We start from the raw sequence: 115,343 nt of genomic DNA, 5'->3' as shown, positions 1-115,343 counted from the left end.
TAGATGATTTTTTATCTTCTTTTTGAGACGAGTTTTCCTCCTCTTTTTTAGAAAATTCAGGCAAAAGCCATTTCCCCTGTTTTGTTCTTATCAAAAAGATCGTCGAAGAATCCATCAGTATTTCTTTAATTTCAACCCGTTTTTTTAAAAGTGACAGCATATATGGTGTTAGCGTTATTGATTTTATATCAAGAAATGTTGTACCGGCAGGAGTTTTTATCACAATATCATAAGCAACAATTTTACTCCATTTGACACTTAAATATTTGATAGAAACATTAGGTCCAATAGCTTTTTCAACTTTTTGTTTAATAAAAGAATCAATGTGATAAAAAAGGCGATAAATTCTGAATGAATACTTGATTAATTTAACTTCAAAATTAACAAAATAAAATCAAACAGAGGGGGAAGGGATTATCCTTCCCCCTCTGTTTGATTTTATCCGTGAGATGCCGGAAAGAATGTATAGCTTATCCAGACCAGTACAACTAATAGGACTAAACCAAGCCCTACGCTCCAAACAATAAGTTTTTTCTCAATTGGAAGCAAGGGCTCAAACTCCATTTTTTCAAGTTCTTCCTTGAGTTTTGGTTCTTCTGCCATGATTTTCCCTCCTTTATCCTGTTATTACCGGAGGCTTGACTCCGTGGAAGAATATATAAGAAATTAACAGTCCAATCCAGAGTATGAATCCAAACAGACAGATTAAATAAACCAGAGCAAGTTTTCCAATACCCTCTTCCCAGAGTTTTCTGAAGTCAGATATTACTCCTATTGTAAAGAATGTCATCAAGAAGAATAGTACTCTCAAAGCATTAGTTCCAGATGTTGCAGTTGAAGTCTGAGCAACAATCTTCTTTGAATCTTTAATGCTTGCTTCAAGATCTTTCTTCTGAGTTTTCTTCTCTTCAATCTTCGCTGCTATAGCTGCCTGCTGGGCAGGATCAGTTACAGTAGCAAGCTGTTTTTCAATAGATACGATTTCTTTGTCTATTTTCTTTATATTAGCTTCTACAGGTGCAATTTTCGGTGCATGCTGCATTGAAATAAGAAGAATAACTATAAATGTTACTGCATAGGCAATTACAAACTTTGGAAATCTTCTCCATATTTCTCCACCGCTAACTTTTTCACCTGGTTTGCACTCAATCTTTGCACACCATATATAGGCAAGAATAAATGCCCAGATACTGATAAAGATGTCTATAAAGAGTTTAGTTGTTGATGCTGCCATTAGTAGCCAGCCTGGTTCATATTTAATTCCAGCTGCTGTTTCAGCCTTTGCTATTACAAGTGCATCAACAACAGCACCTGATGCAAAAGCTGCGCCATCTGTTTTTACTGCAAGCCCCATCCAGGCACCGGCAACCATTGGCTCTTTCCATAAAAATGCCTGAGCAAAGAAAGGAAGGAGTATAAGCTCAACAACTGCAAATATAACAACAAGAGAGCTCACCATAATAGGCACTACAGGTCTTGCCTTAATTGCTCCACCTGTTGCGATTGCTGCTGAGACACCGCATATTGAGATTCCACTTGCAAGTGGTGCTGCCCATTCTTTACTGAATTTAAACCACTTTCTCGCAATCCAGTAAACAAGAGCCCAGTAGATAAGATATGCTTCAATAATAGCACAGAGTCCTCTGAATAAAACTGCAGAGGCAAGTCCAAATGCCTGTGCTGATTTTAATCCAAGCAAAGCACCCATTAATCCTATTGCTGTTTTAATGTAAAACTCAGGTTTTAATGCTTCTCCCATAAATTTAGCAAAGCCTCTGAAGAAGTTTCCAACTATTAAACCAAGTAAAAGAGCAAAAATAAATCCACCCTCACCTGTAAGCTTAAGTGACCATGGAATATTGAATTTTTTTGCATCTGTTGCAGCAAAGTATGCATAATGTCCTATAAACCAGCATAAATAGCTTAACCAGAAAATGAAGAAGAACCCCAGATTGAATTTAACAATATTAGCTCGCATAAATACTGCAGCAATTGAAAAGATGATAGCTAGGGCAATATAGGTAAGCACCAACGATGCAAAGCCTGAAAGTCCTTTCTTTTCATAAGTATCTCCAACTTTATACTTTGTTGGATCAGCGACAGTGATGGCTTCCTCTTTTCCATCAGGTTTTTTTATAGTGATCTTATTACCATCGATTTTTGTAATCTCACCTTTTACAGACTGGTAAACCTTTCCTGTTGGAGCCATTGCCTTACTTGGGTCTGTCCATACTTTTGTACTTACAACCCAACCAAGAGGATCAATGCCGGCGTAGGATAAAAGAGAAATCAAAAAGATAATAATAGCCAACCAGAACGACAGCCAATCTTCACTAATACCCTTTTTTACTTCTTCCATAACCTAACCTCCTTTCTGGAAATTTAATAAAATTTAAATTTTTAAAATAAATTTTTAAATTTTATTCATCACCTCCTTTGTTAAGAATTGATTTTCAAAATGAGAAATTAACCGTCTAACAATTATCTTAAGCAAAACATATACCAAAGAAAAACTTATAAAATTCAATAAAATTTTTACATTTATGTTACTAATTAGTAACATAAATTATTGCAATGTGTTACTTTTTGGTAATATTACAAATAATGTATTAAAGAATTATGATTTTTTAATTTATACATAAATTTAGTATTACTTGGTACAAATTGGCAATTGTCTAATGATATCATGTATAATTTTTTATGCAAATTATAAAAAATAAAGAAGAACTTCAAAAATTCTTTAAAAAACTTCGAAAAAGAATGCCGTCATATCAGGGAATTGATGAAAAAGTAAGAAAAATTCTTAATGATATCTCTAAAAAAGGAGATAAAGCTGTAATAAAGTATACCAAACTCTTTGATAAACACGAGTTGCCATTAAAAATCCAGCCTCAAGAAATTGAGGCAAATGCAAAAAAAGTTTCTAAAGATATTATCAGTGCTCTGAATTTTGCAAAAGAGAGAATAAAAAAATTCCATGAACATCAGCTTGAGCAATCATGGCAGTATGAAGAAAAGGACATTGTTCTTGGACAGATTATAAGACCTATTGAACGAATTGGTGCTTATGTTCCAGGTGGCAAAGCATCATACCCATCAACAGTCCTTATGAATGTAATTCCAGCTCAGGTGGCAGGAGTCAAAGAAATCTCAGTATGTGTTCCAACGCCTCAAGGAGAAATAAATTCTGTAGTATGTGCAGCACTTCATCTCCTTAATATAAAAGAAGTTTACAGAATTGGAGGAGCTCAGGCAATTGGAGCCATGGCTTATGGTACAGAGACAGTTAAAAAGGTTGATAAAATCATAGGACCAGGCAATATATATGTTGCCACTGCCAAAAAAATAGTATTTGGCGAAGTCGACATTGATATGATAGCAGGACCAAGTGAAATATTGATAATTGCAGATAGAACTGCCCATGCTAATTTCATAGCAGCTGATATGCTCAGTCAGGCAGAACACGATGAAATGGCATGTAGCATTCTCATAACCACTCAGGAAGAGTTAGTTGAAGAAGTTAAAAAAGAAATAAAAAAACAGCTTCAATTACTTCCAAAATCTGAGATTGCTAACAGAGCTTTAAAAAATTATGGTGCTATCATTATAGTTAAATCATTAAAAGAAGCAGCAGAAATTGCAAATATTATAGCTCCAGAACACCTTGAAGTGATGGCTGAAAATCCAGAAAAACTTATTCCATTTCTGAAAAATGCTGGTGCAATATTTCTCGGACATTACTCAACTGAACCAATTGGAGACTATATAGCAGGTCCAAATCATACGCTGCCAACATCTGGAACAGCAAAATTTTTCTCACCACTAGGAGTTTATGACTTTCTTAAAAGAAGCTCTCTGATAAAAGTAAAGCAAAAAGGATTTAATACACTCGCTCCTTATGTTGAAAAGCTCGCTACAATTGAAGGGTTGCAGGCTCATGCAAATACAGTAAAGGTAAGGAAATCTTCTATTTAAAGATTCAAATAATTCAAAATCCTGCTTATTATTAAGTATCCTCCACATGGAATTTCGGTTTTATTTTCAGCAAAATCGCAACCATCCTCTCTGAAGTCGCATTTGGCACATAAAAAAGATAATTTTTCATTTAATACCAAATTATCATAACAACGGAGAATTTCGATTAATTCATTTAATTCTGAAGGAGTTAAAAACTTTTTTAAATAAGAATATCCACCACAATGGATCGCTTCTTTGCCTGATTTATAATAACTACAAAATTGTTTGCATATTAAAGACGTATAAACTGCCTCTTTCATCTCCAGGTAACCTCTTCAATCCATTTTAAATAGCTTTCAGAACCTTTAGTAATTTTCATTCCAATAATTTCTGGTACTGTATATGAATGAATTGAGTTTACTCTATTTGCAAGCTCTTCAAAGAGTTCATTCCTTGTTTTTACAATCATTAATACCTCGGTTTCGTCTTCAATATTGCCCTGCCATGAATATATAGAACGAACATTTTTCACAATATTAACGCATCCTGCAAGTTTCTCTTCAACTAAAGTTTTCGCTATTTTTGCTGCTTCATCCTCGCTGGGTGTCGTTATAAAAACTACGATATAATCCATTTTTTAATTATAAAAAAATTATAAAATTTTTGGTATAATGTAAAAAAATATTAGGAGGTGTAAGATGCCTTACTATGTTATTTTAAGTACACTCACAGATGAAGGCAGAGAAACATTAAAAGAAAAACCAGAAAGAGTTCTTGAGGTTAACAGAGAAATTGAAAAAATGGGTGTAAAAATAATCCAACAATATGCGGTTCTTGGTCCTTATGACTTTGTAAACATTGTAGAAGCTTCTGATAATATAACAGTTATGAAGATGTCCGTAGAGCTTGGTTCTAGAGGAACAATTCAGTTAATGACAATGCCTGCTATTGAGATAGAAACATTTATCAAAAATCTAAAAGGCTGATTTTTTAAAATATTAGAATTTTATAGATCTTCATATGGGCTATAGAGAATTGTAATTTTCGCATTAGCGGGAATTCTTATTTTGTTATTTGATAGAGTTTCTAATCTATCAATACTAAAATATGTTCCCTTCTTTATTTTAAGCCAAGGATCATGCTCTATATAATCACGCTTCAGTCGTTCAATATGGACAAGTTTTCCATCCCAGCATCCCCAAAGTTTACTTTTACCCTTTTCATTTAACAGATGGCTAGTATTTTTTATAACAATTTCATCTGCTTCAAAAGTATCTTTAATGTTTATTCCATCTTTTGTTAAAATTATATAGCTAAATTTTAGATAATTTACCTGTAATCCTTTAGCACTAAGGAAAGATAAATATGAGGGAGCACTCCATTTTCTTTCTTCATAGCACCAGTTTTTTGCCTGTAAAGCTGGGCATGGCAGATTATTCAGACATGGGCTGTATGAATAAAAGTTAAGTTCTTTTATCAATTTATCTCTGAGCATTTGAAGTCTGGAAGCTGATTTTTTGGTTCCTGGCTCTATAAGAACTAGTGTAAATTTTTCATTGTTAAAACTAAAATATTTTATAAAATTTATAAAATCCTCGTCTATAATCCCTTTATCATCTAATATTTCTCCAATGGAATTTGAAAAAATCATAATATCAGGGTTTAGCTCTTTCAGCTTAATATATGTTTTTAAATCTGATGCATCTGTTTTTAAAAATCTATATTCAATAGATAAATCTTGAGGCTTCAATGCCTGAATAATTTTTTCCCCAAGCTCTATTGCTTTTTCTTCAAGCTCAACTCCAATGTATTGAATATTGTCTGAAGAAATTATCCTGTTCTGCCATAGTTTAAAAAATGACACAACTGAGGGAGAAGGTCCACAACCTATATCTATTATTTTCAAATGTTTTTTGTGAAACATTGAAGGATGCCAAAAAAACTCTTTCATAATGCTGTATATTTTAGCCAAACTCACAGGAACAAAATAAATAAGATATCCCTTCAAAAAATCCTGGTTTGTCATGTAATCAGAAGGCCTTTTAAAATCTAGAAATGTAAAAAAATCAGAAGCTTGTAAAATCAGATTCTTTAACTGCTGTTTGGAAGGAATTTTATTATTAAAAGCAAGTTTAAAAAAAACCTTGTCAAACTCTTGCACTTTTTAATATTTATTGTAAGGGGAGAGTTCATTCTTTCCCCTTACAATAAAATTTTTCAAAATTACTTTACTGCTTCTTTCAAAGATTTGCCAGCTGTGAATTTGGGTACTTTTGTGGCGGGAATTTTGATCTCCTGACCGGTTCTTGGATTTCTTCCCTTTCTTGATTTCCTCTTGGATACATAAAAACTACCAAATCCAACCAGTGTAACTTTGTCACCTTTCTTGAGAGCTTCTTTGATAGCCTCAAGTGTGGCATCCAGTGCCTTTGCTGACTCAGCTTTTGTGAGCTCAGCCTTGCTTGCAATCTTGCTTACTAATTCTGCCTTTGTCATGACTTATTGCCTCCTTTTTTCGATAAATTAAGGATTTGATATAAACAATACCAAATTTTTTCTAGAATGTCAACTATTTTTTGTATTATTTTTTACAATCTTTTTATAATCAAATTATGAAATTCAGAGTTCTGCATATTTCCGATCTTCATTTAGGCTCACAAATAAAGGGAATAGATAGAAATAAATACTGTAGAGACGCATTATTAAAAGCCTTCAACATAATTAAAGAAAAAAATCTTGATGCAATGTTAGTTGCCGGTGATTTTTTTGAAAACGATAAAATCTATAGAGAAGACATAGAATTTTTAAACGAGCTTTTTGAATCAGTTTCTCCTAAACCAGTGGTTATTGCACCAGGAAACCATGATTTATTAGGACTTAACTGTGCATATAATGATAACTTTCTTGACATACTTAAACTAAAAAAATGGCCAGAAAATGTAAAAATTTTTAAAAAGCCTGAATTCGCATTTTTTCAGATAGATGAAAATGTGAATCTTTATGGAAAACCATGCCTGAATAGAGAAACAAAAGCTTTTAATGAAACTGTTAATCTTAATCCATCAAAAATTAATATTGCAATTCTACACGCATCAAGAGTTGATTTTAAAACTGAAAATAAGGAAATCTGGCATCCCTTTGATACAGAAGATGTTTTAAAATCTAACTTTGATTATATTGCACTGGGGCATTATCATAGTTATTCAGAGATATCAGATGATACTATTGTAAAATCTGCTTATTCAGGAAGTATGGTACCGACTTCTATATCTGAATACGGCCAACGAGGTGGGTTAATTGTTGAAATTTCAAAAGAAAGCAACAAAACAACAACCATAACAGAATTCGTAGAGTTAAGCAAGTTTTCAATTGAAAAAATCGAAATCACACCCGATCAACCTGTAGAATGGATTAAAAATATAATATCTGCTAAAACTAAAAATCGCAATCCAGACGATACTCTTTTTATTGTAAAAATCAAAGGAATGGGATATCTGAATTTAATGCACTTAAAAGATATCCTCTCTGAATATAACATTTTATTTGATACTTCTGAATTTACAAAAATTGACATCGAAAAATTGAAAGAAACTTCTCTAGAAACAACTATTGGTGCATTTATTCATGAAATGCTTAGACTTATTGATAATGCAGATGAAAAGGAAATGGAAATCCTTGAAGATGCTCTGCTTTATGGACTTGATGCTTTTGCTCAGAAGCAGATAATTCCAAAATTTTATGATGAAGATTAAAAAAATAATCATAGAAAACATAGGACCTTATAAAAATAAGGAATTTATCTTTGAACATTCCTGTAGTTTAATAGTGGATAAAAATGAAGCAGGCAAATCCATTCTTGCAAACTCTATACTTGAAGCATTATATCCTTCAAAACAACCTATTGTACAACCAGGCAATGGGAAAATTACCCTGGAAATCGAGGCTGCCCAGGATATTTATCAAATCATAAGAGACTACAGAGACTGTCATATATTAAAAAATGGAAAAGTTCTTAAATACGAGACTAAAAAGAAAGGACGAATTATAAAAAAATCACCCGGAGAAATAATTTTCAATCTTCCAAGAGAGATATTTATAAACAGTGCTTTTTTAATGCAGAAGGCTGGAATAAATATGAATGACCTCTATTCAATCACATCCTATTTAGAGGAAGCAATTGATACAGGTTTTCAGGATAGTTCAGCCTCTTTAGCACTAACAAAAATCAAAGAAAGTCTGTATGAAAGTATTCACAGTGGTGTTTTATTTCCTTTTAATACAAAAGGTAAACTTGACACAGCCATAAAAATATGGACTAATAAACTGGCTGAATGTGAAAATAAAAAATTATATCTCAATAGTTTGGTTGAAAACCAGAAAGAAATTCTTGAAAATTACGTTGCAAGCCTTTCTGAATATGAAAATATTAATTACAGACTTGCAGAGCTTGATAGTGCCTATGCTCTGTGGAAAATACAAAAAGATGATACGTGCCGTTTAGAAATTGAAAGACTTGAAAAGAGGAATGAAGAGTTAAAAAATTTTGAAAACTTGGTTTCATTTTATAAAGAATTTGAAGATTTAAAATTAGAGGAACAACAGTTTATTTATGATTATGATACTACAATTCAAGGCCTGCAAAAAGATTTAGACAATAAAAAACAAAAATCAAAAATTATAACTAGTTCATTTAAAAAATATTTCTGGTCCAATATTTCATTTGCTCTTTTTAGCATCCTAGCAGGAATTTTCATAAAAAAAATTTTTTTAGCAGGTATTGTCCTCTGCATTGTCCTTTTTATTTATCAGCTTAAACTTAGTCGTGAAAATAAAGAGTTAAATCAGGAAATAAAAGAATTACAGTTAAAAAAGGACAATCTCGACACTCAAATACATTATTTAATCTCCAGATTCAGGTCTGTATATAATCAAAATGAATTTTTTAATGTATTGAAACAAATTAGTCTTCACAAAAATGAAATTAAAGAACTTATAAAAAATTCTGAACAAATTGAAGTTTTGAAAAAGCAAATTCTCTCAGAAAATGAAAGAAATTTTTATGAATCTAAAAAAAGAAATTTTTATGAATCTAAAATTAGTCTTATGAATAAAAAATTAAATAACGAAGATATAGAAGCATATGAACAAAAAAAAGAAAGACTGCTCAGACAGAAAGATGAAATAAAGGACAGAATTCATAAATTACAAGCTGAATACGATAAAATTATGCAACATAAAAAAGAAGTTGATAAAATAGTTGACCAAATACAAGCTATTGAAAAATACTTACAAACTCTGGATAAATTCAAAAAAGCTTTACAGAAAGCTCTTGAAGTTCTTGAAAATATAACCTGGAAACAACACGAGTTCTGGGCTGAAAAATTAAATAAAAAAGCTTCACAACTTTTAATCAAAATAACAGGTAAAGCCATCGGTTTATCTTTTAATAAAGATCTCTCATTTAATGTCAAATTGCCAGAAATAGAATACCAATTATCTGAAAAAGAGATTGAACAAAAACTCAGTGGAGGAATGGTAGAACAAATATACCTGACTATCAGATTAATTCTTGCTAATATTTTAAGCAAAGAAAAAAAGATTCCTTTTATACTGGATGAACCATTTGCTCATTCAGATGATGAAAGATTTATTAAAGGCATGAATTATTTAATACAAGAGATATCTAATTCAAATCAGGTAATTATACTTAGTTGTCATCAGCATAGATTAAAACTTATTGAAGAATTAAAAAATTCTTTTTGTCTTATCTCAATAAAGAATTAAATATACAAACTTTATATAAACTTATACCTCTTCAATTCTTAATATCATTTACACTACCAAATTCAATTGCCAGTGATTTGATGTCTAAAACTTTACTAAAGGCTTAATTTTATGTTAATTTTTAGAATTAAGCCTTATAACGAAAGGTGGTGAAGATAATGGGCATTTCTCCAGAAAGAAAAAAAGAAATTATTGAAAGTTTTAAGACACATCCATCTGACACAGGTTCACCAGAAGTCCAGGTAGCCATTATTACTGAAAGAATTAACTATTTAACTGAGCATTTTAAAACACACAAAAAGGACCACCATTCAAGACGAGGACTAATTAAATTAGTTGCTCAAAGACGAAAACTTTTAAATTATCTTAAAACAATTGATAAAGAAAGATATGGAAAGCTCATTGAAAGGCTTAGTATTAGAAAATAATTGCGAAAGAGGTAGAATGTGGAAGTAGAACTTAATATTAAGGGCCAAAATCTTAGTTTACAGACAGGAATTATTGCAAGACAAACAGATGGGTCAGTTTTAGTTAAATATGGAGACACATACGTATTATGTACTGTAGTAGCAGAGAAAACTCCTAAAGAGGGATTAGATTTTATTCCATTAACAATTGACTATCAGGAAAAAGCATACTCTGCAGGAAAAATACCAGGAGGTTTTTTTAAAAGAGAAGGGAAACCAACAGATAAAGAAGTTTTAGTGTCCCGTTTAATTGACAGACCCATAAGACCTCTTTTTCCTGAAGGATTCAATTATGAGACACAGGGTATCGCATCTGTTCTTTCTTATGGAGACGAAAATATAGCGGATATTTTAAGCATCATAGGAATTTCCTCAGCTTTAACCATATCAGATATTCCATTTAATGGGCCTGTCGGAGCAATACGGGTTGGAAAAATTGAAGACGAATTTATTTTGAATCCTGATAATGAAGAATCCGAAAAAAGCACTCTTAATCTTGTAGTTGCAGGTACAGAAGAAGCTGTTACAATGGTTGAAGGTAGTGCATCGGAATGTTCTGAAGAAATTCTTGTAGAAGCCTTAAAATTCGCTCACGCTCATATAAAAAATATTATTGCTTTGCAAAAAGAACTTCAAAAGTTAGCAGGCAAATCTAAAAGAGAAATTATAAATGTTGAAGATAATAAATTTATTAAAGAAGCAATTTTAGATATAATTTCAGAAAAAGTTGAACATGCTCTTTTTATAAAAAGAAAACTTGAAAGACAACAAGCTCTTGATCAATTGCTTAATGAATGCCTGCAGAGCTTAAATACTGAGGAATTTAGTCAAAAAGTCTATGGAACTTCTAATAAAGATCTTTCTTTAGAAATTAAAAAGCAGTTTGATAAAATCATCAAACAAATCATGCGTGAAAAAATTATAAAAAATGGTATAAGGTTGGATGGCCGAAAACCTGATGAAATAAGACCTATTACATGCATGGTCGGACTCTTACCAAGAGTCCATGGTTCTGCTCTATTCACAAGAGGCGAAACACAGGCGCTAGTTGCGACAACTCTTGGGACTTCTGAAGATGAACAGAAAATAGATTCTCTTGAAGGTGAAACATTTAAAACATTTATGCTTCATTATAACTTTTTACCCTTTAGTGTTGGAGAAGTTAGATCGCTGCGAGGGCCTGGAAGAAGAGAAATTGGACATGGTTATCTTGCTGAAAGAGCTTTAAGCTCTGTAATACCTTCAAAAGAGGAATTTCCATACACTATAAGAGTTGTCTCTGATATTCTTGAATCAAATGGTTCATCCTCAATGGCTACTGTATGTGGAGCAACGCTGTCTCTTATGGATGCTGGAGTTCCTATAAAAGCACCTGTTGCAGGTGTAGCAATGGGATTAATTAAAGAGAATGAAAAGATTCTAGTTCTTACTGATATTCTTGGGATGGAAGATCATTATGGTGATATGGATTTTAAGGTTGCAGGAACTGAAAACGGTATTACCGCTTTTCAAATGGATATAAAAATTTCAGGAATTAATTATGAAATTTTTAAACATGCTCTAGAACAGGCTAAACAGGCAAGATTGTTCATACTTAAAAAGATGTCTGAGACTATTTCAGAGCCCAAAAAAGAACTTTCTTCTCATGCTCCAAGAATATACACAATAAAAGTTAAGCCAGAAAAAATCAGAGATATAATCGGTACTGGAGGCAAAGTAATAAAAAGTATTATAGAAGAAACAGGCGTTAAAATTGATATCGAAGACAAAGAAGGCATTGTTAAAATAGCCTCACCTGATGAAGCTTCTGCTGAGAAAGCTATTGAAATCATTAAAGGTATCACTCAGGAAGCTGAGCCTGGTAAAATCTATATGGGAAGAGTAACAAGAATAGTTGACTTTGGGGCTTTTGTGGAAATTCTACCAGGAGTTGAAGGACTTTTACATATATCTCAAATTGCTGATAAAAGAATTCAAAAAGTATCAGAAATATTGAAAATTGGAGACCAAATTCCTGTTAAGGTTATTGAGATAGACGAGCTTGGTAGAACTAGGCTTAGCAGAAAAGAAGCTTTAAGAGAAATCGAAGGCAGAACTGTTACAAAAAAATAATTTTTAATGTCAAAAAAAGTTTATCTTTCCTTTAATACACCTGTAATAATGAAAAAAATTAATTATTACAGGTCGTTTGTTCTTGGAATTTGGATAAAATATGGCACCAGATATGAAAGCGCTTCACGGAGTGGGTTGTCACATTTTATAGAGCATCTCTTATTTCAGGGAACTTCAAATAGAACTGCTCAGAGTATATCACTTGAAATTGATAATATGGGAGGAGATATAAACGCTTTCACCTCAAGGGAGTTTACTTCCCTTTATATTAAAGTACTTGATACCTGCATTCCTGAGGCAATAGAACTTATCGGCGATCTTTATTCAAATTCTCTATTTCCTGAACAGGAAATAGAAAAAGAACGGTCTGTGATCTGCGATGAAATAAGAACAGTATATGATACCCCTGAAGAATTAGTACATGACATTTTTATGGAAAATGCATTCCCTTGCGGATTAGGACAACCAATTCTTGGTAGAGAAACAACAGTTTCAAAAATAACCAGAAGAGAAATTGTAAACTGTTATAGAAATTTTTATGGAACAAACAATTGCATTATAACCTGTGCGGGTAATTTTGACGAAAAGCAGATCATTGAAAGTCTTGAAAGAAATATCACTCCAAAAACTTCAAAGCAAACCTCAATAAATAAAAAGGCTAAGTTTTGTCCTTCTGTAAAAATATATGAAAAGGATTTAAATGAAACTCATCTTTGTATGGGTATTGAAACTTTTCCTTTTAAAAATCCTAAAAGATATGCTTTAACATTGCTTAACTTAATTATTGGTGGAAGTGTGAGTTCAAGATTATTTCAAGAAATAAGAGAAAAAAGAGGATGGGTTTATAATATTTACTCTTTTGTTTCGTTTTATTATGATACTGGTTTGTTTGGTATTTATACCGCATGTGCACTTGATAAAATAAATCAAATAATACAGCTGATCAATATAATACTTCAAAATATTCCGGAAAATTTAAAACAAGAAGAAGTCAATCGAGCTAAAGCTCAGATAATATCACAGCTTCTTTTTTCAACAGAATCACCGAGTTCTATAATGCAAAACTTAGCCTATGAGGAACTATATCTCGGACAACCTTATTGTATTGAGGAACAGATAAAACAGTTTCAGTCAGTTTCATATGAAGAAGTTAAAGATATTGCCTCCATGCTAAAAGAAAAAGAATTTTCAATAACTGTTCTCGGGCCTGTTTCTGAAAAGGAAGTTTATACTATAAAATAAAAATTTTTAAAGGGCGGTTTTTTTATCCGCCCTTTAAATTATGCTTTTTATGCTGCCTCTTCCTGTTTAATAGATTGTTCTCTCATTGCAGCTCTGGCAAAAACCATTGCTGTTGCTCTATATACCATGTGAGCCATTTTTGAATGAGGTGCATAGGCAAAAAGAGCAAAGACAAATACAAGATGAGCAATATAAGATGCGTAACCGAGTGTCTCTACTTCTGCTAATCTTAAAAGCTCTGCAAGAAATCCTGTTATACCCACTACCGCAATTATTGTAATCAATAACCAGTCAAAATAACTTCCCATGCCCTGTTTTACAGCATTTTTAGCTCTGTTTGCAATCACAAGAAATATACCTATAATTAAGGCTATTCCACTTATATTTCCAATAATTTTTACAATGTTTGTCTGCGGATAAGGAGATTCCCATTGAAGAACCCATTCATAAAAAAATGCGATACTGGTAGTTATTGCAAGTCCAATAAAAGAATAGAAAACAAGCATATGAGCTGAGTATCGTCCCTTATTTACACTACAGAGCTGAAACTTCTTGTGTAACAGTATATCTTTAACTGTCTCATAAATGCAGCCGTATATATCCTTTCGTTTAATCTCCATGCCAGATGTCAGGTCAAGCCAGTATCGTTTAACTCCATAGTAAAAGCAAATTATGGCAAAAGCAGCAATCAGCATAAATGGACCATCTATCCAAGGAACAGCTGGTAAGAAAGCAACATATGACATCTCACCATTTTCATCTCTTGGAATTTCAACTCCACTAAAATATCCAAGAATAGCCATTTCTCCAAAGAACAGTAATAGAGGTATTAGAAAAATAAGAAGCAGATATTTGGGTTCAGAGACCCATTTAGCAAGAAAACTTGGAGGTGAATAGTTTTTTATCATTAGTTTTCTTACAGCACCTAAAACCTCACCAGGCTTTGCACCTCTTGGACAATAAGCTGTACAGTCACCACAATGATGACAGAGCCATATATCAGGATTTTTAAAGAGTTTTTCCTTAATGCCCCACTGAGCATAAAGCATCTCTTTTCTCGGAAAAGGTGCTTTATCAGGCGTAAGATTACATACAACAGTGCATGTTGAACATTGATAACATTTTTTTAATGATTCTCCACCTGATTTTATCACTTCTTTTGCAAAAGTCAAATCTGGTTTTACAATTTCGTCTGCCATATATTCTCCCTCCTTAGAAGCCCTTAAATGGATTTGGACCTATTTCTCTTATTTTATCCATAAACTCATTTATAATAGTTGGAATTCTCCAGTACTCATCAATTGCTACCTCATACATCTGTACTCTATCGGATTCAAGCTGAAGTCTGTCAAGTGTCTCTTGAACCTTGCTCAGTCTGTATTTTGCAAGCTCGCTACCTTTTGCAAAGTGACACTGATAGTTTTCACCAAACTTACATCCCAGAAGAATCATTCCATCTACACCTCTTGAAAGAGCATCTGCAATCCAGACAAGGTTCATTGAACCAAGACATCTTAGCTGAATAAATCTGACTGCAGGGTCAAGAGTAAGCCTGTGCAAAGCCGCTGTTTCTGTAGCAGGAAATGCATCATTTTCACAGCATGCAACTATAATACGAGGTCTATCATCTTCACTTGGCACAGAAACGCTTTTCATCATTGTTCCAATCATATCAACACTATAGTCTTTGAATGAAACAATTCTTTCTGGACATGCACCCATACAGGTTCCGCATCTCCGACATCTGTTTGGTTTGTAGTAAGGAATACCCTTTTCATCCTCATCAATTGCTCCAAATGGACATTCTTCTGTACAGCGTTTACATGCTGTACACTTTGTAAGATTCGGTTCAGGAAATGAAGTATCCCATGCTCTTGGATGAACAGCCATTCCCTTTGCAACATGTTCTATGCACTGCATTGCTTTTAAGGCAGCTCCTCTAGCATCTTCCTCTGCTTCTGCCATATTCATCGGTTGACGAACAGGGCCAACAGCATATATACCGGTTCTACGTGTTTCATACTGGAAACAGATAAAATTGGAATCAACAAAACCAAAACCACCATCTAAAACAGGAAGCTCTGGTCCCTGACGATAACTTAAATTTAGAATAAACTCAGGTTTTTTGGTTGATTCAATATATTTTATTCTGGCTTCATCTCCTTTTGATGCAGCCTCCTGAAGTCCTGTCAGATAATCCTGTGGGTCCTTTGTTGTCGGAACCATTCCTGTCGCAAGAACTACCATTTCAGCTTCTATTTCAGCTTTAGAACCTAATAGAGAGTCTTCTACAGTAACCACAAGTTTATCATATTCCTCTCTTATTCCTGTAACTTCTCCTTTTGCAAGCATGATTCCCGGCGTATTTTGAGCTTCCATATAGTAATATTCTAGCTTTCCAGGTGTTCTCATATCCTTGTATATAACCATTGCTGTTGCATCTGGATTTCCGTCAGTTACATATCTTGCCTGCTTGAGAGTAGTTGCACAACACATTCCCGAACAGTAAGGCAAATGTTCAGGATCTCTCTGCCCTGCACACTGAACAAAAAGAACTGTTTTGACAACTCTTTCATCAGAAGGTCTTTTGATTATACCGTTATTTTTCTTAACAATTTCTTCAAAATCAAAGTTGGTAACAACATCTTTAAATTTTCCATATCCATATTTTTTACCGAGTTTCTTGGCATCGTAAGGTTTCCATCCTGTAGCCTGAATTATAGCACCAATTTTAATAGTCTCCTGAGAACCGTTGGTTGAAATTGTTACATCAAAGTCACCTGGCTGTCCATCTATCTTTTCAATCTTTGAAGATGTATAAACTTTGATTTTTGCATTTGATGTAACCTCATTAATAAGTGGCTCAAGATTCACCTCTCCAAGAACCCCATGTGTAAAATCATCTGTTGGAACTCTTCTGTAAAGCTTGCTTGCAAATCCTCCAAGTTCTGCTTCTTTTTCCACTAAAACTACATCATATCCAGCTTTTGCAGCCTCCAAAGCTGCAGTCAATCCAGATATTCCACCACCAACCACAAGAATGGACTTAGATATTTCAATAATATACGGCTCTGGAATTTCTCCTTTTTGGGCTTTTATAACACCTAATCTAACATAGTCTTCTGCAGCAAGTTGCTTTTCCTCTGGAGCCTCAATTGTCCATACAGCAAGCTCTCTTAGTGGAACTCTTTCAATAAAACATCCGGGGAAATTAAACTCATAGGTTTTGACTCTTGGAGAGCATCCCGCAATTACAATAGAGTTAACTCCCTGCTCGGCAATATCTTTTTTAATAAGCTCAATACCTTCATTGTTGCACAGAACATCGCTTATTGCTACAACTGGAACTCTTAATGCGTTTTTCCCTATATTTTTTATTTTTTCAACATCAATTGACTCACCAATACCACAGCCTTTGCAGATATATAGACCTATTTTCTTTTCCATGTCTTACCTCCTTACTCCAGTCTGAATAGCCTTGAGGGCTGCAGATGTAGAATCTTTACCACAACCTGCTACATCCATGGGAGCTTTAGCACAGCCTGCAGAATATATTCCCTCAGCATCAACAACAAATCCATCTACAGCATACTTAACTCCCGGAACTTTAAAGTCAAAGCTCTCTGGTTGCATTCCTGTTGCAAGAACCACCATATCTACTTTTTGTCGTATTTTCTCGCCATTTAAAATATCCTCAGCAATTACAATAACATCATCAGAGTCCGAATCCTGCTCAATCCCTGCAACCTTACCCTTTATGAAATTTACTCCGCTTAGTTCCTTTACCTGATTGTAAAATTTTTCATATTTACCCGGAGTTCTTATATCAATATAAAAAATATTCACTTCTGCATCAGGATTCTGTTCTTTGAGATAAAGTGTATGTTTCAATGAAGCAAGGCAACATATATACGAACAGAATGGAAGATGATTTTCATCCCTTGAACCTGCACACTGAACAAAAGCCACATTTTCAACAGATTTTCCATCAGAGGGTCTTAAAATCTGTCCATTTGTGGGCCCATTCTTCGCAGCTATCCTTTCAAACATCATATTAGTTATGACATTTTTAACTTTACCAAAATTAAGATTGTCTATTTTTGATGCATCGTAAGGTTTCCATCCTGTAGCCACTACTATTGAAGTAACCTTAACCTCAACAGTTTCAGGTTGCATATTAAAATCAATAGCATTATATTTACAGGCGTTTAAACATGGTGCAGGGCAGTCTTTTGGACATGACTTTCTATCAATAACATATTTAAGCGGAAATGCCTGCTCAAATGGTAGATAAATTGCTTTTGATTTATTCAATCCGAAGTTGAAATCACAGTTTCTTTCAACCGGGCAGGCTTCAGAACAGGCGTTACATGCTGTGCAGTTCTCATTTACATAACGAGGATTGATTTTTATTTTTACTGTATAATCTCCAGGCACACCAGAGATTGAATCAACCTCAGACATAGTATAAAAAGTAAAAAGAGGATTTACTTTTATACGACGAAAATTGATTTCAAGACCACACATTGGCGGACAAATCTTTGGAAAATATTTATTTAACTGCGCAACTCTGCCACCCAGATAAGGATTTTTTTCAACTACAATCACTTCTGCTCCTGTCTCAGCAGCTTCTATTCCGGCAGTTAAACCACTAAATCCTCCGCCAATTACCAAGATTCGATTTGGATTTTCACCACTCATGCTCAGCCTCCTTCATGTATTGGATTCTTAAACACAAAAATTCGTAATACAGATTATACTGCATTACGAATTTTATTATCATCTGTTTGCAATCTTTTAAATTAAGGGAGGGGTATATACCCCTCCCTAATCAAGTATTAGTCTGGAAATATCTGAACGTATGGAACCTTCTTAAGCGTGAATGTATCTGATGCTGGATCATAAACTGAGTTAACAAAAGCACGCCAGTTGTTATCATCAACAAAATCATAATCTCCTCTGTAGTAATATCCAGGATAACGGGATTCTTCTCTAAAGAGGATATGTCTTGCATGAGCTTCAAGTGAGAGTGTTCTATGAACATTCTCCCAGCAACGAAGAAGTTCATGTAAGTTTGATGCAGCAAGTCTTAAAGCATCTTCTTTAAGGAATTGAAGTTTATTTAATCCTTCTGCAATCATAGTCTTAGATGTCATATACCAAGTTCCACATCCACCAAAGTATTCATCAGCAATCTTCTGAAGTCTTGCCTGATACATGTCAGGTCTGATGTAGTATGGATTGACCTTAGGATCAACTGAGTAGGTCTTATACTTTTCATAAAGCTCAAACGGCAGATAAAGTTCTGCTGCAAGAGCATTTGGATCCTCAGCTATTGCTGGTGAATATCCAGCGTTATCAAGAATGAACGCAATTGCCGCTTTTGCTGCAATTCTTCCTTCTGCATGAGAACCAGATGAAAATTTATGACCAGATGCACCTACAATATCCCCTGCCATAAATAAACCTTTTACAGTGCTCATTCTATTGTAACCCCAGAACCACTCAGCCGGTGTTCCAGGTATATCACCAGGTCCACTTACCCAGAATCCTGCACAACCTGAATGTGAGCCGAGCAAATAAGGCTCTGTTGGCATAATCTCAGATGGAACCTTATCTGGTTCTACATTATAAGCTGCCCAGAGGCCTGCCTGACCAATACACATATCAAGGAAGTCTTCCCATGCTTCTGCTTCAAGGTGTTTAAGTCTCTTGGCATCCATCTGTTTTGCAAGTTCTTGCATTGCAATATGAGTATTCATCATGATTGGACCCTTACCTTCTTTCATACTTTGCATCATAAGATGATTTCTGATAGAAGTTCCAAGTGCCTCTGCCCATTTACCATATTTCTGGACAGCGTCTTTAAACTCCTTAGTATCTTTTGAACAGTAGTCTTCTCCAAGTGAATTTGTTGCCTTTGCTTTAAAGAAAAGGAACCAAGCACCAACTGGGCCATATCCATCCTTAAATCTTGCAGGAACGAATCTGTTTTCCATCATGGTCATTTCAGCACCAACCATTATGCCGAGATAGTATCCAGAACCGGAATTCCATACTGGATACCATGCTCTACCCTGACCTTCACGGGATGACCTTGGTCTGAATACATTAACTGCACCACCACAGGCTGCAAGAATTGCTTTAGCTTTAAAGAGATAAATTTTATTTTCTCTTACGCTAAAACCAATTGCACCTGCAACTCTATTTGGTTCTTTTGCATCTTTAAGAAGTTTAACTATGAATACTCTTTCATAAAGATTCTGAGCCTGACCCGTTGCCTTTCTGTTGAACTCTAAGGCCGCTTTGGCGGCTTCAGCCACTATTACTTTATAGGATTCTCCATTAATCATTATCTGCCATTTTCCAGAACGACATGGAACTCCACCTTCTTTAAGTGAAGGCTTGCCTGCATCTCTTGCCTGAAATCCATCAAGTGAAAATCCATCATCACCTTTTTTCCATATTGGAAGTCCCCACTCTTCAAATAAATGGACAGAATCATCAACATGTCTTCCAAGGTCGTATACAAGGTCTTCACGGATAATTCCCATCAGGTCTGCACGGACATATTTAACATAGTCAACAACTTTGTTTTCACCAATATAAGTGTTAATAGCACTCAAACCCATTGCCACAGCACCGGAACGATCCATTGCGGCTTTATCAACAAGTGTCACTTTAATGCCTTTTGGTGTTGCCCATCTTGCAGCTTCATATGCAGCACCACAAGCAGACATTCCACCACCGATAATTAGAAAATCAGTTTCGACCTCAACAACATCAGGTCTCTGACAGTATGAAAATGTACAAGTCTCTTTTTCCATGTTATACCTCCTTTACTCTATTTTTATTCTTTTCTAACTTCATAATTAAAGAAGCCAGGGTTTTTAACTTTTCCGAAATCAGGATCAGGAAGTCCTGCGAAAATATTGTCAGCAGTCCAGTAACCTTCCGGTGTTGTTCTGATTGGGAACTTAAATCTTTTCAGAGAGCCATTTCTGAATTTAATTGTCCACATAATTGCATCCTGACCTCTCATTGGAATAACACTTGCTCCCAGAGGGCAGAAGTCTGCATAACCTCTAATTTCAATTGCCTGCTGTGGACAAATCTTAACACAGTTGTAACATTCCCAACACTGGTCTGGTTCCTGATTGAAAGCTTTCATTTTTTCTCTGTCCAATACCATCAAGTCATTGGGGCAGATGTACTGGCATGCGGTTTTGTCCTGGGCTTTGCAACCGTCACACTTTTCAGTAATTACAAAACTTGGCATAGCTTAACCTCCTTTTATTTTTTATTATGCTGGTTTTTGTACTGGATTCTTCTGTAATTCCAGCACATCACTTATATCAACATCAGGAATCGGAAGCTCTTTATCTTCCTTAGCAACTTCATCCTTAATTGAAGCAACATCAGCAATTGCTTTTTCAAGAACTTCAGGAGTTAAAGCTTTTAACTCCAATATTTTCTTAAAAACCAATCTCTTAAATGCAGCTGGAGTTTCTTCGATAAATCCTCTTGCATCAAACCTTGCTTTACTGAATTGTTCAATAACTTTTTGTCCAAGTTCGTCAGGAACTTCAATAACAACACGTTTTAATGCTCCTCCAAATATAGGTTCGACTTTTTCTTCAATAGGTGTTCCCTTTATTGCCGCCAGTCTTTTTTCATCAATTATTACACCAAAAAACTTAGCCATTACTTACCTCCTTATTTTTTTAACTTAGCAGGGATTTCAATATGAGGAAGATCAACCTCTAATCTCTCTTCCCTCTCTTTGAGATATTTTTCATTATTAAATGGATATCCAAACTTCTGCCACCACTTAACAACGACTTTGTAAACCTCTGGCCTGTAAATCTGCGGTGGTGGTGTTACACCTTCAGCCAAAAGACCTCTGATAAAACTTCCAGAGTATCTTGAGTAAATACCTTTATGGTTACAGTTACTTGAGTATGCAAACTCAAGACATTTTGGACAATACCAGAACTCTGCAATATTCTGTGGTCTTATATAGAAACCACCTTCAACAGCATAAGGTGGAGCTTCAAGTCCAAAACTTGGAATACCTTTAGACCATAGAATCTGAGTTGCGTAAATGTCATAATACTCACCAAGTGCAGCATGGTCTCTTCCAAACATATGGAAAGAAATTCCCATATTCTGTCTTATTACTGCATGAATAAGAGACTCTATTGGGTTACCATATCTCATATCCCATAATGTAAATGTCACAAGATGACGCTCTGGCTTAATATAGCCTGCAAGATGAACCATTTCATGACCCTCAACAATTGCCTCATCTGGAAAATCTCCAATTCTTTTTGCACCGACTATTGCGTTAACAACTATCCCGTGAGCTGGTTCTATATCTCCAATGTATGCTGCATTTTTCATTAATGCTTCATGTCCTGTATGAGGAACATTTCTTGTCTGATGAGCAATAACAGTGGTCCAGCCTCTTTTTTCAAATTCCTCTCTTGATCTTTTTGGTGGATACCAGAATCTATCAAAAGGTGGTCTAATTTTAGGCTCATTAATAATTGTATACTTCCCTGCAAGGATAATTGGATTTAATGAACAATAAATATTATAACCTGTGTGTTTCTGATCAAAAGGAACTTTTACAACTTCTGGATTTTTCTCTGGTGTCCCAAATGTTCTTAATGCTACATCTTCTGGCACAATTTTATAAACTTCTTCAATCTCAAGAATAGCAAAAGGCTCACCTTTAAGTCTCAAAAGGAGCCAATCGCCTGCACCAACCCCAAGTTTTTTTAAATCTTCCTCTGAGATATCAAAAAGTATAGGATAGGGAAAGACCCATCCACTTGAAAGTCTTCTACGATCAAGAACACTTTCAAGTTCAGCCTTTGTCATGGAACCTTCAACAGGGCTGAAAAATCCATAACATACTGACATGATTTCTCTGTAAACATTTCTAACAGGATTGCCTTTAAAAAATGTGGGTTTAATGTCATAAACAGCAGAACATTTTTCCATTAACTTTTTTGCCATCTCAGGATCACGGACAACCCGCTCAATAATCTTTCCACCATGAGGCGGTGGCAACGTCTTAATTCTTACATCCGGCATACTTTTCCTCCTTTAAATTACTTTTTTTCTAATATTGCACAGATATCGCTAAATATTTTATCCATACTACCTGTGCCTGAGACACTTTTAAGTATTCCTTTTTTTGAATAATAATTAATCAGTGGTTCTGTTTGTGTTCTGTAAACTTCAAGTCTTTTCCTGATTGTTTCTTCTTTATCGTCATCTCTCTGAAAAAGCTGTCCTCCACATTTATCACATTTTCCCTCTACCTTTGAAGGAGAATAATAAATGTTATACATCTGTCCGCATGACCTGCATGTCCTTCTTCCTGTAAGTCTTTTCATAAGATCATCAAATGGAACATCTAGATTTAACGCAACATCTAAAGGCATATTCATTTCAACAAGCATTTTATCAAGAGCTTCTGCCTGAGCAACATTTCTCGGAAAACCATCAAGAATAAAGCCCTTCTTACAATCATCCTGAGAAAGTCTTTCCTTAACCATACCCAAAACAACTGAGTCAGGAACAAGCTCACCTCTATCCATATATGCTTTTGCTTCTTTACCAAGTGCTGTCCCTGCTGCAACCGCTGCCCTCAGAAGATCACCCGTTGATATCTGAGGTATGCCATACTTTTCTACCAATCTCTTTGCCTGTGTTCCCTTACCAGCTCCTGGTGCACCGAGAAATACTAACCTCATTGAAGCCTCCTTTCAGAATGTTAGTAATTTAAACCTGTAATCAACGTAACGTTTGGTTTATAATTTAACCTATTATTGATTAAAAAGCAACTTAAATTTTATAATTTCATAATAAGTTTTGTTTATAAATTTGGGCAAATTTTACCAAAAACTCCTTTAATTTGTCAAGTGCTTTCCTACGATGACTAATTTGATCCTTATCATGAGAATTCATTTCAGCAAATGTTTTTTGAAAACCATCCGGAATAAATACAGGATCATATCCAAACCCCTGATCTCCTCTTGGACTTTCTATAATTTTTCCGCTAACATAGCCCCAAAATATTTGTTCCTGCCCATCTGGTAAAACTAATGCAATACAACATACAAATCTTGCATTTCTTATATCAGATGGTACTCCTTCCAACTCTTTTAAAAGTTTTCTAATATTATCCTCATCAGAAGCGTTATCTCCTGCATATCTTGCTGATTTAACACCAGGTTTACCTCCTAATGCTTCAACTTCAAGACCTGAATCATCAGCTAAAGCAGCCAATCCTGTATGTTTACAGACATATCTTGCTTTTTTTAAAGCATTTTCATCAAAAGTTAGGCCATCTTCTATAACTTCTTCAAGTTGAGGGAAATCATTAACAGAAAGAATGTTTATATCCAGTCCATCAAGTATCCTTTTTAATTCTTCTATCTTTTTATGATTTCTTGATGCAATTACAAGTTTCATAATGTTTATTGAAGTCTTACTCCTTATCTAAGCTAGTAACATAGACAAAGTGCAATTTCTATTAAAATTTAATTGTTTGACAATCATACATTGTTTAAGCTATATTAAAAAACAGCGGGGTGGAGCAGTCTGGTAGCTCGTCGGGCTCATAACCCGAAGGTCAGAGGTTCAAATCCTCTCCCCGCAACTAATCAAACAAGGCTTCGACAAATTCTTCTGGATTGAAATCTTTTAAATCATCAAAATCTTCACCTATTCCTATTAACTTGATAGGAATTCCTATTTCCTTTTTTATTGCAAAAACAACACCACCTTTTGCTGTTCCATCTAGCTTTGTCACGACCACACCAGTTAAGCCTACTGCCTCATTAAAAAAAGTAGCCTGTCTTAAAGCATTCTGGCCTGTAGTAGCATCCAGAATAAGCAAGGTTTCATGTGGTGCATCAGAGATTGATTTCTTAATGACTTTATTGATTTTTCGCAATTCTTCCATAAGAGGAACTTTAGTATGTAACCTGCCTGCGGTATCTATTATTACTACATCTTTATGGTTTGATTTAGCATATTCCAGAGCATCAAATGCAACAGCAGCAGGATCTGAACCGCTTTTATGTTTTATAACATCTGCACCAACCCTGATTGCCCATACCTCAAGTTGTTCTATGGCTGCAGCTCTGAATGTATCTGCCGCTGCAAAGACAACACTTTTGCCTTCAGAACTAAATTTGTAACCAAGTTTACCAATCGTTGTGGTTTTGCCAACTCCATTCACTCCTACAACAAGAATAACAGAAGGACTAGCTTTCAAATTTAAAGATGTATTATTTTGAAGCAACTCAATAAGCTCCTTTTTAAGAAGAGTTTTAATATCAGTAACATTTCTGATTGAGTTTTCTTTAAATTTTTTTCTTAATATATCTGTTATTTCTTCTGTAGCTTTAACTCCTATGTCAGATGAAATCAATATTTCTTCAACTTCTTCAATAGTTTTTTCATCTATTTTCCCTCCTGCAGGGACTATTCCTTCAATTTTTTCAACTATAGACTGTTTTGTTTTGCTTAATTTTTCTTTAAGTTTGTTTAAAAGCCCCATTAGCGCTTCCTGAACTCAACAACAAGTTCATCTTTTTTCTTTAAAAGCCGATATTTAAGAGGTTTTTTAAGAATAATATTTAATACCAGTTTATTGTTTTGCTCTTCTACTACAGAAACTTTTTTTATAAATTCAGAATCAATTTTTACAGGTGTTTCTAATTGATTCGTAGCTGGATAAATCTCTAAAACAACTGCCATAGCACCAGTTGTTTTTTGCGTTCTGGGATAATAACTACCCTGTTTTTCTATATTTGGCACAAATAAGGTTAATATGCATCCACTTTTGGTTTCAACAAGGGAAACATTTTTAAGTTCTAATACATTACCTTTTAACGCAGTACCCTTTTTTTTACCCCTGGTTTCCTTTACTTCCTTTTTCTTCATTACTTTTTGCTTTGTTTTTTCAACCGGTCTTTCCTCGCTAACCTTGATTTCTTTAGAAGGACTTTCTTTCTCTTCTGTAGTTGCATAAATTTCAAAATTTTCTGCCTTATCATACATCACATTAACAGTGGCAACACCGTTTACAAACTCTGATGCTGGAATTTTATTAGGAGTGAGAGTTCCTGTTCCTGATGATTTCAAGATAACAGTATTACCGTATAAATTGTAATTTGACATAATTTTATCGAGTTGATTATAAGCTATAATTTTTATTTTGAATCTCTGCCCTGCTATAATTGTATCCGGAGAAATTACCTCAAATCTCTTAACCTTTGGTGGAATAAGTTTTACTATATCGCTTTCGCCTTTTATGTTGTTATCATTTGCAATCTTAACCACTATTTTAATATCTTCCGGCTTATCGTACCGAAGACTGATTTTAGCCTTACCATCTGAAAATGCATAAGATGAAAGTTCAGATAGAAATACTGAACTTTTACCTTGCGCTTCGATAATTATTTTTTCCCTCTGCATTGCAAAATCTTTAACAAAATTATTAAAGTTATCTATTGCAAGTATGGTTACATCAAAAGGTTCATTCACCACAGCTTCACTTGGCGCATTAACAATAAAAGATGTTACTTCTCCATTTAAAATTTCAACCTTTTCACTTTTACCTGTAATTTTTTTGTCTAATAAATTTGCTTCTATCTGAAAATAGCCAGTTCTTTCAGCAAAAAGCTTAACATTAACATAACAACGTTCAGATACATATCTAATATCCTTTATTTGAGGAGCAACATCCCCTTTGAAAAATAAGTTTAACGCTTTTGGATCAAAATCCTGGCAGACAACATTACCAAATCTGTCGTTACCTGTAATCTGTATATCAAAATCTCTACCAACTCTTACAGAAGGGGGAACCTTTATTTTAAGTGTATATAGCTGAGCGGGTAAAATCTTTATCCTCTTTTCCAGAATTGGAAAAGGACTGTTAATTTCATAGAGAGTTAGCAATACATCTTCCGCTCGTTCATCCTTGAATTTTATTGCCAAACCTGACTGTGTTATTTCACTAGATTTAAACTGAGAAGGAGTTATTGTAGCAAAGCCACTCACAGCTAATTTATATTCTTTTGGGCTTTCCGAAGGCATACTAACAGAATTACCGAAAGCATCAAGTGCATAAATGAATATTTTATATTCACTGCCTGCTATAAATTTATCTGGTGTATCAAGTTGAAAATGATCAAAAGTCCCTGGCTTAGCTATGATTTCACCATATACTGATGATATCCAGTTAAAAAGCAATAAAAAGATAACAAAGACCAGCGAACAACTTCCCCTTAAAATTTTATTATCCATTTTACCCTCCTCTGTAAGTTCTATTCACATTTTGCTTTATCTACAAATTTTATTGTATCCTATCATAATTGTTTATATTAAAAAGAGGCAAGTGCTATTGTATTATAGAGTATTTAAAATAATAATAAAATAATAAAAATGGTTAATACCCACTCAAAGTATAGTAATATTTTTTTCAGAGGAATCGCCAAGTTTATTGACTTAATTATTGTTGTTGTGCTCTGGAAAACCTTTCCTGAATCAGGAATATTCATCGGAATTTTTTATTTATTAATAAGTGACGGGTTATTTAATGGTCGTAGCATTGGTAAAAAATTTTTGAGGCTAAAAGTTATTAATATTGATAGGCAGAGTAATGCTGATTTCAGAGATTCCATAATAAGAAATTTACCACTGGCTTTTCCATTATTTTTTTTACTGATACCTATTGTTGGATGGTTAATCTTTTTTTTAATTTTTGCTTTTGAATTTATTCTAATGGTAGGAGATTCGGAAGCTAAAAGATTTGGTGACTACCTGGCAAAAACATCAGTTATAGAAGAATAAAGTTTCAATATTTTAAAATATTGAAACTTTAAATAAAGGAGGAAAATGTGGTTCTTCAAAAAATAGTCGGAAAATTTTCTAATGACCTTGCAATTGATTTGGGTACAGCCAATACATTGGTATATGTGAAGGGGAAAGGAATTGTATGTGACGAACCATCTGTTGTTGTTTTCAGAAGAGATAATAAAAAAGTTATTGCTGTTGGTACAGAAGCCAAGGAAATGATGGGGAAAACACCCGCCAATATTATCACAATTAAACCCCTTAAAGACGGCGTTATTGCTGATTTTGATGCGACAGGAGAAATGCTTAAGTACTTTATAACTAAAGCCCATAATAGAAAATGTTTCATCTCTCCAAGAATAATTATTGGAGTACCATCAGGAATAACTCAGGTTGAGCAGAGAGCTGTCAAGGATGCTGCAATTGCTTCAGGTGCTCGGGAGGTTTATCTCATTGAAGAACCGATGGCTGCTGCTATAGGAGTTGGCCTACCAGTTGGAGAACCTTCTGGCAATATTATTGTTGATATAGGTGGAGGAACCACTGATGTCGCTGTTATCTCTCTTGATGGAATAGTCTGTTCTAAAGCTGTAAAAGTAGGTGGAGACAAAATGGATGAAGCTATAATAGCTCATATAAAAAGAAAATACAATCTTATGATCGGAGAAAGAACAGCAGAGTTAATTAAAATTAATATCGGTAGTGCTTATCACATAAGCTCAAAAAAAACAATGGAAATTAAAGGACGAGATCTTATTACTGGAATTCCAAAAGCAATTACTATCACAGAGGATGAAATTAGAGAAGCTTTACAGGAACCGGTATCAATTATTCTTGATACTATAAAAGTTACATTAGAAAATACTCCTCCTGAACTGGCTTCTGACATAGCTGACAAAGGAATAGTTCTTGCAGGTGGCGGTGCTTTATTGAAAGGACTTGACATCCTTATAAAAGAACATACAGGCGTCCCTGTAATTATTCCAGATGATCCTTTAAGAGCAGTTGTTAAGGGATGTGGTGCAATGCTTGATAAACTTGATTTACTAAGAAGAGTTTCTCTGAATGTTAACTGATGATAAAAAGAATAACTCTTGTTATTATAGTTACGATTTGTATAATATCATTTTTTCTTATAAGCTATCAGGCTAAAGGGTTAATAAAATTCAGCAAAATAAATCTTTCGCCTTTAATATCACCAGTAAACTATGTAACAAACTTTGCTTCTGATCTCTTACACTGTCAGGAGGAAAACAAAAAATTAAAAGAACAGTTATACCAAATTATTCTCCAACAAAAATCGTATTATGAACTCATGGAAGAAAACAGAAGATTAAAGAGTTTACTGGGCTTAAAAGAAAGAGAAAAACAAATTTTAACATTAGCAACAATAATAAGAAGAGGATCAAATAAATTTTTAAAAACTTTCTGGATAGATAAAGGAAGTGAGCATGGAATAAAAACAGGAATGCCAGTAATTACATTAAATGGACTGGTTGGAAAGGTTATATTTATATCTTCAAATTCATCAGAAGTACTCGCATTAACTGACCCTAACTTTTCTGTCTCTGTACGGGTTGAGCGGACCAGAGCAGAAGGGATACTAAGTGGAACAGGAACAAACCTCTGTCGTCTCAAATATATTCCACTAGAGGAAGACATAATGGTTGGAGACAGATTAATTACTTCGGGCACAGATGGGATTTTTCCTGAAGGAATTAAAGTCGGAGTGGTAAAAAAAGTTGATAGGAAAAATGGATTTTTTCAGAATCTCGAAGTTATTCCATACCAACCAGATTCAAAAATTGAAGAAGTTGCAATAATTAAAAACTAACATGAAATTTTTAATAAAATTAGCCATTTTTATTTTTGTTATTTTTTTTGTTGAACAAGTTTTCACACTTAACAATATAAATTTTAACTTCTCATTTTTACTTATTTATCTTTTTGTTATACATTATTTTTTTCCTGAAATTGAACAAAAAAAAATTGCTCCGTCAGAAACATTACCAGTTTTCTTTTTTGTTCTGGTGGGATTAATAGAAGACTTATTTCAGGGAGTAATTGGTCCTGGCATTATATCCAAAACTATTACAGGGTCTTTATTAATAATTGTCGTTAAACAACTTTTTTTTCACTGGACAGAACTTTTCAAGGCTCTTATTATTTTTATTTTTACAATAACTGATGAATTAATTTATAGTTTAATTATAATTTATTTCTTTAATTTCGATATGGAATATATCTCTTTTTTTAAAGTACTGCTTATTAAAGGACTATTTAATATTCCTTTTGGTTTAATTCTAAGCTGGAAAAAACCATGAAAATAAAAGATTATATATTTACTAGTATAATTTTCTTCATATTCATAATACTTTTTTTAAGGCTCTGGCAACTTCAAATAATGAATACAGAAAAATATCAAAAACTATCCGAACAGAACAGAATTAGAATAATAAAAACTCCTGCTCCCCGCGGAATCATTTATGATCGAAATGGTATTCCATTGGTTGAAAATATAATTTCTTTTGGACTTTCAATTTCTCCTGAATACATAGATAAAGTAGATATAAGCATGTTATCTAAAATTTTAAATATACAGATAGAAGAATTACAGAAAAAAACCAGTAAAAAACCTGAAAGTATTTATATGCCAATAAGGATAAAAGATGATCTTACATTTAAAGAGATCGCGATGCTTGAAGTGAGGCGTTCAGAACTACCAGGATTAATAATAGAACCTGAGATTAAAAGACATTATCCTTTTGGAGCTGCAACAGCACATCTATTGGGATATCTCGGTAAAATCACCGAGGAACAAATTAAAAATAATCCAGAATACCAAAATCTACCCTCTTATTTTATGGTTGGTCAGACAGGACTGGAAAAATTATTTGACAACAGATTAAGAGGGATTCAGGGAGAAAAAATTATAGAAGTTGATGCTCTTGGCAGGGAATTAAGGCTTATAAAGGAAACACATCCAGTTAAAGGTGAGGACATTTATTTAACAATTGATGCTCTACTACAGGAAGCAGCATATAAAGCTTTCGGTGGCTCGTCTTCTACAGCAAATGCAAGGCATTTTGAAGGATTTGCAGGAGCTTTTGTTGCATTGAAACCCGATACAGGTGAAATATTAGCATTATTAAGTTCTCCATCCTTTGACCCCAACATATTTATTGAAGGAGTATCAGCAGATTATTGGAAAGAGTTGATAACCAATCCCCAAAATCCTTTGCTTGATAGAACAATTCAGGGATTGTATGCTCCGGGGTCAACTTTTAAAATTATTCCTGCAATTGCAGGACTTGAAGAAGGAATAGTATCACCTGATAAAATTCTAGTCAACTGCACAGGTGGTATAAGTTTCAGTCAATGGACATTTGGATGCTGGCAAAAAGAAGGACACGGTCCTGTAAATCTCAGACGAGCGCTTGTTGAATCCTGTGATGTCTACTTTTATGAACTCGGTAAAATTCTTGGCATAAAAAAAATTTATAAATACGCAACATTACTTGGACTTGGCAACTCAACTGGATTCAGTGATGATGAAAAGCCAGGCCTTGTGCCGGATGAAGAATGGAAAAAAAATGTAAAAAAAACATCATGGTTTCTTGGTGACACATTCAATACTGCAATAGGTCAGGGGTTTTTAAAAGTTACACCGTTACAGATGGCAAATGTCATGGCTGAGGTGGTCAATGGAGGCATAAAAACAAGTGTTCATATAATAAGAAATATGGAAATCCGTAAAGAAAATCTCAATCTTAATCGTGAAAATCTTGAAATAATTAAAGATGCATTATCTGCTGTTGTAAATGAACCCAATGGTACTGCTGCAGGTGCACGTTCTTATTTGATAAAATTCGGTGGCAAAACAGGAACAGTTCAGGTAGTAAGTAAAAAATTCAAAGGAAAGTCATCATATAAAAATATTGAACACCATGCATGGTTTGTTGGTTTTGCTCCAGTAGATAACCCTGAGATGGCTTTTTCTTTAATTGTTGAACATGGTGGAAGTGGAGGTGGAGTAGCTGCACCACTGGCGAAAAATATTCTTGAGGGATACATTATAAAAAAGAGGCAATTAAATGTTAAAAATTGATAGAAGAATGCTTGAACATTTTGACTGGATTACTTTTTGCATTGTTCTTTTTATCTGTATTATAGGAATACTTACAATTTACAGCGCCACAAGACCGCCACTTGATGAAGGAGAGAGTCCTCCGTTTTATATAAAACAGTTGATATGGCTTTTAATAGCTATTATGACCTTGGTTATTTTCGTAACATTTGACTATGTAAAAATAAAAGAGTACTGGTTAATTTTGTATATTATAGGAATTTCACTTTTAATTATCGTCCTTTTTATGGGTAAGACAGCAATGGGAGCAAAACGATGGATAAATCTTGGTTTTTTTTCATTTCAGCCATCAGAAATATTCAAGATCATTTTTATAATAAGCGTCTCAGCATTTCTTGAAAATAAAGAATCACCTTTATCAGCAAAAGATACTCTAAAAACATTAATTATTTTTGGAATAATCCCGTTCTTACTTATTATGAAGCAGCCTGATCTTGGAACCGCAATTTTAATTCTTACCATTACAATTATAATGATTATTTACAAAGGCTTAACTATAAGATTACTGATATTGTTTTTGTCTTTATTTATTACTTCAATTGTTTTTTTATGGGAAATTCTATGGGCAGGACTGAAAGAATATCAGAAAAATAGACTAATTGCATTTATTGATCCCAGTATAGACCCCAGTGGAATTGGTTATAATATTATGCAATCAGTAATTACAGTAGGTTCTGGCGGCCTATTTGGCAAAGGATTTCTGGAAGGCACACAGGGTCCTTTAAAATTTCTTCCTGAACGACATACTGATTTTATTTTCCCCATTTTTTCAGAAGAATGGGGATTCATAGGTTGTTTAATTCTTTTAGCATTATATTTTACAGTATTTATAAGATGCTTTCAGACCTCTGTAATTGCAAAAAATAGTTTCGGAAAACTTCTAGCAATAGGGTTTACTTCCATTTTTGTTTTATATTTTTTTATTAATATTGGAATGACACTGGGGATTATGCCTGTGGTAGGAATCCCCTTGCCATTCATGAGTTATGGTGGGACAACTCTTCTTGCTAATTTTACAGGCATTGCACTTGTGATAAATGTTAGAATGAGACGATTTGAATTATTTTACCCATAAAAGGAGGATATCATGAAAATCATTGAAGGAAAGCTGGAAGCTCAAGGATTAAAATTTGGAATTGTTGTAAGCAGGTTTAATGAATTTATAACTTCAAAACTTCTGGAAGGTGCACTGGATGCCTTAATAAGACATGGAGCAAAAGAAAGTGACATCGAAGCCGTGCGAGTTCCTGGTTCATTTGAAATTCCTCTTGTTGCAAAAAAGTTAGCTCAGTCTGGCAGGTTTAATGCAGTAATCTGTCTGGGCACTTTAATTAGAGGAGCAACGCCTCATTTTGACTACATTGCCGCTGAAGTATCTAAAGGAATCGCACTTGTTAGTCTTGAAGTCGGGATACCTGTTTCTTTCGGTATTATTACAGCGGATACAATTGAACAGGCAATAGAAAGAGCTGGTTCAAAAGCTGGGAATAAAGGCTGGGATGCAGCCATGGTAGCCATTGAAATGGCAAGAGTAATAGAACAGATGAAATAGACCAGGCACACAGGATTAGCAATAATGAAAAGAAGAAAAGCAAGAGAATATGTTTTACAATTTCTATATGCCTGTGAAATGAATGAAAATACTGAAAAAATAAGTGATTATAACCTGTTACAGGAAGAACTTGAAAAATTCTGGGAAAGAAATGAAGAACAGGACCATGATATTAAATCATTTACAACTAAACTAATAGAAGGAACAATAGAACATATTGATACTATTGATACTATTATTCAAAAATATACAAATAAATGGAATATGGAACGCATCATTACCATTGATAAAAATATTTTAAGATTCGCAATTTATGAAATATTATATCGTCAAGACATACCATACCAAGTTACAATCAATGAAGCTATAGAAATTGCTAAAAAGTACTCTACAAAACAAAGTGCAGCATTTATAAACGGAATCCTTGATAAAATCGCAAAAGAAGAGAGCATTGTCCGCTCCAGTTGAAGCGGACAATGAAATTTAAACTTTATAAGCTGTGCTTTACTCGAGTTGAATTTTTATCTCTTTTGGTCTTGCCTGCTCTTTTCTTAAAATGACAATCTCGAGAATCCCATTTTTTAAATTTGCTTTAACTGAAGCTTTATCAACATCCATAGGTAAACTAATAGTTCTTGAAAAAGGTCCAAAGCTTCTTTCATTTAGAACATAATCATCATCAGAAATACCCTCAGGTTTTTTAACTTCTCCTTTAATTATAAGTCTGTCATCTGTAATGGTTAAATCTATATCTTCTTTCTCAACACCTGGAATTTCCACCTGAATAACTACTTCATTTCCTTTCTCAAAAATATCAATATTTGGTGAAATAACACCTTCTGTAGTTGCTGCTCTTTTACGTCTTATAGGAGAAAGAAATTCTTCAAAAAGTCTGTCCATTTCTTTTCTCATCTCTTCAATTTCTTTTAAGGGACTCCATTTTACAATAGACATGATATACCTCCTAAAATTTTATTTAGGCTGTCTCTGCTAACACAATCCGTTCAAATATTATTTTACCATCTTTGAAATCTACTTCTACAGTATCACCTTCTTTAAATACACCCTCAATTAATTTTATAGCAAGTGAATCGAGAATCTCCTTCTGTAATATCCTTCTTAAAGGTCTTGCTCCGTAAACTGGATCATAACCAATTCTTGCAAGATATTCTTTAGCCTGCTCTGTAAGAACAATGTCAATTTTGCGATTTTTGAGATATTGTTTAATTCTCTTTATCTGAATTTCAATAATATCTTTCATTACTTCCTTGCTCAGTGGATTGAATATTATTATTTCATCAATTCTGTTTAAAAATTCAGGTCTGAAAAATGCTCTTAGATCATCTGTTATTCTTTTTCTCAAATCCTTCTTAAGATCCTGCCAGTGCTCTGTTCCACCATGTTCCAGAAACTCCTGAATATGACTACTTCCGATATTTGATGTCATTATTATAATTGTATTTCTAAAATCAACAACTCTTCCATGTCCATCAGTAAGACGTCCATCATCAAGAATCTGTAAAAATACATTGAAAACTTCAGGATGAGCCTTTTCAACCTCATCAAAAAGAACAACACTGTAAGGACGTCTCCGCACAGCTTCAGTAAGCTGTCCACCTTCTTCATATCCAACATAACCAGGAGGTGCGCCTATAAGACGACTTACTGTATGACGTTCCTGATACTCAGACATATCAATACGAATCATGGCATTTTCATCATCAAAGAGAAACTCTGCAAGCGCCTTCGCAAGCTCTGTTTTACCAACTCCTGTTGGGCCAAGAAACATAAATGAACCAATCGGACGATTCGGATCCTGTAATCCTGCTCTTGCTCTTCTTATTGCATTTGATACTGCAATAATTGCCTCATCCTGACCAACAACTCTTTCACGTAATCTTTCCTCCATCTTTAGAAGTTTTTGGGTCTCACTTTCAAGGAGTCTTTTAACAGGAATTCCTGTCCACTTGGCAACAACTTCTGCAATATCCTCCTCATCAACCTCTTCTTTGAGCATCTTCCTTTTGCCCTGAATCTCCTTAAGCCTGACGTTTTCCTGTTCAAGTGCCTTCTGTAGTTCAATCAGTCTGCCATATCTCAACTCAGCAGCCCTTGTTAAATCTCCCTGACGCTCGGCCTGTTCAGAGGCAATACGTACCTGTTCGATTTCTGCCTTAATCTCACGAATTTTTAAAATAATCTCTTTTTCAGCCTGCCACTGTTTGCTTAACTGCTCCTTCTTGACAAGAAGTTCTTCTATTTCCTGAGAAATTTTTTCTATCTTCTCCTTTGCATCCTCAGTTGGTTCCTTGCTTAATGCCTGACGCTCTATCTCAAGCTGTCTGAGCTTACGTTCTATTTCATCAAGCTCAATTGGCATGCTATCAATCTCCATTCTAAGCTTCGCAGCTGCTTCATCTATAAGGTCAATTGCTTTGTCAGGAAGATATCGATCAGTAATGTATCTGTGCGAAAGAACTGCAGCAGCAACAAGTGCAGAGTCTTTTATCTTTACACCATGATGAACCTCGTATCTTTCTTTAAGCCCTCTCAGAATTGATATGGTCTCTTCAACAGATGGTTCTTTTACTAAAATAGGCTGAAATCTTCTTTCAAGTGCAGGATCTTTTTCAATGTATTTTCTGTATTCAGTAACTGTTGTAGCACCTATACAGCGGAGTTCTCCACGAGCAAGCGCTGGTTTAAGCATATTAGCAGCGTCAACCGCTCCTTCCGCAGCACCAGCACCGACCAGAGTATGAAGTTCATCTATAAATGTGATAATTTTACCTTCTGACTGTGTGATTTCCTTTAACACAGCTTTTAGTCTTTCTTCAAACTCTCCACGATACTTCGCGCCTGCAAGAAGTGATCCTATATCAAGAGCAATTAATTCTTTATCCCGCAAGGACTCTGGAACATCACCGGCAACTATTCTCTGTGCAAGTCCTTCAACAATGGCTGTTTTACCAACTCCTGGATCACCAATAAGCACAGGATTATTTTTTGTCCTACGACTTAAAACCTGCACAACTCTTCTGATTTCCTCATCTCTTCCAATAACAGGATCTAATTTACCCTTTCTGGCGAGTTCTGTGAGATTTTTTCCATAACGAACCAATGACTGATACTTTTCCTCAGGATTGGGGTCAGTTACTTGATGTACACCACGAATTGCTCTCATTGTATCCAGAACTTTTTGTCGGGTTATAGTCTGTTTCTTTATTGCATCAAGTGCAGGACCTCCAATATCAAATAAAGCTATAAGAAGATGTTCCACACTAATGTATTCATCTTTAAGATGTTGAGCCTCTTGCTCAGCTTTTTCAAAAAGCTGATTGAGTCTCTGGGTGATATATATCTGTTCAAGTGGCTGTGTACCATGTATTTTTGGAAATTTGTCTATCGCTTTCTTTAAATCTTCTTTTATAGCATGTAAATCCGCTCCGCATTCTTTGAGAATTCGGGTTACAAGTCCTTCGCTATCCTCAAGCAATGCATACATAAGATGCTCTACATCGATCTGTTGATTACCATATTGAGAAGCAATTTTTTGAGCATCTCTAATTGCTTCCTGAGTTTTATAGGTCAACTTGTCGAATCTCATTGTTAAACCTCCTTAAATTTCTTCAAAAAACTTTTTCATTCTTTTTTCTATTGTTTCCTTTATATCTTCATCAAGATAACGAAACATTTCGTGCATAAATTGTTCTAAAATTTGCATTCTGTCTCGCATTCTGAGAATAATATCCACTCCGGCTCTATTAACACCAAATTCCTTTGTAAGCCTGATAACAAAATTGAGCCTTTCAAGGTCTTCATCAGTATAAACTCTCTGTCTTTTAATTCTCTTTGGTTTTATAAATCCTTCTCTTTCATAACATCTCAGAGTTTGAGGATGCACGTTAAGAAGTTTGCAGACCATGCTAATCATATATAATTTTTCATCCTGCTTCATCTTTACCTCCTTAACATTGCATCTCTCGGATTTTCTTTATATAGTTGCTCAATTTTCTTAATCTGTTCCTTATCATTTACAGTTAACCCTTTTGGCACAACAATTTTCACTACAACATACATATCTCCTCTTTTACTTCCTGTTGGAGAAGGAAAGCCTTTTCCAGAAATTCTGAACTTCTGCCCGCACTGAGTGCCTTCAGGTATTTTCATTTTGACTGTATGTCCATCTGGAGTGGGTACATCAATTTTTGCCCCTAAAGCCGCCTCAACAACTGTCACAGGAATATCAAGATATATATCATCACCCTTTCTTGTGAATAAAGGATGAGAAACAACTGTAACCTCAAGGATTAAATCCCCATATAAAGCTCCACCTCTTCCGGCATTTCCATATCCTTTAACCTTGACATTCGAACCAGTATCAACTCCAGCAGGAATCTTTGCCTTAACTGTCTCAGTAGTTAAAATCCTGCCCAATCCTCCGCAATTTTTGCATTTAGATGCTGCAATCTTACCAGTTCCACCACATTGAGGACATATCTGACTGGCTCTGAAAAATCCTCGTGAAGTCTGAATTTTTCCAGTTCCACCACATCTCTTACAAATATCAACAGAATCTGCACCGCTTCCATGACAGGTGTTACATTCTATATATCTTTGATATGTAATTGGCTTGATTGTTCCATTGTAAGCTTCCTCGAAAGTCAGAGTAACTGGAATAATAATATCTTCACCTCTGGCATGAATAGTTTGAGTAGAACGAAAAGTTTCGCCAAAGAGATCCCCAAAAATATCTCCTAAGTCAAAATCTCTTGTAAAATCATATCCTCCAAAGTCAAAGCCTTTAAAATCAAAGCTGCCACCTCTGTCATATTCCTCTCTCTTCTTAGGGTCACTTAGGACTGCGTAAGCTTCATTAATCTCTTTAAATTTTTCTTCAGCCTCTTTGTTCCCCGGGTTTAAATCAGGATGATACTTCCTTGCAAGCTTGCGATAAGCCTTTTTAATATCCTCCTGTGAAGCGTCTTTATTAACACCAAGAATTTTATAGTAATCTTTATTTTCCATAAGTTCATCATAACATATTGAGTTAATCTATATCAATATATTATATTTGGTCAATAATTTAAACAATTCTTTGCTTAAAGAGAATAAAAAGCATATTGCGTTAAAGTCTGTGGACTCATTTGTCAGAAATTATTGAGTATTTATTATATGTTATAGAATTAAATAGAATTATTACTGTAATTTTTTGAATCTATTGTTTTATAATGCAAAGATTTAGATTTCGTTTCCGGAGAGTATAAAATGAAAATACCCATCTCTATTCCTGCTGAAACATTCAAGGTAAGATTAATTGATATAGTTGTATTTCTTATCATTCTAGGTATTCTTTCATTCTTAATATATATTGCATCTGAATGGGGAACACCTTATGACAGAACACTAGAAATAAATTTAAATCCGTCAAATATTCCGCAATACGCTCTACAATCTGTTGCTAGAATTTTTTCTGCCTATCTTTTATCTCTTGTTTTCTCAATATGGTATGGATATACTGCATCAAGAACCAAAATTCATGAAAAAATAATGATTCCTCTACTTGATATCCTTCAATCCATCCCTGTGCTTTCTTTTCTGCCAGGAGTTGTTTTAGCTATGATAGCCCTTTTCCCCGGAAAAAGAATAGGCCTTGAACTTGCCTGCATTCTTCTTATTTTTACTGGTCAGGTATGGAATATGACTTTCAGCTTTTATCACTCAATAAGTACAATTCCAAAAGAAATGAGAGAGGTGGTTAAAGTTTTCAAGTTCAACAAGTTTTCAAAATTCCTCAGGCTTGACCTTCCTTTTAGTGCTATTGGACTTATCTGGAATAGTATGATGAGTGTGGCTGGAGGCTGGTTTTTTCTAATGGCATGTGAAATGTTTGTTCTTGAAGATAGAGATTTCAGACTGCCCGGTCTTGGTTCATATATTCAAATAGCAGCCAACTCCGGCAATATTGAATATGTAATGTATGGACTTGGTATGATGATTCTATTAATAATTATCATCGACCTTTTTATCTGGCGACCTCTTATTGTATGGTGTCAAAAGTTCAGAATTGAAACAGTTCCTCCTGAAGAGGAAAGAGAGTCTTTAATTTTTAATATTTTTTCAGGTTCTGTTTTTATTAAGAAAGTTGTTGACACATTAAACAACGCGATTAATAAGATAGAAAAATTCAGTTACAGAGAGTTCATTTTATCCGGGAATCCTGTTATGAATAAAATAAGTAAAGCCCTAGGACTCATTTTGTTAATGGTTATTTCAATTATAATTATCTGGGCGATTTTAAAGGCTTCTTCAATAGTCTCATCTGTTAGTCTTGATAATATTTTAACTATAATAAAATCAGCATTTTATTCCTTGCTCAGGGTTTCTGTAGCTCTTTTAATAGCTCTTGCATGGACTCTTCCAGTTGGTGTTTATATTGGCTTAAATCCAAGAGCCGCAAAAATGCTACAGGGAATTGTTCAAATAGCAGCAAGCGTTCCAGCTACAGCAATTTTCCCTGTTATTCTTCTTTTGCTTATTAAACTTGGAGGAAGTCTTGATATAGGTGCTGTGTTTTTAATGCTTCTTGGCACACAGTGGTATCTTCTTTTTAATATAATTGCTGGAGCATCTGCCATTCCCAAAGACTTAATTGAAATTTCCAGAGTATATGGGATTAAGGGAATCAGAAAATGGAAAATTCTTATACTTCCAGGTATATTCCCTTATCTTGTTACAGGATTGATTACTGCATCTGGAGGTGCATGGAATGCTACAATTGTAAGCGAGTATGTCTCTTTTGGTGGCAAAATAATGCACGCAGCAGGGCTTGGTGCTTTAATAAGTTTATCGAGCGCTTCAGGAAATTTTGGACTCCTCTTGATTTCAACATGTTTCATGTCTTTAATTGTTGTTGGCATTAACCGACTGGTCTGGAAAAGACTTTTTATTCTGGCTAAAACAAAATACCTTCTTGAATAAGTAGGTTCTTGGTGATACTAATAATAACAGAAAGGAGTTGAAATGGCAAAAGAAGTCATTCTTGAATTAAAAAATGTTAAAAAATCCTTTCTGATTGGCAAAGGAAGAGACATTACTGTTCTTGATAATATTAATCTGAACATATTTTCTGGTGATTTTGTTTCAATTCTTGGACAATCAGGCGCTGGAAAGTCAACTCTTTTAAGAATTATGGCGGGGATTATTGAACCTACTGAAGGAAAGGTTTTATACAAGGGAATTCCTCTTAAGAAAGCTGATGCCCGAATAGCTGTTGTATTTCAGAGTTTTGCTCTATTTCCGTGGTTTAATGTTCTTGAAAATGTAAGAGTAGGTCTGGTTGGACAGGGCCTAAATGATGAAGAGATCAATGCAAAAGCAATACGGGCAATTGACCTGGTCGGGCTTGATGGATTTGAAGATGCCTATCCCCGAGAATTAAGCGGTGGAATGAGGCAGAGAGTTGGAATTGCAAGAGCACTGGCTGTTGAACCTGAGCTTCTCCTTATGGATGAACCTTTTTCAGCACTGGATGTTCTGACAGCGGATAATCTGCGTGGTGATATTATTGACTTGTGGAGAGAAGGTAAAATGCCAGCAAAAGCCATAGTTTTAGTTACGCATAACATTGAAGAAGCTGTAAGCATGTCATCTCGGGCTGTAGTCTTAAGCCATAATCCTGGGAGAGTTAAAGCTCAAATACCTCTAGAGCTTCCCTATCCTAGAGATAAAAACTCAAGAGATTTCAAATTCTTGCTTGATAAAATATATACAATACTTATAAAACCTCCAGAGGAGATTCCTATGATGCTTGCTGCTGGCAGGTATCAATTTCTTCCTCATGCAAAAGTTGGTGCAATTGCCGGACTTATTGAACTTGTTCATGACAAGGGTGGCAGGGTTGACATCTATGCTCTCAGTTCTGAACTTAGCATGGAACTTGATGATATCTTCCCCTTGATAGAAGCCTCTGTAATACTTGATTTTGGAGAAATAAAAGAAGGAGATTTTATTCTTACTGAGAAAGGGGGAAAATGGGCACAAGCTGATACTCTTGAAAAAAAGGAAATATTCAAAGAAGCTGCTTTACAGAATGTCCAACTGATAAAGCAGATCGTTCAAGTTCTTTCAACAATTTCAAAACACAGGGTTTCTGAGGAATTTTTTATTGATATTCTTAAAAATCACTTCACACCGGAAGAAGCCTGGAATCAGCTTGAGACAGCTATAGATTGGGGTAGATATGCAGAACTTTTTGCGTATGACTATGATGCAGGAGAGCTTTATCTTGAAGAAAATGAAACAATTGATATGTAGGCTTTCTGATTTAGTTGGAATACTTCCATCGTATTACAACTATAAAGGCGAACGCATTGATATCTCTCTTGAGACAAAAACAGGATTAATTTCTTCCATGGGGTTCAGGCTTGATAAAGAAATCCTTATAAAATGGATTAATTATTTTGACAGCTATCCATGGAAAAATTCTGTAGAACCTGTTTATGTAATTGAACCAGGTTCTACAATACATATTTATTTAAAAGAAAATCAACATGTTGATTACATTGAAATTGTTCCTTTTAAAGATTCAGGCAATGAATCCGAACCTATGTTTTTGCATTTAAATTCTGAAGCCTTACATAAAGATGAATGTAGAATTTTTGAAAATGGGACTTATTTTAAATACAATGTTTCAATCCCTTTATTATCCATTGGATACTACAAGATGTGTCTTTTTTCAAAAGAATTCAATAAAGAAAGCTTATTGATAGTCGTGCCGGAGAATTGCTTCATTCCATTTCAAAATAAAACATGGGGACTGCACTGCAATCTATGGAGTCTGAGAGGAGATAAAAGGGAGGGAGATTTCTCTCACCTAAAATATATATCAAAATATGTAGATGGCAAGGGAGGATTTATCAGTATCAATCCTCTACATTTAAATGATCCTAATGATTTATACGGCATTAGTCCTTACTCCTCCATATCAAGACAGTTTAAAACACCTCTTTACATCTCCAGATGTCCTGTCAGAGAAAAAGATGAAAAATTTTTTAATTATTCCAATGTATGGCAGGACAAAATGCGAGCTCTCAGAACTGAATTTGAACTATTTTATAAAAATTACATTAATGAGCCACAAAAGGTAAATAATTTTATTGACTATAAAAATAAACTTCATCCCCTTATAAGAGAAGATTTAAAATCTTTTTCTATTTTTTGTTTTTTAAGGGAAGAACTGGGGAAAAACTGGCAAAACTGGGAGCAAAAATTCAGAAAGCCCGAAAAAGAGAGCATTGACAGAATTTATCAGGAAAATGAAAAAGAAGTTCTTTTTTATCAATATCTTCAATGGCTTATAGATGAAGAGATCGATAGTTTTAAACAATACAATTTATGCATGGATATCGCTTTTGGTTCAATTAAATCAAGCTTTGATGTCTGGATTAATCAGGAAATATATGCTCTTTCTTCAGAACATGGTGCACCACCAGATGATTTTAACCCAAATGGCCAGAAATGGGGATTTCCACCTGTTATCCCATTTAAACTAAAAGACCAGGCGTATATTCCTTTTATAAAACTCTTAAAATGCAACATGAACAGTTCTTTATTAAGAATTGACCATGCTCTAGGGCTATTTAGAGCTTTCTGGATACCTGAAGACAGTAATCCTGAACAGGGCGCATATGTAAAATATCCATGGAAAGATTTGCTTGGTATTATTGCTCTTGAAAGTCAGTTAAACAGAACAGGAGTTATTGGAGAAGACCTTGGAACAGCAGAGGAATGGATGAAAAACGAGTTAATTAAGAGGAAAATATGTTCATGGAAGGTATTTTATTTTGAAAAAGATGGTTCTGCATATAAATCATCGCATCTTTATCCAGTAGATGCTCTGTGCAGTATAACCACTCATGACTTACCCACACTCAGAGGATTTTGGAATGCAAGGGATATTAAACTTAGAAAGCAATTCTCCATCTTCAATGAGTCTCAGGTAGAGGAAGCTTTATCAGAAAGACAAAGGGACAAAGAAAAAATTATCAACCTTTTAAACAATGAGGGATTGATAAAAGAACTTCAAAATCTTCCTGATAATTCAAAGTCTGAAATGGAAGAACTACTTTTTGCCATAATAAAATTTCTTGCCAATACTCAATCAAGATATTTTCTTATGTATCCTGAAGATTTGCTTTTCATGGAAGAACAGGCAAACTTTCCAGGAACTATCATGGAATATCCAAACTGGCAGAGAAAACTTCCTGTAACAGTTGATGAAATAATAAAATTACCTATTTTGAAGGAAGTTGAAGCTATTTTAAAGGAGGCTGGACGTTTTCATTCTCTGGATTAGAAGGCTTTTCTGTTTCCTCCTTTTTTTCCTGCAAAACAGGCGTGACATCATCACTTTCAGGTTCTGTATACTCCTCCTTGATTATTCCTCTTTTCTGCATTATAAAATAAATGAGATGGGCCCTCTTCTCCACAAATCTTGAATTACCAGTAGGATTATATTTTATTGGATTTGGGAGAGAAGCGGTAAGTTTTGCTGATTCCATAGGATTAAGGTCAAAAGCTGACTTACCAAAGTAGTGTCTTGCTGCTGCCTCAGCTCCGAAAATTCCCTCGCCCCACTCTGCAACATTCAAATAAAGTTCAAGAATTCTTTTTTTAGAAAGTGTTTTTTCAATCCTCCATGTAATTATTGCTTCCTGAATCTTCCTTACAGGATTTTTAGATGGACTGAGATAGAGATTTTTTGCCAGTTGTTGTGTAATTGTGCTACCACCGTATTTAAGTTTTTTTCCCCTGATATCTTTTTCAATTGCTTTTTTTATGCCATCAATATCAAATCCTGAGTGTCTATAAAATTTATCATCCTCACCAATAAGTACTGCCTTAACAAGATAGGGTGAGATTCTGTTTAATGGCATCCATATTTTTTTTATCTTTATTTTTTTACCCTTTTTCCCCCACTGTTCAATACGATATTTCATCATTGCAGTAAGTTCTGGATTCTTCTTTTTCAGAGAAGAAACATCTACCATAAATGGATAAATAATAATGTAAACAAAATAAACAAAAACTATAAGAATTATAATCTTGAAAGGCCATCTAAACATTTTCATATTTTATCATTCAATACAAGATTTTAAAAATTATGTTACCTCGCAATATTGTATGCCTGCTTCAACAACTTTGTATGTATGTTTTCTATTGGAAGTTGTTGATATATAATATATATATGAATAAGCGTAATTGTGGGACATAATGACGGAAAAAACAGGAAGTGTTCAATTAATAAATAAAATATACAGTAGTGATTATAACAGAATTTTTCAAGTTACAATGGTAACAGGATGAATAAAATATCAGTTTTTATTACAGTTACATTGCTGGCTTTATTTTTCATTATCGATACAGCATTATTTCCAGTTTTTGCTGAAGAACTTGAAGTTCTTTCTTTAGATGAATGTATCGATATAGCCTTAACGAAAAATCCTGAAGTGATTGCTTCAAAATTTGGTGTGGAAAAAAGTTTTTTCAAAATAGGAGAAGCCCGTTCAGGTTATTTCCCTCAATTAGATTTATCGTTGGGATATCAGAGACGCTATCAGGAAAACAGAGGAGGGAAGAAAGAGTACAATGGATATTCATATTCAGGAAGTGAATACTCAAATGAGTATTCAGGACAGCTCAGCCTTACGCAAACGCTTTTTGATTTTGGAAAAACATCCAAACAGGTACAAATCCAGCAAGAGCTTTATAAAGCAACAGAATGGCAGGATAGAGATACAGTTTTACAGATCATTTATAATGTTAAAGAAGCATATTTTTACCTTCTTAAATCACAGAAACAGAAGCAGACAGCTGAAGAAGTTTTAAGACAGGCACAGAGACATCTTGATCTTGCAAAAGGATTTTATGATGTAGGGCTTAAACCAAAAATAGAAGTAACAAAAGCAGAGGTTGAGGTGAGTAATGCAAAGCTCAATTTAATAACCGCTCAAAAAGAACTAAAACAGGCTCTTTTAAATTTAAAAGTAGCAATGGGTATCATTGATATACCGGATTTTGCTATAAAAGACGAAGAATATGCTGTAAGAAAACTCGATGAAAATGAATCATTAAATATCGCAATACAAAGGAATCCACAACTTCAGGCAATGAAGCTTAATAAAAAGGCTTCAATCTCAAGTGAAGAACTCGTTAAGAAAGAGTATTTGCCAGTATTTACAGGTACAGGAACCTATGGTTATTCCAACGAAGATTTCCCTCTGGATAGACAATGGACACTTCTTTTTCAGATGAATCTTCCTATTTTTAGTGGATGGTCAACTACATATAAGCTTAAACAGGCAAAGGCTGATACATCTTATTACTCCTATAAAGAAGAGTCTCTAAGACAACAGATAATTTCCCAGATAAAAAATCTTTTTGTACAGCTTAAAGAAGCTTCTCAGAAAATTGATACTCTAAAAATTACTTTAAAACAGGCAAAAGAAAATCTTGAACTGGCAATGGGAAGATACGAGGTTGGCATAGGAAGCTCAATTGAAGTTGTTGACGCTATAGTTCTTTATGAACAATCAAATACACAATACTGGCAGGCAGTTTATGATTATAATGTAACCTATGCACAAATACTGAAAACAGTAGGAATGGAGAAATGAAGAATAAGAAAAAAATAGTTTTAACTGCAGGAATTTCCTTATTTATAATTGCAGTAACCTTAATTGTTATTTTTTCAGATTCAACAAAAACAGAATTTAAGACTATTAAAGTTCAAAGAGGTAGCATTATCCAGACAGTTACCGCAACAGGAAATGTTAATCCTGTAACAACCATCCTAGTTGGTACCAGAGTTTCCGGGACAATTGTGGATTTATATGCTGACTATAACTCTCTTGTTAAAAAAGATCAGCTCATTGCACAGATTGATCCAACTCCTTTTGAAAATGAACTCAAGCAGGCTGAAGCAGACCTTTACAATGCAAGGTCAAATCTTTTTAAGGCTGATATTACTTTAAAAGATGCTGCGAGAACTCTTAAACGAAAACAGGAACTTTTTAAACGTGATCTTATTTCTCGCAGTGAGCTTGATGACGCTGAAACAGCCTATGACAGTGCTAGAGCTCAATATGAGATGGCTGTGGCTCAAGTCAGAAAATCAGAGGCAGGAGTAAAACAGGCAAAAACAAATCTCGGATATACAAGAATTGTATCTCCGGTTAACGGTGTGGTAATTGCAAAGAATGTTGAAGTAGGACAGACAGTTGCAGCCAGTTTTCAAACTCCAACATTATTTACCATCGCTCCAGACCTCACCAAAATGCAGGTTGATACCAATGTTGATGAAGCGGACATATCAAAAATAAAAACAGGAATGGAAGCAACATTTACAGTAGATGCCTATCCTGATAGACGATTTACAGGAGTTGTGGCTCAGATAAGGCTATCTCCAACAGTTGTGCAAAATGTTGTAACGTACGATGTTGTCATTGCTGTTGATAACACTCATCTGCTTCTTAAACCTGGAATGACAGCAAATGTGACTTTTGTAACTCAGGAAAAGACCAATGTCCTTAAAATTCCAAATACTGCTTTAAGATTTAAAATGCCAAATGCTGCTCCTTCAAAACAGCAGGGAGTCTGGATTATAAGAGATGGAAAACCAGTAAGAGTTAACATTAAAACAGGAATAACTGATGGAGAATGGACCGAACTTGTTGAGGGAGATATAAAGGAAGGACAAGAAGTCATTGTTGATATACAGACAAACAAAAAAAACAATAAGTCTTCTACAGGCAAGCCTCCTTCACCAAGGTTTTAACTATGCAGGTTATAAAATTTGAAAATGTTATCAAAAGTTATCAATTCGGCGAAAATGAATTGGTAGTGCTTCACGGTATTTCAGTTAGCATAGAAAAAGGAGAGTTTGTTTGTATTATGGGCCCGTCAGGATCTGGCAAGTCCACATTTATGAATATTGTTGGATGTCTTGATACTCCCACATCTGGGAAATACTATCTTGAAGGCATTGATGTATCAACAATGGATGTTAATCAACTTGCTGAAATAAGAAACAAAAAAATCGGCTTTGTATTCCAACAGTTTAATCTACTTCCAAGAGCTACAGCTTTAGAGAATGTTGAACTACCTCTCATTTATGCTGGAGTTCCATCTAAGGAAAGGAAACAAAGAGCACTACATATGCTTGAAGCAGTTGGACTTAAGGAAAGAGCACATCACTATCCAAGACAGTTAAGCGGAGGACAGCAACAGCGAGTTGCAATTGCCCGCGCTTTGGTCAATAATCCATCAATAATATTTGCAGATGAGCCAACAGGCAATCTTGATTCCAAATCAAGCATTGAGATAATGGAGATATTTAAAAATTTAAATGAAATTCGGGGTCTTACAACAATTATTGTTACTCATGAACCAGATATAGCAGCATTCGGTAAAAGACAGATAAGATTTTTAGATGGTAGAATAATAAGTGATACAAAATCATGATAGCGATATCATCAATAGTTAACATTGCGTTACGATCTCTTATAGCTAATGCAATGCGTTCTTTTCTTGCCATACTTGGTATTATCATCGGGGTTGCCGCTGTAGTAACAATGGTTGCAATTGGAACAGGTGCAAGTGAGAAAATTTCAGAACAGATATCAAGCATAGGAAGCAATATGATTCTTATTTTGCCTGGTTCAACAACACAGGGTGGTATAAGAATGGGAGCAGGAACACAACAAACTCTTACAATGGCAGATGCTGAGGCAATAGCAAAGGAGTGCTCTGCAGTATCTGCGGTTGCACCTGTGATTTCAGGGACAGCACAGGTTGTTTTTGCAAACCAGAACTGGTCAACTGGAGTAATTGGAACGACTCCTGATATGACAATAGTCAGAGACTGGAATGTTACTTCAGGAAGATTTTTAACAGAGCAGGACGTTAGAAGTGGAACAAGAGTGGCGGTTATAGGCCAAACCCTTGTTACACAGCTTTTCGGAGATCTTGATCCTGTTGGTAAAATCATCAGAATTACAAAAATTCCTTTTGAAGTTGTTGGCGTTCTTGAAGAAAAAGGTCAATCTATGATGGGACAGGATCAGGATGATATCATCTATGTTCCAATTACCACAGCACAAAGAACACTTTTTGGCCAAGTTCTTCCAGGCAGAGTTAAAATAATATATGTTAAAGCAAACTCGCTTGAAGAGATGTCTTTAGCTACAGAGCAGATAACAGCTCTCCTCAGACAGAGACACAGAATAGGACAAAAGCAGGAAGATGACTTTACAGTGAGAGATCTTACACAAATGCTTGAGGCTGCTAAAGAATCAACGCAAACAATGTCAATCCTTTTAGGAGCTATAGCATCGGTTTCTTTAGTTGTTGGAGGAATAGGTATTATGAATATTATGCTGGTTTCAGTAACAGAGAGAACCCGCGAGATTGGGATAAGAATAGCAGTTGGTGCAAAGCCAAAAGATATACGAATGCAGTTCCTTATAGAGTCAGTATTTTTAACAACAATCGGTGGAATTATTGGACTAGTATTTGGTATTATTGCTTCCTTGATTGTTTCTGCAGCAATGCAATGGCCTGTTAGTATCTCTGTACTTTCAACTTTAATAGCCTTTGGATTCTCCGCTTTCGTTGGTATTTTCTTTGGTTTTTATCCAGCCTATAAAGCTTCATTACTCAATCCAATTGATGCATTAAGGTATGAATAACTGGTATAATAAGAAATTGGAGGGGTGGCCGAGTGGCTTAAGGCGGCGGTCTTGAAAACCGCTGTAGGGTATCTCCTACCGGGGGTTCAAATCCCTCCCCCTCCGCTGTCTATTCCATAAGCTTTCATTTTCTCCCATAAAGCTTTTCTGCTTATACCAAGTTTTTTAGCTGCTTCTATTTTTTTGCCTCCACATTCTTGAAGTGCTTTAATTATAAGATTTTTTTCAAAGCTTTCCAGACATTCTTTAAGTGTAATTTTATTAACTATGCAATCATTCTGAAAGGCTTTTACAGGCAAAAACTCATCAGGCAAATGTTTAACATCAATCACTCCATCACTGGATAAAAGTACAGCTCTTTCTATTGCGTGTTTTAATTCTCTAACATTGCCAGGATAGTCATAAGATAGCAAAGCCTCGTATGCTAGAGAAGAAATAGTAATATTCTGTTTACTATATTTCTCTGAAAAAATATTTAAAAAATTCTCAATTAATGCCGGGATATCCTCTTTCCTTTCTCTTAAAGGTGGTATAAATATCGGCATGACATTTATTCTGTAAAAAAGGTCTTCCCGGAATTTTTCAGATTTTATTAATTCTTTAAGATTTTTACTTGTTGCATAAATATATCTAATGTTAATCTGAATTGGTTCTTTACCTCCAAGACGATAAATAATTCCATCTTCGATAACTCTTAAAAGTTTTGCCTGAAGAGCGAGGGGCATATCACCGATTTCATCAAAAAATAATGTACCTCTATTTGCAAGCTCGAATTTTCCCTTTTTGGTTTCAATGGCACCTGTAAAAGCGCCTCTTTCATATCCAAAAAGTTCAGACTCAAAAAGAGTTTCAGGTATTGCAGCACAATTTATTTTGATATATGGCATATTTTTTCTCAGACTATGCATTTGAATAGCATTTGCAACTAATTCTTTGCCTGTGCCACTTTCACCCTGAATGAGAATAGGTACATCTGTTTTCGATACTGCTTCAATTTTATCAATTATTTCTTTCATAACAGGAGTCGCGTATATTAATCCTTCAAAACCCTCCTTTTTTTTAACCATTTCGCTTAGGTGTTGCACTTCCATTTCAAGATTTCTGAATTTCAGCAATCTTTCTATTACCAGAATAAGCTCCTCATTTGTAAATGGTTTAGCAATGTAATCAAAAGCTCCATCTTTTATCGCCTGAACAGCGGTCTTAACTTCAGCAAATGCAGTTATAATAATCACACCTGTTTGTAAGTATCTATTTTTTATGTGTTTAAGTAAACTAAGACCATCAACTCCGGGAAGTCTCAGATCAATAATGGCGATATCAAAAAATTCTGAATCTAGTATTGACATTGCCTTTAATCCATCATCACAGGATTTAATATAATATCCGCATGATCCAAGAAAATGACTCATTCCAAGTCTCATTGCAGGATCATCTTCAACTATCAGAATTTTTTCTTTCATTTGATCGGTAACTCCACAATAAATGTTGTACCAGCTTTTGAGGTTTCAACAAGAATCCTGCCATTATGCTGCTCTACAATAGATTTACTCACAGATAGTCCAAGTCCTGTTCCCTGTCCAACTGGCTTGGTTGTGAAGAATGGATCAAAAATCTTAGGAAGTATACTCTCAGGAATACCATGACCTGTGTCAGTAAATGAAACAAAACATCTATCGTTTTTCATATAGCTCTCTATTGTAAGAATTTTTTGTCTTCCATCCATTGCCTGAATTGCATTAAGCACAATATTTAAGAAAACCTGCTCTATTTTATTTGAATCAACCATTATTTCAGGAATATCTTGTGAAAGTTTCCTTATAACAGTAATACCATTTTTTGATATAAGATATTCAGTTAATTTCAATACATTTTCCACAAGACTATTGATCGGAACGGATGACTTGACTAACTCTGTTTGTTTTGAAAAATCAAGAAGCTGTTTTATAATCTGCTGGATTTTTATAAGGCCATGATTTATAACTTCAATATGCATCTTTTTTGTTTCCTCATCCATTTTAGTTGAAATTAAATTGTTAAAACAGAGCCTTATACCGCCAAGTGGATTATTAATCTCATGAGCAAGTCCTGCTGAGAGTTGTCCAATTGCTGCAAGTTTTTCTGTAATTCGCATCTGGTCTTCTATTTTTCGTTTCTCCGTAATATCTTTAACATAATGGACAACTTTAATCACATTCCCTGAATCATCAAATATTGGATAGAGATGAATAAAATAATATTTCCCGTCATCCCCTTCCCAGTACTCTGAAAATGGCTTTTTAGTATCTACGACTTTTTTAAGGAAATAAACCGGACACAATTTATCACTATCAAGTTTTTCTATATCGCATTTATTAGTAAAGACCGCTGATCTACCTTCCTTCATCCAGACTCTGTATGCATGGTTTGTCATTTCTACTGTACAGTCAGGATTTACAAGCGCAAGAGGATCTGTGATACCTTCAAATATTGTCTGAAGAGTTTCAGCATGTTTTTTTGTAGCCTCCTGTGCTTCATATAAATATTTTGCCATCTGATTAAATGAAAAAATGAGTTCTCCTATTTCATCCTTTGTTTTTACTTCAATAGTTTGATTAAGCGGCTCAGTCCCCTCTACTATGCCTCTGAATAACAAGCTTAATCTTTTTAATGGTTTAATCACGAAGCTCCAGAATGCTCCATGAAGAGTAACAAAAAGAAAAAGAAGAGTAACCGCACCAAAAAGAAATGTTGATATTGCAACTCCTTTTATTTCTCCAAGCGTTGAAGCAATAGGCATGGAAACAGATTCAACACCTATAACATCACCATCTTTCCACGTAAAATCATTTGATCGTGGAAACATTTTAAGTAAAGCTTTTGGTGCATTAATAATTTTTCCATGGCATATCAAACACCCTTTTTCAATATTAACCGGTTTAGCCATTATAAGAATTTCCTGATCTCCTGATTTTATAATTCCGCTCCATGATTCTTTATCAGAATTTTTTTTAAAATATTCAATTAATTGAACATGTAATGCATCTGCTTTATGTTCTGGATTAATAGGATCTGTTGAAACTCTTCTGTACGTATAGTTTTTTATTTTATTATTAAATCTCCTCATAACACTCAATCTCACATGAGTGGTTGACATTCCTTCAACAATAAACTCATCTTTTTTCCCTGTTTCATAAAGTAGTTTAAATATAGCTGGCCTTAGCTCATCTTTTACATAATTGCCAAGTGCGTCAATCTGAGTCATAATAATTCTTGTTTTTTCATTCGCATCCTCGATAACTTTTTGTTTTAGATGGTAATATAAAAGAAATGAAAACATTATACAGAAAGCAAAAATTATTAAAGCTATTGACAGTGTAAATTTCGTATTTATTGAAAGATTTTTTAGTTTCATCTATCTAGATTGTAATAGAGATTAACTATTATCTGCAAATTTACCTCAAATAAACAGATTTACAATAACTTTTTTGATATCGTTTTGTATTACTAAACAACATATAAATTTAAAAAATTGAAATATTCTTAATAGAACTGGTAAGATAAATTTTATTCCATATTGAACATACGATTCGGAAATCTCAAACAGAAATCGAAAGCTAATTAACAACTTGATTTTTTCTCATCTTCCTGATCAAGGATAGATATTTTAAAGTTACAGTTTGTGTTATTTGAAACTCATATGTAAAAGCAGAGGAAATCCGCCTGCTGGGACATCTTCTGCTTTTTAATGGCGGGATAAAAATAACCCAGTATGGCAGCATTAATGCCAGAGTAAGGAGGGCTTCTATGCATGACATGAAAGTGTCTGTTGACATGTCCACTTTGATTGCATACCTTCCTGAAATTGTAAAATGCATTCATTCTCCTTCTGAAGAATCACAAAGCTGCAAGTTATGCCAGTTCAAACAGGAATGTATGATTGTCTCAGCAGTAGGTTTTATGATTACCAGATTTATAAATGGAGACAAAGTAAACTTTGGCTCTGAGAAGCTGAATTAAATTCATTTTACAGGGGTTCGTTTCAGAACCCCTGTAAACTTTCTTTTCGTGGCTTTTTAATTTAAAAAACCGATCATAAAATTAAAACATCAGTAAGCAAGTAGATAATTACCTATTACTTGAACTATTTTTGTATAATATTACAGAAACAATCGAATTGATAAGGAGCATGAATGGATAGAATCCTTCTTGGTCATGGAAGTGGTGGCAAATTAATGCATGAACTTATAACAAAATACGTCGTACCAGTATTTGAGCTTTCCTCACTTATGGACTCTGCTGTGATATCTCTTAATCATTCTGGAAAAATTGCTATAACAACTGATTCATACACTGTATCACCAATATTTTTTCCTGGTGGAAATATTGGTGACCTTGCAGTAAACGGCACTGTAAATGATTTAGCTGTTGTGGGTGCTACACCTCTTTATCTAACAGCAGGTTTTATATTAGAAGAAGGTCTTCCAATGGTTGACTTTGAAAAGATTTTAAAAAGCATTGCTGCATCGGCAAAAAAAGCAGGAGTAAAAATAGTTGCTGGAGACACTAAAGTTGTTGACAAAGGTAAGGGAGATGGAATTTTTATAAATACTTCAGGAGTTGGCATATTATCAGATAATATCGAACTGTCTCCTATGAAAGTAGAAATTGGAGATAAAGTTATCTTAAGTGGATCTATAGGGAATCATGGAATTGCTGTAATGGCTGAAAGAAATGATTTTATCTTTGAACCGCCCGTCTTGAGTGACACCAGAGCATTAAATGGTTTAATTAACGAAATTCTCCAATACTTCGCTCCTTTTATCAAAATTATGCGAGATCCCACACGTGGTGGAGTTGCAACCACACTTAAAGAAATTGCCCTTGACTCAGGCAAGGATATCTTAATTTATGAAAATTCAATTCCAGTTCATGATACTGTTAAAGGAGCATGCGACCTCCTTGGACTTGATCCTCTATTTGTAGCTAATGAAGGTATTTTTATTGCTATTGTTAAACCGGAAGTTACAGAGGAAATACTTACTTTGATGAAAAAGCATCCATTCGGGATAGAATCTACAATAATTGGAGAGGTTACAGGTCAAGGAGGTAAAGTCTTATTGAAAACATTAATTGGAGGCACAAGAATGGTTGACATGCTTCCAGGAGAACAACTACCAAGAATATGTTAATAGAGTTTATTACATGAAATATTTTCTAGGTAGTAAAGTTTATGTTTTAAAACTATCAGTTTTACTGGTAATTTTAGTTTCATTTTTCAACTTCCAATCTATATTTCAATCTTCAGCCAGTGCGGAAGAAAATAAATTTTTTCTTGATAAAGTTGTAGCTGTAGTTAACAAAGAAGTAATAACATGGAGCGAACTCTATAAATATATGGAATTTGTTGCAAATGATGAAATTAAATCACTCAATCCTGACGAAAGATTTAAATATTTCAAAAAACATCAGGAGGAATTACTTGAAAAGCTCATTGATACAAAGCTTCAGATAGAAGAAGCTGAAAAATTTGGAATCTTTGTCAGTGATTCTGAAATAGATGCAGCAATAAATGATATAAAGAAAAAATATAAAATGTCAGATAAAGCATTTAATGAAACCCTTCAGAAAGAAGGAATGACTTTTGAAGATTATAAAAAACTGCTTAAAGAACAAGTAATAATTGGCAGAGCATCAAATATGTTTGTAAAAAGTAAGATAATTGTTACTGATGAAGAAATAAACAATTATATCGCAGCTAATCCTGAGCTCTCATGTGATGATGATGGTTATTATGTAAGTCAGATATTTTTAAAAAAAAGAGAAAATGAAGAGGAATTAAAAATAAAAATAAATGAAATTTTAAAAAGACTTATTCAGGGAGAACCTTTCAATAGAATTGCATCTCAATTCAGTGAAGATGTTTCAGCCAGATCAGGAGGATCAATCGGAGTATTAAAAAAAAATGAAATAGCTCCTCAGCTTGCGATTTTACTTTCAAAAATGAACATAGGGCAGGTAAGTGAACCAATTATGACTGAACATGGTATTTTTATTTTCAGACTTGATGGCATCTGTTTTAAAAAAGGATCTGAAAGATTGATCAATTATGTAAGAAATCTTCTGGAAAATGAAAAATTCTGGAACGAATATAAACTCTGGATAAGAAGCCTCCGTCAAAAGGCTTATGTTGAGATTATGGATTAGCTATGATACAAAGACTTCAGAAAATCCTTTGTGAATATGGAATTGTATCCCGCAGAAAAGCAGAAGAGCTGATAAAAGAGGGAAAAGTTACAGTAAACGGACAAATCGCAACTATAGGGCAGAAAGCTGATCCAGAAACAGATTATATAAAAGTTGATGGTAATCTTCTTATTAAACCGCAGCAAAAGGTTTATTATGCCTTTTATAAACCAAGGAAAGTGATTACATCACTTATTGATCCACAGGGAAGAATGACAATAAAGCATTTTTTGAAAGGTATTAAATTCAGAATTTATCCAGTTGGAAGACTTGATTATGATTCAGAAGGACTACTTCTGCTTACAAATGACGGAGAACTTGCTTACAGAGTAATGCATCCAGGTTCAGAAATTGAAAAAACTTATATGGTTAAAATTGAAGGATTGATAGAAGATAAAAATATAGAAAAATTAAAAAAAGGAATTAAGATTGACGGAAAGTTTGCTGTTCCAGCAAGTGTGCATCTTGTAAAAAAATTGAAAGCCAATTCATGGATAAAAATTACTCTTAAGGAAGGACGAAAAAGACAAATTCGTAAAATGCTCGAACGAGTCGGTCATCCTGTTATTAGATTAATCAGAATAGCCATCGATGGAGTAAAGCTCGGAGAGTTAAAACCAGGTCAACTGAGACCTCTTACAAAGGAAGAAATTGCAACACTTAAGAAAAAAACAGGATTATCTCAATAATCCCAATAATAAAACCATGTTTAACCAGTGCAGTTAATCTAAACAAAAATAATATTCGCACAGAAAAATTATTTTTTCCAGAAAGCTGGAGTAACAAGAATTAACACTGTATAATATTCAAGTCTTCCAACAAGCATACAGAAAATAAGTATCCACTTCCCTGCAATAGGTATTGATGAGTAGTTGCCAACAGGACCAGCTTCTCCCATAGCAGGACCGACATTGTTCATTGTAGAGATAACTGTTGAAACAGAGGTTATCAAATCCATACCTGTTGATGTCATTGCAATACTTGCAATTATGCAAACAAATATCGCAAGAAAAACAAATCCCCAAATACTTCCAAGTAATTCTTTGGTGAGAATTTTTTCATCTAATTTTAATACTAAAACTGCTCTGGGATGAATTAGTTGATAAAATTCTCTATATATCTGCTTAATCATTAGATAAATCCTGACATGTTTAATACCGCCTCCGGTAGATCCGGTCATGCCTCCAAAAAACATAATAATCAATAAAATCAACTGTGAGAATGCACTCCAATTTAAATAATTTGCTGTTGCATAACCTGTGGTAGTCATCATTGAGACAACTTGAAAAATAGCATATCTAAGCGAGTCGGAAAAAGAACTATAAACATAAAGCCATAGGTCTATTGTTATAAGTATAACTGTTATAGTAATTATACAGCAATAAAATCTGAACTCAGCATTTTTAAAAAATTTTCTGATAGTACCTTTTAACAAATAAAAATACAAAGCAAAATTTATTCCTCCAAGAAACATTCCTAAGCTTGATATATAATCAAGTAATGGATTGTTAAAATGAGCAATACTTGCATTTTTTGTGGAAAATCCACCAGTTGAAATAGTAGTAAAAGCATGACAAAATGCATCATAAATATCCATACCACCAAAGTAATAAAGAACTACGATAATTCCTGTTATTCCTATATAAATAAACCATAATGCTTTTGCTGTACCAATAATGCTCGGTCTAAGTTTATCAACAGTGATACCAGGCACTTCAGCCTTAAACAACTGCATTCCCCCTGTTCCCATAATAGGTAGAATTGCAAGCGCAAATACTATAATTCCCATTCCACCTATCCACTGAGTCATACTTCTCCAGAATAGTAAGCCAGCTGGCAATTTTTCCACATCCATAAAAATACTTGCTCCTGTTGTTGTAAATCCTGACATTGATTCAAAAAAAGCGTCTGTAAAAGAAACAACGCTACCAGTAAAAATATAAGGGAGACAACCAAAAAAAGTAATTACTATCCATGTAAAAGTTACAGTCATAAAAGCTTCTCGATACATTAGTTCTTCATGTGTGTATTGTTTTGTTATTGAAAGCATAACTGTTCCAGAAAATAAAGTTAAAAAAAATGACAATCCCAGTGCAAAAGTATCTGAAGAGTGATTGAGAATTGATACAAAAACTGATAAAAGCATAAAAATTGAAAGAATAATAAGAGCCGTACCAACAATATTGATTATAGTTTTGTAATTCATGCTAGAAGTTTTTCAATTTCTTTTATAGAATCTCTCAGTGTAAATATAATTAATTTATCTTGTTCCTTAATAAAATCTTCACCTTTTGGAATTATAATTCTTTCATCTCGTTTAATTGCTCCAAGAGTTGTATTTTTAGGGAAAATTTTATCTTTCAGTGTCTGTCCTATAAGAGATGATGTTTTATTTACAACCCCTTCAATAATTTCAGCTTTATTTTCAGCAATTGCTATAAGAGATAAAATTTCTTCTTTTCTTACATATCGAAGAATAATACTAGTAGTGATCAACCTTGGACTTAAAACAGACTGAATTCCTAAGTTATGAGCAAGAGGAACATAGTCTGTTCTATTTATAATGGATATAACCTTTTTAGCTCCAAGTTTCTGGGCAAGAAGTGATGACATGATATTCAACTCATCGTTATTAGAGCAAGCAATATATGCATCTATATTACTTATATTTTCTTCAATCAAAAGCTGTTTATTAGCTCCATCTCCATGAAGAATTAGAGATTTATTAAGGAGTTTGCTTAAAAAATTACATCTCTCCGCATCTTTCTCTATAATCTTAATATCTAACTGACTTTCCATTTTGCTGGCTATATAGTAACCAATTCGTCCACCACCAAGAATCATTATCTTTTTTGCAGGCTCTGTATAAACTCCTAGACTCTGAGCAACTTCCTCAATTTCTTCTTTTTTTAATGGAATATAAACAATATCTCCAACTTGTAAGATATCCTCTCCAGATGGAATTATTACATCTTCGTCTCTTTCAATGATTCCTATAATAAAATCTTTTGGCAACAATGTTCTGATCGATTTCAACTTTTTTTCTTTAATCGGGCTATCCTCTGGAATTTTGATACCTATTATTATTATTTCCCCCTGCTCAAACTCTATAATTTCACTAGCGAATGAATGCTCAAGTAGTTTTGTCACTGCCTGAGCAGCCTCAAAATCTGGATTAATCGCAGGGTCTATGTCAAGATTCGATTCACTAAGGAGTTCTTTGTTAAAAAAGTAATTAGGATTTCTTATCCTTGCAATTTTACGATTTATATTAAAAATTGCCTTACCAAGCAGGCAGGCAATCATATTTGTTTCATCACTATTTGTAACTGCAATTATTAAATCTGCTTTATCCGCTCCTGCTTCTTTGAATGCTGAAGGATCACTTCCTTCTGCTTCAATTGTTGCAATATCAAGCTCTTCAGTAATTCTTCTAAGTTTACTCCCATCTCTATCAATAATAACAACATCAACTCCTTCATAAGTTAAAAATTTAGCAATTTGATAGCCTATATCTCCAGCACCCACAATTATTACTCGCATTTAATAACTCCATTAAAAAACTTCGACTTTGAAAAGTATAATATTATAGAAAAAAAAGAGTATATAAATCGATATTTTCTCAAACTTGAAAATATTATACTTATACAATTGCATGATATTATTGCATTAAATAAATGAACTAGAAAGAATATTTATTGAAATTTTAGTTTCCAATATGTCATATTTATGACATGAATGATAAAGTTATAATTGTTGGAAAGTCTGAATCTATTCAAAAAATTCTTACAATGATTGATAAACTCTCCAGAGCTGACAGCACAGCTTTAATAATTGGTGAAAGTGGCACAGGTAAAGAATTGGTTGCAAAAATGATTCATCAGAGAAGTACAAGATCAACAAAGCCTTTTATCCCTATTAACTGCGCTGCAATACCTTCAGAACTTCTTGAATCTGAACTTTTTGGCCATGAAAAGGGAGCATTCACAGGAGCAGTTTACTGTCGTCCAGGAAGATTTGAACTGGCAAATGAAGGCACAATTTTTCTTGATGAAATTGGTGATATGCCCGTACATCTTCAGGTAAAGATATTGAGGGTCATTCAGGAAAGAAGCTTTGAAAGAGTTGGAGGAACCAGACCTGTACAGGTTAATGTAAGAATTATTGCAGCAACAAATAAAGACTTAGAGAAAGAAGTAAAAAAGGGGAATTTCCGAGAAGATCTTTTCTGGAGACTTAATGTTGTACCTTTAATAATCACTCCACTAAGAGAAAGAAAAGAGGACATTCCACTTTTATCCGAATATTTTATGAAAAAATTTTCTCAAAAATTTGGTTACTCATTGCAACTTAAACCAGAAGTTATGGAAATTTTTTTAAACTATAGTTGGCCAGGCAATGTAAGAGAACTTGAGAATTTAATTGAACGCTTTTATGTTTTGAATGATAATGGTGTAGTTAGTCTTGAAGACATTCCAGAGAGAATAAGATTTGGAGAAAACTCATTTTCAAGGGAGTTCATTCCAGATGATTTTAATCCTTTCAGTTCTGCAATAGACTTTAACGAAGTTTTAAGGGAATACGAAAAAAAATTAATTCTACACTCATTAAATGTTAATAAATGGATTAAAAGTAGAGCAGCAAAATATTTAAATATAAATCGAACAACACTCATCGAAAAGATGAAGAGATTGGGTATAAAAGACAATGAAATTCAAGATATGTAAGCTTGCTTTTGCTATATTAATCCTGATGGTAAGCATAGCCTCTGCTGAAGATCCTTTGAAGAATGGAGAAGATCTTCTGAAAATGGAGGATTACCTACATGCAAAGGAGTTTTTTCAAAAATATACTGAAAATCCAAACTTTGCTGATAGAGCACTTCTTGGACTTGCCAAAGCAGATTATTTTCTTGGAAACTACTATGAAGCAACAATTCCGCTTAAAAGACTTTTAAGAGATTTTAAAAATTCTACCTATATTAATGAAGCTACTCTATATTTAGGACTTACGTATTTAAAAATTAATAAATTCAAGGAAGCAGAACTTTATCTTAATCAGGTCAAAGCACCACTTGATAGGCAGGCAATGATTGGAAACGGCTGGATTGCTCTGTATAGAGGTGACTTAAAACTTCTGGAAAACATTTTAAAAAAACTAGACAGTAAAGATTTCAATGAACCAGATGCGGTTTTATTGAAAATCAAATATCTTGTTCTAACAGGTAAACCAGAAGAGGCTTTAAAAGAGTTTAAGAAAAATTTGAAACTAAAAAAAAGCAAGTATGATCTCGATAAAGCAGAAGTTCTAATAAAAGCAGGGAAGTTCCCAGAAGCAGAATTGATTTTAAGAAAAACAGTAGAAAACTCAAAAAAACTATATGATACAGTCAAAGCAAAAAAAATGCTTTTTGAGTTGTATCTTGTGCAGAACAAAATAGATGAAGCTTTAAAAATTGCAAATGATATATATATATATATTCCAACTGATGAATTAAGACTCAAGCTTTATGCAATTTATATGAATCAGAATAACTACGATGAAGCTTTGAAAATGATTTTAGCGTTAAGAGATAAAGAATTAAGAAGCAAAAAAATTGAAGAATTTACAAAAATCATCATGCATGGGAAACCCGATAAAGCTGCAGATTATATTGTAAAGGTATATCCGTTCTTATCTGAAGACTCTTCTTCATTGCTTGATTCAGCTAGTTTTCTTATTTCTCAGGGTAAATATAAAGAAGCCAAAAATTTATTGAGAAAAATACAGACAGGACCAAGAAGAGCAGAAGCTGTACTTCCATACTCCAGAATTCTGATAAATGACGGTCAACACAAGGAAGCTAAAAAACTTTTAGAGCCATTAAAAGATAAAAATCCCTCGGCTATGGCTCTCTATGCTCAGATTCTTAATAAAGAAGGAGATAAAACCACAGCCCTTGCCTATTTAAGAAAAGCATCACAATCAATCAAAGACCCTGATCTTTTAACACTGGCGGGTAATCTTGAATACTCGCTTGGAGACAGAAAAAAAGCAATTTCTTACTGGCTTGAAGCATCAAGGCTTGGATCTGCTGAAGCTACATTAAAGGCTGCTGACTATTTTTATCTTTCAAAAAAAACAAAAGAAGCACTGAAATACTATAAAAGAGCTATAGACATGGGAACAAAAGACAATGACTCTCTTATGTGGGCATACTATCAGTATGGAAAACTTGCAAATGATAAAACATATCTTGAAAAAGTAGTTAATTCAAAAGGACAACTCGCTGAAGCAGCAAGAGCACTTCTTGAAAAACTATGAAAAACGAAAACCTTTTAAGTGAAGCCATATTAAAAATTAATACAGCATCAGAAACATTAATTAAATATTACAGCATCCTTGAAGAAAGAATTAAAATTCTTACTGAAGAGGTTGATCAAAAAAAGAGGCTCTTAAGCAGCATAATCGACAGTATTGACATAGCTGTTGTTTTTTTTGACAGAGATGGTGTCATTAGATTAATCAATCGTGCTGCTGAACTTCTGTTTAATGTGAAGACAGAAGAGGTTACAGGACAAAACAATTTACCAATAAAAATTGAAAATGACTTGATATATCCAGCAAAATCTGCAAAACCGTTTTATGCAATCCTCTCTCAATCAGATGTTCTTGATTCAGAAGGAGAGAAAATCGGACATGTTTTCCTCTGTAAAGACATTACAAGAGTAAAAGAGCTTGAAGCAGAAAACGAAAGAAACAGAAGACTCACAGCAATGGGCTCTCTTATCATGAAAATAGCTCATGAAATAAGAAATCCTCTTGGAAGTATTGAACTTTTTGCAAATATGATATCAGAAGATATTAAAGAAAGCATTCATGGAGATTATGCAAGAAGAATTTCGAGTTCTGTAAGAATGCTGAGGAATACACTTGAAAATATGCTGAGCTTTACAAGAGGAATGACAGTGAAAAAAACTCCTGTATGCATTAATGAATTGGTTGAAGAAATAACAGAAGAGTTCAAGGAATTATTCAGCAGTGCTGCAATAGCGACTGAAATCAAAATGAATAATAAACTTGTAGTACCTCTTGATTTTTCGCTTATCAGACAGGCATTGATTAATCTTATTGTCAATGCCTATCAGGCAATGCCTGAAGGTGGACGTATTACTATCAATTCCAGTATTTGTGATAAATGTGTAAAACTTACAGTCAAAGATACTGGTCAGGGCATTGACGAAGAAATTATTGAAAGGATTTTTGACCCGTTTTTCTCTACGAAAGACAGAGGAACAGGGCTTGGCTTAAGTATTACAAATAGCATAATATCCGCGCATGGTGGAAGAATTGAAGTGAAAAGTAAAACAGGTGAAGGCACAGAATTTGCAGTTTATTTGCCTCTGGAATGAAATCCGTTCTGATAATAGATGATGAACCTGATATGAGGTTTGCTTTAAAAGAAGCAATGTCTCGTTTTGGTTTCAATCCTACTACCTATCGGGATCCCTTAGAAGTCTTATCAAACGTGAATCTGAGTAATTTTTCATTAATCATAACAGATGTAAAAATGCCAAAAATGGACGGGTTGCAGTTTCTTTCTGAAATCAGAAAAAAGGGTGTATTCACGCCTGTAATTGTTATTACAGGATATGGAAATGTTGAGGATGCTGTAAAAGCAATGAAACTTGGTGCTGTGGATTATATATTGAAGCCTTTTTCAATGGAAACTTTGAAATCTCTTATTTCAAGGCTTCTTCCCAGTGACGAAAACATTATTGCAGAATCCAGAGAAATGAGGAAAATTCTTGAAATCGCAAAGGAAATAGCAAAAACAGACATCACTGTTTTAGTTACAGGAGAAAGTGGAGTTGGTAAAGAAGTAATTGCAAGATACATCCATAAATATAGCCCGAGAGCTAATCAACCATTTGTTGCAATAAATTGTGCTGCAATTACCGAAACACTTCTTGAAGCAGAGCTTTTTGGGCATGAAAAGGGAGCATTCACAGGAGCAACTGAAAGAAAATTGGGGAAATTTGAACTTGCCAACAGAGGAACTATTCTTCTTGATGAAATCAGTGAGATGGCATACAGGCTTCAGGCAAAACTCTTAAGAGTAATTCAGGAAAAAGAAGTTGACAGAGTTGGAGGAACCAGGCCTATTCCAATAGATGTAAGAATAATTGCCACTACGAATAAGGACCTTGCAGAGGAGGTAAAAAAAGGCAATTTCAGAGAAGACCTCTTTTACAGGATCAATGTATTTCCTTTAAGAATACCCCCACTTAGAGAACGAAGCGATGATATAGTGCCTCTTGCAGAACTTTTCTTAAAAAGACTTTCAGATAAGATGTTAAAAAGTTTTACAATTACAGAAGAGATGAAAAAATATTTAATCAACCGATCATGGCTAGGAAATGTGAGAGAACTTGAGAATTTTATATACAGGACTGCCGTGCTTAGTCATGATGGTGAATTGAGACTATCAGAGGACGCAACTGTTTTTCAAGAAAAAAGTTTTATTAAAACAGGCAAACTAAAAACAGCAGAAAAAGATTTAATAATGGATGCACTACAGAAAACAGAGGGTAATCGCACCAAGGCAGCAAAAATTCTTGGAATCAGCGTAAGAACTTTGAGAAATAAAATTAAAGAGTATGGCTTTAAAGATAGTTAATGGCATACAATTTGTATGTTATTTTTAATGGAGGTAACTAAATATGGATGATTCAATAAAACTTCTTGAAAAAATAATGGATATATGTGCCTACAGGCAAAAAATTCTTGCTTCAAATATAGCAAATGCTGATACGCCTAAATACAAGGCAAAAGATCTAAATTTTCAGGAAGAGCTTAAAAGAGCAGTTGAAACTGACGAGCAATCCTATAAAATCATAGAAGCATCAACAACTATGCCAAACAGAGATGAAAATACTGTCAACATAGAAGTAGAAATGACAAAAGTTGCAGAAACAATGCTTATGTATAATACCGCTACACAGCTTATTTCAACAAAAATACGTATGATTAAAAGTGCTGTTAAAGGAGGTAGTTAATGCAAGATATATTCTTACCTCTTAAAGTATCTGCAACCGGGCTTGAAGCACAGAAAGTAAGACTCAATGTAATTGCCTCAAATCTTGCGAATGTAAATTCTACCAAAACACCAGATGGAGGACCTTATCGGAGAAAAGATGTTGTATTTACAACATACATATATGATCAAATTTCTCAGGGTGTAGATGTAAACAAAATAGTTGAAGATCAAAGACCTTTCAGAGTGGTTTATGATCCCTCTCATCCTGATGCAGATAAAAATGGCTATGTAAACTATCCGAACATAAATCCTATGGAAGAAATGATCAATCTCATATCCGCCTCTCGTGCATATGAAGCAAATCTTACCATGGTAAACTCATATAAAGATATGTTCATGAGAACACTTGATATATTAAAGGTTTAGGAGGTTTTTAAATGACAGAGATAAAAAACATAAATGACCTTCTGGGAAAGAGTTTACAGGATTTAAAAAATCTTCAAGGTTCAGAAAAGGAATCCTTTGAACAGGCTTTAAAAGATGCAATAAAGGAAGCGTCTCAGGTAGAACAGGAAGCTCAAAAGGCAATTGAATCATTTTCAAAGGGAGAGTTGAGCATTCATCAGGTTGTCCTTGCAATGGAGAAAGCCGATATGACATTGCAAACACTCATTCAGGTAAGGAATAAAGTATTAACAGCATATGATGAAATATGGCGTATGCAGGTTTGATAAAAAATGGCAATAACAGATAGAGCTAAAACAATATTAGACAATATCAAAAATATGCCTCTCAATAAAAAATTAGCTCTTGGTGGTGTTGGCGTTATTGTTCTGGCAATAATTTTAACTTTAGTTTTATGGCTACCAAAACAGGATTATCAGATTTTATACAGCAATCTTTCCGCTGAAGATGCCGGAAATGTCATAAATAAGCTTAAAGAGAAAAAAATTCCATATCAGGTAAAAGATACTGCAATTTATGTTCCCTCTGATAAAGTGCATGAATTGAGGCTTGAACTTGCTTCACAAGGTATACCATCTGGAGGCGGAGTAGGTTTTGAAATATTTGATAAAACATCCATCGGACTTACAGAATTTTCACAACGTGTAAACTATATCAGAGCCCTTCAGGGAGAACTTCAACGCACAATAAAACAACTTCAGGAAGTTGACCAGGTAAGAGTTCATATAGCAATTCCAGAAAAAACAATATTTACAGAAAAGGAGGACCATCCAACAGCATCAGTGGTTTTAAAGCTTAAACCTGGTAGAAACCTAACAAAAGAACAGGTTTCAAGCGTGGTGCATTTTGTATCAAGTAGTGTGGAAGGACTCTCGCCCCAATATGTTACTGTAATTGACCAGTATGGCAATCTTCTTTCTGCACCAAAAGATCCAACGCAGTTAGTGGAAGCCACTCAGATTGAATACAGAAGAAATATTGAAAAAACTTATGAGAAAAATATCCAGAGCATGCTTGAAAATATTGTTGGAAAAGGGAAAGCAATTGTTAGAGTTTCTGCGGATATTGATTTTTCAAAAGTTGAAAGACTTGAAGAAAAATATGACCCTGATACCATTGCAATAAGAAGTGAACAGAGAACACAGGAAAAAACAATGGTTCCTCAACCAGGAGGAATTCCTGGAGTTCTTTCAAATCAACCAGGGCAACAGCAACCAACAACTGTCCAAAATGTGCAATCCCAGAGACAGCAGGAAAGTATAAACTATGAAGTAAGCAAAACCATAAGCAAAATTCTTCAGTCTACCGGACAGATTAAAAAAATATCTGTAGCTGTTCTAATTGATGGAATTTACAGAGAAGAAAAAGGTAAAAAAGTTTATACACCAAGAAGCGAGGATGAGATTAAAAAATATCAGGAACTTGTTCAGGCATCAATAGGATACAATCAAGAACGAGGGGACTACGTGATAGTTGAAAGCATTCCATTTGAAGTTGTACAGGAAGAAAAAGCTGGAATTGATTATATGAGTATTATAAAAACAATTCTTAAATACATTATTCCACTTATTATAATTGTACTTCTAATCATTTTTGTGGTGAAGCCTATAATAGAATTGCTTAAAAAACCTGCTGAGGGGAAAATAGCTAAAAAAGAAATTGTAATATCTGATGAAACTGGATCATCTTTATTCAAGGAAAGAGATATAAGAGAAGAAATAAGACAGATGGCTAAAAATAATCCCAAACAGGTAATTGCGATTCTTAGAGAGTGGATAGCAGAATAAATGAGAAAATTTTCAGGCATAGAAAAAGCTGCTGCTCTTCTTTCTTTAATTGGAGAAGATGCTGCAACAGAACTTTTTAAACATTTTGATCCTATTGAACTTGCCAGAATTCTTCCTATGATGTCACGAATAAAATTAACACAGGAAGAAGCTGAGACTGTTCTTAAAGAATTTTCAGAGAAAATAGGAACAGCTCCTGTAACTGTTGATGAAGAATATATAAGAACAATACTTACAAAAGCATTCGGAGAAGAACAGGCTGCAAAACTTATAAGCAAGATTGAAAGTGGTGCTTCAGCTTTCGATATCCTCAGATGGCTCGACCCAAGCTCCATAGCAACAATGCTTCAGAGAGAACATCCACAGACAATAGCGATTGTTTTAGCACATTTAGAACCAACTCAGGCTGCTGAAGTATTAAGCAAATTTCCTGAGCAGCTTAAAATAGAGATTTCTCAAAGAATTGCGAATCTTGATCAGATTTCTCCTACAATCCTTAGCGAGCTTGAGGATGTTCTACAGTCACAGCTCAGTTCATATACTCAATCAAGAAGGATTGGAGGAGTTAAAACAGTTGCTGAGATCCTTAATCAGATGGATAGAACATCCGAAGAGCTAATTATTAAACATATTGAAGAAAAAGACCCTATTTTAGCTGATGAAATAAGAAAATTAATGTTTACATTCGAAGACCTTATTTCTGTAGACGATAGAGGTATACAAACAATTCTTAAAGAAATTGCAACAGATGACCTTGTTTTAGCACTTAAAATGGCATCTGAGGAGCTTAAAGAAAAAATATTTAAAAATATGTCTAGTAGAGCTGTGCAGATAATCAAAGAAGAGATGGAGACAAAGGGACCTGTAAGAGTTGCTGATGTAGAAAAAGCTCAGATGAATATTGTAAGGGTTGCAAGAAGACTTGAAGAGGAGGGGAAAATTGTAGTCGGTAAAAGAGGAGGTGAGGCAATTGTCACCTGATAATATTAAGCCTTATGTACCCCTACCATTTGACGAAAATAAAAAGATTATTGAACACCATGAAAATAAACCCAATGAAGATGTTATGGAGAGAGGATATAAAGATGGTTATAACAAAGGATATGAAGATGGCCATAAACAAGGAGTTAATAAAGGATATGAAGAAGGATTTAATAAAAGTCAGAATGAAATAAAAGAAAAATCAAATGAACTTGACAGGATAACAGAAGCTTTTAAAAATATGATAAAAGAATTAACTGAATTTAAAGACAAACAGATAGAATTTTTCCTGCCACAAATTTTAAGATTTTCATTTAAAATTGCAGAAAAAATTGTTGCCACAAAAATTGCTCTTGATAAAGATGTTACTTTTTCGATTGTTCAGGAGGCTTTAAAAGCTGTTCCCTTCAGTGAAGAAATGATTATTATAAAGCTCAATCCAGATGATTATGAAATTATCTCTGAAAAGATTAATGAACTTGACATAGACAGAACCAAACTTCAAATAGAGCCTTCAAATGACATAAAAAAAGGTGGTTGCTGGATTGAAACGCAGTCTCAACACATCATATCAACGATTGAGCAAAGGTTTAAGGAGATAGAAAATGCTCTCAATACAAGCATTTCTCAATAGCAAGGAAGAAATTTTAGACAGAATAAATCCAGTAAAAATTTATGGTAAAGTGATCAAAGCTGTTGGACTAATTGTGGAAAGTATTGGAGTAAATGCAAGCATTGGAGATATTTGCGAAATCATTAATGAGGAAAGTGTTGTAGAAGCAGAGGTTGTTGGATTTAAAAACGGAACTATTTTACTTTCTCCTCTTGGTGAAATTTATGGAATCAGACCAGGAGCAAAAATTGCTGTAAAGGGCAAACAGAGCTACATTTCATTAAGTGATGCAATTCTTGGAAGAATAATTGATGGAATTGGAAACCCAATTGATGATAAAGATCCTATAAAGGGAGAGCTTTTCCCAATATACAATGATGTCATTAATCCACTTGAACGAGAAATAATTAAAGAACCCCTTGATTTAGGCATCAGAGCCATAAATACCCTGATAACAGTGGGTAAAGGTCAGAAAATTGGGATAATGGCAGGCAGTGGAGTTGGAAAGAGTGTTTTACTCGGTATGATTGCAAGGTACACCACAGCAGATGTCAATGTAATTGCTCTCATTGGCGAAAGAGGGAGAGAAGTCAGAGAATTTATTGAAAATGACCTTGGCAAAGAGGGATTAAAAAAATCAGTAGTTGTGGCTTCAACATCTGATACTCCTGCACTTGCACGAATTAGAGGCGCTTTCCTTGCAACCGCAATTGCAGAGTATTTTAGACAGCAGGGCAAGCATGTACTGTTACTGATGGATTCCCTTACCCGTTTTGCAATGGCTCAGAGAGAAATCGGACTTGCAGCAGGTGAACCACCTACAATGAAAGGCTATCCTCCGAGTGTTTTTAAACTGATGCCTAAGCTTCTTGAAAGGGTTGGGGCTACAAAAAATGGCGGTTCTATAACAGGCATCTATACTGTTTTAGTTGAAGGAGATGATTTAACAGATCCGGTTGCCGATGGAGCCAGAGCAATTCTTGATGGACATATAGTTTTATCAAGAGAACTTGCAAACAAAAATCACTATCCAGCTATCGAACCTTTAAAAAGTATAAGCAGGCTTATGAAAGATATAGTTGAAGATAAACATCTTAAATATGCTGGAAGACTTCTTGATATTCTTGCCACATATGCTAGATATGAAGACATTATAAACATTGGAGCTTATAAAGAAGGGACAAATGCAGAGGTAGATTTTGCAATCAAAATGATGAACAAAATAAACAGTCTACTAAAACAGGGAATAAATGAACGAGCAAATTTTCAGGAAAGTCTGGAATCACTTTACCGTTTATTTGAATAGTTATGAATTCAGAAACATTAAATATGATACTTAAGTTAAGAGAATGGGATGAAGAAGTTGAAAAACAAAAGTTTGCCACTCTTCTGTCAGAAAGGCGAAGAATAGAAACATGTATGAAAGAGCTTGAAGAAAGATTTAATTTTATGCCCTTGTCCTATAAGGAACTATCTTCCGAAAAGCTTTTGATACTTTACTCTGAAATTGCATATATTACCGAACAATTAATAGAAATTAAAAAAATCATTGAACAAACAAATCACGAACTTGAAAAGCAGAGAGAAACCTATGAATTAGCATTTAAAGAAAGAAAAAAAATTGATCAGCTTTATGATAGATTGATTACAAAACTTAAACTCCATAGAGAAAAAGTTGAAGAGAAAATAACTTCTGATACTTTTATTAGCCGAATTAGGGGAGAATAATGCTTAAAAAAACAATTCTTTTTTCGATACTTATTCTTGTCTCAGGTCTGACAGCAGGGACTCTGATTGGGCAACAACTTTCTACAAAAGAAACTGGTAGTATTGAAGAAGACAGATTAAAAATTCTTCAGCAGGATTTATCTAAAAGAACCGAAGAATTAAAAAAGCTTAAAGAAGAAATCGATGCGAAGATAAAACAACAAGAAACACTCAAGTCCCAGCTTGAAAAGTCAAAAGAAGAAAACTATCAGAGACTTGCTAAAATATATGAGCAAATGCCTCCAGAAGAAGCTGCAGTCAGGCTTGAAAAACTTGATGATGATACAGCCACAATGCTTATTCTTGCCATAAAACCACGAGTAGCAGGTAGAATTCTTGCAAATGTGAATCCTGAAAAAGCAGCTATAATTTCAAAAAGAATTGTTGCAATCAAAGAAAAGTCTTCCAAGTAAAAATTTTTTGATCCGGAATAAACAATAAAGACTTATCACCTAACATACTGGAAAATATTTTTTGAACCTGATAGAAAAATTATGTTATCCAACAAAAAATTACAAGATATTATAGCAAGAGCATGTTAAATGCCGAAGGCGGGACTCGAACCCGCAGGCACTTACCACGAAATTCCTTAATTTTCAATAAGTTTACTTTTCTAAATATCCTAAAAATACTTCCCCCAAACTTCCCCCAGAATGAACTTCTCTTTAATCCCAATTTCAGATAAATATCGGAAACTCCTGAATAGCGTATTTTGAAAAAATTTTTATATTGTTCTTTACAAATATTGGGATACTGTTTTTATTTGCTTTTATCATAATATTTTCTAACCATCTTATATCTGGAACAACTGGATTTTTCCCTGTCTGAGCCCCAATGATTATCCAGTCTATACCTTCAAGATCAAAAGTTATAGGTCCGAGTAAGGGTTCTATGCTAAGAAATTTAATCCTTGCTTTTGCCTTTTTTATTGTATCTGCTTTTTCTTTATCCCTGTCGGAGTTAACAGATGTTCCTACCCAGGAATTATCAGGAAATTTATACTTAATTAATCTCTCCGGGTTCTTCGTAAGAAACTGAAATGTGTGCCAATCACATTTTCTGACAACTTCAAGAATTTGTCTTATCCATTCTTCAGGTATCCAGTTGCCAAACATGTCTCCTGTGTCCACTACAAATATTTTTGAAGTTTTTCTCACTCTCAAGGGTTCTTCAAGTCTGTGAGGATAAAAGGTAGGATCATAGCCATAGGGATAAATCTCTCCTTTTTGAGCTATATGGCACTGTTCTTTTTGCCTTTTTCTCCAGTTCTTTTCATATTTGAAGTTCCCATTTTCATCCTTATATCTTACTCCGAATCTGTTCAAAGGAGAGGTTGCCTTCATGGTGTTGTAACAGTAGGTGTCTCTGCAAGTATGAAAACATCCTGTTACGGGATTCCACGTATAATCACACCATTCTATTGAGGTTTTATTCATATGAAAATCTCCTTTTTTAAAATTAGTTAGCCTTGAAAATCTTTAGTTTCACTATATTTTTTATATCCTCTCGCATTTGCAAGTATTGGTTCTGGAATTATTAATGCTTCTTTAACAAGCTCTCTTAAATGTTCTGCTACTCCACCGGCAACTAAAATGTCTTTGATTGTGCTTAAATCAAATTTACCTTTTAAGTATGCAACATATTCCTGAATCTTAGATTTAATTTCAGGGATGTAATACTGAGCTAAAATCTCTTCTGCATTAAATTCATATTCCTTACCATCATATACAAATCGTTTCTCTCTTAAAACTGTTTCAATCATTGAAAAATCTACTGATACTTCATGTTTATTAAGAATTTCTATTTCTATTTTATTAAGCATAAATTCAAAATCTGAATGTTCAGTTCTTGATACTTCATGAATAATTTTTCCATCTTTTATAAAAAGAAAGTTCACATAAAAATAACCAATATCAATTACAATCATATCTTTTCCTTCATAATAGGGATTGCTAAGGATGAAATCATAGTACACTCCTGAGCCGATTGGAACAAATACTATATTTTCAGGAATAGGAATAACGTTTCCATTTAGCTCAATTTGAGCATTTTTTATTCCCTGTTTTAATTTTGAAATGATTTTTTCTTTGAATATTGATATTGGCAGTCCGATTGCTATTCCTGATAGCCTTTTCCCTTCCTTAATTATTTGACCTAAGCAATAACCAATAATAGCACAATATAAATCACTTCCAATGAACTCTCTTCTAAAAGGGCGGTTTAAGAATGCATCAGGACCTACAAGGTAATCCTCCCCATTCACAGAGATAATTGAAGTATTATCTTTCTTTTTATTATAAACATACTGATGGGCTATACTTCTAAAAATAAAACTTTTATTGTCCTCATAAACTACTTTGGTGTATCTTGAGCCAATATCTATTCCAGCATATGTAGTATGTTGCGATTTCTGACTTTTAATATCTGCACTGACTGATTTTCCTGTGTTCCCATTAATATTTTCTCCTATGGAATTCAAGAGCTTTTTGCGTGCAAAAAGAATTGCATCTGCTAAGAAAAGGCTTCTCATGCTTTTTGGAATTGAATCAAGACATTCGATTACCTCCTTATGAACCTTTGTGTCAAAACTAAAACGATAAATTTTTCTCATATTTAAACCTCCTTCAAGATTTTTTTCTTATTAGAATATTACTCCTGAAGGAGGTTTTTTACTTATGATTTTATTTTTAGCTTTTCTTTTTCTGTATCTCACTAACTTATATATTCTTTTGGATGGTATTTAATTATCTCAGACATCCCTATTATGTTCAATATTTGCATTTTTGAGCCTCTCATTTAAGGATTCTTCCTTAAATAGTTCTTTTTCTATTTTCATCCATTCCCTTACTTTTTTATCAGCTTCCTCTGGTGAGTAGCCTTCTTTGAGGAATCCTTCAAAGAGTGCCATCTCCTTTTCTTCCTCTGTCATATCTTCATCAATTATCACTATCGCACTTTTTATAGGAGTTCCATCTTCTCTGGCAAATTCAAGTATTTTACTTACTATCTCCTTTATAGTTATTGCAGTTTTTGGGTCTTTCCTTTTCATATTTTGTAAAACCTTATAATTGTCTGCTCTTTCTGCTGACATTTAGACTCCTTTTTTCTCTTTTCTATTTCTATAGTTGTTAAAGTTATAAATTCTTGCAACAGGTTCAAAACTTGAATTCATAAGCAATTTGAACAAAAGTTCATCGCTTTTTACTCTTTCTTCTCCTTCAAGTTTTCCCATTGCATCGTAGGCTTCTCCTTCATGATTTTTAAGAAGTTTAATTAAAAAAGCAAGCTCAGGAATATTTAATGGATGCATGATTGCCCTCCATTTTGTCTTTCCATTTCTTCTATAAACTTGAGAAATTTTTCTAAATTCTCTTTTGCCTTTTTCTCAGCTTCCTCTAAAGGATATCCATCCTGAAGATAGGCTTTTAAAAACTCCATTTCCTGTTCTTCTCTGGTAGTATTCTCATCACCAAGATTGATTATTCGGAAGTAGAATTTATCCTTTATCATGGTTTCAATCAGTGCTCTTTCTATTTCATTGGGCTTATACTTAAACTTAGACTCTCCCATAAATAACCCCCTATATTTTTCTTCTTGTCAAAGAGCAAACATATATTATTATAATATATGCAATGTATATATTTTGTCAATTCTTTGCTAATAGAAAAAATTTTAAACATAGAGATAAATTTTTACTGATATGGGAAGTTAATAAATCATTAAGAGAATTTTCCTAAAATCCTATTCCCCTAAATCTTCTTGCTTTCCTATGCATTCATATTCATGAATAATTTTGGCGAATGCTTCTCTGGCAAGCTCTGTAACTGTTCTTCCTTGTTTTTCTGCAATCTTTTTTAAATCTTTGGCAATTTGCTCAGTTACACTTATATGTAATAGGATAGCTCTTTTGCGAACAGTTTTTTTCTTTTTCATAATTTTCATATTACACGCAACAATGATTGGATTGCAAATTTTTTTATTCTGAAGGTAATATAATAATAGTTGAACTTAGTAGGGATTGACCGAACAGAATTATCAAATTTACCTCATTAGAGGTTTTTATCGTATTTCACATTATTTTAATTCAGTAGGAATGCCGAAAAAACTTTAAACCTTTAAAGTTAAAAGGGTAAGGGATATTTGCGTCCTTTTAAAGGTATTTCGCAGTTTTTTCAGGCATAACATATAAATTCTTTATATGTCTAAAGTATAAAACCTTTAACCTTTACCCAGAAGTAATATTTAAATATGAAACTTACAATTCAGCAATTTATTGAGTTCATATTAAGCCTATCTAAGTCAGACAGGCTAAAAATAATTTCTGGTGTCTTCAGGGAACTCTCTGAGACTGAAAAGAAGGAGGCATACGAAGTCATAACTAAACAGTATTTGAAAAATGAGCGTTTATCTCGTATTGATGCCTGGATGGAATCCATTTTTACCAAGCACTATGATTACACACCTTATAAAGTAGCTATGATGGGCTTAAATTATTTCAGAATTAATCGTAAGATGAAGCCCTTTATGATAGCCTATGCAAGAAAAGTAAAGGCAAGAGTGAGGATGAGAAGGAAACTAAAAGAAGCCTAACCATTTACAATAAATTTTTATGGACAAGAAAAGTTTGAAAAAATTTCCTGTAAAAAATTATAACGTTAGATTATATTAGATTATAAATAATACTTTAGATTTTGAAATCTTATAAAAAATATGACAGTAAAATTCGATTTACCTGAAATAGTTTCCTTGAGAGATCAAGTGGATGTGTAAATTTTACACTATCCAAAATTGAAGTAATTGGAGCGATGATTAAGAAAAACATTTAATAAATCGGTAGTCTTGAAATGAAGGATCATACTTGTTTTCATATTCTCCATATGCCCCATATTTAGAGGCTATTTCAATCCAAAGCATAGATTGCCTATGATTACTTAAAAATTGTTGAATCAGGTCTTTACGAAAATATAAAAATCTTGAATAATTATCATGAATATAAGAAGATGCTTTCTTACCATTCTTTTCGTATAAATTGAAATCATCTATATTTATTTTTAGATCAAAATGTAGTGCAAGCCTTTTAGACGGGATATATGCATAATGTAAAACCTCAATTTTTGACTTTGTTTCCCGAGAATAATAAGAGACTGGTAAATACAATTCAATATTGTCACCACTCATATCATTTGTAATGGTACTATCTAAATAGTTTTCGCTCCATGGAATTTCTCCTCCATATACATTATGGTTTTCGGATACAAGCATAAATAAATCTAATTCATTCTTTTCAATTTTTCTTATAACTCTCCTTGCAGAATCTCTTGGGACTATTATAGTGTATAAACTAATATCAATCCTTGACTTCTCAATTCCCTCTTGAAAAAGATGACCATATAGCATCACCCATTCTGTATTATCTTTTTCTATATCTCTTCTTATATAATGTTCTTCTATAAAGGGAGATTCATTATTGATTATCCATGCTTGCACATCATCGGACTTCTTAGGAAGGAAACAACAAGTTATCAGCTGACGCTTACTGGAAATTTTGGGAAATGTGGGGTCTATATATGTTGGTAAAACTCTAAATCCTTCTTCGTCCTTGAAATCTTTGCTTATTCCTTTGATAATGTTATAACCATAAAGTTCATAAAATGCAATATCCCTATATTTTTTGCTATATGTTGTTGCAGAATAGGGACTACCGTATCCATATTTTTTATGCTCTTGATTATTTAGGGACCTATCAACCTCTTCAAATAATTCCTTTGTATATCCTAATTCTTTAATCCTCCATACAACCATTGCAAGGGCTTCTTTAAGAGTTGGAAGTTTAGAATTCTCTTTATGCCGATACTGCGCCAAATAAGTACCAATTTTATACTTTGCAAAATCATACTCTACCGGACCAAAACCCCATGTAGGATCAGTGACTTTGGTTAAGCATTCAGTATCTTTTTGCCAATCAATTAACCCATTTGCTTTAAGTCTCCTTAGAGAAGGAGTATAATTAAAAAATTTTTCAGCGTAATTAAGTAATGTAATGATATAGTCAAGTATTAGTACATGTGTTGTTCTAATCTGCTCAATATAGTTTTTTTCTAAATGTTTACATACTCTGAATAATAGTTCTTTGTTATCAATAGTGAGAAATACCCCACAGATTGAGGCAATTAAGCGTTCGAGAATAAAGAGGTCCGGTGTTCCTTCTAATCTAATGAAAACATCTACAAGAGTCTCTGGATATTTTCTCCCTATTATTACCAAGGTCTTTGTTGCCAAATCCCGAAGATATCTATTAGTTGAGGATAAAAGTAAGCCAATGAAACATAGCCTCCAATTGATATGGTCTTTACATTCCTTTCCAGATTCAAACAATTCAATTATTTGATGAAGATAGGAGATTATTCTATCAGATTTTCTTCGAATAATTTCACTCCAACTTAAATCTATTTGAACTAATGTTAATTTAAGTAAAATCTCTTCTAATAATTCAGATAGAATAATGTTTTCATCACTTCTTAGAATTTCATTTATTAAATTTTCAAGTAAAGTAGACAGTATAGTGCTATCGGGTGATATGGATTTAAATTTTTTTATTAGAGATTCTACTCCTTTTGGTTTAGATATTATTATTCTTATTTCTCGCAAAGAAGCCTTGAGAATTTCTTGATTATTAGTAAGTTCGAATAACTGCTTACCTGTATGTTCTGGTGTAAGATAAACTATGGCTTTAAGAATATCTTCCGCAAGTGGATGTCTACCTATCGCTTCTTCAGATGTTAGCTTTAATATATTATCAATAGATGTTATGTTTCTAATAATTTCATCTTCATTTTTATCATCAAAAAATACATACTTTGCAATACAATATCCACCTATAAGGTCATGAGTAAATTCAACGAATTCAATATTATCATGTATGTTTCTAAAAAGCATGCCTTCATCAATAATTTTATATGTGACAGTATCATGCCAATCTTTGTTAATGTTATAATCTGGGTCAAAAAGTTTAATAATTTCGTCTGGATATGCAGTTCCGCGAATTTTATTGTTCCATAGATGTAGTGAATAATTTTTGATTCCTTTTAAAACCTGATTTTTTCTTAATGGGTTAATCTCACCATGTTGAATTGAGACGCTCTCAATTATTTCGGTTATATATGAATCAATTGCGGGATAAATACTGATCTCATTTATTTCTATTGTTTTTCCTTTATTAGCTTGAGAAAATATTTTCAACAAAAGAGGGTTATTTAAAAGTTCTCTGTTATAATCCTTATTTTTAACAGTTATTTCGTACTTTCGGAAGTACTTACTTATTGCTTCTTTAATATTATTCTTAAATCCTTCTAATTTAATAAAATTAGGAATATTCTCAATATGCTCCTCACCGAATATTTGTTTTGCATAAGCATTTCTACATGTTGTAATAAGCATAACATTGGAAAACTTCTTTATGTCATCAATTATATATTGCAATTGCGGGTACCATGCAGATGCACTTGGCTGGGTTTCATTCAATCCATCAATAATTATAGGTATTTTAATACCATAATGGAAACCAATACTGTCAAGTATTCCTATGAAATTAACAAAATTATTTGAAACATTTATGCCAAGAAATGATGCAATTTGATTTTGAATAGAATCTCCGCCATTGATTTCACTCGCTGGAATTAGTATAACAGGAGCTCTTTTTTTCAAAAGTTGTTCAGTTAGATAACAAGCTAAGTTGGTTTTTCCAAAACCAGCCTCTGCAAATACGTGAAATACTTGGCGTGAAATGTTATTTATAAGCTTGTATATTTTAATTATGTTTTTCAACAAATTTTCTGCTAAAGTGTAAAGGTAATTAATTAAACCCCAAGTATGTTGAATGTCTAATTCATAGTTAATATCTATATCTTCTAAATCGTAAAATCTTTCAGGAAGCCCTAATTCATTAATTAATGTAATGATCTCATCTTTATTTGAATCAAAGGTATCCAATAAACTTTTTATAAATGTGAGTGTATTTTCCTGTTCCTCATATGAATGCAATTTATTGTAAAGGGACAAGAAAGCATCAATTAACTTCTTTTGCTTTCTAATTTTCTCTTTTTCTTTATCAGATATTTCAGGAGCTCCCTGTGAGTTAAGAAATCTATCTATAACCACTCGGTATAAGTGACCCCTAACAAGTTTTTCTTTTTCTTCCAGAGCATGTTTAATTTTGTTATGAAGCTTACCAATCAAGTCCTTATAGAATATGGAAGATAAGATTTCCCTATCAATCTCTCCTGGGACATAAAGATCGGTATCATATCTCTTTTGAAGTATATTCAAACGTTTTCTGGAATGAGCTTCAAAGAGTTTAAAACTTAAGAAATTAGTTGAGCAATAGTAGTTAAAGATTGAACCATATTTTTCCGGTTCGGCATGAGCAAAACTTTCAAGCATTGGTTTATTCCAAAGTATCAACTTTATATCAGCTTTTATTAACTTAAGTGCTTTTTCAAGTTCTTCAAATGGTTTTATTCCAGATGAAGTCTTAGTATTAGAAAAAAGACCAGGAGTACATATTATCCAAATTTTTAAATTAGGTTCGTATTCAAGAGATTTTTTAAATTCCTTTACTAATTCATCTCTTTTGCCCGAATCTAAAGGCGAATTCTCTGGATCACTTCTATTAAACCAAAATTTAGCTTGCCATCCAACTGCATCTCCTGCCTTTAGTGAAATATTTTCAAGTTCACAATCTTTATTCAAAATAAGGTAGAACTCAGACCCAGGGGTGTTATAAAAGTACTTTATCAATCCAAACGATTGGTATTTTTGAACTGCTATTTGATAAATAAACTTTTCAAAAAATTTCTGCGGGGAACCTTCTGCATTTTTTTCAAATTGATGCCAGTCAATCTTAAACATATAATGCTCCCTCTTTTGTTTCACTGAAACAATGTGTTATTTCCTTATAGACATAACAGGCACCTCTACATTCTTTTTTATTTTTGCACTTTCTATTGCAAAGATTTAAAGCATTTTCTCTATATTTTTTAAGTTTGTTCTCCCAAATATCTGAAAAAGAATGTTCTCTTAAGTTAAATGAATATATTCCCGTGTTATCAAAAGAACAAGGCTTTACATTCAGTTTTTCATCTATGTATATTGAATAGAAACCAGCTTCACAAGAATCAACATAGATTGGATCAATTTTTGTAAAGTGAAGCAAAAGGGGCACAAAACAAGCATCAAAGCCTATTCGTGTAGAACATTTATTATTGTCAATCTGTTTGATAAATTTCTTCAGGTTATCATTCAGCTTCAGGATGTCTGCTAAACTTCCTCTACCAAGAGGCTTATAAGTCAAAAAAATAATGCTATTTAACCCTAAAAAAATTTCATTATATTTACCTTTAAGAATATCAACTGCTTGAGAGATGTTTCTATTGCTTAATAAATAATGAATATTCGTTTTGACAGATTCTTTGAGTAATATTCTTACCTTCTCTGAATTAAGTGTCTGAATGTCCTCAACCGATAACGCAACGGCTCCAACCTTGTTTTTAAAATACTTCGCATATTCACTGTTGATATGAATCCCATTTGTAGTCAAATTTGGTACGATATTTTTGGATATTGTTAATTCAAGGATTTGTTTTAGTTGAGGATGTTCCAATGGTTCTCCTCCGCCAATAGCAATTTGAAAAACATTTCCCCAAATAGGATGTTGTAGCTCATTTAAAATATATTCGTAATCCTCTAAGGACATAAATGAAAAATTCTCACTACTATTCCGATAACAGTAATTACAACCTTTTGTACAATGATTGGAAATAGAAATATCTGCAAGCTCTGGCCAAGGAGCATATTTAGGGTTTTCTTTGAAATTTCTGCCCCATCTAAAAGTAATTCCAGACAGGGTATCACCAATGAAGTTGTAATCTTTACTATGACGTCTGATTTTCACTGCTAATATGTTTCTATCTGTGTAATGCCAAAGCCCCAGACTTTGCAAAGTTTATAGTTCATGATATATTCACCAAGAATATAAGACCATAATTCCTCATCCGACATTTCTTCAATAGGAGTTTCTACTACATCATCAGTTAAAGTTTCACTGGTATCAAATGTAATTTTTTTAGTTATTATTTCTTTACCTTCCAGAAAAACACAGGTTCCGTTTTTCCTTAAGTCATTACGAATTGTATTTATAATTTTTGCCGTTTTAAGATCATTCTCTTCAAGGCTATAGAATCTCAAATAAATATCAACCATATCCTCACACATCGTTATTATATAACTTACTGAACTACTGTTTGTTACGAAATCAGTTCTTATTTTCATTATCCCCTCCTATTAAATATAAAATATTCTATTTTAAAATCAACTTTTTATGAAATTTATAAATTGTAAACAATCCTTCTACGCAAGTATTTAGGAAATTTTTCAGCTAAAATCCTTACCTTGTAAAAGAAAATTATAAGCAAGGTTTGCAAAAATAAAATAATGTAACTTCGTTTTATGCTGTGCCATAAGTTTCTCTTAGTCGTATCATTCTTTTCTCGGTCTTGACCAATTGCAGTATCTGTGTGTCAGCCGAGCATTTTCTGGAATAGTCTTGCCACCTTTCCAATATTGCTCAATATGGTCAATTGCAGCATCATCTATGTGATGAATCTTTTGACCACAAATTGAACAGGTGGAATCTTTTTTATAAAGTTCTTCTTTAAATTTTAGAGAAAAACAACGAGTTTCCTTTTGAGAAATTCCTATAATTTCTTGTAATGCTAATCTCCATTTATCAAATCTTGTTCTTACTGCCTGAACTGTGCTTGTTGAAAGTTCTATTGAATCTATAAACTCCTGATCATTAGTCATAAGATATACAAGTGCTTCACGAATAGAATCTAAATTTTGATAGACTTTATTTTTATCTTCTCGTGCAAAACTAAACATTAAAATATCATAAAGAGAAGCATTGAATTTTTTAGGCTCCCAATATCCATTTGGATTTTTTTCATTTCCTTTGTAAAATCTTTTGAAAGCATGTTTATCAAGTAAGGATTTAATTATAGTTACTGAATTTTTAAATACTGTTCTTAGTTCAATACTATCTTTGTCAGTTATGTACTGATATTTCTCCATATCATTATTAAGAAATTTTCTCATAGGTGGTTTATAATTAAGATAAGTTGAATGGTAAAAACTGGCAAACCTTAGAACAAGTTCCACATCTCTCATTCTTTTTTCAGGTGTTTTTAAATTTAATAGATACATAAAATCTCTATCTTTAGCAAGCTCTTTTAACAAATCGTTATAAGGACCTCTATAAACACAATTTCTTAATTCTTGGTCATTTAAAGAAACAGATCCAGTATTTAATCTTTCAAAAATTTCAAATTTAAGGTCAGGGTCTGACTCTTTTTTAAATGTAATGGTACGAATCTTACAATATTTAATTTTGTCTTGAAACTCTTCATCTAATTCTTTAAAAGTCCTACTATTTAAATTCTTATATACCTTTAGTCCAGATAATTTAAAATCTTTTCCATCTGGAAATTTACCGTCAATAAATGAGAAGAAAGCAGTTAACCTCTGTTGACCATCAATTACATATTCTTTGCCATCTTGTCCTTCAGATAAATAAATAACTGGTAAAGGTATATCAAGGAAAGCAGACTCAATTAAGCGAGATGATTTTGCATTATCCCACACAAAATATCGTTGAAAATCGGGTTGTAATATAAGTTTTCCCCTTTTATATTTTCCATATAGAGAATCTATTTCAGGGTCTCCTTTATCAGTATAGATTTTCCGATCTTGTGGTATAATTTCAGTCTCTTCTTCTAATGATTGTTCAAAATCAATTTCATTCAATTCAATTGTTTTCTCTTCATCCATTGCTTATAACCTCCTTACAGACAACTTATAAACATTCTTATAAAATTATATAACATTTTAATTTCAGCAATATTTAGAAAAGAGAATATTTGAATAAAAATAAAATTAATTTCCTTCTGAGTGTTTTTCTTATTTGATTAATCTATTTGGAAATAAATTGACTCAAAAATACTTTAATAAGTAATATTTAGAGAGGCTTATTATGAGAAATAATTCAAACTCAAAAATCACCCTAAGACAACTTGAGACGCATCTTTTTAAAGCTGCTGATATTCTTAGGGGTAAGATGGATGCCTCAGAGTACAAGGAATACATATTTGGAATGCTCTTTTTAAAGCGAGCTTCTGATGTGTTTGAATTAAAGAGAGCAGAACTTGAACAAGAATTTAGAACGCAGGGTTTAACGGAAGAACAAATAAATGAACTTCTTGAAGATCCCGATTCCTATGGTGATACTTTCTTCATTCCTGAGAGGGCAAGATGGAGCAATATACTAAACTTAAAAGAAGATGTGGGAAATAGTCTAAACAAAGCTCTTGCTTCAGTTGAGGAATACAATCCCGAACTAAATGGGGTTCTTAGGCATATTGATTTTAACCGAGAAGTAGGAAGAACGAAACTTAAAGATAGCCAGCTTATTGACTTAATACATCATTTTAATAAATACAGACTAACCAATGAGGATTTTGAATTTCCAGACCTTCTTGGAGCTGCCTATGAGTATCTTCTCAAGCAGTTTGCAGACTCTGCCGGCAAAAAGGGTGGTGAATTTTATACTCCTGCTCATGTTAAAAAACTAATGGTCAGACTTGTTAAACCAAAGGAAGGAATGACCGTATATGACCCTACAGTTGGTTCTGGAGGATTCCTGATAGAGGCAAGGCATTATGTAGAAGAGCAGGGACAAAATCCAAGAAACTTAGCTCTTTACGGACAGGAAAACAACGGACTTACATGGTCAATCTGCAAGATGAATATGATTCTTCATGACATTCCCGATGCTCACATAGAGAACGAGGATACTCTTGCCAAACCAATGTTTCTTGAAGGAGACTATATCAAAAGATTTGACAGAGTTTTAGCCAATCCACCGTTTTCACAAAATTATACCCGTAACAATATGAACTACCCTGAAAGATTTAAATATGGATTTACTCCTGAAAATGGTAAAAAAGCTGACCTCATGTTTTTACAGCACATGATATCAAGCTTGAAAGACGATGGAGTTATGGCAACTGTAATGCCTCACGGTGTTCTCTTTAGAGGGGGACAGGAAAAGGTTATAAGAGAGGGAATTTTAAGGGATGACCTCATTGAGGCTATTATTGGACTTCCTGCAAAACTCTTTTATAATGTAGGTATCCCAGCCTGTATTATCGTTATAAATAAGAGAAAACCAGATAGTCTCAAAAATAAAATCCTCTTCATTAATGCAGACAGAGAATATGGAGAGGGGAGAAATCAGAATTATCTCAGACCCGAAGACATTGAAAAAATTGTTACTGTATTTGAACATAAAAGAGAAATACCAAAATACTCCCGTATAGTTGACTTCAAAGAAATAGAAGAGAATGACTTTAATCTAAACATCAGGCGGTATGTGGATAACTCACCAGACCCAGAACCAGAAGATGTCCGTGCCCACCTAATTGGTGGAATACCCAAGAGAGAAGTCGCTCTTTACGAAGAATTTTTCTCTAAGTTTGGAATTAACTATGATCTTCTTTTGAAAAATAAAAATCAGGATTATCTTGAATTCATTGAAACAATTGAAAATAAAGACAAAATAAGAGAAATAATTGATGGCAATCCTAATGTAAATGAAACTTTTCAGAAATACAGTGACAAACTCAATGAATGGTGGGTTGAAATCAGGGAAGATATTGAGAAATTACAGGACAACAACAATCTCTGGGAATTCAGAGTTAAGGCTTTGAATCTGCTCAAGGAAAAATTAAAACCTCTCGGACTTCTTGATGATTTCAAAGTTGCTGGAGTCTTTGCAAACTGGTGGGATGATTTAGTCTATGATTTTAAAACAATCCTTTCAGCTGGATGGAGTGAAAATCTCCTTGAAGATGAGAGAATAAGGGATAAGTTTTTTATCTCAGATGCTCAAGAGATAGAAACAATAGAAGCTAAGCTCTCTGAAGTAGAGGGAGAGATAAACGAGCTTCTTGAAGAGATTGAAGACTGGGAAGAGGAAGAACAAGGAGAGAAAACACTAAGTAAGGCATTGAAATATCTGAAAAAGCTTATTGATGACCTTAAAAAGAGCGGAAGTGATATTGCACTCAAGGAAGCTCAGAAATGGGAAGAGCTAATAGGTAAATTAGCTAAAAAAGATAAGGAATTAAAGGGCTACAGCAAAGAATTAAAAATCAAAACCAAACAACTACAGGATAAGATTGCCGAAAAGAGAAAATCTCTTACAGATGAAGAGGCAAAGGAACTGATACTTGATAAATTCTATGAACTAATTAACGAAAAGCTGAAAAAATATCTCAAAGCAGAAAAAAGGGAGCTAATCAAATTATTTGAAAAGCTCTGGGATAAATATAACATTCCCCTGTTTACCCTGAAGGAACAGAGAGACATAGAAATTAGCAAACTCAACCAATTTTTAGAAAAGCTTGGTTATTATGAAAGAGTCTGAAATTTGAAGAAATTTGTGCTATGTCAGAAATAGGTGATGAAAAAGGAAAAAATTAGATGCTCATGAATGCTACTTTAAAATTACCTGAAGGTTGGAAGTTTGTTAAGTTGGAAGAAGTCACTGAAATATTAGACAGCAAGAGAATTCCTTTAGATTCTGAATTTAGAAAAAATATCCAGGGGAGTTTCCCTTATTGTGGAGCTACTGGAATAATAGATTACATTGATAACTGGATTTTTGATGGTGAATATGTTTTGGTTGCAGAAGATGGGGGAAAGTTTTTTAGATTTGAGACAACTGCTTATTTAATGAAGGGTAAATTTTGGGCGAATAACCATGTCCATATCATGAAAGGAAAATCAGAATTTTTGAATAACGAATTCCTGAGTTATTTTATTAATTTTGAAGACATATCGTCTTACATATCTGGCAGTACCAGAGAAAAATTGAATCAGAAATTACTGAGAAATATTGTAATCCCTCTTCCCCCTCTTCCTGAACAGCAGAAAATTGCTGAGATTCTTGAGACTGTGGATAACTGCTTAGAGAAAACTCAACAACTCATTGAAAAATATAAACGGATAAAACAGGGATTGATGGAGGAACTCCTCACGAAAGGAATAGATGAAAACGGTAACATACGAAGCGAAGAAACCCATAGATTTAAGGATTCTCCCCTCGGACGCATACCCGAGGAGTGGGAAGTGGTGAGATTGGAAAACGAAGTTTATTTAAATCCAGATACATTAAAATACGAAAAGAATAAAACCATATTCTATATTGATATTGAGTCAATAATTGAAGGGCAAATAACAAGCATTAAAATTTACAAGACTGAAAATGCACCAAGTAGAGCACGTCGCTTAGTTAAAACTCAAGATATTATAGTCTCAACTGTAAGACCAAATTTAAAAGCTTTTGCTTATATTAAACCAAAATATAATGAGTATATTTGTTCTACGGGATTTGCTGTTTTAAGAGCTAAAAACAGGTTATTTTCTGAATTTTTATTTTGTTTGGTATTGTATGATGATATCTTTTTGAAACAGATATCTAAATTTATTACAGGATCAAATTATCCTGCAGTTAATCCATCTGAACTTCTGAAAATAATTATCCCTCTCCCACCCCTTTCCGAACAACAACGGATTGCTGAAATTCTCTCCCAGATTGACGAAGTAATTGAAAAAGAAGAAAAATACAAGGAAAAACTTGAAAGATTAAAAAAGGGACTTATGGAAGATTTACTTAGTGGTAAAATAAGAGTGAATCATTTTATTTCGGAAGAAAAGGAATTACAAGATGAGAAAAATTGAGGAAATTAAGAAAATTCTATACGAACAGAGAGATGAAATAAAGAAAAGGTTCGGCGTTAAAGAAATAGGAATTTTTGGTTCATACACAAGAGAAGAACAAACCAATGAAAGCGACATAGATATTCTCGTAGAATTTTCCGAAGGTTATAAAACTTTTGATAATTACATGGACTTGAAATTTTATCTTGAAGAACTTCTTAATGTAAGTGTTGATTTAATCATGAAGTCTGCTTTAAAACCAGCACTTGCTCCCAAAATACTACAAGAGGTAATCTATGTCTAAAAAGAGAGATTTACAATTAGTTCTTCAAGACATATTGGAAGAAATTGACCGTATAAAAAGATTTATTGAAAAAATAGATAACTGGCAGGATTTTTATAATAACGAGCTTGTTTATTATGCAGTTTTAAAGTGTCTTGAAAACATTGGTGAAGCATCAAAGCACATACCTGAGGATAAAAGAAAGCTTACAAACATAGATTGGAGAAAAATAGCTGCACTAAGAAATATTTTAGTACACGAATATTTCGGAATAGATGCAGAGGTCGTATGGGACATCGTCAAGAATAGGATACCAGAACTTAAAGAGATCGTTAAAGAACTAAAAAACAAAATCTGAAAAATGTTTACAAAACTTGATGAAGAACACTATGTAGAGAATCCCTTTCTTGCCCACCTTCAGAGGCTTGGATGGAAGTTTTATCGTCAAAATAAGGACAATCCTGAAGATATAAGAGAGATACTGAGTTTTTCCTCAACAGGAGAGCCAATATTAGGCGAAATTAAAAAGTTCAGAGAGAGTTTCAGAGAGGTAGTTCTTGAGAGTGAGCTTAAAGAGGCAATAAAAAAAATAAACAACTGGATTGAAGAAGACCAGATTAATCAGGTTATAGAAAAGTTAACAAGACCTCAGTCAAGAACTCCCTTAGAGGTAAACAGAGAGATTCATGACTTACTTCTTGAAGGAACATCGGTAAGCGAAAACAGAAAAACAGGTGATAGAAGCCCTACAGCCTGGTTCTTAGATTTTAAGAATTCTGAAAACAACTCCTTCACTGCCATATCGCAATTTAAAGTAAATATTCCAGGAACAGAGAAACACATTATCCCCGATATTGTACTCTTCGTTAACGGACTGCCCTTAGTGGTTATTGAGTGCAAATCTCCAGCAATTTCTGACCCAATAGGTGAGGCAATAACTCAAATAATGAGATACTCAAACAGAAGGGGTGTGAATGAGGGAAATGAGAGACTGTTTTGGTATAATCTGTTTTCTGTTGCTACTTCAAAGCAAATAGCAAAATACGGAACAATTACATCGGGATATGAACATTTTGTAGAGTGGAAAGACCCTTATCCATACAGCCTTTCAGATATAAGTTCAGAGGGAAGCATATCAAGCCAGCAGGTTTTGTGTCAGGGAATGCTGTCAAAAAATACTCTTTTAGCCCTTCTTCACAGCTATACAATTTTTAAAGAAGACTCAAAGGGCGGATTCATAAAGGTTGTAGCGAGGTATCAACAGTTTAGAGCAGTGAAAAAATTAATCAAGAGACTAAAAGAAGGCAAAACTCCAGAAGAAAAAGGTGGAATAATATGGCATACTCAGGGGTCTGGAAAATCACTAACTATGATGTTTGCCGTAAGAGAGCTTTATCATGACCCTGAGTTTCAGAGTTATAAGATAGTCTTTATTACTGATAGAAAGGCTCTTCACAGTCAGCTGAAAGAAACCTCAAAAAGCGTTGGTTTTACAGTTCATCCAGCAGAGAGCATCAAAGAACTCCAAGAACTCTTAAGAACTGACACGCCAGACCTTGTTATGGCAATGGTTCATAAGTTTCAGGAAAGGGAGCTTAAAACAGATTTTCCAGTGCTAAATACTTCACCAAAAATTTTAATAATGATTGATGAAGCTCACAGAACACAGTATAAACTCTTGGGTGCTAATCTCAGAAAGTCTTTGCCTAATTCAGTAAAAATAGCCTTTACAGGAACACCAATTGAGAAAACTGAGATGACCTTTGGAGATTATATTGATAAATACGGAATAAAACAGGCTGTAGAAGACGGTGTTACTGTTGATATTGTTTATGAGGGAAGAGCCCACGAGGCAGAAATAAGAGACGAAACAGAGCTTGATAAGAAATTTCTTGATATATTCACCTTTGCAGATAATGAGCAGAGAAAAATACTTGGCAAATTCACATGGAAAGCCTATCTTGAGCATGAAGGTGTAATTAGACATAAAGCAAAAGACATGATAGAGCATTACGTTACTCATGTCTTTCCTAACGGCTTTAAGGCACAGGTTGTAACTGCCTCAAGACTTGCTGCAATAAGATACAAGAATGCTTTAGAAGAAGCTATTAGGGATAAAATCAATGAATTAAAAACCAAGGACAAAACCGGAGTTGATACATCCCTTCTTGAAAGATTAAAAGTTGCTGTAGTAATCTCAGGAGCTCCTAATGACCCACCTGAGTATGCAACCTATACAGACCCAGTGGAGCACGAAAGAGTAATAGCGAGTTTTAACATGCCCTTTCAAAGTGCAAACGAAAGAGGCATAACAGGAGATGTGGGAATTTTAGTAGTTCAGAGTATGCTTATTACAGGCTTTGATGCTCCGATTGAGCAGGTAATGTATTTAGACAACGTTATAAAGGAACACAATTTACTTCAGGCAATTGCAAGAGTAAATAGGGTATATAGAAACAAAAGCTGTGGCTTTGTAGTTGACTATGTTGGAGTATTGAAACATTTAAAGGAGGCTCTCTCTATTTATGCTGACAAAGACATTGAAGAAATAATGGAGATAGTAAAGGATAAAGCAAAAAGCATTGATGAGCTAAGATATATTTATAACTTAATTATGGACTTTTTCAAAAAGTATCAGATTGAAAACTGGAGAGAGGAAATTGATGAGTGTATTGACCTTCTTGTAGATGAAGAGGTAAGAGACGAATTCATAACACTTATGAGAAAGTTTAATAGAGCGATGGATGCAGTACTTCCAGACCCAGAGGCTTTAAAATATGTCAAAGACCTGAAAATACTAAATTTCATAAAAGAAAGTGCCAGACAGAGATACAGAGATGAAAAGCTTAGCATCAAAGAGGCAAGCAGAAAAATAAGGGAGATTGTAGAGGAATACCTGATTTCAAAGGGAATTGACCCCAAAATTCCACCAATACCTCTTCTTGATGAAGGATTTTTAGTAAAGCTAAAGAGAGAAAAATCAGATAAAGCAAAGGCAGAGGAGCTAAAAAATGCGATTATAGAGCACATTGAAAAACACTTTGAGGAAGACCCAGAACTTTATGAGAGATTTTCAGATAGACTTAAGAAAATGCTTGAAGAATATAAAGAAAAATGGGATATCCTTGCTGCTGAACTGGAAAATCTTAGAGAGGAAATAAGAAAAGGTCGTGAGAGTGAGAAAAATTTTGGATTTGAACCAAAGAAAGAGATGCCTTTTTTGGGACTTCTGAAGAGGGAGTTATTTGGAAAAGAACCAATTGAGAAGCTAAATGAATCGCAGATAGAGTTTCTAACTGGGCTTACTCAAGATGTCTTAAGCATTATTAGGGAAGAAATAAAACAAGTTGATTTTTGGGAAAGCTACCCAAAACAAAAAAGGCTTAAATCATATCTTATTTCTCACTTTATAGGGAAAATAAGTTCTTTTTCGGATTACGACAGTTCAGAAAATTCTTTGTTTAAAAAGAGAAATGAAATAGCTCAGAAGCTTATTGAGTTAGCCTATCATATCTATGGCAAGTGATATAAAAATAGACAGAATAATTAGAACAAAAAGAAAAACAATAGGTTTACAGATTACAGATGAAGCCACTTTGGTAGTAAAAGCACCTTTTCATTTAAAGGATGATGCCATAATTGAGGTTGTAAATAGACATAGAAGATGGATTGAGAAGAAAAAAAGAGAGATAAGGTCAAGAGAGCCAAAGTTCAGTAAAAAGGAATTTGTAAACGGGGAAGGATTTCTCTATCTTGGTAGAAATTATAAATTAACCATAGTTGAAAATCAGCAGAGTCCTTTAATATTTGAAAATGGTTTTTTCCTGTCAAAAGATGCATTGTCCGAAGCAAGGCAAGTGTTTATTAATTGGTATAAGCAGGCAGCCTATGAAAAAATATCAGAGAGAGTAAAGTTCTATTCTCAAAAAAGAGGTTTTATCTATGACAGAGTAAAAATTACAAATGCAGAAAAAAGATGGGGCTCATGTGCAAGGAGAAATCTTAATTTTTCATGGAGATTAATTATGGCACCGCTGCCTGTTATTGATTATGTCGTGGTTCATGAGCTTGTTCATCTTGAAGAGAAGAACCATTCTAAGAAGTTCTGGAATAAAGTAAAGCTGCTTATGCCAGATTATGAAAAATACAAGGATTGGTTGAAGGAAAAGGGATACATGCTTAGGCTTTAAAAACGAGATATTCAAAAGTTTAAAATATCAACTAATTTACTTTACCTCTCTTAATGAAAACTCCATATTAAGAAAAGATGAAAGGTAATTTTTAGCTCTTTAAGAGTTATTTTGTAAATTTTCAATAATAATTGATTTTATTAATCTGATCCCCAATTTGCAATAATAGACTATAGAAAAGCCTTGAACCTAAAATTTATTGCCATAGGATTTGAATTTCCTAAACAGAGGCATTAGATACTACTTTTTAGCAGTCATCCTATTATAGGACAATAGTTTTCAAGTTTAAAGCCTTTTAATAATTCACTTATAAAAAATCTCTCCTTAAATAGCGGGAGTAATATTATCTATATGGACACGGGAGAGATTTGTTTGACAGAATTGAGCGAACTTGCTTATTATCTCTTGCAAGAACATCCGCAGGAGGTTAAAATGAAAGGCTCAGTTGAGACAAAGGAAAAGTGTCCCAACTGCAAGGGCAAATTCAAACATATCAAAAAGATAGGTTATATTTGCCCAGAATGTAAAACTACTCCCAGAAGATTTTTCATTTATCTAAGTCATCAGGGGAAGAGATACAGAATTTATTCCACAAAAAATGGAATTCCGCTTGATAGCTATCAAACAGCCTTGACAGTCCTATCTCTCATCAACGAAGAAATAAGAAATCATACCTTTGACCCCTCTAAATACGTGAAGTCAGAATTGCAAAAGTTCTTTGTATCCAATTTGATTGATAGATACTTTGAAACTAAAAAGTCTGCGATAGCACCCTCTTATTTGCCTACTTTCAAGAAACACCTAAACACAGCCAAAGAGTTTTTCAATATCAAAGATGTCAGAGAAATCAGAAAAATAGATCTTGAAAACTACAAAATCTTTCTGGAATCACAAAAGAGAAGCTCTAAAACAGTTAAAAACTATCTTGATACCTTCAAAGCCTTTTTGAATTACTGCAAATCCACCCTCGAAATTATCGCAACCATTCCTTCTTTTCCTGTGATTGATAAACCTCAACCTAAAATCCAGTGGATTGACCCACAAACTCAAACATGGATTTTAGAAAACACCCCAGACGAAGATAAACCTATTTTACTGTTTCTAATGCTAACAGGCACAAGACCTGCTGAGGCAAGAGCTTTGAAGGTGAAAAATGTTGATTTGAAACAAGGAATTATCTACATTGATTCCAGCTTTTCAAAAAATACACTCAGACCAAAAAGAAAAGGTAAAAACTCTCCCTTATTAGTCATTCCTATCCATCCTGAACTCAAACCAATGCTTGAATCCCAAATCAGAGGGAAAATGCCTGAGGCTTTTGTCTTTATAAACCCGAGAACAAGAAACCCTTATAGCCAAGATTCATTGATTAGACTATGGCAATCAATAAGGAAAAAACTGAACCTCCCAGAAAATCTTAGACTTTATGATGCCACCAGACACTCATTAGCCTCAAATCTACTCAATCAAGGAGCTAACTTATCAGACATATCTAAAATTCTTGGTCATACCAATATAACTACAACAACAAGATATGCTCATATTGACCTCCAGAGACAGAAGATAGTCTTAAACCTTATTTCACTTTATCCCAAGGAAAGAGAAAAATTAAAGCAAATTAAAAATTAAATATACTTATCCTAAATAATAATCCGAATGGAGACTTATTCCAATCAATATTGCTACTTTTGGTATTAAATCTAATATTGGTATTATATCTAATATATGATTGAAAGACCTATATTCCATCAATATACTGTGTTAGATGAAGTTCAAAGATTTATACCTTCTTTATCCTTTAGATCTCTTGTTGTTGTAAAAGAATTTTTAGACAATGCTGCAGATGAGGCAGAAAAGCACGATTACAAATTAGAAATAGAATTTAAAGATAATTTTTTAAAAATTAAAAACCGAGGAGTTATAACTGATAAAGATATTCTCTCTATAATTGATTTCTCAAAGCTTGTATCAACTAAAAACTTCAAAAAATCTTACCAGAGGGGGGCTATCGGGCATGGCTTAAAAATTGCTTTAATGTTATCCGATATTGACAACTACCCTGTTACTGTTTATTCTCACCAAAAACAATATGATATTACACTTCTCAATAGAAAAGCAAAATCTCCTAAGGAAGTGCTTAAAGTTGAAATTAAAGAAATTCAAGATTATAAAAATGAAACCTGTTTTATAGTGCCTCTCCCAAAAGAGGATGCTTACATATCAGAAAAAATTCACTCATATATTAAAAAATTCATCACTGTTAACCCCCATATTGAATTTATTTTTAATTCTCGAGTCTATCCTCGGGTTAAAATTAAAAAACCCTCTCTCTGTGATATTAAATCTTACTCAGAGTCAGAACTTATTGACTTAATCAATGAATTCCTTGAACAAGGCTATACCCATTATGACATTGGACTTCTTTTCGGTATCAGTCCAACCTTGCTTAAAAGATCAAAAATATGCAAAATTAGTCAAGACAATTTTTTCAATTTTTTAAGAAATTATGCAAAACCTCTTAAACCATTTCTTCTTGGAAAGAAATCTATAACAGAAAGAATTAAAATCTTCAAATACAAATATCTTACTCATCAAAATCAATCAGTTGAAATTGTTACAACAGACTCAATTGAAGAGGATTTTTATGTTGTGAATGGAACAATTGTAAAATCATTGTATGCTATAACTGAAAATTTTGTAAGCAATATTGATTTTTTTCTTGAAGAAGTAAGAGGTAAGAAAAAAATACAGTGTATCATCTGGTATCACTCTCCTAATATTTCTTACAGAGACCCAAATAAAAAGGAGATTTTTATCAATTTTGATCTTACCAATACAATTAAAAGTGCTTTCAAAAGAATACCGAAAAAACTTACAGGTGATGGTAATTGGTTACTAATCAAAGATGAATGTGTTGAAGAGGCAAAAAGGCAAAAGATAACCAAAGCCTTCATCAAAGACCAATATGGCATATCCATTCAACCTTGGAGATATGTCTTTTTCTTGAAATGCAAAGACATTATAGATTCCATGATCCAGAAATACAAAATTATTACCATCAGGCAGCTTTATTATCAGCTTGTCAGTGTTGGTTACATTGCCAATTTCTATTCCAGTTATACAAATCTTGATAATTCCTTAACAGATGCCAGAGAAATCGGTATCATAGATTACTTTGTTTTTGAGGATCGTTCAAGATATGAGATCCACCCAAATACCATCTCTATTAACTACGACCCTGTTGCTTACCTAAAAGATTCTCTCCTCAGTGCCTTAGAAAAACCAGAAATCAATATATGGGAGTTTCAGGATTACTACCTTGAACTGTGGATTGAAAAAGACGCCCTTGTCAGATTATTTAGAGATATTGCAACCAAATATCAATTACTTCTCTTCCCAAGTAGAGGATACACTTCAAGAACTAAAATTCAAGAGGCTATTGATAGATTCAAAGAACTATCTTCTAAAGGAAAAAAATGTGTAGTTCTTTACTTCGGAGACCTTGACCCCTCAGGATGGGACATCTACAGAAACATAAAAGAAAGACTTAAGGATTATGCAAAGGTTATTAGAATTCTACTGAATCCAGATCAGAAAGAAATCTATCAAAACCTTATACCCATGCCTGTTAAACCTAAAGATTCAAGATCACCTAAATTCAAAAAAGAACATGACCTAAATAACTGTTATGAACTTGATGCAGTTAATCCTGAGATAATCCTGAAATATTCAGAAAATACTATTATGAAATTTTTTGACTCTAACAAAATACCAGATACAAAAGTATGGTATGATACCTTTAAAAAAGCTAAAGAGTCTATCCTAAACCACATTCAGGATTTGGATAGACTATCTGACTAAATTTCCCCCAGACTTCCCCTAAATCAGTTTTATAGACTCAAAACTTATTGATTTTTAAAAAGAATTTAATGCCGAAGGCGGGACTCGAACCCGCATGGGTTTCCCCACACGCCCCTCAAACGTGCGTGTCTACCAGTTCCACCACTTCGGCTATTTATAATAATAGCAGGAATGAAATTTTTGTTTCAAGCTTTTTAATATCTGTAATCATATAGGTATGACAAACGTATATGTTAAATTAATTTCTTAATTTGTCTATAGATAATGTGACTCTTTTGATATTTGTTAAAGCTTTTTTAAAAAATCTTTCAAAACAGCAAAATACAGAATATTACTGGTATAATGATCAATAACTACAATAAAAGCTTATAATAATTGACTATTTTCATTCAAATATATTAGAAAAAACTATGATAAATCGTTATTATTCATTTGGACAATATCTTAAAGAAGTTTTCGGCAAAAAAGTCTATAAAGTAAATGTGGATGCAGGATTTACATGCCCAAACAGGGATGGAACTCTTGGAATGTCAGGATGCATTTATTGTAATAATGTGTCTTTCAGACCACCAAGTTGTGCACCAGAACTTTCACTCAGTGAGCAAATTTTAAATGGAATAGTTCATGTAAAAAATCGATATAAAGCTGAGCTTTTTCTGGTTTACTTTCAACCATATACAAATACTTATGCTTCTGTTGAAAAGCTCGAAAAACTCTATAAAGAAGCATTATCGTTTCCAGAAGTAGTAGGGCTTGCAATAGGAACAAGACCTGACTGTGTGGATGAAGAAAAACTTGAACTTATACAAGCACTATCAAAAAATCATCTTATAATTATGGAATACGGGTTACAGTCAATTTATGATAAATCTCTCGAATATATTCACAGAGGACATGACTATGTTACTTTTCTTAAAGCTATATATAAAACATATGAAATGGGAATTCCTGCGGGAGCGCACATAATTGTTGGATTACCAACAGAAACAAGAGATGAATCCCTTCAAATGGCTGATGAGATAAACAGACATCCTATAAAATTTCTTAAGATTCATCAGCTTCAGATTGTAAAAAACACTGTACTTGCAAAAATGTATGAGAAAAATCCATTTAAAGTTTTTGATTATGAAGAATATCTTGATTTTGTTATTGATTTTATCGAGAGACTTTCACCGGATATTGTGCTTCAAAGACTTTTTGCAATGGCTCCAGAGGATATTCTCATTGCACCAAAGTGGAATCGCTCAAAACAACAAATTTTAAATGATATAAATAAAAAATTTGAGGAAAGAAATGCTTGCCAGGGTTCTAAGTGCTCATTTACTCGGCATAGATGCCTTCGCAGTTGATGTTGAAGTTGATCTAGCTCAAAGAGGGCTGCCACATTTTAATATCGTCGGACTTCCTGATACCGCTGTTAAGGAGTCTCGAGATAGAATAAGAGCAGCATTTAAAAATGTGGGATTCTCTTTTCCCATAAAACAGATTACTGTAAATCTTGCTCCTGCAGATCTTAAAAAAGAGGGCTCTTCCTTTGACCTTCCAATCGCATTGGGCATTCTTGCAGCAGAAGGACATTTACCAAAAGAGATATTGAATGATTTTTTAGTTGTTGGAGAGCTTTCTTTAGAAGGTAAGATAAAATCTGTAAAAGGCGCACTTTGTATAGCCTCAAAATTAAAGGAATTTGGAATAAAGAAACTGGTAATACCTAGAAACAATGCCTATGAAGTTGCAGTCGTTAAAGATATAGATGTTTATCCTGTTAGTGACCTTTCTGAAACAGTTGCGTTTTTAAGAGGAGAAAAATCAATTACGCCATTAAAAATAGATGACAATTTAGTTGATGAACATTTTTTTTATGAAGACCTTTCCGAAGTTAAAGGACAGTTTCATGTAAAAAGAGCTCTGGAAATTGCAGCGTCCGGTGGACATAATCTTCTTTTGATAGGTCCTCCAGGGTCAGGTAAAAGTATGCTGGCTAGAAGACTACCTGGAATACTTCCTCCTATCACAATAGAAGAAGCGATTGAGACAACAAAAATATATAGTGTTGCAGGTATGATTACTGACAGTAAAGGTTTAATAACATCTCGTCCATTTCGCAGTCCTCATCATTCATCAAGTGATGTTGCTTTAATTGGCGGTGGTCAGATTCCAAAGCCAGGAGAAGTATCTTTAGCTCACAATGGAGTACTTTTTCTTGATGAGCTTCCGGAGTTTAAAAGGAATGTCCTTGAAGTGCTCAGGCAACCCCTTGAAGATGGTTTTGTCAGCGTGGCACGTAGCTATGCTACTGTGCAATTTCCTGCAAAATTTATTTTAATAGCAGCAATGAACCCATGTCCCTGTGGTCACTATGGTGATAGTCTAAAATCCTGCAGTTGCACGCCTAATATGATAATTCGTTATCGTTCAAAGGTCTCAGGACCACTTCTTGATAGAATTGACATACACATTGAAGTTCCAAGAGTTGATTATCAGGATTTAAAAAATGATACCCAGACAGAAAATTCAAAAACTGTTCGTGAACGTGTTATTAAGGCAAGAGAAATGCAACTTAAGAGATTGAAAAATGAAGGAATATTCTGTAACGCTTATATGAAGACAAAACATTTAAAAAAATTCTGCAAACTTGATGAAGAAAGTCATAACCTTCTTGAAAAAGCAATGCAAAAATTTGCACTAAGTGCAAGAGCCTATTCAAAGATACTGAAAGTTGCAAGAACAATTGCTGATCTTGAAGGTTCTCAAAATATCAAATCTCACCACATTGCAGAAGCAATTCAGTATAGAAGCCTTGAAAGATTGAATTTTTAAAATCTTTAAGCTTTTTTAGAGTAACATCCTGTTATTTATCATTTCAAAACAGCTCAGCAATCTGATTGATACTTATCTGTCTTAATCTTGAATATTTCTATGGATGACAACATTATACAGGAAAACAGAAAAGCTATATCAGAGTGTTTGCTTAGTTCTTAATGCATAGCATACAGAGAAAAAAGAGCTCCTGCGATGACAATGTAAAGTATGTTTACTCTTCTTACAAGAGCATAAAAACTGATTAAAACCATACAGAGTTTTATCAAATCCCAGCTTACTGCTGATGAAAACTTTACAGTAGCAAAAAGCAACAGTCCTGAAAAAGATGCAAGAAGTCCTCTTTTGCCTCTCAAAAAAACTCTTGAATGTCTTATCTTCCGGGAAAGCTCTGTTAAAGAAGCAAGAATGATAAATGATGGTGTAAAAATCGCAACCGTAGCAACTACTGCACCTGAAAATCCATAAAGAATATATCCAACAAATGTAGAAGTTATAACAATTGGCCCCGGAGTTATCTGTCCAAGAGCTATACCATCCATAAATGTTTTTTCATCAATCCATTTAAAATTTTCCACAAACTCATGTAGCATTAAAGGTAAAGAAGCATAGCCGCCACCAAATGCAAAAAAATCAATCTTCATCATTATAAGAGCAAGGGTTAAAAGATTTCGGTCAATAAAATAAAGAAAAAATAATCCCGCAAAAATAAAAACCAAAAGAATTCCAATCCCATAAAGATTTATTTTTAAAGCTTGTTCTTTTTTAGTTGTGCTGTCCCTGAAAATTATCTGGGCGATAATAAAACACGCTATGATAATTAAAAATGGGTTTAGTTTAAACATGAACAATATAAAAGAAAGGATGGCAACTGCTATCTCACCAGTTGATTTAATAACAGGTTTTGCAAAACTTAAAAATGCATTGGCAACAATTGCAACAACTATGACCTGTAATCCTGTAAAAAGAGATATAACCTCAGGGATAGAATGTGTTTTTGAATACAGAAAAGACAGGACAAGCATAAGTAAAAATGCCGGAAATCCAAAAGCAGTAAAACTTGCAAGCCCTCCGATAATCCCTCTTGTTTTAAGTCCCACGTAACCGGCAACCTGCATTGCTGTTGCACCTGGAATTGCCTGCGCAAGAGCTACACCTTCCTGAAAGTTCTCTTTATCAAGCCACTTCTTTTTAGTAACAGCCATTTCCTTTATATAGACAATCATTGCAGGACCTCCAAATGCAGTAAACCCGAGTTTTAAAAAGGATATAAAAATTTCTGTTATTGATATCATAATTTGTTTCCTAAGCTAAGAACATCATACGCTAGCTTAAAACCCTCCAGCAATTGGCGGAAAAAGGCTTAATTCATCACCATTTTTTAACTTGATAGATAAATCATTTGTAATTATGCCATTTAAGACAATTATAAAAGGTTTTTTATTTAGCGAAAGACTCTCTATTAATTGACCAAGGGTTATATCACCTTGAGGTTCAAATATAATATCTCCCTCTTGGTTTATGGGAAACGTATTACCTGACTTAAGTCCTCCAAAGAGTTTTACTTTTACTTGCATTTTTTAAAAGGAGCCTGTTATTATGCAGGCTCCGTAAAAAAGATTTCTACCAGTTAAAAACCTGATCAAGTTCTTCATCCTTTACCATGAAAACCATATTATGAGGTGGAACGGGCTCTTTATTGAAAAATCTTGGTAACCTGTCATGTTGTTTTGTAAAACCTGCTCGCAGGTTAAAGTCTCTTTCAAAGCCAAGGACTTTTTTCCCATAGTCAACAACATCCTTATCACTCATATTCCATCCATAAAAACCATTAACTATGTCTACAAATGCCTGAAATGTATCTGGCTGATCGAGTAAGGCAAAAGCAATGAATAAACACATCCCAGTTGAATCAATAAATGCTGTTGCAATCTGAAGATTACGTGATAAATCAACCTGACCTTCAGGCTTAAGAGGGTCAACAAATCCACCGGTTTTTAAAACATTCAAAGCAATTGAATATCCTGCTGTATGGTCTGCACCCATTGGGCTTGTTGCATAAGTTACTCCAATGCCCTGCACAGCTCTCGGATCATAGGCAGGAAGAGCCTGACCCTTCACAACAGGAACTCTTTCAACTCCAAAGGCTTTACCAGTAAATGCCGCACCATTTCCAAGAATTCTTCCAAGATACGTACCTTTTCCCACCTCATGAATTAAGTTTATAGCCGCATCAGCATCACCCCATTTAATTAATCCGGCTTCCATTACAACACCAAGTGTAACGCCCATTTCAATCGTATCCAGTCCGTAATTGTCATATATAAAATCAAGCATTGCAATCTTGTCTATGTCATCAATACCTAGATTACCTCCATTTGCCCAGACTGTTTCATACTCTGGCTGTTTTGTAAGATAACGTCCATCTTTGTCATGATAGATTCCTGAACAGCGAATAACACATCCACGATGACAGCCATGAGTTGGATTGCCTCCTCTTTGTTTCTCAAGCTCAGCCTGAACTTCACCGCTTATTTTTCTCGCTCCAGCAAATCTTCCTTCTTTAAAATTATAGGTTGGATATGCTCCAACCTCATTTATTATATTTGTCAAAATATTGGTTCCATATGTTGGAAGCCCCTGCCCTGTGACAGGATGTTTCTGAAGTCCTGCAACGAAACGCTTGTTTGCATCTTTAAAAGCTTCATCATTTTTTGGTTGTCTTGGTGTTGTTACAGCATCATCAAGAATAATAACCTTTACTCCCTTTGCACCCATTACAGCACCGACTCCACCTCTACCTGCGTGCCTGCTTGGTCTTAATTCCATATCTGTAACAGCAACAGAAGCAGCAGACATCTTCATCTCACCTGCAGGACCTATGCTTATACAGGCAATTTTTTCTCCATATTCTTTTTTAATTTTTTCAATTAAATCATAGTTTGGGAGCATTTTCAATGAATTGTCTTTTTCTATCTTTACGCCATCTTTATTAATATAAATTTTGTACACGTCATCACTCTTTGATTTGCCTTCTAACACAATTGCTGCATATCCAAGTCTGCCCAAAACATGCCCTGCCTGTCCACCTGAATTTGCTTCTTTAATTCCACCTGTAAGAGGACTTTTACAGCCAACTGATATTCTCCCTGACATGGCAGCTGCTGTTCCACCAAGGAGTCCTGGTGCTATTACAAGTTTGTTGTCAGCTCCAAGAGGATGGCAAAGTGGATCAACTTCTCTAGATACAATCGCAGAAGTCAGAGCTCTTCCTCCCAGTCCTTCATAATCACCGAGAGGTTCTACTTTAACTTCAGGAGTTTCTGCACTCATATTGATTCTTAAGATATTCATAAAACACCTCTTTTTTTTGCTAATCTGATTAAATTATACCAAACAATAAAACAATCCGCCACACCACAGGCAGGCTCCACATGGAATTGTGTTTGTGTAACAATCATAAATAAAATCTTCAACTTCCATAAGATCACAGAGTGCAAAATTACAGTCATAACAGTAAGGAAAATCATAGCTTAAAACTGATTTTCTGAATTCTGTGTAAGCTTTATTGTTATAAATCTCCAGTGGATCATTATTTTTTATATTGCCAAAGGACCATCTTTTAACGGATTTTTTTAACCCTGAAATATAACAGGTAAAACTGTGCCATACAAAATAACATGGTGAAATTTCTCCGTCCACACCAATATACATACATTTTTCTTCAAGGAAATCACATTTTCTTAATGGTGTTGGATTTGTTCTGGGAATATGGATAGAAATATCATTTTTTTCACTTAATCTTTGAACTGCTTCAAACACAGAATTTAGTTCATCAAGCAATCTATCATCTCTTTTAATTAAGTTTTTCATATTAAGTGTAAGCCCCTGGCTAATTGCTTCATCGTACATGTCTTTAAAAAGTTTATAAGGTTCATTTTCTTCAGGAAAATACTCTGGTAACGCTTTCTTTTTCATAAGATCTAACCAGTCATCTACAGTATAGTCTGAGTTTTGAAGAACATTAACCCATTTTTTAAAAATTTTAACTGCCTCTTCATTGTTTGTTTCATAAGCAACTTTTTTTGCAGTCTCCGAAGAATAAGGAATTAAATGTGAAAGAATTATAAAATTTATTTCGTATTTTAGCGCTTCTTTAATTGTTGGAATTATCTGGTCAATATTATCAGTGGTTATTACAATCTCAATTCCGCTTTGTAAATGCATTGCACCATTTGATTTTACCTGATGAATAGCTTCAAGAGCTAATCTACCAGATTCGGGTTCATGAAGCCCTTTAACAGGCATAAGGCTATCAATGGAAACACAGATTCTATTTAAGCCAGCCCTGACAAGCTCTTTCATTTTTTCATAACTAAGTAAAACACCATTTGTTTGAAAACCAATCAAAGAGCCCCGAGGCATGTACATACCTGCAAAAGCAATAAGTTTTTCAATGTCATGATGCAATAAAGGCTCACCAATACCATTAAGAATAAGGCTGTTGATATATGGAAAGACTGTTTTTAGTTGTGCAAAGGTTGCATACTCAATATCAGATTCTGGCTGATGATAATTGGGACTGTGTTTCGGACAGATTTCACAGTGAAGATTGCATTTCGTGGTTATCTCTACAGAAAGTTTTTTGGGAAAATCTATCACGTTCCCATTTGCCAGCTATGTAAATACTTATATTGCTCCTTTGTTAACTTATCAATTTTTATTCCCATAGTTTCAAGTTTCAATCTGGCAATCTCTTTGTCAATTTCCTGAGGTACAGAATAAACCTTTTTTTCAAGCTTAGTTGAATTTTTATAAATATACTCTGCTGAAAGTGCCTGATTGGCAAAGCTCATATCCATCACTGCTGCAGGATGACCTTCTGCTGCAGAAAGATTAACAAGCCGGCCTTCTGCTAAAAGATATATTCTTCTTCCATCTTTTAGCGTATATTCTTCGACAAAATCTCTTATTACTCTCTTTGATTTCGAAAGCTTTTCTAATGCTTCAGTGTCTATTTCAACATTGAAATGTCCTGCGTTTGCAATTATTGCACCGTCTTTCATTTTAAGAAATGTTTTTTCAGAAAGAACATTAATATTTCCTGTAATGGTTACAAATATATCTCCAATTCTTGTAGCATCTATTATTGGCATAACATCAAATCCATCCATAACTGCCTCAAGTGCTTTAAGCGGATCAATCTCTGTAACAATAACTCTTGCACCCATACCTCTAGCTCTCATTGCAACCCCTTTACCACACCATCCATATCCGCACACCACAAATATGCTTCCTGCAATAAGTCTGTTTGTTGCCCTCAAAATTCCATCTATTGTGCTCTGACCTGTTCCATATCGATTATCAAACAGGTGTTTTGTGTATGCATCATTCACAGCAATTACTGGATAGGCAAGAGCACCATCATCTGCCATTGCTCTAAGACGCACCACTCCTGTGGTTGTTTCTTCAGTGCCACCCATAACATATGATAAGAGCGATCTTTTTTCTTTATGAAGGGTAGAAACCAGATCAGCTCCGTCATCCATTGTGATGTTAGGCTTTATTTCAAGCACTTGATAGATATGGTTGTAGTATGTATCTCTGTCTTCTCCTTTAATAGCAAAAACAGGTATTTTATAAAATTTAACAAGCGCAGCTGCTACATCATCCTGAGTACTTAAAGGGTTTGATGCACAGAGAGATAGCTCTGCACCTCCTTCTTTAAGAGTAATCATCAGATTTGCTGTCTCCGTTGTCACATGAAGACAAGCAGCAAGTCTAACTCCTTTAAGTGTCTTTTCTTTTTTGAATCTTTCTCTTATCATTCTTAAAACAGGCATGTCCATTTCAGCCCATTCTATTCTGAGTTTTCCTTTTTCAGCAAGCTTTATATCTTTTATGTCATAGTTTAGCAACGTTCTGCCTCCTTTTTAAGTGTTTCTATCATATCTGTCTGTTCCCATGTAAAGTCAGGGTCAAGTCTGCCAAAATGGCCATATGCAGCTGTTTTTTTATAAATTGGTCTTCTAAGATTCAGCTTTTCAATGATTCCTTTAGGTGTGAGATCGAATGTTTTTTTAATAATTTGTTCGAGCCTTGTATCTTCAATTTTCCCTGTACCAAAGCTATTAACATAAATAGAAACAGGTTCTGGAACACCAATGACATAGGCAATTTGAATTTCCGCTCTATCACAGAGTCCTGCTGCAACAAGATTTTTTGCAATATACCTTGCCATATATGAACCTGAGCGGTCCACTTTTGTTGCATCTTTGCCTGAGAAACATCCTCCGCCATGTCTGCATGTCCCTCCATAGGTGTCTACAATGATCTTTCTTCCTGTGAGCCCTGTATCTCCCATCGGTCCACCAATTACAAATCTACCTGTAGGATTTATAAAATATTTAACGTTTTCTTCATCAAGAAGCTCTCCAGGTATAACAGGTTTTATAACTTTTTCAACTATATCTTCTCTCATTTCTCTGAGCGTTATATCTGGTGCATGCTGAGAAGATACAACCACGCTTTTTACCTGATAGGGCATACCATCTCTGTATTCTACAGTCACCTGAGTTTTTCCATCCGGTCTTAAATAGGTAAGAATATCCTGTTTCCTTACCTCAGCAAGCTTCATTGCAAGCTTGTGAGCAAGCATAACTGGCATTGGCATTAGTTCTGGTGTTTCATTGCATGCAAAACCAAACATCAATCCCTGATCTCCAGCGCCTCCTGGATCAACTCCCATTGCAATATCAGAAGATTGTTCATGAATTGATGTAATAACCGCACAGGTCTCATAATCAAAGCCATATTTTGCACGAGTATAACCAATACCTTTAACTGTTTCTCTTATTACAGAAGGTATATCAACATAACATTCTGTTGTAATTTCTCCTGCAACAAATACAAGACCTGTTGTAACAATAGTTTCACAGGCAACTCTCGCATAAGGGTCTTTTGAAATGATAGAATCTAAAATAGCATCTGAAATCTGATCTGCGACTTTATCTGGATGCCCCTCTGTTACTGATTCAGATGTAAATATATAGTCCTTTCTGTCTCCTAACATCTTTCCCTCCTGAAATTTATAAGTTTCTAAATGCTCATTCCTCCATTTATTATTTACAATTGTTAAACCATTCTTATTAACTCTTCAGCAATCTGAACAGCATTCAATGCCGCACCTTTTCGCAAATTGTCTGAAACTACCCACAAATTTATTCCATTTTCAATTGACTCATCATCACGGATTCTTCCAACAAAAACTTCATCCCTGCCAGATGCATAAATTGGAAGTGGATATTCATTTTTTTCAGGATTATCCATCACTACAACTCCTGGAGCTTTACTTAAAAGTTCTCGTGTTTCATGTGCAGTAATCTTTTTTTCTGTTTCAACATTAACACTTTCACTGTGTCCTCTGAACACAGGAACTCTTACTGTCGTAGCAGTAACTCTTATTGATGAATCTCCCATAATTTTTTGTGTCTCATTCACCATCTTCATTTCTTCCTTTGTATATCCATTTTCAAGAAATTTATCTATATGTGGAAGAACATTGAAAGCAATCTGATGGGGATATACCTGAATTGTTATATCTTTAAAATTAAGCAAATCTACTGTCTGCTGAAGAAGTTCATCCATAGCCTTTTTACCTGTTCCTGAGACAGCCTGAAAGGTTGTTACAACAACTCTTTTAATCTTTGCAACATCATGAATTGGTTTTAATACAACAACCATCTGAATGGTTGAACAATTTGGATTTGCAATTATTCCTTTATGCCACTTAAGATCATGTGCATTAACTTCTGGAACAACAAGAGGCACTTCAGCATTCATTCTCCACTGGCTTGAGTTATCAATAACCACACAACCCGATTTTGCTGCAATTGGTGCCCATACTTTAGATCTTTCAGCTCCAGCTGAAAACATGGCTATATCTATGTCTACAAAAGAATCTTCCTTGAGTGTTTCAACTGGAATTTCATAACCGTTAAAGCTGAGCTTTGTTCCTTCGCTTCTTTCAGATGCAAAAAGCCTTAGATTTTCAACTGGAAATTCTCTTTCTTCAAGAACTGAAATCATTTCATTTCCAACTGCTCCAGTTGCACCAACAACAGCCACATTATATCTTTCCTTTTTTTTAAGCATTATCACTCCTCCAGTGGTAATTCTGTTGCATACTTTACAACTAAATCACCCACTTCTGTTGTTGAATATCCCATCTTACCCGCTGAAAGGCTTTTTAAATGCTTGCTAGTCACTTCTATCACAGCTTGTTCTATTAGTTTACCAGCTGTGTCTTCGCCTAAATTCTCAAGCATCATTCCACCTGCACATATAGCAGCAAGCGGGTTTATAACATTTTTCCCTGTATACTTTGGCGCAGATCCACCAATTGGTTCAAACATTGATACTCCCTCTGGGTTTATATTGCCTCCTGCAGCAATACCCATTCCACCCTGTATCATTGCTCCAAGATCAGTTATTATATCTCCAAACATATTATCAGTAACTATTACATCAAACCACTCGGGATTTTTTATAAACCACATTGTCGTGGCATCAACATGAGCATAATCTGTTGCAATGTCTGGATATTCCTTTGCAACTTCATAAAAAGTCCTTTCCCAGAGATCGAAAGCAAATGTTAAGACATTGGTTTTTCCACATAATGTGAGTTTTTTATTTTTATTTCTCTTTTTGCAATAATCAAATGCAAAGCGAATGCATCTTTCAACACCTTTGCGTGTATTTATTGAAACCTGAATTGCAACCTCATCCGGTGTGCCTTTTTTTAGAAATCCTCCTGAACCTGTATACAGCCCTTCGGTGTTTTCTCTTACAACCACAAAATCAATATCCTCTGGAGTTTTATCTTTAAGCGGGCAGTAAACTCCTGGATACAGCTTTACAGGACGAAGATTTACATACTGATCAAGTTCAAATCTTAGTCTCAGCAGAATTCCCTTTTCAAGGATTCCTGGTTTAACATCAGGATGACCAATTGCTCCAAGATATATTGCATCAAACTTTTTAAGCTCATCAATTGCACCATCTGGAAGAGTTTCACCTGTGCGCAGGTATCTCTCTCCTCCAAAATCATAATATGTGTAATCAAGTTTAAATCCAAGCCTTTTACTTACAGCATCTAAAACTTTCACGCCTTCCCTGATAACCTCAGGCCCTGTCCCATCTCCTGGAATTACAGCAATCTTGTAAGTTTTCATCTTATAACCTCCTTAGACAATCTATTTTTTGTCCATTCTACAAGCCCACCAAAATTAATCAATTCCTGCATAAAAGAAGGAATCGGTTTTGTTGTATATTTTTTCCCTGTAGTTAAATTAATAACCTCTCCTGTATTCATATCTATCTCTATCTCATCTCCTTTTTTTGTTTCATCAATGAGATCAGGCACTTCAAAAATCGGCAGTCCAATATTAAAAGAATTTCTAAAAAATATTCTCGCAAAACTTTTTGCAACAACAGCTTTAATTCCAGCTGCTTTTATTGCAATCGGTGCATGTTCGCGGGATGATCCACATCCGAAATTTTTTCCAGCTATAATTATATCTCCTGGCTTAACCTTTGAAGGAAAATCTCTATCAGCATCTTCCATAACATGTTTTGCAAGCTCCTTTTCATCGGATGTATTAAGATATCTTGCTGGAATAATAGCATCTGTATCAATATTATCGCCAAATTTCCAGACTCTTCCTCGAATTTTCATAAAATTTCTCCTTTATATTAAAATAATTTATAATTTTACTTCATAAATTAAATAGTAATCAACTTATCTTGATGTATATGTATAGAAAAGTTATCAAAAGAGGGAGGCATATATGCTATCAAAACAAATCGCATTGGTTACCGGTGCAAATAAGGGAATCGGTTTTGAAGTAAGCCGTCAACTGGCACAAAAAGGCATTAAAGTTCTAATGGGAGCACGCAATGAGAAAAATGGACTAGACGCTGCAATAAAACTACAGGAAGAAAATCTCGATGTTGAGTTCATTCTGCTTGATGTAACAAACTCTGAACATATTAAAAATGCCCGAGAATATATTGAACAGCATTTCGGAAAATTAGATATACTTATCAACAATGCCGGAATGATAAGTTCTGAGGAGAAGATTACAAATAATAGCGTTGAAACCATCTCACAAAAAGCACTTCGTCAGACCTTTGATGTAAATTTCTTTGGAGCGGTTGAACTTACCCATGAGCTTCTTCCACTAATAAAAAAAAGCAATGCAGGTAGAATTGTGAATGTTTCAAGCATTATGGGATCTCTTGCATACCAGAGTGCAACCGATGGATATAAACCTTTTGCCTATAATTCTTCAAAAGCAGCTCTTAATCAGTTTACCATTCACTTAGCTGCAGCTCTTAAAAATACTTCTATCAAAGTAAACTCCGCCCATCCAGGCTGGGTGAAAACAGATATGGGAGGACCTGATGCCCCTATGAATACCAAAGAAGGTGCTAAAACAATTGTAAGACTTGCAACGCTTGATACTGATGGACCAACTGGAAAATTTTTTCATCTTGACAATGAAATAGCATGGTAATGGTTGCCAAATTCTATCGTCTTAATATAATTATATTGAAATACATTATCTAATTACTGAAAAGTTATAAATTGTAATATTTTGAATTTAAAATAATTCATCTATAATCTTATAGGCATTTTAATAAAATCATTGACAACATTGACAAAAGCAATTTTTATTGATAATATACCTATATGGCAACCGTTAGCCGTATATTTGAATTGTATAATATTTAAAATTTTTGTTATTCTCGATATATGATTGTATTTGATTAATTTTGAAAAAAATTATCTAAAAGGCTTTGCCTCATAAAAACTAAATATGGAGGATTTTATGAATTACAAGAAACCTAGAGACCAGAAAGATGTTATGCAACTGGTGAAAGAACATGATATTAAGTTTATCCGACTATGGTTTACCGACATTTTAGGACAACTTAAAAGTTTTGCCATTACAGTTGAAGAACTTGAAGTGGCTTTCACTGAAGGAATGGGGTTTGATGGGTCATCTATTAAAGGATTTGCAAGAATTGATGAGTCTGATATGATTGCAAGACCTGACCCAACCACATTTGCAATTCTATCATGGAGACCCACAGATAAAGCTGTAGCAAGGATGTTCTGTGATATTTATGAACCTGATGGCACTCCTTATAAAGGAGATCCACGATATATTCTTAAACTCAACCTAGAAAAGGCTGCGAAAAAGGGTTATACATTTTATTTAGGTCCTGAACTTGAGTATTTTTATTTTAGATCTGACAGAAACACTGAAATTTTAGATGAAGGTGGATATTTTGATTATCCAATGGATGCTGCAGAAGACCTTCGCAGAGATACTATTTTATCACTTGAGCAGCTTGGAATTAAAGTGGAATATTCTCATCATGAGGTTGCACCTTCTCAGCATGAAATTGATTTGAGATATGCTGATGCATTAACTATGGCTGATATTGTCATGACATATAGAGTTATAGTAAAGGAAGTAGCAAAACAGCATGGCGTTTATGCCACATTTATGCCCAAGCCCCTTTTTGGAGAAAATGGCAGTGGAATGCATACCCATCAGTCTTTATTTAAAGGAGACAAAAATGCATTCTTTGATCCCAAAGATCCCTATTATCTTTCAGAGCTTGCTAAAAGCTACATTGCAGGACTGTTAACTCACATAAAAGAGATTACACTCGTGCTTAATCAATGGGTTAACTCTTATAAAAGACTTGTTCCAGGATATGAAGCACCAGTTTATATATGCTGGGCAAGAAAAAACAGATCTGCACTTATAAGAGTACCTCTTTATAAACCCGGTAAAGAAAAGGCTACTCGAATTGAACTCAGAAGTCCAGATCCTGCGTGCAATCCTTATCTTGCTTTTGCCTCCATGCTCAAAGCTGGATTAACAGGAGTTGAAAAAAAATATAAACTTCCAGAACCGATAGAAAAAGATGTTTATCATCTCAGCCACGATGAAAGAAATGATCTAGGGATAGATAGTCTACCAGGTAGCTTAATCGAAGCAATTGAGTATGCTGAAAAAAGTAGCATACTTAAAGAAGCTTTTGGAGAACATATATTTACAAACCTTATTGAAAGTAAAAAGAAAGAATGGGATGACTATCGAATTAGAGTATTTCCATACGAAATAGATAGATATCTTCCTATACTTTAAAATTTTTTGATTTCTGCTGATAATGGAAAGAGCGGATGTTACTCCGCTCTTTCCATATTATAAAAATTTTCGCCATGCGCAGTAGTAGTCAAAATGGTCATCATAAATATGAAGTCTTTTTTTGATAACAAAAATTCTATGCAATAATATACCAAATAGAAAACCACCAACATGAGCCCACCAGGCAACCCCTCCTACATCAGCAGGAGTTAGAAGTGAGCCAAGTCCTGAAAAAAGTTGGATAAAAAACCACAACAGAATATAAAAAATAGCAGGGAAAGCAAAAAATAAAGGAAAGATAAAAACCGGAACAAGAGTTATCACCCTTGCATGAGGAAACATTACCATATATGCGCCAAGAACGCCTGAGATTGCTCCCGATGCTCCAACTGTTGGCATCATAGATGTCGGATTTATAAGACAATGAATCCAGCTTGCACCAAAACCGCATAGAAGATAAAATATTAAAAATCTGAAAGAACCCATTTTATCTTCAACATTATCAGCAAAAATCCACATAATCCACATGTTGCTTATCAGATGAAACCAGCCACCATGAAGAAACATGCTTGTTAGAAAAGGCAGATAGTAAAGTGGATGAAAAGGAAGAGTTTCAATAAGCATATATTTTGCAGGCACAATTCCGAATATATGAAAGATATAATTTAAATCTTCACGGCTAAACATAAGTTCAAAAAAGAATATAATGCAGTTTAAAGCTATAATAATCCAGGTCATATATGGTGTATATCTTCTCGGTAAGCAGTCCCTTATGGGTATCATTCTTCTAACTCCTTTTCAGGGATATAGCTTTAATAATAGTTGGAATAATTGAGACTATAATAATTCCAATAATAAACATTGAAAAGTGTTTTTTAACAATGGGAAGATTACCAAAAAAATATCCAGCCCAGATGAAACAGCCACTCCACAGAAAGCTACTAAAAATATTGTATGCCTGAAACTTTGGATATGTCATTCTTCCAATACCGGCTACAAATGGAGCGAATGTTCTTAAAATAGGCAAAAATCTCGCAATTATTATTGTTTTTGCACCATGTTTTTCATAAAAAGCATGGGTTGTATCTAGATGTTTTTTATTAAAAAATATTGAATGTTCTTTTGAAAACACTCTAGGCCCTATAATTTTGCCAATATGATAATTAGCTGTATTACCAATAATAGCAGCCATGCTCAATGTTATAAATGAAATCCATGGAGAGATAAACTGTCTTGAGGATAGAGCTCCAACTGCAAATAAAAGGGAATCTCCAGGTAAAAATGGGGTTACAACAAATCCTGTCTCTGCGAAGATAATAAAAAAGAGAACTACATAAACCCAGTGCCCTGTATGAGAAAATAGAGCTTCAAGATAAATATCTACATGCAGAAGAATTTCTATTAAATCAGACATGTCCTGTTATAAAAAAATCCATAAGCCTGTAACCATCTTCTATCTTGATATCAGGTGAATTAATAATTTCTTCTGAAAATTTTCGATTTTTCTTCTCGACTTTCCTGTTATTGTAAACCACAAAAGGCACAGGCTCAGGAGTGTGAGTTTTTAACTTTACCGGGGTTGGATGATCTGGAAGTAACAAAATTTTAAACTCATTAAATCTTTTTGGTGCTTCCTCAAGGATTTTTCCTATAACAATACGATCAATATCTTCAAGGGATTTAATTTTCAATTTGTAATCTCCCTGATGTCCTGCTTCATCAGGAGCTTCAATATGTAAGTATACAAAATCAACTCTCTCAAGTATATTTAAAGCATACTCGGCTTTCCCTGAATAGTTAGTATCTATCCAGCCTGTAGCTCCTGGAACATTAATTATATGGAGTCCTGCAAGAATACCAATTCCTTTGGTAAGATCAACAGCAGATATAAGAGCACCTTTAAGTTTATATTTATCATAAAAAGCTGGTAAGCTGGGCGTTTTGCCCTGTCCCCAGAGCCAGACACTATTTGCCGGTCTTTTACCTTCTGAAATTCTTTTTTGATTAACAGGATGGTCTTTAAGTATGTCTATTGACTTTAAAATTAATTCCTTTATAAAAGTCGCATTCCGCCCTATTGGCATATATCGTGAAATTTCCTTTCCTGTAATATCATGAGGGGGGATGCACTCTATTTCCTCAGAGCCATTTTTCCATAACATAATATGACGATAACTTATACCAGGATAAAATCTTATACCATCGCTTCCAAGCATGGAATTAATTTCATCAATAAGAATTTTTGCCTCCTCAGAACTGATATGTCCTGCAGAATAGTCTTCCATAACAATATGTTTCTTATCTGAAAGATTCAGTGTAACAAGATTGCATCTAAAAGCAACATCTTCTCTGGAAAGGCTTAACCCCATGCTTACAGCTTCTAAAGGAGCTCTTCCAGTATAGTAAATCCTCGGATCATAGCCGAGAATGCTTAAATTTGCCACATCACTTCCAGGCGAAAATCCTTTTGGTATATTTCTCACATAACCAGCTGTTCCATTAGAAGCAAGGAAATCCATATTTGGTATCTTTGCAAACTGAAGAGGTGTACGACCTCCCAGCTCTTCAATAGGATAATCTGCTGCACCATCTGGAACAATGATAATATATTTCATAACAGTTTTCCCACGAAATCTTTTACAACACCTAAATCTGCTGGTAAAACATGAGGTTTTTCAGCAACCTTAAAAACAATATCAGGATCTTTAAGGCCATTGCCTGTTAGAGTACAGACAACAGTGCTGTCCTTTTTAAAATATCCCTGTTTATAAAGCTTTATAATTCCTGCAACACTGGCTGCAGATGCTGGTTCACAAAAGATTCCCTCGTAAGATGCTATCATTTTATATGCATTTAGTATCTCTTCGTCCGTTACCATGTCAATTATACCACCTGATTCATCCCTGGCCTGTACAGCAGTCTTCCAGCTCGCAGGATTTCCAATTCTTATTGCTGTTGCTATGGTTTCTGGTTTTTCCACCGGATGTCCAAGAACTATTGGTGCAGCACCTGCTGCCTGAAATCCAAGCATTTTAGGAAGTCCTGCTATCTTACCTTTTTCCTTATATTCTTTGTATCCTTTCCAATAGGCTGATATATTTCCGGCATTCCCTACTGGAAGAGCATGATACTCAGGAACTCTTTCCAACTGATCACAGACTTCAAAAGCTGCAGATTTCTGACCTTCGATTCTGTAAGGATTAATTGAATTAACAAGAGTAATAGGATACTCCTTAACAATTGCTCTTACAATGCTTAATGCCTGATCAAAATTTCCTTTAATCTGAATGACAACAGCTCCATGAATCATTGCCTGAACAAGTTTTCCTGTCGCAATTTTACCTTCAGGAATTAAAACTATTGCTTTAATTCCTGCTCTTGCAGCATAAGCAGAAGCACTTGCAGAAGTATTACCTGTTGATGCGCAAATCACTGCCTTAGAGCCTGATTCAAGAGCCTTTGATATGGCAAGAGTCATTCCTCTGTCTTTGAATGAACCTGTTGGATTTGCTCCATCAAATTTAAGATAAAGTTCTAAAGCAAGTCCTAATTTTTTTGTCAAATTATTTACTTTTACAAGAGGAGTATTCCCTTCTAAAAGAGTTGCTATAGGCGTTTTATCAGTTACAGGGAAAAAATCATAATATTCCTTTATAATTCCTTTCCATATTGACTTAGAGCTCATAGCTATTCAATAACATCTCCTTGTATTAATTCAACCACCACTCCCTGCTCTCTCAGAGAGTCAATTCCCTGCTGAAGATTTTCCTCTACTCCTTCAAGCTCAAGAATCATTTCACCAAAGCTATCTGTAATTCTTGCTCTGCGAATATTTGGCATAACATCATATTTTTTTGCCATTCTGAAAAGTACGGGTTCTTTAATTAACTCTTGAGGGAAGGTGAGTCTCACCCTTAATTTTTTAATCTCACCCATAAAACCTCCTTTAGCTTTTACCTCCTGCTATAGCAGGAACAATTGAAACTTCATCACCATCTTTAACTAAAGTTTCCTCTCCCTGTAAAAATCTAACATCCTCCTCATTGACATAAATATTTATAAACCTTCTTACCTTGCCATCCTGACAGATTCGTTCTGCAAGTCCTGGATACTCCCTATCAAGTGCATTGATTATATCTATTATCTTACCAGAAGGTGCTTCCACAACATCTTTACCAGCAGTAATTTTTTGTAGTGGTGGTGGTACTAATACTTTTACAGCCATTTTTACCTCCCTTTTCCTTCATTAATTGCTTTTAGAGCTTCTTCAAAGGAAGCAATATTGGGTTTAATATTACATAGCTTCGCAGTTTTACCATCCAGAACCTCTGCTGTCTTAAGGCCATTTCCAGTAATACACAAGACTGTACGATCTTTTTTGTCAATCTTTCCAGTCTTCAGAAGCTTAATATAGGATGCAAGTGTCACTCCGCCTGCTGTTTCAGTAAAAATACCCTCAGTTTTTGCTAAAAGCTGTATGGCTTCAATTATTTCCTCATCAGATACATCTTCTATTGATCCGCCACTTTCTTTAAAAGCCTGTAAAGCATAATACCCATCTGCTGGATTCCCAATAGCCAGAGATTTTGCAATTGTATTTGGTTTTACTGGTCGGATTACATCTGTTCCCTGCTTGAATGCTGCTGAGATTGGATTACATCCAGTTGCCTGAGCACCGTATATTTTTGTTTCAAGGTTTTTAAGAATTCCAAGCTCTTTAAACTCTTTCAAAGCTTTCCACACTTTTGTAAGGAGTGAACCACTGGCGCAGGGAATTACAATACTATCAGGAGCTTCCCAGCCAAGTTGTTCTACTATTTCAAAACCAATTGTCTTTGAGCCTTCTGCATAAAAAGGGCGAATATTTATGTTTACAAAAGCCCATTTATACCTATTGGCTATTTCACTGCAGAGTCTATTAACATCATCGTAGTTACCATCAACAGCAACAAGATTTGGTTCATAAACAATGGATGCAACGATTTTACTATGTTCAAGCGTTGCAGGAATAAAAATAAATCTTTTCAATCCAGCCTTTGCTCCATGAGCTGATACAGCATGAGCGAGATTTCCTGTTGATGCACAGGCAACAGTGTCAAATCCGAATTCCAGTGCCTTTGTAAGTGCTACAGCAACCACTCTGTCTTTAAAAGAAAGAGTTGGATGACCAACTGTGTCATCCTTTATATAAAGTTCTTTTACTCCAAGATATTTCGCAAGATTATCAGCTTTAACAAGAGGGGTAAATCCTGAGTTAAGTCCTACCACAGGTTCACCATCGATCGGCAAAAGTTCTTTATATCTCCAGAGAGTTTTTGGTCTTTTTTCTATTGTTCGTTTTGATAACACCTTCTTTATCCTAGTATAGTCATAAACTGCTTCAAGAGGGCCAAAACAGAACTCACAGACATATATGGGTTCTACAGGGTATTCTCTGCCACACTCCCTGCATCTAAGTCCCTTTACATATTTCATGGTTTACCTCCAATTTCAAAAGATAATTTTTATTTTAAATGAAATAATCTAAATATAGCTACAAAATTAGATAAGATTAGTAAGTGACCTTGAAGAATAATTCTTTCATGAAATCTTTTACATAGGGAATATCTGTTTTAATGAACTCTTTCCTATTACCATCAAAAACAATCTGTCCATTTTTTATAAAGATAAATCGATTACAAAGCTGCCATGCCACATAAACCACATGGGTTATAATCATAAAGCCTATATTTTCTTTATTTGCAAGGTCTTCAATGAGCGATATTATTCGTTCAGAGTTGATAGGGTCAAGACCAGCTGTTGGCTCATCATAAAGAAACATACTGGCTTTACCCACTGCCAATGCCCTAGCAATTGCCACTCTACGATGCATTCCTCCGCTTAGTTCCTCAGGCATGAGTTCTTCTGCACCCTGAACTCCAACTCGTCTTAGCAGTCCACCTACTTTTTTATATATCTCTTCATCTGGAAGTTTGAGAATCTCTCTCATAAAAAAAGCAACATTTTCTTTAACAGGTAGAGAGTCAAAAAGAGCACCTTCCTGAAAGACTATGCTGAATTTTCTTCTTATGGGTATAAGCTCTTCCTCACTTAATTTGGTTATGTCAACGCCATCAATTAAAATTTTTCCTCTATCAGGAGTGATTAGCCCGAGAATTAGTTTTAAAATCGTTGTTTTACCACTTCCGCTTTCACCAAGCACAGCTATACGTTCATCAAACCGTGCGGTAAAACTAACATCCCTGAGTATTTCTCTTGGTCCATATGAAAAACAGACATTATCAAAAACTATCATATACTGAATCCCAAGGCATAAAGAAGTATTCTTGTGAGCATTAAATCCGTTACAATAACAATAATAATTGATGTCACTACAGCTT

Annotated in this window: 107 protein-coding genes and 3 tRNA genes (2 of these 110 cut by a window edge); 54 read left to right on the top strand and 56 right to left on the bottom strand. The window is 34.1% G+C overall.

From position 1 onward, the window contains the following. The 3 genes from G581_RS0105580 to G581_RS0105570 form a co-directional block, all read right to left on the bottom strand. A protein-coding gene (locus tag G581_RS0105580) for a DUF748 domain-containing protein (RefSeq protein WP_275574442.1) crosses the window boundary here: on the bottom strand, positions 1-313 show its start. The gene continues 617 nt to the left of window position 1, outside the view; the window shows 313 of its 930 coding nt (coding positions 1-313); its start codon is at positions 311-313; the stop codon falls past the left edge of the window. 125 nt (positions 314-438) lie between these two features. Continuing rightward, entirely contained in the window at positions 439-603 is a 165-nt protein-coding gene (locus G581_RS12070) for a hypothetical protein (RefSeq protein ID WP_156875204.1), read from the bottom strand. Positions 604-616: 13 nt separating this feature from the next. Continuing rightward, complete coding sequence (locus tag G581_RS0105570) at positions 617-2,359, bottom strand: putative sulfate exporter family transporter (RefSeq protein WP_028844975.1); 1,743 nt, start codon at positions 2,357-2,359, stop codon at positions 617-619. Positions 2,360-2,700: 341 nt separating this feature from the next. On the opposite strand from G581_RS0105570, the gene hisD reads away from it, so the two are divergent. Beyond that, positions 2,701-3,975 (top strand): histidinol dehydrogenase, encoded by a 1,275-nt coding sequence (hisD, locus tag G581_RS0105565; protein ID WP_028844974.1) that lies wholly within the window; start codon positions 2,701-2,703, stop codon positions 3,973-3,975. Here hisD and G581_RS0105560 read toward each other — a convergent pair. Further along, positions 3,972-4,277 (bottom strand): hypothetical protein, encoded by a 306-nt coding sequence (locus G581_RS0105560; protein ID WP_028844973.1) that lies wholly within the window; start codon positions 4,275-4,277, stop codon positions 3,972-3,974. The genes hisD and G581_RS0105560 overlap by 4 nt on opposite strands. Beyond that, positions 4,274-4,591, bottom strand: coding sequence for a divalent-cation tolerance protein CutA (gene cutA / locus G581_RS0105555; RefSeq protein WP_028844972.1), 318 nt, complete (start codon positions 4,589-4,591; stop codon positions 4,274-4,276). Before cutA ends, G581_RS0105560 begins: the two co-directional genes overlap by 4 nt. A 64-nt stretch (positions 4,592-4,655) precedes the next feature. Here cutA and G581_RS0105550 point away from each other — a divergent pair, with 64 nt between their 5' ends. Then, positions 4,656-4,943 (top strand): GYD domain-containing protein, encoded by a 288-nt coding sequence (locus G581_RS0105550; protein ID WP_028844971.1) that lies wholly within the window; start codon positions 4,656-4,658, stop codon positions 4,941-4,943. A gap of 20 nt (positions 4,944-4,963) precedes the next feature. Here G581_RS0105550 and G581_RS0105545 read toward each other — a convergent pair whose 3' ends face one another. Together G581_RS0105545 and G581_RS0105540 are read right to left on the bottom strand one after the other, a co-directional pair. Continuing rightward, positions 4,964-5,983 carry a small ribosomal subunit Rsm22 family protein gene (locus tag G581_RS0105545; protein WP_275574441.1) on the bottom strand — a complete coding sequence of 340 codons (1,020 nt, stop codon included), beginning with the start codon at positions 5,981-5,983 and terminating at the stop codon, positions 4,964-4,966. Between the two features lie 197 nt (positions 5,984-6,180). Beyond that, the gene (locus G581_RS0105540) at positions 6,181-6,453 is read right to left on the bottom strand and encodes an HU family DNA-binding protein (RefSeq protein WP_028844969.1); all 273 of its coding nucleotides are present in this window, start codon (positions 6,451-6,453) and stop codon (positions 6,181-6,183) included. 116 nt (positions 6,454-6,569) lie between these two features. Here G581_RS0105540 and G581_RS0105535 point away from each other — a divergent pair, with 116 nt between their 5' ends. The 5 genes from G581_RS0105535 to G581_RS0105515 all read left to right on the top strand — a co-directional run bounded on the left by G581_RS0105535 (position 6,570) and on the right by G581_RS0105515 (position 13,562). Continuing rightward, positions 6,570-7,709 carry a metallophosphoesterase family protein gene (locus G581_RS0105535; RefSeq protein ID WP_028844968.1) on the top strand — a complete coding sequence of 380 codons (1,140 nt, stop codon included), beginning with the start codon at positions 6,570-6,572 and terminating at the stop codon, positions 7,707-7,709. Beyond that, positions 7,696-9,741: an AAA family ATPase gene (locus G581_RS0105530; protein WP_028844967.1), complete on the top strand. Its 2,046-nt coding sequence runs from the start codon at positions 7,696-7,698 to the stop codon at positions 9,739-9,741. The genes G581_RS0105535 and G581_RS0105530 overlap by 14 nt, the downstream gene beginning before the upstream one ends. Before the next feature lie 158 nt (positions 9,742-9,899). After that, on the top strand, positions 9,900-10,169 hold the full coding sequence (rpsO, locus tag G581_RS0105525) for a 30S ribosomal protein S15 (RefSeq protein WP_028844966.1): 270 nt from the start codon (positions 9,900-9,902) through the stop codon (positions 10,167-10,169). 18 nt (positions 10,170-10,187) lie between these two features. Beyond that, a complete protein-coding gene (gene pnp / locus G581_RS0105520; protein WP_028844965.1) occupies positions 10,188-12,320 on the top strand; it encodes a polyribonucleotide nucleotidyltransferase in 2,133 nt (710 codons plus the stop codon). A gap of 48 nt (positions 12,321-12,368) precedes the next feature. After that, positions 12,369-13,562, top strand: coding sequence for a M16 family metallopeptidase (locus G581_RS0105515; RefSeq protein ID WP_169368388.1), 1,194 nt, complete (start codon positions 12,369-12,371; stop codon positions 13,560-13,562). Positions 13,563-13,609: 47 nt separating this feature from the next. Here the strand turns inward: G581_RS0105515 and qmoC are convergent, their stop codons facing one another. The 9 genes from qmoC to G581_RS0105470 all read right to left on the bottom strand — a co-directional run bounded on the left by qmoC (position 13,610) and on the right by G581_RS0105470 (position 24,050). Next, positions 13,610-14,761, bottom strand: coding sequence for a quinone-interacting membrane-bound oxidoreductase complex subunit QmoC (gene qmoC, locus G581_RS0105510; RefSeq protein ID WP_028844963.1), 1,152 nt, complete (start codon positions 14,759-14,761; stop codon positions 13,610-13,612). Positions 14,762-14,774: 13 nt separating this feature from the next. Next, positions 14,775-17,009 carry an FAD-dependent oxidoreductase gene (locus G581_RS0105505; RefSeq protein ID WP_028844962.1) on the bottom strand — a complete coding sequence of 745 codons (2,235 nt, stop codon included), beginning with the start codon at positions 17,007-17,009 and terminating at the stop codon, positions 14,775-14,777. 3 nt (positions 17,010-17,012) lie between these two features. Next, on the bottom strand, positions 17,013-18,263 hold the full coding sequence (locus G581_RS0105500; protein ID WP_028844961.1) for a CoB--CoM heterodisulfide reductase iron-sulfur subunit A family protein: 1,251 nt from the start codon (positions 18,261-18,263) through the stop codon (positions 17,013-17,015). Between the two features lie 137 nt (positions 18,264-18,400). Then, positions 18,401-20,389 carry an adenylyl-sulfate reductase subunit alpha gene (gene aprA, locus G581_RS0105495; protein WP_028844960.1) on the bottom strand — a complete coding sequence of 663 codons (1,989 nt, stop codon included), beginning with the start codon at positions 20,387-20,389 and terminating at the stop codon, positions 18,401-18,403. 23 nt (positions 20,390-20,412) lie between these two features. Beyond that, entirely contained in the window at positions 20,413-20,841 is a 429-nt protein-coding gene (aprB, locus tag G581_RS0105490) for an adenylyl-sulfate reductase subunit beta (RefSeq protein ID WP_028844959.1), read from the bottom strand. 24 nt (positions 20,842-20,865) lie between these two features. Beyond that, positions 20,866-21,267 carry a DUF6955 family protein gene (locus tag G581_RS0105485; RefSeq protein ID WP_028844958.1) on the bottom strand — a complete coding sequence of 134 codons (402 nt, stop codon included), beginning with the start codon at positions 21,265-21,267 and terminating at the stop codon, positions 20,866-20,868. Between the two features lie 11 nt (positions 21,268-21,278). After that, on the bottom strand, positions 21,279-22,664 hold the full coding sequence (sat, locus tag G581_RS0105480) for a sulfate adenylyltransferase (RefSeq protein ID WP_028844957.1): 1,386 nt from the start codon (positions 22,662-22,664) through the stop codon (positions 21,279-21,281). 17 nt (positions 22,665-22,681) lie between these two features. Beyond that, positions 22,682-23,329, bottom strand: coding sequence for an adenylate kinase (locus G581_RS0105475; RefSeq protein WP_028844956.1), 648 nt, complete (start codon positions 23,327-23,329; stop codon positions 22,682-22,684). Positions 23,330-23,435: 106 nt separating this feature from the next. Beyond that, the gene (locus G581_RS0105470; protein ID WP_028844955.1) at positions 23,436-24,050 is read right to left on the bottom strand and encodes an XTP/dITP diphosphatase; all 615 of its coding nucleotides are present in this window, start codon (positions 24,048-24,050) and stop codon (positions 23,436-23,438) included. A gap of 113 nt (positions 24,051-24,163) precedes the next feature. Here G581_RS0105470 and G581_RS0105465 point away from each other — a divergent pair. Further along, positions 24,164-24,237, top strand: a tRNA-Met gene (locus G581_RS0105465). Here the strand turns inward: G581_RS0105465 and ftsY are convergent. Next, entirely contained in the window at positions 24,238-25,143 is a 906-nt protein-coding gene (gene ftsY / locus G581_RS0105460) for a signal recognition particle-docking protein FtsY (protein ID WP_028844954.1), read from the bottom strand. It lies immediately after the preceding tRNA gene. Next, entirely contained in the window at positions 25,143-26,894 is a 1,752-nt protein-coding gene (locus G581_RS0105455; protein WP_028844953.1) for a hypothetical protein, read from the bottom strand. The genes ftsY and G581_RS0105455 overlap by 1 nt, the downstream gene beginning before the upstream one ends. 138 nt (positions 26,895-27,032) lie before the next feature. Between G581_RS0105455 and G581_RS11640 the strand changes: the two genes are divergently transcribed. From G581_RS11640 to nusB, 8 genes are read left to right on the top strand one after another with little or no spacing between them, the layout of a single operon-like run. Then, positions 27,033-27,440: an RDD family protein gene (locus tag G581_RS11640; protein ID WP_051178914.1), complete on the top strand. Its 408-nt coding sequence runs from the start codon at positions 27,033-27,035 to the stop codon at positions 27,438-27,440. A gap of 47 nt (positions 27,441-27,487) precedes the next feature. Further along, entirely contained in the window at positions 27,488-28,519 is a 1,032-nt protein-coding gene (locus G581_RS0105445; protein ID WP_028844952.1) for a rod shape-determining protein, read from the top strand. Next, on the top strand, positions 28,519-29,277 hold the full coding sequence (gene mreC, locus G581_RS10740) for a rod shape-determining protein MreC (protein ID WP_051178912.1): 759 nt from the start codon (positions 28,519-28,521) through the stop codon (positions 29,275-29,277). Before G581_RS0105445 ends, mreC begins: the two co-directional genes overlap by 1 nt. A 1-nt stretch (position 29,278) precedes the next feature. Further along, complete coding sequence (locus tag G581_RS0105435) at positions 29,279-29,767, top strand: hypothetical protein (protein ID WP_028844951.1); 489 nt, start codon at positions 29,279-29,281, stop codon at positions 29,765-29,767. Continuing rightward, positions 29,764-31,551 carry a penicillin-binding protein 2 gene (gene mrdA, locus G581_RS10735; RefSeq protein ID WP_051178910.1) on the top strand — a complete coding sequence of 596 codons (1,788 nt, stop codon included), beginning with the start codon at positions 29,764-29,766 and terminating at the stop codon, positions 31,549-31,551. The genes G581_RS0105435 and mrdA overlap by 4 nt, the downstream gene beginning before the upstream one ends. Further along, entirely contained in the window at positions 31,538-32,665 is a 1,128-nt protein-coding gene (rodA, locus tag G581_RS0105425) for a rod shape-determining protein RodA (protein WP_028844950.1), read from the top strand. Before mrdA ends, rodA begins: the two co-directional genes overlap by 14 nt. Positions 32,666-32,674: 9 nt before the next feature. Beyond that, positions 32,675-33,142 (top strand): 6,7-dimethyl-8-ribityllumazine synthase, encoded by a 468-nt coding sequence (ribH, locus tag G581_RS0105420; RefSeq protein WP_028844949.1) that lies wholly within the window; start codon positions 32,675-32,677, stop codon positions 33,140-33,142. Positions 33,143-33,166: 24 nt separating this feature from the next. Continuing rightward, a complete protein-coding gene (nusB, locus tag G581_RS0105415; RefSeq protein WP_051178907.1) occupies positions 33,167-33,610 on the top strand; it encodes a transcription antitermination factor NusB in 444 nt (147 codons plus the stop codon). Positions 33,611-33,646: 36 nt separating this feature from the next. On the opposite strand, the gene G581_RS0105410 is transcribed toward nusB, so the two are convergent. Genes G581_RS0105410 through dnaJ form a run of 4 tightly spaced genes read right to left on the bottom strand, consistent with a single transcriptional unit; the run spans position 33,647 to position 38,170 of the window. Then, a complete protein-coding gene (locus G581_RS0105410) occupies positions 33,647-34,096 on the bottom strand; it encodes an Hsp20/alpha crystallin family protein (RefSeq protein ID WP_028844947.1) in 450 nt (149 codons plus the stop codon). A gap of 22 nt (positions 34,097-34,118) precedes the next feature. Continuing rightward, positions 34,119-36,749, bottom strand: a complete 2,631-nt coding sequence (gene clpB, locus G581_RS0105405; protein ID WP_028844946.1) for an ATP-dependent chaperone ClpB — start codon at positions 36,747-36,749, stop codon at positions 34,119-34,121. Positions 36,750-36,761: 12 nt separating this feature from the next. Next, positions 36,762-37,100: a MerR family transcriptional regulator gene (locus G581_RS10730; RefSeq protein ID WP_038065205.1), complete on the bottom strand. Its 339-nt coding sequence runs from the start codon at positions 37,098-37,100 to the stop codon at positions 36,762-36,764. Between the two features lie 2 nt (positions 37,101-37,102). Beyond that, positions 37,103-38,170 (bottom strand): molecular chaperone DnaJ, encoded by a 1,068-nt coding sequence (gene dnaJ, locus G581_RS10725; protein ID WP_038065202.1) that lies wholly within the window; start codon positions 38,168-38,170, stop codon positions 37,103-37,105. Positions 38,171-38,410: 240 nt separating this feature from the next. On the opposite strand from dnaJ, the gene G581_RS0105390 reads away from it, so the two are divergent. The 3 genes from G581_RS0105390 to malQ are packed head-to-tail and all read left to right on the top strand — an operon-like array spanning position 38,411 to position 43,499. Then, a complete protein-coding gene (locus tag G581_RS0105390; RefSeq protein ID WP_028844945.1) occupies positions 38,411-40,123 on the top strand; it encodes an ABC transporter permease in 1,713 nt (570 codons plus the stop codon). 42 nt (positions 40,124-40,165) lie between these two features. Next, positions 40,166-41,458, top strand: a complete 1,293-nt coding sequence (locus G581_RS0105385; protein WP_028844944.1) for an ABC transporter ATP-binding protein — start codon at positions 40,166-40,168, stop codon at positions 41,456-41,458. Then, the gene (gene malQ, locus G581_RS0105380) at positions 41,439-43,499 is read left to right on the top strand and encodes a 4-alpha-glucanotransferase (protein WP_038065199.1); all 2,061 of its coding nucleotides are present in this window, start codon (positions 41,439-41,441) and stop codon (positions 43,497-43,499) included. The genes G581_RS0105385 and malQ overlap by 20 nt, the downstream gene beginning before the upstream one ends. On the opposite strand, the gene mtgA is transcribed toward malQ, so the two are convergent. Next, complete coding sequence (mtgA, locus tag G581_RS0105375; protein ID WP_239639036.1) at positions 43,459-44,268, bottom strand: monofunctional biosynthetic peptidoglycan transglycosylase; 810 nt, start codon at positions 44,266-44,268, stop codon at positions 43,459-43,461. The genes malQ and mtgA overlap by 41 nt on opposite strands. Positions 44,269-44,505: 237 nt before the next feature. On the opposite strand from mtgA, the gene G581_RS0105365 reads away from it, so the two are divergent. From G581_RS0105365 to G581_RS0105345, 5 genes are all read left to right on the top strand, one after another. Beyond that, positions 44,506-45,819 carry a TolC family protein gene (locus G581_RS0105365; protein WP_028844941.1) on the top strand — a complete coding sequence of 438 codons (1,314 nt, stop codon included), beginning with the start codon at positions 44,506-44,508 and terminating at the stop codon, positions 45,817-45,819. Beyond that, positions 45,816-46,979, top strand: a complete 1,164-nt coding sequence (locus G581_RS0105360; RefSeq protein WP_028844940.1) for an efflux RND transporter periplasmic adaptor subunit — start codon at positions 45,816-45,818, stop codon at positions 46,977-46,979. The genes G581_RS0105365 and G581_RS0105360 overlap by 4 nt, the downstream gene beginning before the upstream one ends. 2 nt (positions 46,980-46,981) lie before the next feature. Continuing rightward, complete coding sequence (locus G581_RS0105355; protein WP_028844939.1) at positions 46,982-47,665, top strand: ABC transporter ATP-binding protein; 684 nt, start codon at positions 46,982-46,984, stop codon at positions 47,663-47,665. Next, positions 47,662-48,891 (top strand): ABC transporter permease, encoded by a 1,230-nt coding sequence (locus G581_RS0105350; RefSeq protein ID WP_028844938.1) that lies wholly within the window; start codon positions 47,662-47,664, stop codon positions 48,889-48,891. The genes G581_RS0105355 and G581_RS0105350 overlap by 4 nt, the downstream gene beginning before the upstream one ends. An 18-nt stretch (positions 48,892-48,909) precedes the next feature. Further along, positions 48,910-48,996: transfer RNA gene (locus tag G581_RS0105345), tRNA-Ser, on the top strand. Here the strand turns inward: G581_RS0105345 and G581_RS11635 are convergent. Next, entirely contained in the window at positions 48,978-50,354 is a 1,377-nt protein-coding gene (locus tag G581_RS11635; RefSeq protein WP_028844937.1) for a sigma-54-dependent transcriptional regulator, read from the bottom strand. The genes G581_RS0105345 and G581_RS11635 overlap by 19 nt on opposite strands. Continuing rightward, positions 50,351-52,285, bottom strand: coding sequence for a c-type heme family protein (locus G581_RS0105335; protein WP_028844936.1), 1,935 nt, complete (start codon positions 52,283-52,285; stop codon positions 50,351-50,353). The genes G581_RS11635 and G581_RS0105335 overlap by 4 nt, the downstream gene beginning before the upstream one ends. 392 nt (positions 52,286-52,677) lie before the next feature. On the opposite strand from G581_RS0105335, the gene G581_RS0105325 reads away from it, so the two are divergent. The 4 genes from G581_RS0105325 (at position 52,678) to G581_RS10720 (ending at position 55,805) form a co-directional block, all read left to right on the top strand. Further along, positions 52,678-52,890 carry a hypothetical protein gene (locus G581_RS0105325; protein WP_156875202.1) on the top strand — a complete coding sequence of 71 codons (213 nt, stop codon included), beginning with the start codon at positions 52,678-52,680 and terminating at the stop codon, positions 52,888-52,890. A gap of 173 nt (positions 52,891-53,063) precedes the next feature. Next, positions 53,064-54,062, top strand: coding sequence for a hydrogenase expression/formation protein HypE (gene hypE / locus G581_RS0105320; protein WP_028844933.1), 999 nt, complete (start codon positions 53,064-53,066; stop codon positions 54,060-54,062). A gap of 13 nt (positions 54,063-54,075) precedes the next feature. Next, positions 54,076-55,077 (top strand): SurA N-terminal domain-containing protein, encoded by a 1,002-nt coding sequence (locus tag G581_RS0105315; protein ID WP_028844932.1) that lies wholly within the window; start codon positions 54,076-54,078, stop codon positions 55,075-55,077. 2 nt (positions 55,078-55,079) lie between these two features. Further along, the gene (locus G581_RS10720; protein ID WP_038065196.1) at positions 55,080-55,805 is read left to right on the top strand and encodes a pseudouridine synthase; all 726 of its coding nucleotides are present in this window, start codon (positions 55,080-55,082) and stop codon (positions 55,803-55,805) included. A gap of 68 nt (positions 55,806-55,873) precedes the next feature. On the opposite strand, the gene G581_RS0105305 is transcribed toward G581_RS10720, so the two are convergent. Together G581_RS0105305 and trkA are read right to left on the bottom strand one after the other, a co-directional pair. Beyond that, the gene (locus G581_RS0105305) at positions 55,874-57,322 is read right to left on the bottom strand and encodes a TrkH family potassium uptake protein (RefSeq protein WP_028844931.1); all 1,449 of its coding nucleotides are present in this window, start codon (positions 57,320-57,322) and stop codon (positions 55,874-55,876) included. Next, positions 57,319-58,659, bottom strand: coding sequence for a Trk system potassium transporter TrkA (gene trkA / locus G581_RS0105300; RefSeq protein WP_028844930.1), 1,341 nt, complete (start codon positions 58,657-58,659; stop codon positions 57,319-57,321). Before trkA ends, G581_RS0105305 begins: the two co-directional genes overlap by 4 nt. A gap of 191 nt (positions 58,660-58,850) precedes the next feature. On the opposite strand from trkA, the gene G581_RS10715 reads away from it, so the two are divergent. Genes G581_RS10715 through G581_RS0105235 form a run of 13 tightly spaced genes read left to right on the top strand, consistent with a single transcriptional unit; the run spans position 58,851 to position 70,161 of the window. After that, positions 58,851-59,843: a sigma-54 interaction domain-containing protein gene (locus tag G581_RS10715; protein WP_051178904.1), complete on the top strand. Its 993-nt coding sequence runs from the start codon at positions 58,851-58,853 to the stop codon at positions 59,841-59,843. Beyond that, a complete protein-coding gene (locus G581_RS12165) occupies positions 59,824-61,419 on the top strand; it encodes a tetratricopeptide repeat protein (protein WP_028844929.1) in 1,596 nt (531 codons plus the stop codon). Before G581_RS10715 ends, G581_RS12165 begins: the two co-directional genes overlap by 20 nt. After that, positions 61,416-62,507 carry a two-component system sensor histidine kinase NtrB gene (locus G581_RS0105285; RefSeq protein WP_028844928.1) on the top strand — a complete coding sequence of 364 codons (1,092 nt, stop codon included), beginning with the start codon at positions 61,416-61,418 and terminating at the stop codon, positions 62,505-62,507. Before G581_RS12165 ends, G581_RS0105285 begins: the two co-directional genes overlap by 4 nt. Then, positions 62,504-63,775, top strand: a complete 1,272-nt coding sequence (locus G581_RS0105280) for a sigma-54-dependent transcriptional regulator (protein ID WP_028844927.1) — start codon at positions 62,504-62,506, stop codon at positions 63,773-63,775. The genes G581_RS0105285 and G581_RS0105280 overlap by 4 nt, the downstream gene beginning before the upstream one ends. A gap of 43 nt (positions 63,776-63,818) precedes the next feature. Next, the gene (gene flgB / locus G581_RS0105275; RefSeq protein ID WP_028844926.1) at positions 63,819-64,154 is read left to right on the top strand and encodes a flagellar basal body rod protein FlgB; all 336 of its coding nucleotides are present in this window, start codon (positions 63,819-63,821) and stop codon (positions 64,152-64,154) included. Further along, entirely contained in the window at positions 64,154-64,561 is a 408-nt protein-coding gene (gene flgC / locus G581_RS0105270; protein ID WP_028844925.1) for a flagellar basal body rod protein FlgC, read from the top strand. The genes flgB and flgC overlap by 1 nt, the downstream gene beginning before the upstream one ends. An 11-nt stretch (positions 64,562-64,572) precedes the next feature. Then, positions 64,573-64,866: a flagellar hook-basal body complex protein FliE gene (fliE, locus tag G581_RS0105265; protein ID WP_028844924.1), complete on the top strand. Its 294-nt coding sequence runs from the start codon at positions 64,573-64,575 to the stop codon at positions 64,864-64,866. Between the two features lie 6 nt (positions 64,867-64,872). Further along, positions 64,873-66,387, top strand: coding sequence for a flagellar basal-body MS-ring/collar protein FliF (fliF, locus tag G581_RS0105260; protein ID WP_051178898.1), 1,515 nt, complete (start codon positions 64,873-64,875; stop codon positions 66,385-66,387). Further along, positions 66,388-67,368, top strand: coding sequence for a flagellar motor switch protein FliG (gene fliG / locus G581_RS0105255; RefSeq protein ID WP_028844922.1), 981 nt, complete (start codon positions 66,388-66,390; stop codon positions 67,366-67,368). After that, positions 67,358-68,002 (top strand): FliH/SctL family protein, encoded by a 645-nt coding sequence (locus G581_RS0105250; protein ID WP_028844921.1) that lies wholly within the window; start codon positions 67,358-67,360, stop codon positions 68,000-68,002. Before fliG ends, G581_RS0105250 begins: the two co-directional genes overlap by 11 nt. Beyond that, on the top strand, positions 67,974-69,287 hold the full coding sequence (locus G581_RS0105245) for a FliI/YscN family ATPase (RefSeq protein WP_028844920.1): 1,314 nt from the start codon (positions 67,974-67,976) through the stop codon (positions 69,285-69,287). The genes G581_RS0105250 and G581_RS0105245 overlap by 29 nt, the downstream gene beginning before the upstream one ends. Before the next feature lie 2 nt (positions 69,288-69,289). After that, a complete protein-coding gene (locus G581_RS0105240) occupies positions 69,290-69,709 on the top strand; it encodes a flagellar export protein FliJ (RefSeq protein ID WP_028844919.1) in 420 nt (139 codons plus the stop codon). Beyond that, positions 69,709-70,161, top strand: a complete 453-nt coding sequence (locus G581_RS0105235; RefSeq protein WP_028844918.1) for a MotE family protein — start codon at positions 69,709-69,711, stop codon at positions 70,159-70,161. Before G581_RS0105240 ends, G581_RS0105235 begins: the two co-directional genes overlap by 1 nt. A 264-nt stretch (positions 70,162-70,425) precedes the next feature. Here the strand turns inward: G581_RS0105235 and G581_RS10710 are convergent, their stop codons facing one another. The 6 genes from G581_RS10710 to G581_RS0105205 form a co-directional block, all read right to left on the bottom strand. Further along, on the bottom strand, positions 70,426-71,184 hold the full coding sequence (locus G581_RS10710) for a DUF5131 family protein (protein ID WP_051178895.1): 759 nt from the start codon (positions 71,182-71,184) through the stop codon (positions 70,426-70,428). A gap of 26 nt (positions 71,185-71,210) precedes the next feature. Next, the gene (locus G581_RS0105225) at positions 71,211-72,359 is read right to left on the bottom strand and encodes a ParM/StbA family protein (protein WP_028844917.1); all 1,149 of its coding nucleotides are present in this window, start codon (positions 72,357-72,359) and stop codon (positions 71,211-71,213) included. A 138-nt stretch (positions 72,360-72,497) separates the two neighbouring features. Then, the gene (locus tag G581_RS0105220) at positions 72,498-72,839 is read right to left on the bottom strand and encodes a hypothetical protein (RefSeq protein ID WP_028844916.1); all 342 of its coding nucleotides are present in this window, start codon (positions 72,837-72,839) and stop codon (positions 72,498-72,500) included. After that, positions 72,840-73,058 (bottom strand): hypothetical protein, encoded by a 219-nt coding sequence (locus tag G581_RS0105215; protein ID WP_028844915.1) that lies wholly within the window; start codon positions 73,056-73,058, stop codon positions 72,840-72,842. Next, positions 73,046-73,318, bottom strand: coding sequence for a hypothetical protein (locus G581_RS0105210; protein ID WP_028844914.1), 273 nt, complete (start codon positions 73,316-73,318; stop codon positions 73,046-73,048). The genes G581_RS0105215 and G581_RS0105210 overlap by 13 nt, the downstream gene beginning before the upstream one ends. Positions 73,319-73,489: 171 nt before the next feature. Continuing rightward, entirely contained in the window at positions 73,490-73,681 is a 192-nt protein-coding gene (locus G581_RS0105205; RefSeq protein ID WP_169368386.1) for a ribbon-helix-helix protein, CopG family, read from the bottom strand. A 315-nt stretch (positions 73,682-73,996) separates the two neighbouring features. Here G581_RS0105205 and G581_RS0105200 point away from each other — a divergent pair, with 315 nt between their 5' ends. Beyond that, positions 73,997-74,338 (top strand): hypothetical protein, encoded by a 342-nt coding sequence (locus G581_RS0105200; protein ID WP_028844912.1) that lies wholly within the window; start codon positions 73,997-73,999, stop codon positions 74,336-74,338. A 219-nt stretch (positions 74,339-74,557) separates the two neighbouring features. Here the strand turns inward: G581_RS0105200 and G581_RS0105195 are convergent, their stop codons facing one another. The 4 genes from G581_RS0105195 to G581_RS0105180 form a co-directional block, all read right to left on the bottom strand. Continuing rightward, the gene (locus G581_RS0105195) at positions 74,558-78,655 is read right to left on the bottom strand and encodes an NACHT domain-containing protein (RefSeq protein WP_028844911.1); all 4,098 of its coding nucleotides are present in this window, start codon (positions 78,653-78,655) and stop codon (positions 74,558-74,560) included. Beyond that, positions 78,648-79,745 carry a radical SAM protein gene (locus G581_RS0105190; RefSeq protein ID WP_239639035.1) on the bottom strand — a complete coding sequence of 366 codons (1,098 nt, stop codon included), beginning with the start codon at positions 79,743-79,745 and terminating at the stop codon, positions 78,648-78,650. The genes G581_RS0105195 and G581_RS0105190 overlap by 8 nt, the downstream gene beginning before the upstream one ends. Then, on the bottom strand, positions 79,700-80,074 hold the full coding sequence (locus G581_RS0105185) for a hypothetical protein (protein ID WP_028844909.1): 375 nt from the start codon (positions 80,072-80,074) through the stop codon (positions 79,700-79,702). Before G581_RS0105185 ends, G581_RS0105190 begins: the two co-directional genes overlap by 46 nt. A 207-nt stretch (positions 80,075-80,281) precedes the next feature. Next, on the bottom strand, positions 80,282-81,631 hold the full coding sequence (locus G581_RS0105180; RefSeq protein WP_028844908.1) for a GmrSD restriction endonuclease domain-containing protein: 1,350 nt from the start codon (positions 81,629-81,631) through the stop codon (positions 80,282-80,284). 202 nt (positions 81,632-81,833) lie between these two features. Between G581_RS0105180 and G581_RS0105175 the strand changes: the two genes are divergently transcribed. The 8 genes from G581_RS0105175 (at position 81,834) to G581_RS0105140 (ending at position 93,916) form a co-directional block, all read left to right on the top strand. Next, on the top strand, positions 81,834-84,287 hold the full coding sequence (locus tag G581_RS0105175; protein WP_038065190.1) for a type I restriction-modification system subunit M: 2,454 nt from the start codon (positions 81,834-81,836) through the stop codon (positions 84,285-84,287). Between the two features lie 62 nt (positions 84,288-84,349). Beyond that, positions 84,350-85,603, top strand: coding sequence for a restriction endonuclease subunit S (locus G581_RS0105170; RefSeq protein WP_028844906.1), 1,254 nt, complete (start codon positions 84,350-84,352; stop codon positions 85,601-85,603). Then, complete coding sequence (locus G581_RS0105165; RefSeq protein WP_028844905.1) at positions 85,590-85,886, top strand: nucleotidyltransferase family protein; 297 nt, start codon at positions 85,590-85,592, stop codon at positions 85,884-85,886. The genes G581_RS0105170 and G581_RS0105165 overlap by 14 nt, the downstream gene beginning before the upstream one ends. Beyond that, positions 85,879-86,223 (top strand): HepT-like ribonuclease domain-containing protein, encoded by a 345-nt coding sequence (locus G581_RS0105160; RefSeq protein WP_028844904.1) that lies wholly within the window; start codon positions 85,879-85,881, stop codon positions 86,221-86,223. The genes G581_RS0105165 and G581_RS0105160 overlap by 8 nt, the downstream gene beginning before the upstream one ends. 3 nt (positions 86,224-86,226) lie before the next feature. Further along, entirely contained in the window at positions 86,227-89,391 is a 3,165-nt protein-coding gene (locus tag G581_RS0105155) for a type I restriction endonuclease subunit R (protein WP_028844903.1), read from the top strand. Further along, complete coding sequence (locus G581_RS0105150; RefSeq protein WP_038065180.1) at positions 89,381-90,055, top strand: M48 family metallopeptidase; 675 nt, start codon at positions 89,381-89,383, stop codon at positions 90,053-90,055. Before G581_RS0105155 ends, G581_RS0105150 begins: the two co-directional genes overlap by 11 nt. Positions 90,056-90,487: 432 nt before the next feature. Further along, positions 90,488-91,684, top strand: a complete 1,197-nt coding sequence (locus tag G581_RS0105145) for a tyrosine-type recombinase/integrase (protein ID WP_028844901.1) — start codon at positions 90,488-90,490, stop codon at positions 91,682-91,684. Positions 91,685-91,780: 96 nt separating this feature from the next. Then, positions 91,781-93,916, top strand: coding sequence for an ATP-binding protein (locus G581_RS0105140; protein ID WP_028844900.1), 2,136 nt, complete (start codon positions 91,781-91,783; stop codon positions 93,914-93,916). 69 nt (positions 93,917-93,985) lie between these two features. Here the strand turns inward: G581_RS0105140 and G581_RS0105135 are convergent. Beyond that, a tRNA-Leu gene (locus tag G581_RS0105135) sits at positions 93,986-94,067 on the bottom strand. Positions 94,068-94,326: 259 nt separating this feature from the next. Here G581_RS0105135 and mnmL point away from each other — a divergent pair. Beyond that, positions 94,327-95,265, top strand: a complete 939-nt coding sequence (mnmL, locus tag G581_RS0105130; protein WP_038065173.1) for a tRNA modification radical SAM protein MnmL/YtqA — start codon at positions 94,327-94,329, stop codon at positions 95,263-95,265. Then, complete coding sequence (locus G581_RS0105125) at positions 95,210-96,736, top strand: YifB family Mg chelatase-like AAA ATPase (RefSeq protein WP_028844898.1); 1,527 nt, start codon at positions 95,210-95,212, stop codon at positions 96,734-96,736. Before mnmL ends, G581_RS0105125 begins: the two co-directional genes overlap by 56 nt. 158 nt (positions 96,737-96,894) lie before the next feature. Here the strand turns inward: G581_RS0105125 and chrA are convergent, their stop codons facing one another. The 9 genes from chrA to leuD all read right to left on the bottom strand — a co-directional run bounded on the left by chrA (position 96,895) and on the right by leuD (position 106,472). Beyond that, the gene (chrA, locus tag G581_RS0105120) at positions 96,895-98,031 is read right to left on the bottom strand and encodes a chromate efflux transporter (RefSeq protein WP_038065169.1); all 1,137 of its coding nucleotides are present in this window, start codon (positions 98,029-98,031) and stop codon (positions 96,895-96,897) included. A gap of 36 nt (positions 98,032-98,067) precedes the next feature. Then, complete coding sequence (locus tag G581_RS0105115; RefSeq protein WP_028844896.1) at positions 98,068-98,313, bottom strand: MoaD/ThiS family protein; 246 nt, start codon at positions 98,311-98,313, stop codon at positions 98,068-98,070. Positions 98,314-98,359: 46 nt separating this feature from the next. Beyond that, positions 98,360-100,090, bottom strand: coding sequence for an aldehyde ferredoxin oxidoreductase family protein (locus G581_RS0105110; RefSeq protein ID WP_028844895.1), 1,731 nt, complete (start codon positions 100,088-100,090; stop codon positions 98,360-98,362). Between the two features lie 33 nt (positions 100,091-100,123). Further along, positions 100,124-101,398: a radical SAM/SPASM family putative metalloenzyme maturase gene (locus G581_RS0105105; RefSeq protein ID WP_028844894.1), complete on the bottom strand. Its 1,275-nt coding sequence runs from the start codon at positions 101,396-101,398 to the stop codon at positions 100,124-100,126. Further along, complete coding sequence (ahcY, locus tag G581_RS0105100; protein WP_028844893.1) at positions 101,395-102,654, bottom strand: adenosylhomocysteinase; 1,260 nt, start codon at positions 102,652-102,654, stop codon at positions 101,395-101,397. The genes G581_RS0105105 and ahcY overlap by 4 nt, the downstream gene beginning before the upstream one ends. Beyond that, a complete protein-coding gene (gene metK, locus G581_RS0105095) occupies positions 102,648-103,808 on the bottom strand; it encodes a methionine adenosyltransferase (RefSeq protein ID WP_028844892.1) in 1,161 nt (386 codons plus the stop codon). The genes ahcY and metK overlap by 7 nt, the downstream gene beginning before the upstream one ends. Before the next feature lie 62 nt (positions 103,809-103,870). Next, positions 103,871-104,890: an aspartate-semialdehyde dehydrogenase gene (locus tag G581_RS0105090; RefSeq protein WP_028844891.1), complete on the bottom strand. Its 1,020-nt coding sequence runs from the start codon at positions 104,888-104,890 to the stop codon at positions 103,871-103,873. Between the two features lie 2 nt (positions 104,891-104,892). Beyond that, entirely contained in the window at positions 104,893-105,969 is a 1,077-nt protein-coding gene (locus tag G581_RS0105085) for a 3-isopropylmalate dehydrogenase (RefSeq protein ID WP_028844890.1), read from the bottom strand. Continuing rightward, complete coding sequence (gene leuD / locus G581_RS0105080) at positions 105,966-106,472, bottom strand: 3-isopropylmalate dehydratase small subunit (RefSeq protein WP_028844889.1); 507 nt, start codon at positions 106,470-106,472, stop codon at positions 105,966-105,968. Before leuD ends, G581_RS0105085 begins: the two co-directional genes overlap by 4 nt. 112 nt (positions 106,473-106,584) lie before the next feature. Here leuD and G581_RS0105075 point away from each other — a divergent pair, with 112 nt between their 5' ends. Then, entirely contained in the window at positions 106,585-107,313 is a 729-nt protein-coding gene (locus G581_RS0105075) for an SDR family oxidoreductase (RefSeq protein ID WP_028844888.1), read from the top strand. A 315-nt stretch (positions 107,314-107,628) separates the two neighbouring features. Next, positions 107,629-108,963: a glutamine synthetase family protein gene (locus G581_RS0105070; RefSeq protein ID WP_028844887.1), complete on the top strand. Its 1,335-nt coding sequence runs from the start codon at positions 107,629-107,631 to the stop codon at positions 108,961-108,963. A 57-nt stretch (positions 108,964-109,020) separates the two neighbouring features. On the opposite strand, the gene G581_RS0105065 is transcribed toward G581_RS0105070, so the two are convergent. The 9 genes from G581_RS0105065 to G581_RS0105025 form a co-directional block, all read right to left on the bottom strand. Beyond that, entirely contained in the window at positions 109,021-109,746 is a 726-nt protein-coding gene (locus G581_RS0105065; protein ID WP_028844886.1) for a rhomboid family intramembrane serine protease, read from the bottom strand. A gap of 4 nt (positions 109,747-109,750) precedes the next feature. After that, the gene (locus G581_RS0105060; RefSeq protein ID WP_028844885.1) at positions 109,751-110,377 is read right to left on the bottom strand and encodes a DedA family protein; all 627 of its coding nucleotides are present in this window, start codon (positions 110,375-110,377) and stop codon (positions 109,751-109,753) included. Then, complete coding sequence (locus tag G581_RS0105055) at positions 110,370-111,578, bottom strand: cofactor-independent phosphoglycerate mutase (protein WP_028844884.1); 1,209 nt, start codon at positions 111,576-111,578, stop codon at positions 110,370-110,372. The genes G581_RS0105060 and G581_RS0105055 overlap by 8 nt, the downstream gene beginning before the upstream one ends. Next, positions 111,575-112,648, bottom strand: coding sequence for a threonine synthase (gene thrC, locus G581_RS0105050; protein ID WP_028844883.1), 1,074 nt, complete (start codon positions 112,646-112,648; stop codon positions 111,575-111,577). The genes G581_RS0105055 and thrC (G581_RS0105050) overlap by 4 nt, the downstream gene beginning before the upstream one ends. A 2-nt stretch (positions 112,649-112,650) precedes the next feature. Beyond that, entirely contained in the window at positions 112,651-112,899 is a 249-nt protein-coding gene (locus G581_RS0105045; protein ID WP_038065163.1) for an NIL domain-containing protein, read from the bottom strand. A 10-nt stretch (positions 112,900-112,909) separates the two neighbouring features. Next, positions 112,910-113,188: a MoaD/ThiS family protein gene (locus G581_RS0105040; protein WP_028844881.1), complete on the bottom strand. Its 279-nt coding sequence runs from the start codon at positions 113,186-113,188 to the stop codon at positions 112,910-112,912. A 2-nt stretch (positions 113,189-113,190) separates the two neighbouring features. Then, positions 113,191-114,438, bottom strand: coding sequence for a threonine synthase (gene thrC / locus G581_RS0105035; protein ID WP_028844880.1), 1,248 nt, complete (start codon positions 114,436-114,438; stop codon positions 113,191-113,193). A gap of 76 nt (positions 114,439-114,514) precedes the next feature. Next, on the bottom strand, positions 114,515-115,258 hold the full coding sequence (locus G581_RS0105030; RefSeq protein ID WP_028844879.1) for an ABC transporter ATP-binding protein: 744 nt from the start codon (positions 115,256-115,258) through the stop codon (positions 114,515-114,517). After that, positions 115,255-115,343 carry the final stretch of an MlaE family ABC transporter permease gene (locus G581_RS0105025; protein ID WP_028844878.1) on the bottom strand. The gene runs 688 nt beyond the window's last position, so the window shows 89 of its 777 coding nt (coding positions 689-777); the start codon falls outside the window, past its right edge; its stop codon occupies positions 115,255-115,257. The genes G581_RS0105030 and G581_RS0105025 overlap by 4 nt, the downstream gene beginning before the upstream one ends.

The organism is Thermodesulfovibrio thiophilus DSM 17215 (genome assembly GCF_000423865.1).
GTDB lineage: Bacteria > Nitrospirota > Thermodesulfovibrionia > Thermodesulfovibrionales > Thermodesulfovibrionaceae > Thermodesulfovibrio > Thermodesulfovibrio thiophilus.
The sequence above is the reverse complement of the archived record's forward strand: the minus strand, read 5'-3'. Positions and strand labels throughout refer to the sequence as shown.

Bases quoted from the DNA above. Each gene is read 5' to 3' on its own strand.
- G581_RS0105570 (WP_028844975.1), bottom strand. From the start codon at position 2,359: ATGGAAGAAGTAAAAAAGGGTATTAGTGAAGATTGGCTGTCGTTCTGG.
- sat (WP_028844957.1), bottom strand. From the start codon at position 22,664: ATGCCGGATGTAAGAATTAAGACGTTGCCACCGCCTCATGGTGGAAAG.
- G581_RS0105060 (WP_028844885.1), bottom strand. From the start codon at position 110,377: ATGTCTGATTTAATAGAAATTCTTCTGCATGTAGATATTTATCTTGAA.
- G581_RS0105560 (WP_028844973.1), bottom strand. From the start codon at position 4,277: ATGAAAGAGGCAGTTTATACGTCTTTAATATGCAAACAATTTTGTAGT.
- G581_RS0105155 (WP_028844903.1), top strand. From the start codon at position 86,227: ATGTTTACAAAACTTGATGAAGAACACTATGTAGAGAATCCCTTTCTT.
- G581_RS0105315 (WP_028844932.1), top strand. From the start codon at position 54,076: ATGAAATATTTTCTAGGTAGTAAAGTTTATGTTTTAAAACTATCAGTT.
- rodA (WP_028844950.1), top strand. From the start codon at position 31,538: ATGTTAAAAATTGATAGAAGAATGCTTGAACATTTTGACTGGATTACT.
- G581_RS0105045 (WP_038065163.1), bottom strand. From the start codon at position 112,899: ATGGGTGAGATTAAAAAATTAAGGGTGAGACTCACCTTCCCTCAAGAG.
- G581_RS0105110 (WP_028844895.1), bottom strand. From the start codon at position 100,090: ATGAATATCTTAAGAATCAATATGAGTGCAGAAACTCCTGAAGTTAAA.
- mtgA (WP_239639036.1), bottom strand. From the start codon at position 44,268: ATGTTTAGATGGCCTTTCAAGATTATAATTCTTATAGTTTTTGTTTAT.
- G581_RS0105145 (WP_028844901.1), top strand. From the start codon at position 90,488: ATGAAAGGCTCAGTTGAGACAAAGGAAAAGTGTCCCAACTGCAAGGGC.
- G581_RS0105225 (WP_028844917.1), bottom strand. From the start codon at position 72,359: ATGAGAAAAATTTATCGTTTTAGTTTTGACACAAAGGTTCATAAGGAG.
- G581_RS0105280 (WP_028844927.1), top strand. From the start codon at position 62,504: ATGAAATCCGTTCTGATAATAGATGATGAACCTGATATGAGGTTTGCT.
- malQ (WP_038065199.1), top strand. From the start codon at position 41,439: ATGAAACAATTGATATGTAGGCTTTCTGATTTAGTTGGAATACTTCCA.
- aprA (WP_028844960.1), bottom strand. From the start codon at position 20,389: ATGGAAAAAGAGACTTGTACATTTTCATACTGTCAGAGACCTGATGTT.
- G581_RS0105205 (WP_169368386.1), bottom strand. From the start codon at position 73,681: ATGAAAAAGAAAAAAACTGTTCGCAAAAGAGCTATCCTATTACATATA.
- G581_RS0105535 (WP_028844968.1), top strand. From the start codon at position 6,570: ATGAAATTCAGAGTTCTGCATATTTCCGATCTTCATTTAGGCTCACAA.
- G581_RS0105235 (WP_028844918.1), top strand. From the start codon at position 69,709: ATGCTTAAAAAAACAATTCTTTTTTCGATACTTATTCTTGTCTCAGGT.
- flgB (WP_028844926.1), top strand. From the start codon at position 63,819: ATGGATGATTCAATAAAACTTCTTGAAAAAATAATGGATATATGTGCC.
- G581_RS0105150 (WP_038065180.1), top strand. From the start codon at position 89,381: ATGGCAAGTGATATAAAAATAGACAGAATAATTAGAACAAAAAGAAAA.
- leuD (WP_028844889.1), bottom strand. From the start codon at position 106,472: ATGAAAATTCGAGGAAGAGTCTGGAAATTTGGCGATAATATTGATACA.
- G581_RS0105220 (WP_028844916.1), bottom strand. From the start codon at position 72,839: ATGTCAGCAGAAAGAGCAGACAATTATAAGGTTTTACAAAATATGAAA.
- G581_RS0105305 (WP_028844931.1), bottom strand. From the start codon at position 57,322: ATGAATTACAAAACTATAATCAATATTGTTGGTACGGCTCTTATTATT.
- G581_RS10720 (WP_038065196.1), top strand. From the start codon at position 55,080: ATGATACAAAGACTTCAGAAAATCCTTTGTGAATATGGAATTGTATCC.
- qmoC (WP_028844963.1), bottom strand. From the start codon at position 14,761: ATGGCAGACGAAATTGTAAAACCAGATTTGACTTTTGCAAAAGAAGTG.
- G581_RS0105435 (WP_028844951.1), top strand. From the start codon at position 29,279: ATGAAATTTTTAATAAAATTAGCCATTTTTATTTTTGTTATTTTTTTT.
- G581_RS0105390 (WP_028844945.1), top strand. From the start codon at position 38,411: ATGAAAATACCCATCTCTATTCCTGCTGAAACATTCAAGGTAAGATTA.
- G581_RS0105170 (WP_028844906.1), top strand. From the start codon at position 84,350: ATGAATGCTACTTTAAAATTACCTGAAGGTTGGAAGTTTGTTAAGTTG.
- G581_RS0105410 (WP_028844947.1), bottom strand. From the start codon at position 34,096: ATGTCTATTGTAAAATGGAGTCCCTTAAAAGAAATTGAAGAGATGAGA.
- clpB (WP_028844946.1), bottom strand. From the start codon at position 36,749: ATGAGATTCGACAAGTTGACCTATAAAACTCAGGAAGCAATTAGAGAT.
- fliG (WP_028844922.1), top strand. From the start codon at position 66,388: ATGAGAAAATTTTCAGGCATAGAAAAAGCTGCTGCTCTTCTTTCTTTA.
- rpsO (WP_028844966.1), top strand. From the start codon at position 9,900: ATGGGCATTTCTCCAGAAAGAAAAAAAGAAATTATTGAAAGTTTTAAG.
- G581_RS0105090 (WP_028844891.1), bottom strand. From the start codon at position 104,890: ATGCTTAAAAAAAAGGAAAGATATAATGTGGCTGTTGTTGGTGCAACT.
- G581_RS0105485 (WP_028844958.1), bottom strand. From the start codon at position 21,267: ATGGCTAAGTTTTTTGGTGTAATAATTGATGAAAAAAGACTGGCGGCA.
- G581_RS12070 (WP_156875204.1), bottom strand. From the start codon at position 603: ATGGCAGAAGAACCAAAACTCAAGGAAGAACTTGAAAAAATGGAGTTT.
- mreC (WP_051178912.1), top strand. From the start codon at position 28,519: ATGATAAAAAGAATAACTCTTGTTATTATAGTTACGATTTGTATAATA.
- G581_RS0105500 (WP_028844961.1), bottom strand. From the start codon at position 18,263: ATGAGTGGTGAAAATCCAAATCGAATCTTGGTAATTGGCGGAGGATTT.
- G581_RS0105065 (WP_028844886.1), bottom strand. From the start codon at position 109,746: ATGATACCCATAAGGGACTGCTTACCGAGAAGATATACACCATATATG.
- G581_RS0105180 (WP_028844908.1), bottom strand. From the start codon at position 81,631: ATGGATGAAGAGAAAACAATTGAATTGAATGAAATTGATTTTGAACAA.
- G581_RS0105085 (WP_028844890.1), bottom strand. From the start codon at position 105,969: ATGAAAACTTACAAGATTGCTGTAATTCCAGGAGATGGGACAGGGCCT.
- G581_RS0105350 (WP_028844938.1), top strand. From the start codon at position 47,662: ATGATAGCGATATCATCAATAGTTAACATTGCGTTACGATCTCTTATA.
- G581_RS0105140 (WP_028844900.1), top strand. From the start codon at position 91,781: ATGATTGAAAGACCTATATTCCATCAATATACTGTGTTAGATGAAGTT.
- G581_RS0105530 (WP_028844967.1), top strand. From the start codon at position 7,696: ATGATGAAGATTAAAAAAATAATCATAGAAAACATAGGACCTTATAAA.
- G581_RS0105200 (WP_028844912.1), top strand. From the start codon at position 73,997: ATGAAACTTACAATTCAGCAATTTATTGAGTTCATATTAAGCCTATCT.
- G581_RS0105385 (WP_028844944.1), top strand. From the start codon at position 40,166: ATGGCAAAAGAAGTCATTCTTGAATTAAAAAATGTTAAAAAATCCTTT.
- fliF (WP_051178898.1), top strand. From the start codon at position 64,873: ATGGCAATAACAGATAGAGCTAAAACAATATTAGACAATATCAAAAAT.
- G581_RS0105115 (WP_028844896.1), bottom strand. From the start codon at position 98,313: ATGCAAGTAAAAGTAAAACTCTTTGGAGGACTTAAGTCAGGTAATACG.
- mnmL (WP_038065173.1), top strand. From the start codon at position 94,327: ATGATAAATCGTTATTATTCATTTGGACAATATCTTAAAGAAGTTTTC.
- thrC (WP_028844883.1), bottom strand. From the start codon at position 112,648: ATGAGCTCTAAGTCAATATGGAAAGGAATTATAAAGGAATATTATGAT.
- dnaJ (WP_038065202.1), bottom strand. From the start codon at position 38,170: ATGGAAAATAAAGATTACTATAAAATTCTTGGTGTTAATAAAGACGCT.
- G581_RS0105210 (WP_028844914.1), bottom strand. From the start codon at position 73,318: ATGGGAGAGTCTAAGTTTAAGTATAAGCCCAATGAAATAGAAAGAGCA.
- G581_RS0105360 (WP_028844940.1), top strand. From the start codon at position 45,816: ATGAAGAATAAGAAAAAAATAGTTTTAACTGCAGGAATTTCCTTATTT.
- aprB (WP_028844959.1), bottom strand. From the start codon at position 20,841: ATGCCAAGTTTTGTAATTACTGAAAAGTGTGACGGTTGCAAAGCCCAG.
- G581_RS0105545 (WP_275574441.1), bottom strand. From the start codon at position 5,983: ATGACAAACCAGGATTTTTTGAAGGGATATCTTATTTATTTTGTTCCT.
- G581_RS0105125 (WP_028844898.1), top strand. From the start codon at position 95,210: ATGCTTGCCAGGGTTCTAAGTGCTCATTTACTCGGCATAGATGCCTTC.
- G581_RS12165 (WP_028844929.1), top strand. From the start codon at position 59,824: ATGAAATTCAAGATATGTAAGCTTGCTTTTGCTATATTAATCCTGATG.
- G581_RS0105055 (WP_028844884.1), bottom strand. From the start codon at position 111,578: ATGAAATATATTATCATTGTTCCAGATGGTGCAGCAGATTATCCTATT.
- G581_RS0105455 (WP_028844953.1), bottom strand. From the start codon at position 26,894: ATGGATAATAAAATTTTAAGGGGAAGTTGTTCGCTGGTCTTTGTTATC.
- chrA (WP_038065169.1), bottom strand. From the start codon at position 98,031: ATGATATCAATAACAGAAATTTTTATATCCTTTTTAAAACTCGGGTTT.
- G581_RS0105160 (WP_028844904.1), top strand. From the start codon at position 85,879: ATGTCTAAAAAGAGAGATTTACAATTAGTTCTTCAAGACATATTGGAA.
- nusB (WP_051178907.1), top strand. From the start codon at position 33,167: ATGAAAAGAAGAAAAGCAAGAGAATATGTTTTACAATTTCTATATGCC.
- cutA (WP_028844972.1), bottom strand. From the start codon at position 4,591: ATGGATTATATCGTAGTTTTTATAACGACACCCAGCGAGGATGAAGCA.
- G581_RS0105335 (WP_028844936.1), bottom strand. From the start codon at position 52,285: ATGAAACTAAAAAATCTTTCAATAAATACGAAATTTACACTGTCAATA.
- G581_RS0105215 (WP_028844915.1), bottom strand. From the start codon at position 73,058: ATGCATCCATTAAATATTCCTGAGCTTGCTTTTTTAATTAAACTTCTT.
- trkA (WP_028844930.1), bottom strand. From the start codon at position 58,659: ATGCGAGTAATAATTGTGGGTGCTGGAGATATAGGCTATCAAATTGCT.
- G581_RS0105365 (WP_028844941.1), top strand. From the start codon at position 44,506: ATGAATAAAATATCAGTTTTTATTACAGTTACATTGCTGGCTTTATTT.
- G581_RS11635 (WP_028844937.1), bottom strand. From the start codon at position 50,354: ATGAAAGAAAAAATTCTGATAGTTGAAGATGATCCTGCAATGAGACTT.
- thrC (WP_028844880.1), bottom strand. From the start codon at position 114,438: ATGAAATATGTAAAGGGACTTAGATGCAGGGAGTGTGGCAGAGAATAC.
- G581_RS0105030 (WP_028844879.1), bottom strand. From the start codon at position 115,258: ATGATAGTTTTTGATAATGTCTGTTTTTCATATGGACCAAGAGAAATA.
- G581_RS10730 (WP_038065205.1), bottom strand. From the start codon at position 37,100: ATGAAGCAGGATGAAAAATTATATATGATTAGCATGGTCTGCAAACTT.
- fliE (WP_028844924.1), top strand. From the start codon at position 64,573: ATGACAGAGATAAAAAACATAAATGACCTTCTGGGAAAGAGTTTACAG.
- G581_RS0105195 (WP_028844911.1), bottom strand. From the start codon at position 78,655: ATGTTTAAGATTGACTGGCATCAATTTGAAAAAAATGCAGAAGGTTCC.
- G581_RS0105285 (WP_028844928.1), top strand. From the start codon at position 61,416: ATGAAAAACGAAAACCTTTTAAGTGAAGCCATATTAAAAATTAATACA.
- G581_RS0105550 (WP_028844971.1), top strand. From the start codon at position 4,656: ATGCCTTACTATGTTATTTTAAGTACACTCACAGATGAAGGCAGAGAA.
- G581_RS11640 (WP_051178914.1), top strand. From the start codon at position 27,033: ATGGTTAATACCCACTCAAAGTATAGTAATATTTTTTTCAGAGGAATC.
- G581_RS0105470 (WP_028844955.1), bottom strand. From the start codon at position 24,050: ATGAAACTTGTAATTGCATCAAGAAATCATAAAAAGATAGAAGAATTA.
- G581_RS0105075 (WP_028844888.1), top strand. From the start codon at position 106,585: ATGCTATCAAAACAAATCGCATTGGTTACCGGTGCAAATAAGGGAATC.
- G581_RS0105245 (WP_028844920.1), top strand. From the start codon at position 67,974: ATGCTCTCAATACAAGCATTTCTCAATAGCAAGGAAGAAATTTTAGAC.
- mrdA (WP_051178910.1), top strand. From the start codon at position 29,764: ATGAAAATAAAAGATTATATATTTACTAGTATAATTTTCTTCATATTC.
- G581_RS10715 (WP_051178904.1), top strand. From the start codon at position 58,851: ATGAATGATAAAGTTATAATTGTTGGAAAGTCTGAATCTATTCAAAAA.
- G581_RS0105240 (WP_028844919.1), top strand. From the start codon at position 69,290: ATGAATTCAGAAACATTAAATATGATACTTAAGTTAAGAGAATGGGAT.
- G581_RS0105515 (WP_169368388.1), top strand. From the start codon at position 12,369: ATGAAAAAAATTAATTATTACAGGTCGTTTGTTCTTGGAATTTGGATA.
- G581_RS0105070 (WP_028844887.1), top strand. From the start codon at position 107,629: ATGAATTACAAGAAACCTAGAGACCAGAAAGATGTTATGCAACTGGTG.
- G581_RS10710 (WP_051178895.1), bottom strand. From the start codon at position 71,184: ATGAATAAAACCTCAATAGAATGGTGTGATTATACGTGGAATCCCGTA.
- ftsY (WP_028844954.1), bottom strand. From the start codon at position 25,143: ATGGGGCTTTTAAACAAACTTAAAGAAAAATTAAGCAAAACAAAACAG.
- G581_RS0105540 (WP_028844969.1), bottom strand. From the start codon at position 6,453: ATGACAAAGGCAGAATTAGTAAGCAAGATTGCAAGCAAGGCTGAGCTC.
- G581_RS0105355 (WP_028844939.1), top strand. From the start codon at position 46,982: ATGCAGGTTATAAAATTTGAAAATGTTATCAAAAGTTATCAATTCGGC.
- flgC (WP_028844925.1), top strand. From the start codon at position 64,154: ATGCAAGATATATTCTTACCTCTTAAAGTATCTGCAACCGGGCTTGAA.
- G581_RS0105040 (WP_028844881.1), bottom strand. From the start codon at position 113,188: ATGGCTGTAAAAGTATTAGTACCACCACCACTACAAAAAATTACTGCT.
- hypE (WP_028844933.1), top strand. From the start codon at position 53,064: ATGGATAGAATCCTTCTTGGTCATGGAAGTGGTGGCAAATTAATGCAT.
- G581_RS0105165 (WP_028844905.1), top strand. From the start codon at position 85,590: ATGAGAAAAATTGAGGAAATTAAGAAAATTCTATACGAACAGAGAGAT.
- G581_RS0105475 (WP_028844956.1), bottom strand. From the start codon at position 23,329: ATGAGGTTAGTATTTCTCGGTGCACCAGGAGCTGGTAAGGGAACACAG.
- G581_RS0105185 (WP_028844909.1), bottom strand. From the start codon at position 80,074: ATGAAAATAAGAACTGATTTCGTAACAAACAGTAGTTCAGTAAGTTAT.
- metK (WP_028844892.1), bottom strand. From the start codon at position 103,808: ATGTTAGGAGACAGAAAGGACTATATATTTACATCTGAATCAGTAACA.
- hisD (WP_028844974.1), top strand. From the start codon at position 2,701: ATGCAAATTATAAAAAATAAAGAAGAACTTCAAAAATTCTTTAAAAAA.
- G581_RS0105325 (WP_156875202.1), top strand. From the start codon at position 52,678: ATGCATGACATGAAAGTGTCTGTTGACATGTCCACTTTGATTGCATAC.
- G581_RS0105175 (WP_038065190.1), top strand. From the start codon at position 81,834: ATGAGAAATAATTCAAACTCAAAAATCACCCTAAGACAACTTGAGACG.
- G581_RS0105505 (WP_028844962.1), bottom strand. From the start codon at position 17,009: ATGGAAAAGAAAATAGGTCTATATATCTGCAAAGGCTGTGGTATTGGT.